The organism is Actinoalloteichus caeruleus DSM 43889 (assembly GCF_000429185.2).
GTDB lineage: Bacteria > Actinomycetota > Actinomycetes > Mycobacteriales > Pseudonocardiaceae > Actinoalloteichus_B > Actinoalloteichus_B caeruleus.
This window is the reverse complement of the sequence record NZ_AUBJ02000001.1, coordinates 2934255-3049597: the sequence shown is the minus strand read 5'-3', so window position 1 is coordinate 3049597 and position 115343 is coordinate 2934255. Positions and strand designations below refer to the sequence as shown.

At 71.9% G+C, this 115343-nt stretch carries 93 protein-coding genes, 1 tRNA gene, 3 rRNA genes, 1 other RNA gene, 2 pseudogenes and 1 riboswitch (2 of these 101 cut by a window edge); of the genes and pseudogenes, 61 read left to right on the top strand and 39 right to left on the bottom strand.

What is annotated here, in order from left to right:
• The 3 genes and pseudogenes from G443_RS11480 to G443_RS11470 form a co-directional block, all read left to right on the top strand.
• A pseudogene (locus tag G443_RS11480) lies at window positions 1-160 on the top strand (universal stress protein) (its annotated part extends 776 nt beyond the left edge of the window); the annotation flags it as partial.
• Window positions 161-533: 373 nt separating this feature from the next.
• Window positions 534-1763 (top strand): sensor histidine kinase, encoded by a 1230-nt coding sequence (locus G443_RS11475; protein ID WP_253860200.1) that lies wholly within the window; start codon window positions 534-536, stop codon window positions 1761-1763.
• Entirely contained in the window at window positions 1760-2122 is a 363-nt protein-coding gene (locus G443_RS11470; RefSeq protein ID WP_051313253.1) for a response regulator transcription factor, read from the top strand. The genes G443_RS11475 and G443_RS11470 overlap by 4 nt, the downstream gene beginning before the upstream one ends.
• Window positions 2123-2337: 215 nt before the next feature.
• Here the strand turns inward: G443_RS11470 and G443_RS11465 are convergent, their stop codons facing one another.
• Together G443_RS11465 and G443_RS11460 are read right to left on the bottom strand one after the other, a co-directional pair.
• Window positions 2338-2991, bottom strand: coding sequence for a hypothetical protein (locus G443_RS11465; protein WP_155886006.1), 654 nt, complete (start codon window positions 2989-2991; stop codon window positions 2338-2340).
• Between the two features lie 3 nt (window positions 2992-2994).
• The gene (locus tag G443_RS11460; protein WP_245588661.1) at window positions 2995-3777 is read right to left on the bottom strand and encodes a CAP domain-containing protein; all 783 of its coding nucleotides are present in this window, start codon (window positions 3775-3777) and stop codon (window positions 2995-2997) included.
• Window positions 3778-3865: 88 nt separating this feature from the next.
• Here G443_RS11460 and G443_RS11455 point away from each other — a divergent pair, with 88 nt between their 5' ends.
• Together G443_RS11455 and smc are read left to right on the top strand one after the other, a co-directional pair.
• Window positions 3866-4183, top strand: coding sequence for an acylphosphatase (locus tag G443_RS11455; RefSeq protein ID WP_030103974.1), 318 nt, complete (start codon window positions 3866-3868; stop codon window positions 4181-4183).
• Between the two features lie 434 nt (window positions 4184-4617).
• Window positions 4618-8277, top strand: a complete 3660-nt coding sequence (gene smc / locus G443_RS11450; RefSeq protein WP_081715179.1) for a chromosome segregation protein SMC — start codon at window positions 4618-4620, stop codon at window positions 8275-8277.
• 36 nt (window positions 8278-8313) lie between these two features.
• Here smc and G443_RS11445 read toward each other — a convergent pair whose 3' ends face one another.
• Both G443_RS11445 and G443_RS11440 read right to left on the bottom strand, forming a co-directional pair.
• Entirely contained in the window at window positions 8314-8514 is a 201-nt protein-coding gene (locus tag G443_RS11445) for a DUF397 domain-containing protein (RefSeq protein ID WP_026417099.1), read from the bottom strand.
• Between the two features lie 87 nt (window positions 8515-8601).
• Complete coding sequence (locus tag G443_RS11440; RefSeq protein WP_026417098.1) at window positions 8602-9462, bottom strand: helix-turn-helix domain-containing protein; 861 nt, start codon at window positions 9460-9462, stop codon at window positions 8602-8604.
• Window positions 9463-9761: 299 nt separating this feature from the next.
• Between G443_RS11440 and G443_RS11435 the strand changes: the two genes are divergently transcribed.
• The gene (locus tag G443_RS11435) at window positions 9762-10181 is read left to right on the top strand and encodes a hypothetical protein (protein WP_155886005.1); all 420 of its coding nucleotides are present in this window, start codon (window positions 9762-9764) and stop codon (window positions 10179-10181) included.
• A gap of 13 nt (window positions 10182-10194) precedes the next feature.
• On the opposite strand, the gene G443_RS11430 is transcribed toward G443_RS11435, so the two are convergent.
• From G443_RS11430 to G443_RS11420, 3 genes are read right to left on the bottom strand one after another with little or no spacing between them, the layout of a single operon-like run.
• Window positions 10195-10479, bottom strand: coding sequence for a GNAT family N-acetyltransferase (locus G443_RS11430; protein ID WP_026417096.1), 285 nt, complete (start codon window positions 10477-10479; stop codon window positions 10195-10197).
• Window positions 10480-10531: 52 nt separating this feature from the next.
• A complete protein-coding gene (locus tag G443_RS11425) occupies window positions 10532-12103 on the bottom strand; it encodes a sodium:solute symporter (RefSeq protein WP_016699529.1) in 1572 nt (523 codons plus the stop codon).
• Between the two features lie 12 nt (window positions 12104-12115).
• Window positions 12116-13324 (bottom strand): anhydro-N-acetylmuramic acid kinase, encoded by a 1209-nt coding sequence (locus G443_RS11420; RefSeq protein ID WP_051313410.1) that lies wholly within the window; start codon window positions 13322-13324, stop codon window positions 12116-12118.
• Between the two features lie 207 nt (window positions 13325-13531).
• Here G443_RS11420 and ftsY point away from each other — a divergent pair.
• The 11 genes and pseudogenes from ftsY to G443_RS11365 all read left to right on the top strand — a co-directional run bounded on the left by ftsY (window position 13532) and on the right by G443_RS11365 (window position 22860).
• A pseudogene (ftsY, locus tag G443_RS11415) lies at window positions 13532-15054 on the top strand (signal recognition particle-docking protein FtsY).
• Between the two features lie 300 nt (window positions 15055-15354).
• The gene (locus tag G443_RS25005; protein ID WP_026417093.1) at window positions 15355-16086 is read left to right on the top strand and encodes a D-Ala-D-Ala carboxypeptidase family metallohydrolase; all 732 of its coding nucleotides are present in this window, start codon (window positions 15355-15357) and stop codon (window positions 16084-16086) included.
• Window positions 16087-16324: 238 nt separating this feature from the next.
• On the top strand, window positions 16325-17662 hold the full coding sequence (locus G443_RS11400; protein WP_081715176.1) for an ammonium transporter: 1338 nt from the start codon (window positions 16325-16327) through the stop codon (window positions 17660-17662).
• Window positions 17659-17997 (top strand): P-II family nitrogen regulator, encoded by a 339-nt coding sequence (locus G443_RS11395; protein ID WP_026417092.1) that lies wholly within the window; start codon window positions 17659-17661, stop codon window positions 17995-17997. The genes G443_RS11400 and G443_RS11395 overlap by 4 nt, the downstream gene beginning before the upstream one ends.
• Before the next feature lie 863 nt (window positions 17998-18860).
• Window positions 18861-19286, top strand: coding sequence for a hypothetical protein (locus G443_RS11390; RefSeq protein WP_081715228.1), 426 nt, complete (start codon window positions 18861-18863; stop codon window positions 19284-19286).
• A 53-nt stretch (window positions 19287-19339) separates the two neighbouring features.
• Window positions 19340-19879: a DUF3558 domain-containing protein gene (locus G443_RS11385; protein WP_081715175.1), complete on the top strand. Its 540-nt coding sequence runs from the start codon at window positions 19340-19342 to the stop codon at window positions 19877-19879.
• A 437-nt stretch (window positions 19880-20316) separates the two neighbouring features.
• Complete coding sequence (locus G443_RS11380; protein WP_081715227.1) at window positions 20317-20742, top strand: hypothetical protein; 426 nt, start codon at window positions 20317-20319, stop codon at window positions 20740-20742.
• Window positions 20743-20771: 29 nt separating this feature from the next.
• Window positions 20772-21329 carry a DUF3558 domain-containing protein gene (locus G443_RS11375; protein ID WP_245588660.1) on the top strand — a complete coding sequence of 186 codons (558 nt, stop codon included), beginning with the start codon at window positions 20772-20774 and terminating at the stop codon, window positions 21327-21329.
• A 495-nt stretch (window positions 21330-21824) separates the two neighbouring features.
• Window positions 21825-21959, top strand: coding sequence for a hypothetical protein (locus G443_RS25000; RefSeq protein WP_272500032.1), 135 nt, complete (start codon window positions 21825-21827; stop codon window positions 21957-21959).
• Between the two features lie 23 nt (window positions 21960-21982).
• A complete protein-coding gene (locus G443_RS11370) occupies window positions 21983-22273 on the top strand; it encodes a hypothetical protein (protein WP_026417089.1) in 291 nt (96 codons plus the stop codon).
• The gene (locus G443_RS11365; RefSeq protein WP_245588659.1) at window positions 22270-22860 is read left to right on the top strand and encodes a DUF3558 domain-containing protein; all 591 of its coding nucleotides are present in this window, start codon (window positions 22270-22272) and stop codon (window positions 22858-22860) included. Before G443_RS11370 ends, G443_RS11365 begins: the two co-directional genes overlap by 4 nt.
• A 523-nt stretch (window positions 22861-23383) precedes the next feature.
• Here G443_RS11365 and G443_RS11360 read toward each other — a convergent pair.
• Window positions 23384-24571: a DUF2382 domain-containing protein gene (locus G443_RS11360; protein ID WP_026417087.1), complete on the bottom strand. Its 1188-nt coding sequence runs from the start codon at window positions 24569-24571 to the stop codon at window positions 23384-23386.
• A 459-nt stretch (window positions 24572-25030) separates the two neighbouring features.
• Between G443_RS11360 and G443_RS11355 the strand changes: the two genes are divergently transcribed.
• The 3 genes from G443_RS11355 to G443_RS11345 all read left to right on the top strand — a co-directional run bounded on the left by G443_RS11355 (window position 25031) and on the right by G443_RS11345 (window position 27822).
• Window positions 25031-25822, top strand: a complete 792-nt coding sequence (locus tag G443_RS11355; protein ID WP_051313244.1) for a hypothetical protein — start codon at window positions 25031-25033, stop codon at window positions 25820-25822.
• A gap of 184 nt (window positions 25823-26006) precedes the next feature.
• Window positions 26007-26306, top strand: a complete 300-nt coding sequence (locus G443_RS11350) for a DUF6343 family protein (protein ID WP_026417086.1) — start codon at window positions 26007-26009, stop codon at window positions 26304-26306.
• An 85-nt stretch (window positions 26307-26391) separates the two neighbouring features.
• Entirely contained in the window at window positions 26392-27822 is a 1431-nt protein-coding gene (locus G443_RS11345; RefSeq protein WP_026417085.1) for a dihydrolipoyl dehydrogenase family protein, read from the top strand.
• 120 nt (window positions 27823-27942) lie between these two features.
• Here the strand turns inward: G443_RS11345 and G443_RS11340 are convergent, their stop codons facing one another.
• Both G443_RS11340 and G443_RS11335 read right to left on the bottom strand, forming a co-directional pair.
• Window positions 27943-29253, bottom strand: coding sequence for a hypothetical protein (locus G443_RS11340; RefSeq protein WP_026417084.1), 1311 nt, complete (start codon window positions 29251-29253; stop codon window positions 27943-27945).
• Window positions 29254-29371: 118 nt separating this feature from the next.
• Window positions 29372-29602, bottom strand: coding sequence for a hypothetical protein (locus G443_RS11335; protein ID WP_155886004.1), 231 nt, complete (start codon window positions 29600-29602; stop codon window positions 29372-29374).
• On the opposite strand from G443_RS11335, the gene G443_RS11330 reads away from it, so the two are divergent.
• Together G443_RS11330 and G443_RS11325 are read left to right on the top strand one after the other, a co-directional pair.
• Entirely contained in the window at window positions 29595-30098 is a 504-nt protein-coding gene (locus tag G443_RS11330; RefSeq protein WP_026417083.1) for a DUF3145 domain-containing protein, read from the top strand. The two genes, G443_RS11335 and G443_RS11330, sit on opposite strands and share 8 nt — an antisense overlap.
• Window positions 30099-30713: 615 nt before the next feature.
• Window positions 30714-31313, top strand: coding sequence for a hypothetical protein (locus tag G443_RS11325; RefSeq protein ID WP_155886003.1), 600 nt, complete (start codon window positions 30714-30716; stop codon window positions 31311-31313).
• Window positions 31314-31614: 301 nt separating this feature from the next.
• On the opposite strand, the gene G443_RS11320 is transcribed toward G443_RS11325, so the two are convergent.
• The 5 genes from G443_RS11320 to G443_RS11300 all read right to left on the bottom strand — a co-directional run bounded on the left by G443_RS11320 (window position 31615) and on the right by G443_RS11300 (window position 36675).
• The gene (locus G443_RS11320) at window positions 31615-33069 is read right to left on the bottom strand and encodes an acyl-CoA carboxylase subunit beta (RefSeq protein WP_026417081.1); all 1455 of its coding nucleotides are present in this window, start codon (window positions 33067-33069) and stop codon (window positions 31615-31617) included.
• Between the two features lie 52 nt (window positions 33070-33121).
• Window positions 33122-34345, bottom strand: a complete 1224-nt coding sequence (locus G443_RS11315) for a beta-ketoacyl-[acyl-carrier-protein] synthase family protein (protein ID WP_026417080.1) — start codon at window positions 34343-34345, stop codon at window positions 33122-33124.
• Window positions 34342-34581, bottom strand: a complete 240-nt coding sequence (locus tag G443_RS11310; RefSeq protein WP_026417079.1) for an acyl carrier protein — start codon at window positions 34579-34581, stop codon at window positions 34342-34344. Before G443_RS11310 ends, G443_RS11315 begins: the two co-directional genes overlap by 4 nt.
• Window positions 34582-34741: 160 nt before the next feature.
• On the bottom strand, window positions 34742-35728 hold the full coding sequence (locus tag G443_RS11305; RefSeq protein ID WP_026417078.1) for a beta-ketoacyl-ACP synthase III: 987 nt from the start codon (window positions 35726-35728) through the stop codon (window positions 34742-34744).
• Window positions 35725-36675 (bottom strand): ACP S-malonyltransferase, encoded by a 951-nt coding sequence (locus G443_RS11300; RefSeq protein WP_026417077.1) that lies wholly within the window; start codon window positions 36673-36675, stop codon window positions 35725-35727. The genes G443_RS11305 and G443_RS11300 overlap by 4 nt, the downstream gene beginning before the upstream one ends.
• Before the next feature lie 381 nt (window positions 36676-37056).
• Here G443_RS11300 and G443_RS11295 point away from each other — a divergent pair, with 381 nt between their 5' ends.
• Window positions 37057-37995: an aldo/keto reductase gene (locus tag G443_RS11295; RefSeq protein ID WP_026417076.1), complete on the top strand. Its 939-nt coding sequence runs from the start codon at window positions 37057-37059 to the stop codon at window positions 37993-37995.
• Window positions 37996-38338: 343 nt separating this feature from the next.
• Here the strand turns inward: G443_RS11295 and G443_RS11290 are convergent, their stop codons facing one another.
• Window positions 38339-39544, bottom strand: coding sequence for a PucR family transcriptional regulator (locus G443_RS11290; RefSeq protein WP_051313240.1), 1206 nt, complete (start codon window positions 39542-39544; stop codon window positions 38339-38341).
• A gap of 275 nt (window positions 39545-39819) precedes the next feature.
• Here G443_RS11290 and G443_RS11285 point away from each other — a divergent pair, with 275 nt between their 5' ends.
• The 4 genes from G443_RS11285 (at window position 39820) to mgtE (ending at window position 44482) form a co-directional block, all read left to right on the top strand.
• A complete protein-coding gene (locus tag G443_RS11285; RefSeq protein WP_051313238.1) occupies window positions 39820-40191 on the top strand; it encodes a GNAT family N-acetyltransferase in 372 nt (123 codons plus the stop codon).
• 321 nt (window positions 40192-40512) lie between these two features.
• Window positions 40513-40655: riboswitch (FMN riboswitch) on the top strand.
• Between the two features lie 76 nt (window positions 40656-40731).
• Entirely contained in the window at window positions 40732-41370 is a 639-nt protein-coding gene (locus G443_RS11280; RefSeq protein ID WP_026417074.1) for a nicotinamide mononucleotide transporter family protein, read from the top strand.
• 288 nt (window positions 41371-41658) lie between these two features.
• Window positions 41659-43005, top strand: a complete 1347-nt coding sequence (locus G443_RS11275; protein ID WP_026417073.1) for a M14 family metallopeptidase — start codon at window positions 41659-41661, stop codon at window positions 43003-43005.
• Between the two features lie 145 nt (window positions 43006-43150).
• Window positions 43151-44482 (top strand): magnesium transporter, encoded by a 1332-nt coding sequence (gene mgtE / locus G443_RS11270; protein WP_026417072.1) that lies wholly within the window; start codon window positions 43151-43153, stop codon window positions 44480-44482.
• Window positions 44483-44488: 6 nt separating this feature from the next.
• Here mgtE and map read toward each other — a convergent pair whose 3' ends face one another.
• The 8 genes from map to G443_RS11230 all read right to left on the bottom strand — a co-directional run bounded on the left by map (window position 44489) and on the right by G443_RS11230 (window position 49918).
• Window positions 44489-45256, bottom strand: a complete 768-nt coding sequence (gene map / locus G443_RS11265; protein WP_026417071.1) for a type I methionyl aminopeptidase — start codon at window positions 45254-45256, stop codon at window positions 44489-44491.
• A gap of 654 nt (window positions 45257-45910) precedes the next feature.
• The gene (locus G443_RS11260; RefSeq protein WP_081715172.1) at window positions 45911-46165 is read right to left on the bottom strand and encodes a DUF397 domain-containing protein; all 255 of its coding nucleotides are present in this window, start codon (window positions 46163-46165) and stop codon (window positions 45911-45913) included.
• Window positions 46166-46551: 386 nt separating this feature from the next.
• Complete coding sequence (locus tag G443_RS11255; protein ID WP_035291244.1) at window positions 46552-47325, bottom strand: DUF8817 family protein; 774 nt, start codon at window positions 47323-47325, stop codon at window positions 46552-46554.
• Window positions 47326-47587: 262 nt separating this feature from the next.
• Entirely contained in the window at window positions 47588-47776 is a 189-nt protein-coding gene (locus G443_RS11250) for a DUF397 domain-containing protein (RefSeq protein ID WP_026417069.1), read from the bottom strand.
• 244 nt (window positions 47777-48020) lie between these two features.
• Window positions 48021-48212, bottom strand: a complete 192-nt coding sequence (locus tag G443_RS11245) for a DUF397 domain-containing protein (RefSeq protein ID WP_026417068.1) — start codon at window positions 48210-48212, stop codon at window positions 48021-48023.
• A gap of 245 nt (window positions 48213-48457) precedes the next feature.
• On the bottom strand, window positions 48458-48649 hold the full coding sequence (locus G443_RS11240) for a DUF397 domain-containing protein (RefSeq protein ID WP_026417067.1): 192 nt from the start codon (window positions 48647-48649) through the stop codon (window positions 48458-48460).
• 218 nt (window positions 48650-48867) lie between these two features.
• Window positions 48868-49059 carry a DUF397 domain-containing protein gene (locus tag G443_RS11235; RefSeq protein ID WP_026417066.1) on the bottom strand — a complete coding sequence of 64 codons (192 nt, stop codon included), beginning with the start codon at window positions 49057-49059 and terminating at the stop codon, window positions 48868-48870.
• Window positions 49052-49918: a helix-turn-helix domain-containing protein gene (locus G443_RS11230; protein WP_026417065.1), complete on the bottom strand. Its 867-nt coding sequence runs from the start codon at window positions 49916-49918 to the stop codon at window positions 49052-49054. The genes G443_RS11235 and G443_RS11230 overlap by 8 nt, the downstream gene beginning before the upstream one ends.
• A 186-nt stretch (window positions 49919-50104) precedes the next feature.
• Here G443_RS11230 and G443_RS11225 point away from each other — a divergent pair, with 186 nt between their 5' ends.
• Window positions 50105-50407 carry a hypothetical protein gene (locus G443_RS11225; RefSeq protein ID WP_155886001.1) on the top strand — a complete coding sequence of 101 codons (303 nt, stop codon included), beginning with the start codon at window positions 50105-50107 and terminating at the stop codon, window positions 50405-50407.
• 457 nt (window positions 50408-50864) lie between these two features.
• Here G443_RS11225 and aceE read toward each other — a convergent pair whose 3' ends face one another.
• Window positions 50865-53660, bottom strand: a complete 2796-nt coding sequence (aceE, locus tag G443_RS11220; RefSeq protein ID WP_026417064.1) for a pyruvate dehydrogenase (acetyl-transferring), homodimeric type — start codon at window positions 53658-53660, stop codon at window positions 50865-50867.
• A gap of 245 nt (window positions 53661-53905) precedes the next feature.
• Between aceE and G443_RS11215 the strand changes: the two genes are divergently transcribed.
• The 5 genes from G443_RS11215 (at window position 53906) to G443_RS11195 (ending at window position 57253) form a co-directional block, all read left to right on the top strand.
• Window positions 53906-54325 (top strand): DUF3052 domain-containing protein, encoded by a 420-nt coding sequence (locus tag G443_RS11215; protein WP_026417063.1) that lies wholly within the window; start codon window positions 53906-53908, stop codon window positions 54323-54325.
• 91 nt (window positions 54326-54416) lie between these two features.
• Window positions 54417-54881 (top strand): peroxiredoxin, encoded by a 465-nt coding sequence (locus tag G443_RS11210; protein WP_026417062.1) that lies wholly within the window; start codon window positions 54417-54419, stop codon window positions 54879-54881.
• A 45-nt stretch (window positions 54882-54926) separates the two neighbouring features.
• Window positions 54927-55001: transfer RNA gene (locus G443_RS11205), tRNA-Val, on the top strand.
• Between the two features lie 444 nt (window positions 55002-55445).
• Window positions 55446-55973 carry a MarR family winged helix-turn-helix transcriptional regulator gene (locus tag G443_RS11200; RefSeq protein WP_035276053.1) on the top strand — a complete coding sequence of 176 codons (528 nt, stop codon included), beginning with the start codon at window positions 55446-55448 and terminating at the stop codon, window positions 55971-55973.
• The gene (locus G443_RS11195) at window positions 55970-57253 is read left to right on the top strand and encodes an MFS transporter (protein ID WP_051313236.1); all 1284 of its coding nucleotides are present in this window, start codon (window positions 55970-55972) and stop codon (window positions 57251-57253) included. The genes G443_RS11200 and G443_RS11195 overlap by 4 nt, the downstream gene beginning before the upstream one ends.
• A gap of 56 nt (window positions 57254-57309) precedes the next feature.
• On the opposite strand, the gene G443_RS11190 is transcribed toward G443_RS11195, so the two are convergent.
• Window positions 57310-57930: a TetR/AcrR family transcriptional regulator gene (locus G443_RS11190; protein ID WP_035276052.1), complete on the bottom strand. Its 621-nt coding sequence runs from the start codon at window positions 57928-57930 to the stop codon at window positions 57310-57312.
• A 108-nt stretch (window positions 57931-58038) separates the two neighbouring features.
• Here G443_RS11190 and G443_RS11185 point away from each other — a divergent pair, with 108 nt between their 5' ends.
• Window positions 58039-58851, top strand: a complete 813-nt coding sequence (locus tag G443_RS11185) for an SDR family NAD(P)-dependent oxidoreductase (RefSeq protein WP_245588658.1) — start codon at window positions 58039-58041, stop codon at window positions 58849-58851.
• 384 nt (window positions 58852-59235) lie between these two features.
• Here G443_RS11185 and G443_RS11180 read toward each other — a convergent pair whose 3' ends face one another.
• The 3 genes from G443_RS11180 to G443_RS11170 form a co-directional block, all read right to left on the bottom strand.
• Entirely contained in the window at window positions 59236-63453 is a 4218-nt protein-coding gene (locus G443_RS11180) for a TIGR02680 family protein (protein WP_026417059.1), read from the bottom strand.
• Window positions 63454-63544: 91 nt separating this feature from the next.
• Complete coding sequence (locus G443_RS11175) at window positions 63545-64810, bottom strand: TIGR02678 family protein (protein WP_245588657.1); 1266 nt, start codon at window positions 64808-64810, stop codon at window positions 63545-63547.
• Window positions 64807-66534: a DUF2397 family protein gene (locus G443_RS11170; RefSeq protein WP_030146965.1), complete on the bottom strand. Its 1728-nt coding sequence runs from the start codon at window positions 66532-66534 to the stop codon at window positions 64807-64809. Before G443_RS11170 ends, G443_RS11175 begins: the two co-directional genes overlap by 4 nt.
• A 436-nt stretch (window positions 66535-66970) precedes the next feature.
• Between G443_RS11170 and G443_RS11165 the strand changes: the two genes are divergently transcribed.
• The gene (locus G443_RS11165; RefSeq protein ID WP_372492970.1) at window positions 66971-67942 is read left to right on the top strand and encodes a cobalamin biosynthesis protein; all 972 of its coding nucleotides are present in this window, start codon (window positions 66971-66973) and stop codon (window positions 67940-67942) included.
• Here G443_RS11165 and G443_RS11160 read toward each other — a convergent pair.
• From G443_RS11160 to G443_RS11150, 3 genes are all read right to left on the bottom strand, one after another.
• Entirely contained in the window at window positions 67874-68713 is an 840-nt protein-coding gene (locus G443_RS11160) for an SURF1 family cytochrome oxidase biogenesis protein (protein WP_035291238.1), read from the bottom strand. The two genes, G443_RS11165 and G443_RS11160, sit on opposite strands and share 69 nt — an antisense overlap.
• A gap of 128 nt (window positions 68714-68841) precedes the next feature.
• Window positions 68842-69786 carry a fructosamine kinase family protein gene (locus G443_RS11155; RefSeq protein WP_081715171.1) on the bottom strand — a complete coding sequence of 315 codons (945 nt, stop codon included), beginning with the start codon at window positions 69784-69786 and terminating at the stop codon, window positions 68842-68844.
• Window positions 69783-70235: a low molecular weight protein-tyrosine-phosphatase gene (locus tag G443_RS11150; RefSeq protein WP_026417054.1), complete on the bottom strand. Its 453-nt coding sequence runs from the start codon at window positions 70233-70235 to the stop codon at window positions 69783-69785. Before G443_RS11150 ends, G443_RS11155 begins: the two co-directional genes overlap by 4 nt.
• Before the next feature lie 214 nt (window positions 70236-70449).
• Here G443_RS11150 and G443_RS11145 point away from each other — a divergent pair, with 214 nt between their 5' ends.
• The 3 genes from G443_RS11145 to G443_RS11135 are packed head-to-tail and all read left to right on the top strand — an operon-like array spanning window position 70450 to window position 73294.
• Window positions 70450-71322 (top strand): Nif3-like dinuclear metal center hexameric protein, encoded by an 873-nt coding sequence (locus G443_RS11145; protein WP_026417053.1) that lies wholly within the window; start codon window positions 70450-70452, stop codon window positions 71320-71322.
• Window positions 71323-71372: 50 nt separating this feature from the next.
• Window positions 71373-72110, top strand: coding sequence for a zinc ribbon domain-containing protein (locus tag G443_RS11140; RefSeq protein ID WP_026417052.1), 738 nt, complete (start codon window positions 71373-71375; stop codon window positions 72108-72110).
• On the top strand, window positions 72107-73294 hold the full coding sequence (locus G443_RS11135; protein WP_026417051.1) for a bifunctional RNase H/acid phosphatase: 1188 nt from the start codon (window positions 72107-72109) through the stop codon (window positions 73292-73294). Before G443_RS11140 ends, G443_RS11135 begins: the two co-directional genes overlap by 4 nt.
• A gap of 23 nt (window positions 73295-73317) precedes the next feature.
• Here G443_RS11135 and G443_RS11130 read toward each other — a convergent pair whose 3' ends face one another.
• Window positions 73318-73794 carry a universal stress protein gene (locus G443_RS11130; RefSeq protein WP_035291326.1) on the bottom strand — a complete coding sequence of 159 codons (477 nt, stop codon included), beginning with the start codon at window positions 73792-73794 and terminating at the stop codon, window positions 73318-73320.
• A 165-nt stretch (window positions 73795-73959) separates the two neighbouring features.
• On the opposite strand from G443_RS11130, the gene rnpB reads away from it, so the two are divergent.
• The 13 genes from rnpB to G443_RS11065 all read left to right on the top strand — a co-directional run bounded on the left by rnpB (window position 73960) and on the right by G443_RS11065 (window position 87608).
• An RNA gene (rnpB, locus tag G443_RS11125) (RNase P RNA component class A) lies at window positions 73960-74356 on the top strand.
• A 424-nt stretch (window positions 74357-74780) separates the two neighbouring features.
• On the top strand, window positions 74781-75374 hold the full coding sequence (locus G443_RS11120) for an ArsR/SmtB family transcription factor (protein WP_155886000.1): 594 nt from the start codon (window positions 74781-74783) through the stop codon (window positions 75372-75374).
• Window positions 75375-75451: 77 nt separating this feature from the next.
• The gene (locus tag G443_RS11115) at window positions 75452-75640 is read left to right on the top strand and encodes a hypothetical protein (protein WP_026417050.1); all 189 of its coding nucleotides are present in this window, start codon (window positions 75452-75454) and stop codon (window positions 75638-75640) included.
• Window positions 75641-77022: 1382 nt separating this feature from the next.
• Window positions 77023-77292: a hypothetical protein gene (locus G443_RS11110; protein WP_026417049.1), complete on the top strand. Its 270-nt coding sequence runs from the start codon at window positions 77023-77025 to the stop codon at window positions 77290-77292.
• A gap of 3 nt (window positions 77293-77295) precedes the next feature.
• Window positions 77296-77754, top strand: coding sequence for a hypothetical protein (locus G443_RS11105; RefSeq protein WP_026417048.1), 459 nt, complete (start codon window positions 77296-77298; stop codon window positions 77752-77754).
• A gap of 91 nt (window positions 77755-77845) precedes the next feature.
• On the top strand, window positions 77846-80629 hold the full coding sequence (locus G443_RS11100; protein ID WP_245588656.1) for an ATP-binding protein: 2784 nt from the start codon (window positions 77846-77848) through the stop codon (window positions 80627-80629).
• Complete coding sequence (locus tag G443_RS11095) at window positions 80626-82635, top strand: hypothetical protein (RefSeq protein WP_081715170.1); 2010 nt, start codon at window positions 80626-80628, stop codon at window positions 82633-82635. The genes G443_RS11100 and G443_RS11095 overlap by 4 nt, the downstream gene beginning before the upstream one ends.
• Window positions 82636-82648: 13 nt before the next feature.
• Window positions 82649-83305, top strand: coding sequence for a hypothetical protein (locus G443_RS11090; RefSeq protein WP_026417047.1), 657 nt, complete (start codon window positions 82649-82651; stop codon window positions 83303-83305).
• 1 nt (window position 83306) lies between these two features.
• Entirely contained in the window at window positions 83307-84290 is a 984-nt protein-coding gene (locus G443_RS11085; RefSeq protein WP_026417046.1) for a C40 family peptidase, read from the top strand.
• Window positions 84291-84313: 23 nt separating this feature from the next.
• Window positions 84314-84814: a hypothetical protein gene (locus G443_RS11080; RefSeq protein WP_026417045.1), complete on the top strand. Its 501-nt coding sequence runs from the start codon at window positions 84314-84316 to the stop codon at window positions 84812-84814.
• A gap of 104 nt (window positions 84815-84918) precedes the next feature.
• Entirely contained in the window at window positions 84919-85110 is a 192-nt protein-coding gene (locus G443_RS11075) for a hypothetical protein (protein ID WP_026417044.1), read from the top strand.
• A 47-nt stretch (window positions 85111-85157) separates the two neighbouring features.
• Window positions 85158-85931, top strand: a complete 774-nt coding sequence (locus G443_RS11070) for a helical backbone metal receptor (protein WP_026417043.1) — start codon at window positions 85158-85160, stop codon at window positions 85929-85931.
• Between the two features lie 684 nt (window positions 85932-86615).
• Entirely contained in the window at window positions 86616-87608 is a 993-nt protein-coding gene (locus G443_RS11065; RefSeq protein WP_026417042.1) for a glutathione S-transferase family protein, read from the top strand.
• A gap of 134 nt (window positions 87609-87742) precedes the next feature.
• On the opposite strand, the gene panB is transcribed toward G443_RS11065, so the two are convergent.
• Entirely contained in the window at window positions 87743-88615 is an 873-nt protein-coding gene (panB, locus tag G443_RS11060) for a 3-methyl-2-oxobutanoate hydroxymethyltransferase (RefSeq protein ID WP_026417041.1), read from the bottom strand.
• Window positions 88616-88850: 235 nt separating this feature from the next.
• On the opposite strand from panB, the gene G443_RS11055 reads away from it, so the two are divergent.
• Window positions 88851-89375: a DinB family protein gene (locus tag G443_RS11055; RefSeq protein WP_026417040.1), complete on the top strand. Its 525-nt coding sequence runs from the start codon at window positions 88851-88853 to the stop codon at window positions 89373-89375.
• A gap of 64 nt (window positions 89376-89439) precedes the next feature.
• Here G443_RS11055 and G443_RS11050 read toward each other — a convergent pair whose 3' ends face one another.
• On the bottom strand, window positions 89440-91167 hold the full coding sequence (locus G443_RS11050) for an NAD+ synthase (protein WP_026417039.1): 1728 nt from the start codon (window positions 91165-91167) through the stop codon (window positions 89440-89442).
• A 166-nt stretch (window positions 91168-91333) separates the two neighbouring features.
• Here G443_RS11050 and G443_RS11045 point away from each other — a divergent pair, with 166 nt between their 5' ends.
• From G443_RS11045 to G443_RS11010, 8 genes are all read left to right on the top strand, one after another.
• Window positions 91334-92917 carry an alpha/beta hydrolase gene (locus tag G443_RS11045; protein ID WP_026417038.1) on the top strand — a complete coding sequence of 528 codons (1584 nt, stop codon included), beginning with the start codon at window positions 91334-91336 and terminating at the stop codon, window positions 92915-92917.
• Window positions 92918-92987: 70 nt separating this feature from the next.
• The gene (locus G443_RS11040) at window positions 92988-94331 is read left to right on the top strand and encodes a glutamine synthetase family protein (RefSeq protein ID WP_026417037.1); all 1344 of its coding nucleotides are present in this window, start codon (window positions 92988-92990) and stop codon (window positions 94329-94331) included.
• Between the two features lie 66 nt (window positions 94332-94397).
• Window positions 94398-99359: an FkbM family methyltransferase gene (locus G443_RS25460; protein WP_081715169.1), complete on the top strand. Its 4962-nt coding sequence runs from the start codon at window positions 94398-94400 to the stop codon at window positions 99357-99359.
• 1332 nt (window positions 99360-100691) lie between these two features.
• Window positions 100692-102206: ribosomal RNA gene (locus G443_RS11030) — 16S ribosomal RNA — on the top strand.
• A gap of 373 nt (window positions 102207-102579) precedes the next feature.
• Window positions 102580-105700, top strand: a 23S ribosomal RNA gene (locus G443_RS11025).
• Between the two features lie 89 nt (window positions 105701-105789).
• Window positions 105790-105906 (top strand): 5S ribosomal RNA (rrf, locus tag G443_RS11020).
• The 16S, 23S and 5S rRNA genes sit together here, the layout of an rRNA operon.
• A gap of 279 nt (window positions 105907-106185) precedes the next feature.
• Window positions 106186-106944 (top strand): type 1 glutamine amidotransferase, encoded by a 759-nt coding sequence (locus G443_RS11015; RefSeq protein WP_026418186.1) that lies wholly within the window; start codon window positions 106186-106188, stop codon window positions 106942-106944.
• A gap of 166 nt (window positions 106945-107110) precedes the next feature.
• The gene (locus G443_RS11010) at window positions 107111-110263 is read left to right on the top strand and encodes a bifunctional [glutamine synthetase] adenylyltransferase/[glutamine synthetase]-adenylyl-L-tyrosine phosphorylase (RefSeq protein ID WP_026418187.1); all 3153 of its coding nucleotides are present in this window, start codon (window positions 107111-107113) and stop codon (window positions 110261-110263) included.
• On the opposite strand, the gene G443_RS11005 is transcribed toward G443_RS11010, so the two are convergent.
• The 3 genes from G443_RS11005 to glnA all read right to left on the bottom strand — a co-directional run bounded on the left by G443_RS11005 (window position 110248) and on the right by glnA (window position 113943).
• A complete protein-coding gene (locus G443_RS11005) occupies window positions 110248-111174 on the bottom strand; it encodes an ion transporter (protein ID WP_081715336.1) in 927 nt (308 codons plus the stop codon). The two genes, G443_RS11010 and G443_RS11005, sit on opposite strands and share 16 nt — an antisense overlap.
• Window positions 111175-111439: 265 nt before the next feature.
• Entirely contained in the window at window positions 111440-112267 is an 828-nt protein-coding gene (locus G443_RS11000; protein ID WP_026418188.1) for an NAD(P)H-binding protein, read from the bottom strand.
• Between the two features lie 251 nt (window positions 112268-112518).
• Window positions 112519-113943: a type I glutamate--ammonia ligase gene (gene glnA / locus G443_RS10995; RefSeq protein ID WP_026418189.1), complete on the bottom strand. Its 1425-nt coding sequence runs from the start codon at window positions 113941-113943 to the stop codon at window positions 112519-112521.
• 232 nt (window positions 113944-114175) lie between these two features.
• Here glnA and G443_RS10990 point away from each other — a divergent pair, with 232 nt between their 5' ends.
• Window positions 114176-114655: an RDD family protein gene (locus G443_RS10990; protein WP_026418190.1), complete on the top strand. Its 480-nt coding sequence runs from the start codon at window positions 114176-114178 to the stop codon at window positions 114653-114655.
• A gap of 397 nt (window positions 114656-115052) precedes the next feature.
• On the opposite strand, the gene G443_RS10985 is transcribed toward G443_RS10990, so the two are convergent.
• On the bottom strand, window positions 115053-115343 hold the end of the coding sequence (locus G443_RS10985; RefSeq protein ID WP_026418191.1) for a DUF4191 domain-containing protein. Its footprint extends 471 nt past the window's final position; only the last 291 of its 762 coding nucleotides appear in the window; the start codon falls outside the window, past its right edge; the stop codon is at window positions 115053-115055.

Genomic DNA, 115343 nt, shown 5'->3' with positions numbered 1-115343 from the left:
GCTGCACCGCTACCGCCAGCTCACCGCCGACCTGGGCGGCACGTTCCACACCGTCGTGGGAGACGACGTGACGGACGCGCTGCTGGACTTCGCCGGGGGCGCGAACGCCACCCAGCTGGTCCTCGGTGCCTCCCGTCGGTCCCGGCTCGCACGGCTGCTCCGGGAGGGCGTCGGGCGGGCCGTCGTCTCCCGCTCGGGAACGATCGACGTGCACCTGGTGCCCCACCGGGAGGAACGACGGGGACGGCGCGACCGGCGTGACGGGCTGGTCTCCCACCACCAGCGCCTCGCCGGGTGGGTGCTCGCCGCCGGGTTGCCGGTGGTCGTGAGCGTCCTCGCGTCGGTGGTCGCGGGCAGGGTCGGCCTGGTCTCCGACGTCGTCGGGCACCTGCTCGCCGTCACGGTCGTCGCCCTCGTGGGCGGCGTGGCCCCGCTCTGCTGGCGGCGGTGCTCGGCGGGTCCTGGTCGGGGTCCGGCCCGGTGGCGGCCCCTCGTCCCTCAACGGCCAGGAACAGCTCGTCGTCCTGCTCGCGATGGTCGTCCTCGCGGTGCTCGTCGCCGCCGTCGTGAACCAAGCCGCACGGCTGGCGAGGCAGGCGGCCCGCGCTCGTACCGAGGCGACCCTGCTGGCCTCCTACGCCCGCACGGTCCTCTCCAGACCCGACTCCCCGGAGCTGCTGCTGGGCAGGATCAGGGAGAGCTTCGGCCTCTCCTCCGCGGCGCTGGTGGAGCGGGTGGACGGCGAGTGGGTCGAGGTCGCCGCGTCGGGGGAGGAGCTGCGTGGCCACCCCGAGGACGTGGACGCCACACTCGCCCTCACCGACACCGTCCGCCTCGTGCTGCGGGGCCGCCCGCTGCCGGCCGAGGACCAACAGGTGCTGGAGGCCGCCGCGGGGCAGGCCCTCGGCGCGCTCCGCCAGCGCCGCACGGAGGCGGCGGCCACCGAGGCGCGGCAGGAGGCGGCGGCGGCCGAGCTCCGCGCCTCACTGTTCGCCGCGTTCGGCTACGACCTGCGCACCCCGCTGACGACGGTGCGCACCGTGCTCGACACGCTCTCCGGCGACCGCCGCGGCTTGTCGGACGCGGACCGCGCCGAACTGCTCGACACCGCCGTCGCCGCGACCGACCAGCTGGTGGGGATGGCGGACAACCTGCTCGACACCGCCCGGCTCTCGGTGGGCGGAGTCCACCCCGTGTCCCGTCCCGTGCGGCTCGGCCAGGTGCTCGACCGGGCCACGGCCGGCATCGCCGGAGCGGACCGGGTGTCCGTGGAGTTGACCGACGACCTGCCCGCCGTGTCGGCCGATCCCGACCTGCTCCGCCGGGTGGTCGCGAACGTGCTGGACAACGCGCTCCGCCACGGCCGGGGCGGACCGCCTCCCGACGCCGCGGTCCGCGCCAGCCGGCTGGCTGACCGGGTGGAGCTGCGGATCGTCGACACGGGTCCCGGCCTGCCCCCGGAGGCGGTGGACACCGTGTTCGCGCCGTTCCGGCGGCTGCCGCACCCCGACGGCGCTCGTCGCCCGATCGGGGCTGGCCTGGGGCTGACCGTGGCGAGGGGTTTCGTCGAGGCGATGGGCGGGTCGATCCGCGCCGAGGACACCCCCGGAGGTGGTCTCACCGTGGTGATCGTCCTGCCCGTGGCCCAGGCGGCGCCGGAAGCGGGGCCGGGGACGTGGGACGCGGCGGCTCCGGGCCCACGCCCGCCGGTGCGGGGGACACCACGGACCCAGCGACGAGCCGAGGTGGGTGACGAGCGATGACCACGGTCCTGCTCGTCGTGGACGAGCCACTCCTGGTCCGTGCGCTGCGCATCACCCTCGACGCGCACGGCCTGCGGGTCGTCAGCACCGCTGACCTGGGAGGAGTCCGGGACCTAGCCGACGAGGACCCGCCGGACGCCGCCTTGCTGGACATCGGTCTGCCGGGCGACTCGGGGTCGGAGGCGGTGCGGTCCCTGCGGTCCGCCGTGGACTGCCCGGTGGTCGTGCTCACCGGGCCACCCGGTGTTCGCGACGAGGCGCGGATCCTCGACGCCGGGGCGGTGGGCTGCCTGGTGAAACCCTTCGCGGTGGCCGAGCTGCTGGCGGTGCTGGGAGCCGCCGCCACACCCCAGGACTGACCAGACGGGCACGCGGGCACCCGGGCCTCCCCGCGGTGGGAGGCGTGCGCGAGGACCGATCCCCTCGGCGCGGTACCGGTCCGAGGGGCGAGGTCGGGCACCGTGCGGTTCGGGGCGCCCCGCCGGGCGAGCGGTCGGTGGGGACGGCCGGGGTCGAGGGTGGGTGGCACCGGGCCTCGACCCCGGGGGTGTCCCCGCCAGGGGCAGCGCCCGGGTCAGCGCTCGTCGGCGCCGTCGGTCTCCGGCGCTCCCGGGCCGGTGCTCACGGAGGGGAGGCTGGCCCCACTGCTGCTGGGCGCACCCGGGTCGGGCGGTGGGGGCGCCCCGCTGTCGTCCCCGCCACCACCCCCGTCGTCGCCGCCGGGCGGCTCCTCCGGGTCGGGGTCCGGCTCGGGGTCACTCGTGTCGGGGTTGCTCGGGCCCGGGTTCGTCGGGCCCGGGTTGGTCGAACCGCCGCCGGGACCGCCGGTGTTCGGGGGCGGGTCGGGCGGCGGCTGGTGGGGGGAACCCGGCTGGCGGCCGGTGTCGGCCTCCCCGCCGCCGGGTTCGCCCACCCCCGTCTCGTCCTGGGTGTTCGCCGGAGCCTCCACCGTGGAGGGGACGGCGGAGCCGCTCGGCTGCGACGACGGTGGCGCCGAGGGAGCGGCGCTCCGGCTCGGCGTCGCCGAGGGCGGCGAGGACGGCTGGGGGAAGTCGCTGCGCACGACGACGTCGTGCCGGTTGACCGGCTCGGGCTCGGCCAGCTGGCCGGAGTTCGAACCGAGCGCGGCGATGGTCGCGAAGGCGGTCGCGGTGACCACGCCGACCGCGGCCAGGAGCACTTTGGGAGCGGCGGTCGGCCGCTCCTCGTCCTCAGTGGGAGTGGACAAGCGTCATCCTCCGAAAACCTGGGTCCAGTACCAACCGTCGGTGTCCAGGCCGACTCCGATGGCGACCACCGAGCAGTTGAGGATGTTCTGCCGGTGGCCCGGCGACTCCATCCACATGTCCATGACCTGTCTCGCGTCGCGAGCCCCCATGGCGATGTTCTCGCCCGCCGCGCGCGGGTACCCCGCCTCGTTCGCCCGCTCCACGAAACCGCGGCCGTCCGGGGAGGAGTGCGAGAAGTAGCTCTGACTGGCCATGTCCTCGCTGTGCCGCTGCGCCGCGACGACGAGCCGGTGGTCCACCTGCACGGTGGCGCAGCCGGCCTCCCGCCGGGCCTCGTTGACCAGGTCGACCACGGTGGCCACCTGAGGGCCGCCACCAGGGGGCGCCGGTCGCTCCGGCTCGGGCGGCCGCTCGGTCACCGGCGGGTCGGCGGGCTCGCGCACGGGGGGAGCCGCCGGGGGTTCGGGCGTCACCTCGGTGGTCTCCCCGTCCTCCGCCGCTCCCGTCGTCTCCTCCGGCTCCTGGCTCGCCGGAATGCCGCTGGCCGGGGCCGACGGCTCTCCGCTGGGCTCGTTCCCCGTCGAGGAGACAGGTGTGGGGGAGGTGGTGTGAGCCGGTGGCTCGACCGTGGCTAAGGCGGCGACGTCGGGTCCGGCTGCCTCACCGTCCCCCTCACCGGTCAACAGCGAGGGGAGGGACAGCGCTCCCGCGGTGAGTGCGCCGATCGTGAGAGCGACCAGACCGGCGGTGGTGCTGGCGCCGCGTCTGCTCGGTGGCCCGATCACGGGCAGGGACGGTACCACGGATGAGGCGACCATGCAGTGACTCAGCGTCGCGTACTCCACCCGGTTCGAGTGGACTCGATCAGGCAGCATGTCGGGTGTGGACAGTACGCGGGACAGGGAGGACGCCGTCCGGCTGAACGCGTGGGTGGCCGGACGGGTGCAGGGCGTCGGTTTCCGGTGGTGGACGAGGTGCCGGGCCCTGGAACTGGGGCTGACCGGTCATGCGACGAACCTCGCGGACGGTCGGGTGGCCGTCGTCGCCGAGGGGGACCGGGCCGCCGCCGTCCGACTGCTCGAGTCGCTGCGATCCGGCACGACACCCGGGGCGGTGGACACGGTGGTGGTGCGCTGGGCCGAGGCGGCGGGCGGGCTCACCGGTTTCGAGGAGCGGGCGGAGCGGGACTGAGCCGAGACGGGCCGGAGGAATCCGCGCACACCGGGACCACCGCCGTCCGACCGGTGCGCCCGGACCGGGTGCGCGACGGCGGGGGGTACCCGGTGGCGACTGCGGGCCGTGTACCCGCTCACCGGTCCGAAGGACGCCTGACCGTGGGAGTGGGTCCTCTGACAGCCGACGCCGAGCGGCGCGGAGCCCGTTCGACGACGCTCACCTCGGGCTCAATGGGTATGCTCGCAGCGCGGTGCCGACCCGCGCCACGGCCGAAGAGGCGTGGTCGCTCCGCCAGGTCAGCGTGGGTGAGGCGCCCGGCAAGGGCACTCCCGCGGCGGCCGTCGACGACCGGCCCGCCGCTCCCGTCCACCGGGACCGGCGTGCAGCCGGCTCCGTGACGAGCAGGGCGCGCCGACGCCCCCGGTGGCGATCGAGAGGTCCGTTTCCCCGTGCATCTGAAGAGCCTGACGCTGAAGGGCTTCAAGTCCTTCGCCTCGGCCACCACCCTGCGGTTCGAACCCGGGATCACCTGCGTGGTCGGTCCCAACGGCTCCGGGAAGTCCAACGTGCTCGACGCGTTGACCTGGGTGATGGGGGAGAAGGGCGCGAAGGCCCTGCGCGGGGCGACGATGCAGGACGTCATCTTCGCCGGGACCTCCGGGCGCCCCCCGCTCGGTCGCGCCGAGGTGACGCTCACGATCGACAACTCCGACGGCGCGCTGCCGATCGAGTACACCGAGGTGTCCATCACCCGCCGGATGTTCCGCGAGGGCGCCACCGAGTACGAGATCAACGGCGACTCCTGCCGGCTGCTCGACATCCAGGAGCTGCTCTCCGACTCCGGGATCGGGCGGGAGATGCACGTGATCGTCGGACAGGGGCAGCTGTCGTCGATCCTGGAGTCCAAACCGGAGGAGCGGCGGGGTTTCATCGAGGAGGCGGCGGGCGTACTGAAACACCGCAAGCGCAAGGAGAAGGCGCTGCGGAAACTCGACGCCATGCAGGCCAACCTCACCCGGCTCACCGACCTGACCAGCGAACTCCGCCGGCAGCTGAAGCCGCTGGGGAAGCAGGCCGAGATCGCCCGCCGGGCCCAGACCGTTCAGGCCGAGCTCCGGGACGCCCGGCTCAGGCTGGTCGCCGACGACCTCGTCACCGCCCGCGCCGAGCTGGCCAGGGACGAGCAGGACGAGGCCGCCGTCCGCGACCGCCGGTCCGAGGTGGAGCGGATGCTCCAGGACGCGCAGGCGGAGCAGACCCAGCTGGAGGAACGGCTGGCGGCCGACGTCCCGCGCCTCACCAGGGCACAGGACACCTGGTACCAGCTCTCCGCACTCGACGAACGACTGCGCGGCACCGTCCGGCTCGCCCAGGAGCGGCTGCGGCACCTGTCCTCCGCCAGCGCCGACCAGCGCCCGGGACGGGACCCGGAGGAACTGGAGGCCGAGGCCGAGCGGACCGCGGAGCTGGAGGAACAGCTGCGTGAGGAGGTCGTCGAGGCGCGGACCAGGATGGCCGAGACCGAACTCGTCCGGTCCGACCTGGAGGCCGAGGTGAAGGCGGCCGAACGCGCGCACCTCGCCGCCGTCCGAGCCGTGTCCGACCGCAGGGAGGGGTTGGCGCGACTCAGCGGTCGGGTGGACGCGCTCCGGGGGAAGGTCGGGGACACGACCGAGGAGCTCGGGCGGCTCTCCGAGGCCCTGGAGGAGGCCGTCGAGCGCGCCGAGCTCGCCGCCGCCGAGCACGCCGAACACGAGTCCTCCGAGGACGGCGCCGCCCTGGACCAGCGGGAGCTCGCCGACCGGGCCACCGAGGCCGCCCGGGCACGCCAGCTGGCCAGGGACCGGGTGGCCGAACTCGTGGCCGAGGAGAGGACAGCCGAACGCGAGGTCGCCTCGTGGCGGGCCAGGGTCGAGGCGCTGTCCCTCGGGCTCCGCCGGAAGGACGGCGCCGGGGCCCTGCTGGCCGCGGCCGACCGGGTCCCCGGGCTGCTCGGGTCGGTGGCATCGCTGCTCACCGTGGACAGCGGCGCCGAGGTCGCGTTGGCCGCGGCGCTCGGCCCGGTGGCCGACGCGGTCGCCGTGGCCGGCCGCGAGGAGGCACTCGAGGCGTTGCGACTGCTCAAGGAGGAGGACGCCGGACGGGCCGGGCTCCTGCTGGCCGGCGGACCACCCACCGGGTCGTCGCCGCGACCACCCCTGCCCGCCGGGGCGACCTGGGCGGCCGACCGGATCAGCGGCCCGGCGTCGCTGCGGCCCGCGGTGGAACGCGCGTTGCGTGACGTGGTGGTGGTGGCGGACCTGCCCGCCGCCCGTGCGGTGCTCGACGCGCTGCCCGGGCTGACCGCCGTCACCTCCGAGGGCGACGTCCTGGGGGGCGACTGGGCGAGTGGTGGCTCGGAACGGGACCAGAGCGTCATCGAGGTGCAGGCGGCGCTCGACGAGGCACGCCGGGAGCGGGACGCGGCGGCCGAGCGGGTGGACCGGGCCACCGCCGCCGTCGCGGAGGCGAGGGAGGCGGAACAGGCGGCCCGCGACCTGGTCAGGAGCACCCAGGAGGCGGTCAACGAGGCCCGCGTGCACCGGGCCCGGGGTGGGGAGCGGCTGAACCGGCTGCGCCAGGCGGCGTCCTCCGCGCAGGCGGAGGTCGGCCGGTTGACGACGCAGCGGGACAAGACCGACCAGGCGCGCCGGGACGCGGTGCGCGACCTGGAGGAGTTGGAACGGCGGCTGTCCTCGGCGCAGGGCGAACCCGAGGCCGAGGAGCCGGACACCGAGGAACGCGACGCGGCGGCCCGGCGCCTGGCCGAGGCGCGCGAGGTCGAGCTGGACGCGCGGCTCGCCGTGCGCACGGCGGAGGAGCGAGCCCGTTCCGTCCAGGGCAAGGCCGACCAGCTGCGCCGCGCCGCCCACGCCGAGCGGGAGGCCCGGGCTCGGGCCGAGGCCGCCCGGGCGGCCAGGGCGCGGGCCGCGGAGGTGGCCAGGGTGGTCGCCAGGGCGGGTGAGAGCGCCCTGGGAAGGCTCGCGGTGTCCGTGACCGCCGCCGCGCACGCCAGGGACGTCGCCCAGGCCAGGCGCGCCGAACGCGAGGAGGCGCTGACCGCCGTCCGCAACAGGGCGCGGGAACTCGGGACGGTGCTGGAGAAGCTGATCGACGCCGCCCATCGGGACGAGGTGGTGCGGGCCGAGCGCCGTCTGCGGATCGAGCAGCTCGAGGCGAAGATCGCCGAGGACTTCGGCATCGGGCTGGACGAGCTGGTCGCCGAGTACGGCCCGACGGTCCCGGTTCCGCCGAGCCCGGCGGAACTGGCCGAGTTCGAGACCGCGCGCGAGCGCGGTGAGCAGGTGGTCGCGCCGGCCCTGGTGCCCTACGAGCGGGCGACCCAGCAGCGGCGCGCCAAGCGGGCGGAACGGGACCTCTCCCTGCTGGGCCGGGTCAACCCGCTCGCCCTCGAGGAGTTCGCCGCGTTGGAGGAGCGGTACCGCTTCCTGTCGACGCAGCTGGAGGACCTCAAGGCCACCCGCCGCGATCTGCTGACCGTGGTGAAGGAGGTGGACGAGAAGATCCTGGAGGTCTTCTCCACCGCCTACACCGATGTGGCCCGGGAGTTCGAGGTCGTCTTCGCCACGTTGTTCCCCGGTGGCGAGGGCAGACTGGTGCTCACCGACCCCGACGACCTGCTCACCACCGGGGTCGACGTCGAGGCCCGTCCCCCGGGGAAGAAGGTCAAACGGCTCTCGTTGCTCTCCGGCGGGGAGAAGTCCCTGACCGCCGTGGCGATGCTGGTCGCGATCTTCCGGGCCCGGCCCTCGCCCTTCTACGTCATGGACGAGGTCGAGGCGGCCCTGGACGACACGAACCTGCGCCGGCTCATCGGCCTGCTGGAACAGCTCAGGGAGACCTCGCAGCTGATCATCATCACGCACCAGAAGCCGACCATGGAGATCGCTGACGCGCTCTACGGGGTGAGCATGCGGGGCGACGGCATCACGACGGTGATCTCGCAGCGGCTGCGGGATGCCACCGACCGGGCGGGCGCGCTCGCCGCGGTGGCGGCGACACTCGACTCGGGTGGGGAGGAGACCGGCGTGGGGACGCCTGGCGGGTGAGGGTCGTTCCGGCTCCGCTCCGGTGGGTCCCTCGGTTCAGCCGAGGCAGCGGGTGGTGGCGATGCCGCTGAGGAAGCGACGCCACTCCGCCGACTCGAAGGTCAGCACCGGCCCAGCTGGGTTCTTGGAATCCCGGACGTCGATGACGTCGGGCCGTCGTGCGATCTCGACGCAGTTCCCGCCCCCGTTGCTTCGGCTGCTCTTCCGCCAGCGCACACCGGGCAACTGTGTGCTCACTCACTCTCCTCCTTGCTATCCCTCGTCCGCGGGCGGCAGCAGAGAACGGGCCTCGGACCACCGTCCGAGGCCGCCCCGCCACACGAGCTAGCCTTCCAGGAACTCGTCGATCAGACGTTGGATCAGGCTCGCGGAGTCCCCGGGCGACAGCGCCGTGTCGCGAAGGTGGTCGAAGATCTCGTTGTACCGCGCCACGTCCTCGGCGACCTCGATGTAGAGCCCCTTGCTCAGGGTCTCCAGGTACACGACATCGCCTTCGTCGTCGGGGAAGGACAGAGTGGTGAAGGCCGTGCCGAGGGAGGAGTGCACTCCGGCGCTGAACGGCAGCACCTGGATGGTGACGTTGTCCAGCTCAGCCTTCTCCAGGAGCCCTTCCAGCTGACGCGCCATCACCTTCGCACCGCCGATCAGCTGCCGCAACGCGGCCTCCCCGACGATCGCGTGCAGCGCGAGCGGGTCCTCCTCGCTGAGCCGGGACTGCCGTGCGGCGCGGAGCTTGGCGCGGCGCTCGATGGTGTCCACGTCGATGTCCGAGCGCCAGGCCTGGATCACCTCCCGCGCGTAGTCCTCGGCCTGGAGCAGCCCGGGGATGAGGTCGATCTCGAAGGTGCGGATCTCGGACGCGTCGGATTCCAGCCCGATGTACGATTCGAACCAGTCGATCACGGCGTCGCCGTAGATCTCCCACCACCCTTTCCGCCGGCCCTCCTTCGCGAGCTCGACCAGGGAGATGGCGCGGTCGCCCGTCACGCCGTAAGCCGCGAGCATCACCGTGACGTCGTTGGGGTGGGCCGCCTGCTGGGCGCGTTCCAGTTTGGACAGCTTCGCCGGGGAGAAGTTCAGCAGCGGCGACGCGGCCTCCAGGGTGAGCCTGGCCTGCTCGCGGAGTCGCCGTAACTCCCGGGCGAGTTGGCGCCTCCGTGCGGTCGGGTTGCCACGTTGGGTCACCCGTGCCTCCTTTGTCACCCCTACGAATGATCAAGCCCCGCTCCTACTGGACTCTACGGAGGGGTGGGACCCCATCGCGTTACTCGTTCGGGTGAAACCATCGAAAGTGTCCGTTGGGCTCTTGTCTGGTTGAAAATTTCACGGGATGGTAGGTCGGTGCCGGGTGCGCCGCATTCGCGGGGTGGTCGACAACCGCGATCCCGCGTTGCGCGTCACCCGTCGGTCCCGTTCGACGCGCCACCACATTAGAGGGTCGGCTGCGCGGCTCGCGGTACTGACTAGGTCAGTAACCAGAAGAGGTGACAGGCATCATGCGAATGGCTGAGACGCGCACCTTCACTTTCTACCGACGTGTGACAGGCAGTGATATTCGCAGTGGTCCTTGCACCAATCAGGTGGAGTTGAGTGAGGACAGACGTGGACTGTTCTTACGTTTGGCATCCACCGCGCGATTCTCCATCCTTCTGAACCGATCAGGTGTCACTGGACTGATCGACGCGGTGGCGGACACCGCCGGACCCGCACCGAGCGATGTCACGGGCACGCACGATCTTCACGGCGTCATGCGGATGCGGGTCACGCGCCCGGCCGACGGCCGCGCGGTCACGCTCACCCTCGCACCGGGCGACGACGAGATCAGCGTGGTGTTCACCTCCCACCAGCGGGAGGAACTGCTCGGGCACCTGCGCGGCGGCCTGGACCTGCTGCGCGGCCCGTGAGAGCCGCCAGACCTCACCCGCCCGCGACCAGGTCCCCGTACTCGGGGTGCCGACGGATCCACTGCTCCACGAAGGGGCACCGCGGGCGCACGGCGAGGCCCCGGCCCCGGATGTCGTCGAGCGCGCGCCTGGTCAGCTCCCCACCGACGCCTCGGCCGCCGAGTTCCGGTCGCACCTCGGCGTGGGTGAGGACCAACAACCCGGGTTCCCGCTGGTAGTCGAGGAAGCCGCCGGGCCTCCCGTCCACGAGGACCTCGTAACGCGATCGTTCCCACACGTCCCGCACCTCGATGTCCACGCCGTGCCACCCCTTCCCGTCGCTCCCGCGCGGCCCCACCCCGATCGTCCCGTCAGGAGGAGGTACCCGCCGTGTCGGCGTCCGACACCCGGGGGCGGGTCCCCGTTCCGCCGTCGGGCGAGACCGGGTCGTCGTCGCCGGAGGCGGGAGCGGGGACGTCGTCGCGGTGCCGCAACGACAGCAGGCCACCCACCACCAGGGTGATGAGCACGCCCAGCGGCGTGTACCACGGGAAGGCCAGCGCCAGGTCCTCTCCCCCGACCGGGATCTTCACCCCGAAGGCGATCAGCAGTACCCCCACGACAGTGCAACCGAAGGCGACCAGCGCGTCGCCCTGACGGGCCCGCTTCACCAGCAGCCCCAGCAGGAAGGCGCCGAGGAGCGCCCCGTAGGTGTAGCTCGCGATGCTCAGGCCCATCTCGACCACGGGGTTGTCCGTTCCCGTGAACAGCGAGGCGAAGACGACGAAGACCAGCGCCCACACCAGCGTCCAGATCCTGCCGTGCCGCAGGATCACGGAGTCCGCCAGCGGTCGCCGGCTGAACCGTTGGTAGAGATCGCTCACCGTCGAGGTGGACAACGAGTTCAGCGACGAGGACAGGGTGCTCATCGCGGCGGCGAGGATGCCGGCGACGAACAACCCCGACAGGCCGGGCGGGAACTCGGTGATGACGAAGGTGGGGAACAGGTCGTCGTTGGTGGCCATGCCGAGCTCGGCCGGCGCCGCGCCACGGTAGAACATCCACATCATGGCCCCGACCAGCAGGAACAGGGCGAACTGGAAGAACACCACGACGCCGCTGACGATCAGGGCGCGCTGGGAGTCGCGGACGTCGCGGCAGGCGAGCAGCCGCTGCACCATCAACTGGTCCGCGCCGTGGGAGGCCATCGCGAACACCGCCCCGCCCAGGACCGCGGTGACGAAGGCGTACTGGTTGGTCAGGACGTGCGAGCCGAAGTCGAGGAACTGGAGCTTGCCCGCCTCCACCAGCCCCGAGAACCACCCGTCCGGCAGCCGACCGGCGAGCAGCGCCACCGCGACGAACCCGCCCGCCGTGTAGAGGGCCATCTGCACGAGGTCCACCCAGATCACGGCCCTGATCCCGCCGAGGTAGGTGTAGACGACGGTGAACAGGGACAGGCCGAGGATGATCTGCCAGAACTCGGCCTCCACGCCGAAGGTCGCCAGGAGGATCTTGACCGGGATCGCGGTGGCGAACAGGCGCACCCCGTCCGCCAGCAGCCGGGTCACCAGGAAGGTCACCGAGGTCGCGCCCTGGAGCCCGCCGCCGAAGCGCTTCCCCAGGAAGGCGTAGGCGCTGACCAGGTTCCCCCGGAAGTAGCGGGGCAGCAGCACGAAGGCCACCACGATGCGACCGATCAGATAACCGATCGCCAACTGCAGGTAGGTGAAGGACCCCAGGTACGCGACGGTCGGCACGCTGATGACCGTCAGCGCGGACGTCTCGGTGGCCACCACCGAGAAGCACACGGCCCACCAGGGCAGGTTCCGGCCACCCACGAAGTAGTCGGAGGATGAGCGTTGCCTGCCCGCCAACAGGACGCCGAGCACCGGCATCAGCAGCAGGTATCCGACGATGACGGCAAGGTCCAGGGTGTGCACGGTGCCTCCCGATCAGATCGCGGTGGGGAGCTGCCGGTCGACCTCACCGAGTAGGAGGCGTCGGGGCCGCTGGGGGTGTGGTTGGGGCAGGGTCAACGGGTCCGCACCCGGGGTGATGGACCCGAGCAGCCTCGGACCGGAGGCACCGGTGGCCGACGGCAGGTTGGCTGGGAGGCCGTGCCAGCCGAGGAACCCGAGAAGCGCCGCGAGGCAGGCTTCCTTGCCGTCGGAGGGGAGACCGAGAGCCTCGGCGGTGACCACCTCGGCGGGTGCGACGGCCCTGGCCAGGGCGGACATCAGGGTGCGGTTGCCGACGCCGCCGCCCGAGACCACCACCCGGTCCGCCCGGTGCCGCGCGCACGCGTCCGCGACGGTGCGAGCCGTCAGCTCGACCAGGGTGGCCAGCAGGTCAGCGGTCCCGGGCCGCCCGTCATCAGGGCGGTCCCCCCACCACGAGGCGAGCGCGGTGCGCAGGTAGTCGCCGTTGAAGTACTCCTTGCCGGTCGACTTCGGCGGCGGGGCCGCGTAGTAGGGATCGGCCAGCAGCCGGTCGAGCAGCCCGTCCAGCACCCTGCCGTCCGCCGCCAGGGTTCCCCCCGGGTCGTGGTCGTGCCGGCCCCGCGTCAACTCGAGGCACGCCGCGTCCAGCAGTGCGTTCGCCGGGCCGGTGTCGTAGGCGACGACGTCCGGGCCCGAGGCCACGGTGATGTTGGCGATCCCACCGAGGTTCAGCGCGACCGTGGTCCCTCGGCTGGGTGGCTGGTCGGAGCCGGCCGACACGGCCGCCAACCACCACGAGTCCAGCAGGGCCGCCAGCGGCGCACCGTGCCCCCCTGCCGCGACATCCCTGGCACGGAGGTCGGAGATCACCGGAAGGCCCGTGGCCTCGGCGATCCAGGCTGGCTGCCCGATCTGCAACGTCCCGCGACAGCGGCCCCCGTCCACCCAGTGGTAGATCGTCTGCCCGAGTGAGCCGACCAGCCCGGCCGCGCCGCCTCCCCACCGGGCGAGGCCATGTCGCGCGGCGGCGGCGAAGGCCTGCCCGACCTCCGTGTCCAGCTGGCAGAGTTCGGCCGTGTCGCACCGGCCGGGCGGGAGGGCCGCAGCCAGGCGCGCACGAAGCCGCGGGGGGTACTCGACCGCGTCGGTCCCCAGGGTGTCCAGCCGCACCGCGTCCCCGGACAGGGCGAGGTCGACCACCGCGACGTCGACGGCGTCCATCGACGTCCCCGAGATCAACCCGACCACCCGAGAACTCTTCACCTGATGTGGTCTAGAGCACTTCGCTGCTTCGCGCAAGTGGTTGATCGCGGTAGGTGAACCCCGGGCGGGGCTTCCGGCCTGATGGCCCCCGGCCCCCGGCCCACCACACCCACCCCGCCCCCGACCGTGCGGCGGGTGACGTGCGTCCAGTGCGAGGATGGGGCGGTGTCAACCACCCTGATCTGGATCATTGCCGCTGTTGCCGTGGTGCTGGTCGTCGCGCTGGTGACCGGTCTGCTCCTGGCACGCCGAAGGCGCATCAGCCTGCGCGAGGAAGCCCGGCGTTCCGAGGAGCTCGATCAGGGCCGCCCGGGCGCGCGGGGCGGCGGGTACCAGGCCGGCGGGGGAGTGAGCCTGTCCTCGGGCTCGGCGGCCCCGCCGACGACGGAGTCCCCGGACCGCCCGGCCACGGCTCCCGCCACCGACCAGGAACGGCCGCCGACGCCACCGCCCACGGCGGAGGCGCCCAGCGAGGCCGCCGAGCACCCGGTGACCGAGCGGACGGAGACCGACGGCCAACCCGGGGTCGGCGACGACGCCTCGGTTCCCCGCGACACCGCCCGCCGGGACGTGGTGGATGTCGAGCTCCCGGAGGACGGTGACCAGGCGACCACCGACCCCGGGACCACCACGGACATCCCACCGCGCCGTGCCCCCGAACCGCCGAGCACGACGCCACCGGCGGTCGAGCCGCCGTCCCCCCCGGTCCCCCGGCCGAGACCTCCGTCACCGAGCCGGAGGAGCCCTCGGCTCCCACCGAGCCCATCGCACCCACCACCGGCCGACTGGAGCGGCTCCGAGGACGCCTGTCCCGGTCGCGGTCCACCCTCGGGCAGAGCCTGCTCGGCCTGCTCGGCGCCGGTGATCTCGACGAGGACTCCTGGACCGACGTCGAGGACACGCTGCTGCTGGCCGACCTGGGGGCCTCCGCCACCGCCGAGATCGTGGAGAAGCTGCGCGCCAGGATCGCGACCAGCGGGGTGCGCGACGCCGACCAGGTGCGGCGAATGCTGTCCGAGGTGCTGGTCGAGGCCCTCCAGCCGGGCTGGGAACGGTCCGTTCGCGCGCTGCCGCACAGCGGGCGGCCGGCCGTGGTCCTCGTGGTGGGGGTCAACGGCACGGGCAAGACCACCACGACAGGCAAGCTCGCCAGGGTCCTCGTCGCCGACGGGCGTCAGGTCCTGCTCGGCGCGGCGGACACCTTCCGGGCCGCCGCGGCGGACCAGCTCGCCACCTGGGCGGAACGGGTCGGGTCCGTCGTCGTCCGGGGACGTGAGGGGGCCGATCCCGCCAGCGTGGCCTACGACGCCGTGCGCCAGGGCATCGAGCGGGAGGCCGACGCCGTCCTCGTCGACACCGCGGGCCGGTTGCACACCAAGACCGGGCTGATGGACGAGCTGGGCAAGGTCAAGCGGGTCGTGGAGAAGCAGGCCGAGGTCGACGAGGTGCTGTTGGTGCTCGACGCGACCACCGGTCAGAACGGGCTGGTGCAGGCCAGGGTGTTCTCCGAGGTCGTCGACGTCACCGGGATCGTGCTCACCAAACTCGACGGCACGGCGAAGGGCGGGATCGTCTTCCAGGTCCAGCGGGAGTTGGGCGTCCCGGTCAAGTTGGTCGGCCTCGGTGAGGGGCCGGACGACCTCGCGCCCTTCGAACCCGGCGCTTTCGTGCGTGCGCTGCTCGACTGAGCGATGACGACACCGGTGGAGGCGGTCGCGGGCCCCTCCACCGGTGTCGCCCTCCAGCGAGTGGCTGAGGAGCAGCGCGTCATCCTCCGGTGAACCGCTGACGCCGTGCGGTGGCACGGCGTTCCGTCATCTGCCGGGTGTCCCTACTCCGTCCGTGGTGACTACTCCGCCGAATCGGTGATCTCACCGTGAATTCTCGCCGTCCGGTCTGTCCTTACCGGGAACAGGTGTGCAGTGTTGGTCCACCCGCCGGCACCGGCTGGGTGACGGCGGTCCAACCTCACGACGGAGGACGGACGAATGTTGCGAATACTGGGGCGGGTCGCGGTCGCGCTGCTGGCGTTGACCCTGTTCACCGGCACCGTGTCGGTGGCCACGGCGCCGGAGGCGCACGCCTACAACTGGACGAGAACACTGCGGGTGGGGGACAGCGGCGCCGACGTCCGCGAACTCCAGATCCGCGTCGCGGGATGGGCCGCGGGCAGCTCCTCCCGCACCCACATCGCGATCGACGGTCAGTTCGGCCCGGCGACGGAGGGGGCGGTCCGCCGCTTCCAGTCGGCATACGGCCTCGCGTCGGACGGCATCGTCGGCCCGGCGACCCAGGCCCAGCTGAACTGGCTCGAGGCCTCGGACGGCTCCACCCGGCACTTCAACTTCTCCGAGTTCCACTCGAAGGACGGGGCCGGGTTCAGCGGCGGGAACGTCGGGGCATCCACCGTTCGGGAGAACGTCCGGCGGCTGATGTACAAGCTGGAAGCGATCCGCAAGAAGGCGGGTGACCGGCCCATCACGATCAATTCCGGTTTCCGCAGCCGGTCGCACAACTCGGCCGTCGGTGGCGCGGCCAACAGCCAGCACACCTACGGCATCGCCGCGGACATCGTGGTGAGCGGACGCTCCGTCAGCCAGGTCATCGGCTACGCGCAGACGTCCGGTTTCTCCGGAATTATCCGGTACTCGACCTTCACCCACGTGGACAGCAGGGTGGAGTACTCCTACGGCGGTGGCGGGTACTACTGGGCCGTCTGACCCACGGGGAACCCCAGGTGAAACCGGGTACCAGGTCGCGGGGCGGGAGCGCGGGGCGCTCCCGCCCCGTCGCGTGCCCCGCCCCCGCGCGGCGGAGATCGACGCCCGGAGGAAGACGATCAGGGGACACGCCGTCGTAACGAGGAACATTCACACTTCACGGCGCCGAAACCTCCAGGGACGACGACGGAAATAGCCGGCATCAATGCTCGCGCCAGTTCGGTCTAATGGAGGCGACATGGATAGTGGCGATGCCGCGTGGGTGCTCACCAGCGCTGCCCTGGTAATGCTGATGACGCCCGGCCTGGCGTTCTTCTACGGCGGGATGGTCCGCGCGAAGAGCGTGCTCAACATGATCATGATGAGCCTGGGGAGCATGGCCGTCGTGGGCGTGCTGTGGGTTCTCTACGGCTACTCCATCGCGTTCGGGCAGGACGTCGGCGGTGGCCTGCTCGGTGACCCCACCGAGTTCCTCGGGCTCCGTGGTCTCATCGACGGATCGGCCATGTCCGGCTCGATCCCCACCATCGTGTTCGTCGCCTTCCAGGCGATGTTCGCGATCATCACGGTGGCGTTGATCTCCGGCGCCATCGCCGACCGCGCCCGGTTCGGCCCCTGGCTGGTCTTCGCCGGCCTGTGGGCGACCCTGGTCTACTTCCCGGCCGCGCACTGGGTCTTCTCCTTCGACGACGAGGAGACCGGCTACGTCGGCGGGTGGATCGCCAACAGCCTGGAGGCCATCGACTTCGCCGGTGGGACCGCCGTCCACATCAACGCCGGGGCCGCCGCACTCGCCCTGGCGCTCGTGCTCGGCCGCCGCCGCAACTGGCCGCAGGACCCCGGGCGACCGCACAACCTGCCGTTCGTCGTCCTCGGCGCCGCCCTGCTCTGGTTCGGCTGGTTCGGCTTCAACGCGGGTTCCGCGTTGGCCGCCGACGCCACCGCCGGACTCGTCATGGTGAACACGCTGGTCGCCACGGGAGCCGCGATCCTCGGTTGGCTGCTGGTCGAACGGATTCGCGACGGCCACGCCACCACCCTCGGCGCCGCCTCGGGCATCGTCGCCGGTCTGGTGGCGATCACCCCAGCCGGCGCCTCGGTCAGCCCGGTGGGCGCGGTGGCCCTGGGTGTCCTCGCCGGCGCCGTGTGCGCGCTCGCCATCGGTCTGAAGTACCGGCTGGGGTACGACGACTCGCTCGACGTCGTCGGCGTCCACCTGGTCGGCGGCATGATCGGCACCGTCATGATCGGCCTCCTCGCCTCGGAGGAGGCGGGCGGAGTCGCCGGGCTGTTCTACGGCGGTGGCCTCGACCTGCTCTGGCGGCAGACCGTCGGCGCCCTCGCGGTCCTGGCCTTCTCGTTCGTCGTGAGCCTCCTGCTCGCACTCGCCATCAAGGCGACGATCGGGTTCCGCGCCAAGCCGGAGGACGAGGACCTCGGCGTCGACCGCACCGAACACGCCGAGAGCGCGTACGCGCTGGCCGGACCCGCGACCGCGAGCCGGACCGAGTCCCCTGGAGCAGCACCCTCGGGCTCCACCGACGGCCCGGTGATCGCCGAGAGGAGTTCCCGATGAGGCTGGTCACCGCCATCGTCCGCTCGGCCGCGCTGGACGACATCAGGGCGGGCCTCGACCGCCTCGGCGTGCTCGGCATGACCGTGAGCGAGGCGCGCGGCTACGGCCGGCAGAAGGGCCGCACCGAGGTGTACCGGGGTGCGGGGTACGCCGTCGACTACATCACCAAGCTCCGGGTGGAGGTGCTGGTCGACGAGACCAGGACCGAGGACGTCATCAGGACCGTGGTCGAAGCGGCACGCACCGGTGAGGTCGGCGACGGCAAGGTCTGGGTGACACCCGTGGAGACCGTCGTGCGGGTCCGCACCGGCGAACGCGACTCCGAGGCGATCTAGACCGTCGCGCGACGACCACCGCCGCCAGGAGACCCGAAGGGCCCCGTTCCCGTCCAGGGAACGGGGCCCTGCCACGTCCGCCGTCCTCCACGTCCCGGCGGTGCGTCCTCCTGGACGAGCCCGCGCGCCTGGCCCCGTTCCGCCGTTCGGCGGTCTACGGTGACAACACCGCCCGGACTCCGCACGGCGACCCCGGTGACCGCCCCCAGACCCGGATGCGTAGGACTACACAGCCCGAATGAAGGGCCTTCACGCTGCCCCCAGAAGATCGCGGACGCCACCATTGATCACGTCAGGCCGGGAAGCCGGGCCTGCGAGGGAGCCGAGGGTTTCGCCCCCACAGGGGGTGGGGCGAAACCCGCACGGCACCGGTCGCGGCCTGACGGCGCGGTGACCGGGCGGGTCCTCCGGGGGAGGAGGACCACCGCCCTGTCGAACCGGCGTCTGCTTCCGGGGTGGCCGTACGAGGGGTCGGTCACCCCGGGGTGCCGGGCCCCGGTCGTGCCGGCGGACCCGCTGTCCCACCGGGGGGTGGGCGGCGACGGGACGTCCGACACGACCACGGCCCCGACAGCGGAAAGGCGTCGGGGCGAGGGGTGAGGGTGTGGGAAGGGGCCGACGGATGGTGCGAAGGGGGAACCGTCCGTCGGCACACCCGTGCGGGCCAAGGGCGGCCGTGCCTCCTGCGGGCCCGGGTCTTCGCGGCACACGGTTTGGCGTCTCCGCTCCTTGCTGTTCGGCGTTGCTGCTCCGTTCGGCGCAGGTGCGCCGATTCCCGCTGGTTCGTGGCGTCGCCGTTGGTAGCGTTGGCCGGTGCGGCGTACCGGCTGAGGTCGGTCCGCGAGGAGGATGTGGGAGGCAGTGTGCACATCGAGAGCGACGGCGGCGGTGCCGGTTCCGCGTTTCCCTCGACGGCGAAGATGACGGGCAGCATCGCGGCGTTCGGCGCGGCCGCTGCGGCGGGCAAGGTCTCGATCGACCCCGAGAGCGCCGAGAGCATGGCCGCCAAAATCGACGCGATCGCGGCACGCGCCGAGGAGCGTCTTGGCAGATTCGAGATTTTGGAGCAGGGCGTTCGTCTCGGTTCCAGTCCAGTAGCTTTGACTATGGCCGAGCAGGACCTGGTGACGGCAGTGGGCACGCCCACCTCGGCTAAGGAGAACCTCGTGCTCTACATCAAAGCACTCGAGGATCTCGCCGCGGCCATCAGGGCTTCCGCCCGTAACACCCGAGGTCGGGATGCTGAGAACGCCACCCGGCTTACCAATATCGGAGACGACCTCGTATGACCGGTTGGACACGCCGTCAGAATTCAGCTGCGGGTGTTATGGGAGTTGTTGCCATGCTCGTGGTTGTGGCGGGCTGCACCTCGGAAATCCCTGGGAAAGCTCTTTCTGCCTCCGAATCGGCGCCGAATAGTCCTCATCCGGCGGACGCATCCCCTGTCGAGGCCGGGGCGAACTTCGACGATGAGTTGGCGGCCATCTTGCCCTGTGGTATTCTTGCTGACGATCAGATAATCGACTTGGGGTTTGACCCCTCGACTGCCCAGTTCGATGATGTCGGCATTCTCAACCTTTGTCAGTACAGGCCGGCTCCTTCGGAGCGTCCTTTGATGTCTATCAACATCGGCGTGGACCAGTCATTGGATGAGCTGAATCTGACCAACTTCAACGCGATTGATCACCAGGTCGGCCCACTGCGAGCACTGTTGATCACGGACGACCGTGATCCGAACAAGTGCCAGATTTCGATGGAACTCGGGGAAAACGCCCACGCCACGGTTCGCGTGATGTTCACCGACTCACGGGAAGCGGCGTGTGAGGCAGTAGAGCGGCTGGCTGCTGCCGTGGAGCCCGAACTGCCCCGCGAGACGCCGTGATTCCCCGTCGGGCTGGTGGAGTCGTGGGCGGCACTGAGGGTAAGGACACGCAAGGCAACGGGGTGTTCGAACCGGGCTACCCCTGTGCTGTGGGGGCATGACTGTTGTTGGATGTCGGCCGAGGGCGGCAGTGCTTCCTGAGGACCCTTGCTCGAGCGGCACGCGGTTCGGCGTCTCCGCTCCTTTCGGGTGCGTGCTCCTTGTGGTGCTGGAGAGCCACGTCATCACCGCGACGGTGATGCCGGCTGGTGGGGGGCGGTCTCTCGGTCCGGGTGGCCGGGAGGATTGCGCTTGATCTGGGTGCGCTGTTCGCCCGTCCCTGCTCCGTTCGGCGGAGGTGAACCGATTTTCTCCGGTTCGTGGTGCCGCCGTTGGTAGCGTTGGCCGGTGCGGCGTACCGGCTGAGGTCGGTCCGCGAGGAGGATGTGGGAGGCAGCGTGCACATCGAGAGCGACGGCGGCGGTGCTGGTTCCGCGGTCCCCTCGACGGCGAAGATGACGGGCAGCATCGCGGCGTTCGGCGCGGCCGCTGCGGCGGGCAAGGTCTCGATCGACCCGGAGAGCGCCGAGAGCATGGCCGCCAAAATCGACGCGATCGCCGTTCGTGCGAACAAGCGACTCAGGCACTTCGACGTTTTGGAGCAGGGCGTTCGTCTTGGTTCCAGCCCGGCGGCGTTGACGATGGCCGAGCAGGACCTGGTGACGGCGATGGGCACGCCTACTTCGGCCAGGGAGAACCTCGTGCTCTACATTAAGGCGCTCGAGGACCTTGCCGCGGCCATCAGGGCTTCCGCCCGTAACACCCAGAATCGGGATGCTGAGAACGCTACCCTGCTGACCAACACCGGAGACGACCTTCCATGATCGGTTGGACACCCCGTCATCGTTGTGCTGTGGCTACTGCTGGTGTTGCCCTGCTCGCCGTTGTGACGGGCTGCACCTCGGAAACCCCTGGGCAAGCGCTCTCCGTCCCCACGCCGGTTCCAGGTAGTTCTGATACAGCGGGCACATCCTCGGTCGAGGATGGGTCTTCTTTCGATGAGTTGGCCAGAGTGCTGCCTTGTGAGGTGCTCGACCCTGTTCAAGTTACGGACCTGGGGTACGACCCCTCGACTGCTGACTTCGAAGACGCTGGCCTCATTTTCATGTGCCATTACATGGCGGCGCCGTTGGAGTACCCGCTGTTGTCTATCAACATCGGCGCGAACCAGGCTTTGGATGATCTGAATCTGACCAACTTCAACTTCGTAGATTACCAGGTTGGTCCGTTGCGTGCACTGTTGATTACTGACGACCGTGAGCCGAACAAGTGTCAGATTTCGATGGAACTCGGGGAATCAGCCCACGCTACTGTAATAGTCAGCCTCACGGAGTCGCGGGAGGAGGCGTGTGAGTCCGCTGAGCGGGTCGCTGAAGTCCTTGAACCAGAACTGCCCCGTGAGGCGCGGTGAGCCTACCCTCCGGAGGGAGTGGGGTGGCACTGATCGCGAGGGTGCGAGAGGCAGCGGTGTGGTTGGCTGAGCTGCCTCAGCCACGGTCGAGGGCAGACGCTGTTTGGTGCCTTCTGCTGGATCTGCGGGAGATGTGGAAGCGGGTTGGTGGGGGCGGTGGGAGGGGGAACCGGTCCGTCGGCGCACCCGTGTCGGACGGGTGCCAGGTCGTGCCTTCCGATGGGCCTGGCCTGTTCGTCATGGTCGTTCGATGCTTCCGGTTCGGACACGGGTGTCGGTAGGTGCGTGAGAACGGACCAGCTGTCACCAGAGATCGCGTCGCTCTCGAGGGTGGTGGCGGGTGGGTCGGGGGCCGTGGTGGCGGACTTCGTTCGGGTTCGCGCTCTGCTGTTCGGCGTTGCTGCTCCGTTCGGCACAGGTGCGCCGATTCCCGCTGGTTCGTGGCGTCGCCGTTGGTAGCGTTGGCCGGTGCGGCGTACCGGCTGAGGTCGGTCCGTGGCGGAGGATGTGGGAGGCAGTGTGCACATCGAGAGCGACGGCGGCGGTGTCGGTTCCGCGTTTCCCTCGACGGCGAAGATGACGGGCAGTGTCGCGGCGTTCGGCGCGGCGGCCGCGGCGGGCAAGGTCTGATCGACCCCGAGAGCGCCGAGAGCATGGCCGCCAAGATCGACGCCATCGCCGTCCGAGCCCGCAAGCGGCTCAGGTACTTCGAGTTTCTGGAGCAGGACGTTCGGCTTGGTTCCAGTCCGGTGGCGTTGACGATGGCCAAGCAGGACCGGGTGACAGCGATGGGCACGCCTACTTCGGCCAGGGAGAACCTCGTGCTCTACATCAAGGCGCTCGAGGACCTTGCCGCAGCGATCAGGGCTTCCGCCCGTAACACCCAGAATCGGGATGCTGAGAACGCTACCCTGCTGACCAACACCGGAGACGACCTTCCATGATCGGTTGGACACCCCGTCATCGCTGTGCTGTGGCTACTGCTGGTGTTGCCCTGCTCGCCGTTGTGACGGGCTGCACCTCGGAAACCCCTGGGCAAGCTCTCTCCGTCCCCACGCCGGTTCCAGGTAGTTCTGATACGGCGGGTAGGGCTGTTGAAGATGGGCCGTCGTCTGAGGAGGAGTTGGCGAGCGTGCTGCCTTGCGAGGTCCTCGACGCCGAGCAAGTTGCTGACCTGGGGTTCGACCCTTCTACTGCTGACTTCGAAGACGTCGGCGTTATTTATGCGTGTAGTTATACGGTGGCGCCGTTGGAGACCCCGCTGTTGTCTATCAACATTCGCGTTGATCGAGCTTTGGACGAGCTCAACCTGACCGACTACAACCTGACCGAATACCAGGTTGGTCCGCTACGCGCGCTGTTGATCACTGACGACCGTGAGCCGAACAAGTGCCAGATCTCGATGGAACTCGGGGAATCAGCCCACGCGACGGTCGTGGTCAGCTTCACGGAGTCTCGGGAGGAGGCGTGTGAGTCCGCTGAGCGGGTGGCCGGAGTCCTCGAACCAGAACTGCCGCGTGAGGCGCGGTAGTCCCGCCGATCGTCGGCTTGTCCGAGACTGGTGGGGGTGGCGCCGTCCGCGGCGCGAGGGGTAACGGTGCCACTGCCCGGGTTGTTCCGGTGGTTGCGGCGCGGCCGCTGGTCGATGTCCCGTACGGGGTGCGCGACGCGCGTGCGCAGGAGTGGAGCGGGGCGGGCGGAGGTGACCTCGCGGGCGGTGGTTGGCGAGCCTCACCGCCCTGGGAGGCTGGTCCACTTCGGTGACGAGGCCGGGGGCTCACGGTAGGGGTGGGACGCGGGTGCGAACCGAAGCCTGCCTTCCGCACTGGCGCAGGAGGTGAGCGGGGGCATCGGCGAGGTGTGACAGGCACCCGAGACCGCTGTGTTCGGCTGCTGGTTCCCGCTCGGCGAGGGCCGACGGGCGGGTGATCCCCTGAACAGCGACCGGAGCCAGCTCGCGCCTCGTGTTCCTCGCGCCCTCGGGTGGAGGAGCCGTTCCGACTGGCCTTTGCGGGACCCGTCCCAGCATCAGGCGGACGGGCCCCGTCCCGGGGTCAGCGTGGGCGGGTCTCCGTGGTCTCCTCCTCCACCTCGATCCGCTCGGCGCGCACGCGTTCGGTGATGGTCTCCTCCTCCAGGTAGACCTCACTGGCCAACCGCACGCGCTCGACGGGCACGATCTCGCGGGAGATGACCGGCCGCTCCTCGTAGAGCACGATCTCCTGTTCCTCCTCCCCGAGGTCCAGGTGCTCTCCGTAGGCCGCTCGCTCGGTCTCCGACACGGCCTCGGTCCGCAGGCGGGCGCGTTCCCGTTTGAGCGACACGTTGACCTGCACGGTCTCGTTGACCACGTACTTGCGCAGCCGGGCGCGTCCGACCCGTACCCGTTCGGTCCGCACCAGGAGCCGCTCCTCGAAGCGGGTCATGGTGCTTTCCTCGTCGGTGGTCAACGGTGCCTGTTCCCTACCGGTCGCCTCCTCGACCGGCACGGGTGCCGTGACGGCCCCCGGGTCGACGGGCGTGCCGGGGGCGTCGGTAGTGACCGGCGGTGGCGGGGCGACGGTCGGGGTGGGTGCGGTCCGTTCGGTGCTGCGCTCCGGCCACGTCTCGGCCCGGTTCGTGGCCAGCGGCATGTCAGCGGCCTGCGCCATGGCGTCGGCGGCGGGCGGCGGTGGTGGGGTGGTCGCTCCGGCCGCGGACGCCTCGGCTGGCCGCTGGCTCGGCGTCTGGAGCGGTTCGCCGGCGGTGGCCTCCCCAGGGGGCGGCGGCCCGACGGGGGGTGTTGCGGCGACCTCGCCGCTCTCGGAGCGTTGCTGGGGCGGGGTGGGCGCGTGGACGGGTCCTGGCGGCTCGGTGGCCGTGTCCTGCGACGTCGCGGTCCGTTCCTCGGCGCCGGACAGCTGCTCGCCGCTCTCCCGCTGTCGCGGCAGGCCGTAGTAGTCGTACAGCCTGCGCTCCTCCTCGAAGGGCAGCTCGCCGCGCTCCGGGGAGACATGGGGCGCGTCCTTGACCTGGTTCTTGCTGTAGCGCACCTCGATGCCGCCGTTCTCGGTCATGTGCATCCCGGCCATCGGCACGAAGATCTCGTGCATGCCGAAGAGGCCGGTGTGCACCGTCAGCCAGGAAGGTTCGCCGGATGGGCCGTCCAACCAGACCTGCGCGACCTTGCCGATCTTCTGACCGTCCGCCCCGTAGACGGTCCGGCCGGGAAGCTCCCTGATGTCCTGCACGTCACTGGTCATGTTTGCCACCTCCAGACGACTACTCTGATTGGAGTACCCGCGGGGTGGTTCTGCCAGGCGAAATACCCGAAGGTGTGAGCAGTCGTCGGTGGTTCCGGGGGACCTCGTCCTCCTGCCGTGACAGGGGTTCTCCGGGGCCGGGGACGCCGGGCCTCCTCCCGACACCCACCCGGTGGTGGGGACGCGGCCGGGGACTCGGACGCCGAGCCCACCCGGGCCGCGCGCCCGGGAGCGGTGAGGCCGGCCCGTGATCGCTGTTCCGCGCGCGTGTCGCGGGCGCGTGCCGCCGGCCCCGGATGCCGTGCGACGGCTTCCCACCCACGCCCGCGATCACTCTCGGTGACCATGTTGGCGGCCGCGCCGCCGGTCGGCTGAGTGCCTTCCCAACCTCGCCCCGCAGGGCCACTATCGATCACAGCGCCCAGGTGACCGACGGGCGGGGTGAGGGGGAGGAAAGCCATGTGGTCGAGCCGGCAGGATGTCCTTCGACTGTTCCGCATCGCCCTGCGCCGCCCGCCCTGGCACCTCGCCCTCGCCCTGCTGATCTCGGCCTGGACCCTGGCCTGGATCGTGGGTCACTACCTCGTCGGCGACGGCTGGAGTCCGCTGCGGGTGCCGGAGGCTGCCCTGGCCGGTCTGGGCGCCGATCTGGGTGGGGTGTCCTCGGCGGTGCGCGGGTGGCTGGCGGAGGACTCCAGGGCGCCGCTGCTGCGAACCCTGGGCTGGTTGGCGGGGGTGGCCTGGGCCGCGACGACCCGGCGGGCGCAGTTCTCCGCCTTGCTCGGGTGGGTCGCGGTGATGGTGTCCGCCGAGGGACTGGGCTACCACGCGGCGGTGCACCGAGCGGTGCTCGGGATGCTGCTGTTCATGACCGTGCTCTACCTGGCGGCGCTCCCCTTCCGGCGTGCCGTGGTCGACCGCACCGCCCGGTTGCTCCCCCCGGACGTCCTGTCGGCGGGGTCGCTCGCCGCCGCACTGGCCGCTGTCGTTCCCCTGTTGCTCCCCGCCGCCGTCCTGCGCCGGGTGCTCCGCCCCTACCTGACGTTGCCACCTCGCCTGCGGTCGGCCGACCTGCCTCCCGTGGTCCCCACGCCACGTCCGCCGGCGGAGGAGCCCATCCCCGTCGATCCGTCACCGCCGGTGACGGCGAACGAGGGGTTCGTCCGGCCCCGGGACCCGGGGTCCGGCGAGATCGTGGCGGTTTTCCCGGACGGGGCCGCCGAGGGCGCTCCCCACTCCCCGGACAGGTGAGTCGAGTTCCTGGTGCCCGCGTCACGGGCAGGGGGCGGTTCCTCCGCGAACTCCCACACCTCCGTGCGGTCGGGGCCGCACCCCGTGCCCTTGTCAGGTCGTGCCGGCCGGCCGGGGGAGCGGCGCGTCGGGGCCAGGAGCTACGGGAGGTATCGACCGCCGTGCTCCCGGGTAGCCGAGGACCATGACACACCGGGATGACGACGGTTCGAGGAAGCGCCGGACGCGGGAGGAGTACGAGCGCGGGTTGTACGACTACCACGACCCGACCGGGGGGTTCGGCGGGGCGGCTCCCGCTCGCAGCGCGTTGACCCTCAGGTTGTGGCTGGCCGGGTTCGGCGTGCTGTTCTGCGGGGTCGTGGGAGTGCTGCTCCTCCTCAACGGGTTCGTGGCGTTCGGGGTCGTCCTCGTCGTTCTCGCGGTCGTCGCGGTCGTCGACTTCGGCTGGGTCCTGCACCGGAAGCGGCGTGGCGAGCCGGGCTGAGGGACCGCGCCGGCCGTTCGGGGCCGGCGAGCGACGACGAGGCCCAGCGCGCGACGCCGGGCTGTCGAGGGGAGAGGTGCTGGGCATGGCAGCGGGCAGGGACGAGTTCGACGTGGTGGTCGTCGGCGGTGGGGCGGTCGGGGAGAACGCCGCCGCTCGGGCGTCGGCCGGTGGTCTTCGCACCGCCATCGTGGAGGCGGAGCTCCTGGGCGGGGAGTGCTCCTACTGGGCGTGCATGCCCAGCAAGGCGTTGCTCCGCCCCGGACAGGCGTTGGCGGCGGCGCGTCGGGTCCCCGGAGCGCGTGAGGCCGCGGGGGACGGGCTGAACGTCGCCGAGGTCCTGGCCAACCGGGATTCCTTCACCTCGCACTGGGACGACGGGGGGCAGGTCGAGTGGGCGGAGGGCGTCGGGCTCACCGTCCTGCGCGGACGGGCCCGGCTGGTGGGTGAGCGAGAACTGGAGGTCGTCACCGGTGGGGAGCGACGTGAGGTGTCGGCGCGCCACGCGGTGATCCTGTGCACCGGCAGCCAGCCGGTCACGCCGCCCGTCCCCGGGCTGGCCGATGTCCCCACCTGGACCACCCGCGACGCGACGAGCGCCCGTACCGTTCCCGACCGCCTCGCGGTGCTGGGAGGCGGTGTGGCCGGTACGGAACTGGCGCAGGCCTTCGCCTCGCTGGGCTCGCAGGTGGTGATGGTGGTCAAGGGCGAGCGGGTGCTGAACCGTTTCGAGCCCTTCGCCGGTGAGCTGGTGGCGGAGGGTCTGCGGGCGTCGGGGGTGGAACTGCTGCTGGGGACGGAGCTCGACCGGGTCAGCGGTAGCGGGGGAGGGATCCTCCTGCACCTCTCGGACGGCCGCGAGGTCGCGGCCGACCAGTTGCTCGTGGCGACGGGACGACGGCCGGCCACCTCGGACCTCGGCCTGGACTCGGTGGGGCTCACCGAGGGCGGCGCGCTGACCGTCGACGACAGCGGGCTCGTGCACGGGGTGCCGGGCCGCTGGTTGTACGCGGCCGGTGACGTGACGGGGCGAGCTCCGCTGACCCACCAGGGGAAGTACGACGCCCGGGTGGTGGGGGACGTGGTGGCCGCCCGCGCCTCCGGGGTGGGCGAGGCCGACCAGCCGGAGCCGTGGACGCGGTACCGGGCGTCGGCCGACCACGTCGCGGTACCGCAGGTGGTCTTCACCGACCCCGAGGTGGCGAGCGTGGGCCGCACCGAGGAGGAGGCGCGGAGAGCGGGCCTGCCGGTTCGGGTGGTGGAACTGGACATCGCCGTCGGTGGTTCGGCACTGCACGCGGCGAACTACCGGGGCACCGCGAAGATCGTGGTCGACGAGGAGCGGCGGGTGCTGGTCGGGGTCACCTTCGCGGGCTACGACGTGGCGGAGCTGCTGCACGCCGCCACGGTGGCCGTGGTGGGCGAGATCCCGCTGGACCGGCTGTGGCACGCGGTTCCCGCCTACCCCACGATCAGCGAGGTGTGGCTGCGGTTGTTGGAGAGCTACGGTCTCTGACCCGGGCAGCCGAACCCGGGTCCGCCTCTCGTGGACGCCGCGCGACCCGGCGAGCGGCATGCCGGGCCAGCGGGCGGCACGGCACGGAGATCAGGGTTCCGAGGACGAAGGGGGGCGGGCTCAGCGGAGGTTCACCCGCAACGCGTTCCTGGCGGCGGCCTGGAGGGTGGCGTCCTGCGGATCCGCCCCGCCCTCGGACCACACGGCCTGCGCGATCCTGACCTCGGCCCCCTCCCGCGAGGTGACGAAGGCCGCGCCGTGGAAGTCGTCGGGCCCGGTCGGCCACTCGTGCCCGTCGCGCAGCAGGTCGTCCACCCCGCCTCGGCCGGGGGACTCGACGAGGTCCTGGAACGCACCGGCGGTGTCCTCGTCGGCGAAGGTGGCCACGGCGAGGGAGACCCCGACGGCTCGACCGTTCACCGAGAGGTCGAGGAGACCTCGGGAGAGCGTCGAGCAGTCGTGTTCCCGCAACCAGGTCCGCACGTCCCCGAAGGCGTTGTCGGCGCACCCGGTGCCCGAGTCGGCGGCGACCTCGCGGTACTCGGCGGTGTTCTCGCCGGCCGAACTCTCGGGCTGGTCGGCGTTCACGTCCTGGTCCGAGCCGGACAGGGCGAGGACCACTCCGCCAGCAGCGAGGACCCCGACCCCGACGACGGCGGCGGCCCAGCCCTGCCAGGTCAGCCTGGTGCGGCCGGTGGTGGGGCGGTGCGGGCCGCTGCTCGGCGGGGGTTCTCGCGTGGTGCCAGTCGGCCCCACCCCCGACCGGCCGGTCGACGTCGTTCCCGTCGTGGTCGCGTCGGACCCGAAACCCTCGCGTGCCAGGTCCTCCTCCGTGAGGCCGGCCAGGTCGGTCATGCCGGCGGCCAGACCCGACCCGGGTGGGAAGAGCAGGTCGAGGACGCGTCTGGCGTCGGCTGGCTGGCACGGCGCGGGGTGGTCGGCCAGCTCCCGGGCCGCTCCGAGAACCGTGGCGGGGCTGGGGTGGAACACCCGGACGCCCGCGTCGCGGTCGCCGGGGGCCTGCTCCACCCGCTCGACGAACGGTCCAACCGCGATCAGGGTCCGGACGGGCGGCACGGTGCCGGGTAGCCGGTTCAGGCGGGACTGGATCTCGGCGGTGAGCGTCCGCGCGGCGGCCGCCGGATGTGGTCCTCCTGCCTGGGTGGGCAGGGGAGTGCCGTCCAGGTTCCACGGGGCGTCCAGGGGGGCTCGCAGTGCCCGCACCGGTTCGGGCAGGTCGACACCGACGACCACCAGGACCGCCCTGGGCAGCACCAGCACGGCGTCGACCTGGCCGGCCGAACCGGCCGGGCGTCCGCCGAGGACTCCGACGCCGCCGAGCAGGGCGCGCCCCGTTCCACACGCGACGAGCGCCGCTCGCAGGTCGTTGCCGACGGCGCTGACGGGTTCGCCCAGTCTGACCAGCCTCACGCGGCCACCTCCTCGGACGTCGTTTTCCCGCCCCGACCTCGCGCGGGCCGTCTCACGGTAGCGCTGACATGAGGACGGTTCATGTTACTGCCCGGTATACCGATCTCTGTGCTCGTGATCACTGGTTCGACAGTGAACCACCGGGGTACACGGGCCAGCAGAGGGTGAAGCGACCGGGGGACGGTTCGGGGTTGCCGCGCCGCCCCTCGATCGCGTTCGTGTGGCGGGCACTGCGCCGTCCGGTGCAGAATGACCGAGCGGTTAGGCCATCGGTGTGGTCCAACGCCCGCTCGAAGAGGTCGTAGGGGAAGACGTCCCTCGTCGAGCAGCGGAGGTCAGCAGTGAGCACCAGTGGCAGCACCAGTGGCGTCATCTACGTCCACTCGTCGCCGTCCGCGGTCTGCCCGCACGTCGAGTGGGCGCTGTCGGGCGCGCTCGGTGGGCGGGTGGAACTGCGGTGGACGGCGCAGCCGGCCGTCGCGGGTCAGCTGCGCGCCGAGCACGAGTGGACCGGGACAGCCGGCACGGCCGGTCGCCTGGTCACCGCGCTGCGCGCGTGGCCGATGCTCCGGTTCGAGGTCACCGAGGACCCCAGTCGGCACGTGGACGGCGAACGGTTCTGCTACGTCCCCGGCCTCGGCCTGTGGCGCGCCCGGACCAGCGCCAACGGCGACATCATGGTCACCGAGGACCAGCTGAGGTCCATGACGGCGCTCAGCGATTCCCCGGAGCGCTTCAACCACCGGGTGGGCGAGGTGCTGGGCACCGCATGGGACGACGCCCTGGAGCCGTTCCGCCGGGCCGCCGACGGCGCCGGCGTGCGCTGGCTGCACCGGGTCGGCTGAGCCCCACTCCCCGCGCGGGGAGCGAGCGGGCTCCCGTGACCGATCAGTCCCCCGTGACCGACCAAGTCTCCCGTCCCCGAGCGTGCTCCCGTCCCGTCGGTCCGCACGGGCGGCGCGAGCCCGGCGGCCCTCACCGGGCAACCGGCCCGAGCCGCGACCGGTCCCCGTCCTGGCACCGCCGGCCCCGCCACCTCGTCCTGCCCCGCACGGTGGTGGCGCGGGAAAGGACCCAGGCGCCCGTTCCCGTGCCGCCCCGGCGGCCGGCGGCCCCGCCATCGCCGACCGTCCCGTCCGACGCTGCCCGCGTTCCCCGGCGCGGACCTCACCTCCCTACTCCGGTCGCGCCGACGCGAGCGCGCCAGAACCCGATGTGGACGCCCCCCGGCCGGGGATGGCCCGGGACCACCCGAGCGGGGGATTCCCCAGCACGACAGCGGTTCCCGTCCCGCCACTCCCTCGTCCGGGTCCGCCCGACGCGGAAGGAACGGAGGCACCCGGCACGGTCCAGCCGCGCGACGCCGCCGCAGGCCGCCCCACGCCGCGAGGCGGGCGGACGATCCACCGGACCCCGACTCGTCCATCGAGGGGGCCCGCCACGTGTGACACCCTTTGCCGGTGGCACCCAGACAGTCAGCCGGCCGGAGGACCAGCGGCTTTCCCCTGCTGATCGTGTCGCTCGCGGTGATCGCCGTGGTGCTCGGAGCGCTCGTCGGCGCTCTCGGGCGGAGCTGGTACGCGGGGGACGACGAGGGCGAGGCGCCAGCGGGCGAGGCCACCTCGCCGGTCGAACCCCCCGCACCGGACGGCCCGGTCCGGGTCGAGCTGACCCCCGACGCGCGGGCACATCCGGATCACGAGGCGATCCTCGCTCTCGTGAGCGCCCACTTCGAGTCCATCAACGCGCGTGACTACGGCTCGTGGGCGACAACGGTGGTGGAACGCCGGGTCCGCGACACCTCCGAGGAGGACTGGCTCAGCAGGTACCGGTCGACCCGAGACGACCACGTCGTCGTCCACCGCGTCGAACAGGGCCCCGAGGACAGCCTGCGGGTTCTGATGACCTTCGTCAGCGGTCAGGACCTCGCCGACGCCCCACCCGAGATGCCCGCCGAGTGCGTCCACTGGCGGGTGGTGTACCCGCTGGTCGTGGAGGGCGGCGAGCTGCGCCTCGACAGCGGCCGCCCGGGGAGTTCGAGCCCGGGCGCCTGCGGCTGAGCACGGCGACGAGGCGGACGGGCGCGGTCGTGGTCCCGCCGCTCGCGGCGGACGGTGGAAGGGGATCCCCACGGCAAGGAGATGGGTCCGGCGGGGGATCCCGGTGCGCTGACCCCCGTGAGCGCGCCGAGACGGGGGCGTGGTCGGCCGAGTTCCCCGACACCCCACGGCCGCGCGCGGGACGGCCATGCGGAGGGCGGGCGCGCACCGGGACGGCCCGGGCATCGCCCCACCCACCCACGAACGCGGAGGGCGGCTCACCGGCACGGCCGTACCGGGGCCGACGAACCCCGCGCGGCGGTCAGAGCGGGATGTTCCCGTGCCGGCCGCGTGCGGCGGGTGCCGCCGCCAACGCCTCGGCGACCCGACGTCGGGTCTGGGAGGGCTCGATCACCTCGTCGACGACCCCGATCGCCATCGCGCGGTTCACGCCGCCGGCGATCCGCTCGTGTTCCACGGCGAGCCGCTCGTGCAGCTCCTCGCGGTCCTCCTCCGCCGCGGCGGCCAGCGCCTTGCGGTGGAGGATGCCCACCGCCGCCTTCGCGCCCATCACCGCGACCTCGGCCTCCGGCCAGGCGAAGACGGTGTTGGCGCCCAGCGACCGGGCGTTCATCGCGATGTAGGCACCCCCGTACGCCTTCCTGGTCACCAGGGTCACCCGGGGGACGACCGCCTCCCCGAAGGCGTGCAGCAGCTTCGCGCCGCGCCGCACCACGCCGTCCCACTCCTGGCCCACGCCGGGCAGGTAGCCGGGCACGTCGACCAGCACCAGCAGCGGGATGCCGAACGAGTCGCACATCCGCACGAAACGGGACGCCTTCTCCGCGCTCAGCGAGTCCAGGCAGCCGCCCCGCCGCAGCGGGTTGTTGGCGATGACGCCGACCGACCGCTGACCCAACCGGCCCAGCCCGACGACGATGTTGGGCGCCCACTTGGCCTGGAGCTCCTCGAAGGAGGTGCCCACCACGCCCTCGTCGTCCTCCTCGGTGTCGAGGATGGCGCGGACCAGGGGACGCACGTCGTAAGCCCGCTTCGCCTGCTCGGGCAGCAGCGCCCGGAGGTCGGCCTCCTCCCGCACCGACTCCGGGTCGTGCACCCCCGGGCGGGAGAACAGGCCGGTCAGGCGCCGGGCCCGACGGTAGGCGTCCGGCTCGTCGTTCGCGACGACGTGCACCACGCCGGACTTCTTCCCGTGCGCCTCCGGACCGCCGAGCGCCTCCATGTCGATCCGCTCGCCGGTCACGCTGCGGACCACGTCCGGGCCGGTGACGAACACGCGGCCGGCCGGCGCCATGATCACCACGTCGGTCAGGGCCGGGCCGTAGGCGGCGCCGCCCGCCGCCGGGCCGAGCACGACCGAGATCTGCGGCACCTTGCCGGAGGCGCGGATCATCGCCGCGAACACCTGCCCAACGGCGTCGAGGGCCTCGACACCCTCGGCCAGCCGCGCTCCGCCGGAGTGCCACAGCCCGATGACGGGGCACCCCTCCTCGAGCGCGGTGTCGATGGCGTCCACGATGCGCTGGCACCCCTCGGTGCCCATCGCGCCGCCCATCCTGGCCGCGTCGGTGCAGTAGGTGATCACGTCGACCCCGTCGATCCGACCGCGGGCGGTGAACACGCCGCTGGCGTCGCGGGTCGTGATCGGTGCCAGCGTGCCGGCGTCGAGGAGCTGCGACAACCGCAGTTCCGGGTCCCTCGGGTCCGAGTCGGCGGCGGGAACCACCGGCTCCGGACGAGCTGCCAGGGCGGTCATCGAATCTCCTCGCGACAGGTGTTGGGGCTCGACGCCCCGACACGACGGGTGATCACGGGGTGAACGCGAGTGCCACGTTGTGCCCGCCGAACCCGAAGGAGTCGTTCACGGCGGCCGTCAGGCCCGCCTTCCTCGGTTCGTCGGCCACGACGTCGAGCTGGACCTTGGGGTCGAGGTCCTCGAGGTTGAGCGTCTGGGGGATGACCTCGTGGTGCAGCGACAGCACGGTCACGATCGCCTCGACGGCACCCGCCGCGCCCAACATGTGCCCGAGCGCGGACTTCGGGGCGGTGACCACGGGGTGTTCGCCGATCGCCGACCGGATCGCGGCGGCCTCGGCCACGTCGCCGACCGGGGTGGAGGTCGCGTGGGCGTTGACGTGCCCCACGTCCTCCGGGCTGAGACCGGCGGTGCGGATCGCCTTGCGGATCGCCCTGGCCGCGCCCTCACCCGTGGGTTCCGGGCCGGTGATGTGGTGGGCGTCGGCGCTGGTACCGATGCCGGCCAGCCGCCCGTAGACCTTCGCGCCCCTCGCGGCCGCGAACTCGGCCCGCTCGAGGACCATCATCCCGGCGCCCTCACCGAGCACGAACCCGTCCCGACCGGTGTCGAAGGGCCGCGACGCCCGCTCCGGCTCGTCGTTGCGGGTGCTCATCGTCCGCGCCTGGGCGAAGCCCGCGACCGGCAGTGCCGTGATCACGGCCTCCGCGCCACCGGCGACGACGACGTCCACCTCACCGGCCACCAGCATCCGGTACGCCCAGGCGATGGCCTCGGCGCCGGAGGCGCAGGCCGACACCGGGGCGTGCACGCCGCCCTTGGAACCGAGCTCCAGGCCGACCCAGGCGGCCGGGCCGTTCGGCATGAGCATCGGGACGGTCAGCGGGGACACCTTGCGCAGCCCCGCCGTCTCCAGCAGGTCGTCCTGCGCGAGCAGGGTGCTGGCCCCGCCGATCCCGGTGCCCACGACCACGCCGAGGCGCTCGGGGTCCAGCTCGGGGGCGCCGGCGTCGGACCACGCCTCGCGGGCCGCGACGACGGCGACCTGCTCACAGCGGTCCCAGCGGCGGGCCTCCACCCTGGCGAGCACGTCGGTCGGCTCGACGGCCAGCGAGGCCGCGATCCGAACCGGCAGGTCGAACCGCTCCGGCCAGTCCGCGTTGATGGGTCCCACCCCGCTGCGGCCGGCCAGCAGGGCGTCCCAGGTCGACGCGACGTCCCCGCCGAGCGGGGTCGTCGCGCCGAGCCCGGTCACGACCACCTCGGGAGAGGTCATGCGTTGTTGGCGATGTAGTTCACCGCATCGCCGACGGTCTTCAGGTTGGCCAGCTCGTCATCCGGGATCTTCACCCCGAACTTGTCCTCGGCCTGGACGGCCACCTCGACCATCGACAGCGAGTCGACGTCCAGGTCGTCGACGAACGACTTGTCCAAGTCGACGTCGTTGGCCTCCACACCCGCAACCTCGACGAGGATGTCGACGAGACCCTTCTGGATGTCCTCGTTCGCCACTGGCGTTGTCCTTCCTGCTTGCTTTTCCGCTGGTCGGGCGCTCGGGTGGCCCGACTCGGCTGTCCGTGGTGTGCGGTGACCCGCACGGAGAACGGGGCGGTGCGCCCCGGCGGGACTCACCGGCCGCGGGGCGCCCGGCGCGTCGTCGGAGGAACCCGCCTCACGGGCAGACCACCACCTGGCTGGCGTAGGACAGGCCCGCGCCGAAGCCGACGAGCAACATGACGTCGCCCTTGCTCAGTTCCCCCGCGGACCGCATGTGGTCGATCGCGATGGGGATGGAGGCGGCGGAGGTGTTCCCGGTGTGCTGGATGTCCTTGGCCACCACCAGGTCCTCCCGTGCGCCCTTCGACCGCAGGCGCTTGGCGATCGCGTCGACGATGCGCGCGTTCGCCTGGTGCGGGACCAGCGCATCGATGTCGGACAGCTGGAGCCCCGCCGCCTCGACCGCGCGCTCGGCGACCGGCGCCACCTGGGTGGTCGCCCAGCGGAACACCGACTGCCCCTCCTGGAAGATGTACCGGCCCTCACGCAGGTAGATCAGGTGCGACAGGTCACCCGCGCTGCCCCAGGACACCGGGCCGATCATCGGCTCGTCCGCCGGGCCCACCACGGCCGCGCCCGCGCCGTCGGCGAAGATGATGGCGTTCGCGCGGTCGTCCCAGTCCACCCAGTCCGTGAACCGCTCGGCGCCGATGACCAGCACCCGGCGGGCGGAGCCGCCGCGGACGAGGTCGGAGGCCGTGTTCACGGCGTAGCTGAAGCCGGCGCAGGCCGCGTTCAGGTCGAAGGCCGCTCCCGCCTTGATGCCGATCGCGTCGGCGGTCTGGGCGGCGGCGTTCGGGATCGGACCGGGCATCGTGCAGGTCGCGAAGACGACGGCGTCGAGGTCGGAGGGCGACAGACCGGCGTCGGCGATCGCCTTGGAACCCGCCTCGATCGCCATCGTCACCAACGACTGGTCCGGGTCCGCCAGCTTTCGGCTGACGATGCCGACCCGTTCGCGGATCCACTCGTCGGAGGTGTCGAGTCGTTTCGTCAGATCGTGGTTGGTGACGACCCGGTTCCCGGTGCTGCTGCCGAAGCCGAGGAGGCGGGTGCCGACCGGTCCGGTGCGCAGACTCAGCCGTGGACGTTGTTTGGTCACGCGTTACCACCAGAGAGGTCGGTGTGATGGTCGTGGATGAAGGCGGCCACCCGGTCCAGGTGGTCCGGCGTCTTCAACGGCAGGGTGGGGAGCTTGTGTTCCCGCTTGACCAGCCCGGCGAGCGTGCCGGCCGGCGGCAGCTCCACCACCGCCGCCACTCCCAGGTCCACCAGCGTGGCCATGCACGAGTACCAGTCCACCGGACGGGTCACCTGCGCGACGAGCCGGGACATCATGTCCGCGCCGCTCTCCACCGGGCGGCCGTCGGCGTTCGACAACAGGGGCGTCACCGGGTCGGACACCGACAGGGCCTCGACCCGGAGCCGCAGGGCCTCCTCGGCGGGCGCCATGAAGCGGGTGTGGAAGGCGCCGGCGACGGCCAGCGGGCGGACCCGGGCACCCGAAGGGGGTTCGGAGGCCAGTTCCTGCAACGCGGAGATCTTGCCCGCCGCCACGATCTGGCCGGTCGCGTTGTGGTTCGCCGCGTCGAGGCTGAGTTCGGCCAGGGCGGAGAGGACCTCGTCGCGGTCCCCGCCGAGCACGGCGGACATCCCGGTGGGTTCCAGGGCGCACGCACCGGCCATCTCCCGGCCCCGCACGGCGGCCAGCTCGACGGCGTCCGCCGGCGAGAGCACCCCGGCGGCGGCCGCCGCCGCGAGTTCGCCCACCGAGTGGCCGGCGACGGGCACGCCGGGCGGCAGGTCCACGCGACGCCGCAGCTCCTCCAGCGCCAGCAGTGACAACGCCACGATCAGCGGCTGGGTGATGGCCGTGTCCTTGATCTCGTCGGCGTCCGCCTCCGTGCCCAGCCGGACGAGGTCGAGGCCGGTCGCCTCCGACCAGGCCTCGATCCGGTCACGGGCACCGTCCAGTTCCAGCCACGGCGAGAGCATGCCGGGGGCCTGGGAGCCCTGTCCCGGAGCGAGGAGCGCGATCACGTCATTCACTGAACACGGCACGCCCGGGCGGCTGGGATGCCGGGGGAGACGAAGTCCGTCCCGCGATGTTGTGGAATACCTACAACCCCTCCGTCCTCCCTGGGAGGGGAGCCGGGGGAGGTGACTCAGGGGTGACAGGGGTCACGCCCTGGGGTCCTGGGCTGGGGTCGGTTCGGACCGCCGCCGGGCGTCCGCGCCACCACGGCAGCGCGCCAGGGGATCCCGGCCGCCCCGGCCCGGTGCGCCGGCTCCGCGCGCGACGGCCAGCGGCACCAGGGCTTCTGGTCCCCACCCGGCGTGGCGCCTCGGACGGGCGGGCGAACGGCGGGGTCGGGTGGGCCGGCCGGCGGGCACGGCTCTGGTCGTGATCTCCGTCCGTAGGGTGACGGCATGCGGAGAATCGGTGACACGGACCTGGTGGTGCACCCGCTGAACCTGGGCGGGAACGTGTTCGGCTGGACGGCCGACGAGCGGCGTTCGTTCGAGGTGCTCGACGCCTACGTGGCGGCGGGCGGGAACTTCGTGGACACCGCCGACGTGTACTCGGCGTGGATACCCGGTCACGAGGGGGGAGAGTCGGAGCGGGTCCTCGGTAGCTGGATGACGTCCCGGGGCAACCGCGACGACCTGGTCATCGCCACCAAGGTGGGCATGTGGTCGGAACGTCCCGGCCTCTCGGCGGCGAACATCCGCGCGGCGGCGGAGGACTCGCTCCGCCGGCTGGGCACCGACCGGATCGACCTCTACTACGCGCATGTCGACGACCAGGAGACGCCGCTGGAGGAGACGCTGACCGCGTTCGACGAGCTCGTCCGGGCCGGCAAGGTGCGCCACATCGCCGCGTCCAACCACACGGCGGACCGGCTGGCGGAGGCGCTGCGGATCTCCGACGAGTCGGGACTCGCCCGGTACGTCGCGCTCCAGCCGCACTACAACCTGGTGGAGCGGTCGGGTTTCGAGGGGGAGCTGGAGGCGCTGGCGCGGCGGGAGGGGCTGGCGGTGTTCCCCTACTTCTCCCTCGCCAAGGGTTTCCTCACCGGCCGGTACCGGTCCGCGTCGGGGCAGGAGCACTCCAGCCCGAGGGCGTCCGGGGCGCTCGCCTACCTCGACGAACGGGGGGAGCGGGTCCTGGCCGAGCTGGACCGCGTCGCCGCGGACCGGGGTGTCCCCGTCGCAGCAGTGTCCTTGGCGTGGTTGGTGGCCCAACCCACCGTCACCTCGGCGTTGGCCAGTGCCCGGACGGCCGGGCAGCTCGCCGAGCTGCTGCCGTTGGCCGACGTCGAGCTGAGCGAGGACGAGGTGGCCGCGCTCACCAGCGCCTCGTCCTGAGCCCGGTTCGGGCTGGCTGCCGGGGTTGTGCCGCCGTCCAGGTTCGCGCACCGACCGGGGTAGCGGCCGGTGGGGGCGGTCGCCCGGGTGCCCCACCGCCCCGGCCCGGGCGCCCGGTCGGGCGCCGCGTCGGAGCGACGGGAGGCTCGTCGTGGAGCGCGGCTCGTCGTGGAGCGCGGTTCCCGGCCCGGTGCCGGTGCGGGGCGTCGGCGAGGCACCAGGTCACCCCGGCGTTCGTGTCAGCGGTTCGCGCGGGGGCCGGGCTGGCCGGGTGGAGGACGTCGATCAGCCGTCCGTGGTCCCGTCGCGCGGCTGGTGCGGCCGTCCGCGCCTCGGGGTCGGGTCACCAGAGCCCCCGCGCCTGGGCCAGCCGTCCCACCTTCAACGCGACCTGGAGCACGAGCGAGTCGCGGGGGTCCGCCGGGTTGTAGCCGGTGACCTCGCTGATCCGGCGGAGCCGGTAGCGGACCGTGTTGGGGTGGACGAACAGCGCGCGTGCGCAGCTCTCCAGCACGCCACCGACCTCCAGGTACGCCTCCACGGTGTCGAGGAGCCCGCCGCTGCTGTCCACGAGCGGCAGCATCACCTGTTCGACCAGCTGCCGTTCGGCCTCCGGATCGCCGGCGAGGGCCCGTTCCGGCAGCAGCTCGATCGACCGGACGGGGCGGGGAGCTGAGGGCCAGGCCACCACGGCGCGCAGCCCGGACAGCGCGTCGTCGGCCGACCGGTGCGCCTCGGCGAGGCTGTCAGTCGTCGGGCCGGCCACCACCGGACCCTCACCGAAGGCCTCACTGATCCGGGGCAGCACCGCGTCGGCGTCGGCCTCGTCGATCGTCCCACCCAGGACCACGACGAGGCGGGAGCCCTGCACGCCCAGCAGGGCCGGCCGCCCCAACCGGGCCGCCCGGCTCCGCACCTCGTACAGGACCTCCTGCGGATCGGTGGACGGCGGGTTGCCGACGAGCACGGTCGCCGCGACCGGCTGGTCCCAGCCCAGCGCGGACGCCCGGGAGAGCAGCGACTCCTCGGCGTCGCCCCGGACGATGCCGTCCACGATCAACGCCTCCAGCCGGGCGTCCCAGGCGCCCCTGGCCTCGGCGGCGGCCGCGTAGGAGGTCGCGGCGGAGAACGCGATCTCGCGGCCGAAGCGGAGGATCGCGTCGGTGAGGACGGCCTTCTCCTCGGCGTTGCCGGCGAACTCCGGCAACCGCTTCTCGAAGGTGTCGATCGCGGTGCGCACCAGCTCCACCGTCTGCCGCAGGCTCATCCAGCGGGACAGGTCGCGGGGAGCCGCGCGGAACGCCTCGGTGCTCAGTCGGAGGGCCGCGTCGGGGCTGCGGAGCCACTCGAGGAAACCGGACACCCCGATCTGGGTGATCAGGAGCACGCTGGCGCGTTGGTCGGCGGGCAGCCGTCGGAACCACGGGAGCTTCCGCTCCATGGCGGTGACGCTGGCGGTGGCCAGTTCCCCGGAGGCGTACTCCAGGCTCCGCATCGTCTTCCCGGACATTCCGGACGCGGAGTGCCCGGGGTCGTCGGCCGTGCGCATAACGGCCAGAATCCCACGTCGCCGGTGACCGCTGCGGCAGGGGCATCGCGGACCCGGTCCTCCCCGAGGTGGGGCCGGGGTGACGATGACGCGATGGACCTTCGACTCGGTGCCGACACCGACGGCGTCGTGCTGCGTGGCTGGCGGATCGACGACCTCCCGGCGTCGCGGGGGTGGCGGTCCGCCGACGCCGGGGGACGCCGAGCGGTGGGTCGACCGGCGCGCCGGGTGGCCGAGCGGACCCGGCGGCGAGACCGACGCCCCGGAGCGGTCTCGTGGTGGCCGGTGGCGGCACCGACCAGCTCCTCGGCCAGGTCAGCTGGTACCGGGAGTGCGAGTTGACGGACTGGCGTCGGCTCGGTCCGCTGCTCTTCGACGAGACGAGCTGGGTCCGGGGGTGCGGTACGACCGCCCTGCGGCTGTGGACCGACTACCTCTTCGCCGCGACCGACGCGCTCCGCCTCGACTACGCCACCTACTCGGGCAACCCCGGCACGATCCGGGTGGGCCAGCGGTTGGGGCTACCGGGAGGAGCGCCGCCCGTGGCGGGACCGGCGGTGGGCGGGCTGGGTCACGACGCGGTGATCACGGGTGTGCTCCGGGAGGAGTGGACCGAGCGGTGGGGCGGTGCCGGGACCGCTGGCTGAGCGGGCGGCGGGAGGACGGTTCACCCAGGGGGAGTGCCCTGTCGCGTCGTCGCCGACCCACCTCCCGCCCCTGGTGGCGCGCTGACCGGGTGGTGGTGGACTTCTCCCGTCGTGCCCGATGGTCCCGCTCCCGATCCTGGTGTTCCGCAGCGCGCCCGGCGGCTGGCCCGGCCTGGTCCACTCGTCCCCGTCCTGGTGGCAGGGACGGAGGATGCCCGCCGTCCTCGCGTCCCCGTCGCGGCGCGCACGTCGACCCGTGGCCGCGGTCACGGGGGACCGTGGAATATCGGAGGCGCGGCACGGGTTCGAGATGCCGAGCAGAGTGCGCTCCGGGGCTCGGTGGAATTCCGAACCGGCGGTGAGAGTCCGCGACCCGGCGTCGCCGTGCGACCAGCACGGGATGCCGGTTGATCCGGTGGGATTCCGGAACCGACGGTGACAGTCCGGATGGGAGGCAGCGCACGCGGGCGGGTGTCGTCGTGCCATCGGCGTGCCCGCGTCGCGTCGTGCCGACCGCCGGGGACGGCCGTAGGAGGACGCGTGAACGTTCTGGTGGAGCACCAGCTGACGCTGTTCGGGCAGCAGGTCTCGTGGGCGGAGCTGATCGGGCAGCTGTGCGCGCTGGCGGTGGTGTACCTGGCGCAGCGGCGGACGTTGTGGACCTGGCCGGTCCAGGTGGCGGCCACGGTGCTGCTCTTCAGCGTCTACCTGTCGGCGCAGCTCGGTGGCCTGGCCGTCCGCCAGGTGGTGATCCTGCTGATCTCGGTCTACGGCTGGTGGGCGTGGACCAGGCGCCGGGACCCGGTCTACGGGGTGACGGTCCGCTCGGCCACCGGTGTGGAACGGGTCGTGCTGGCCCTCGCCATGGTCGGCGGCACGGCGGCCGTCGCGTTGCTGCTCGACGCGCTCGACGCCTCGTGGGCGCCCTGGCCCGACGCCTGGATCTTCGTCGGCACCGTGGTCGCCTTCGCCGCGCAGGGCCGAGGGCTCACCGAGTTCTGGCTGGTCTGGTTGGCGGTCGACGCGGTCGGTGTCCCGCTCCAGTTCGCGTCGGGGCTCTGGTTCAGCGCACTGGTCTACGTGGTCTTCGCGGTGTTGGTCGTGCGCGGTTGGCTGAGCTGGCGGCGCAGCGCGTCCGCGATCGAGCGGAGCGAGACCTCCCCGGCGGCGTCCGGCTGAGCGTCCCGCCGCCGCGGGTGATGCGCGCGGACCCCACCCTGGCGGACCGGGCTGGGGTCCGGAGTGACGTCCTCCGAGGGTGCGCGGGCGCGTGTGCTCGGCGGTGCCGCCCGCCCGCCGGCGGCACCCACCGACCCAACCCGGGATGTGATGCCGGTCTCACCTGAGTGGTGGGTGGCGGGTCAGGCACAGCGTGTGGTGCGCGTCAAGTCTTGACCCGAACCCCGTGGTTTGGTGGCTTTGCTCCGTGATCGTCCCAGCGCGCGGTCACGGAGAGGAGAGCACATCGTGCGGATCCCGACACGGAGAACCCAGGTCCGTTCCCTCAGCGCCACCGTGGCGGTGGCGGCCACCCTCGCCCTGGCCGGAGTCAGTCCGGCCGCGGCCCAGGACACCGGCGGCGACACCGGTGTGGACGGCACGCCCCGCACCGGCTTCGAGCTGTCCGGTGGTGAGCGGTGGACCACCCTCGACGAGGAGACCGCCTTCCTCGACACCGTCGTCGCCACCAGCGACCGCGCCGAGCTGGACGTCCTGGCCACGACCGAGCAGGGCCGGCCGATCCGCCTCGTCCGCATCGGGGACCCGGTGCCGGAGGCGGGCCGGGGCGGCACCCAGGGGCGGGTGTCCGTCCTCCTGCTCTGCCTCCAGCACGGCAACGAGCCCTCCGGACGGGAGGCCTGCCTGACGACGGTCCGAGACCTCGCGCTCAGCGACGACCCGGCCGTCGAACGGCTGCTGAGCACCGCCTCCGTCCTGGTGATGCCCACCGCGAACCCCGACGGACGTGCCGCCAACACCCGGGGGAACGGCGACGGCGTCGACATCAACCGCGACCACCTGGCCCTGGAGACGGGGGAGGCGCGCACCATCGCGGCCGTCCTGCGGGACCACCAGCCCGACATCGTCTACGACCTCCACGAGTACGGCCCCACCCCGCCCTACTACGACCGGGACTTCCTCTCCCTCTGGCCCCGCAACCTCAACGCCCACCCGGACGTGCGGGCGCTCGCCGAGGAGCTGTCCGAGGACTACGTCCGCCCCCGGGTGGAGACCGACGGCTTCTCCAGCGGCGTCTACGGCCTGTGGACCGACCCGGAGACCGGCGAGCCGATCCGGCAGGTCGCCGGCGACGGCCAGGAGCGGATCCTCCGCAACGCGGCGGGGGTGAAGAACGCCGTCGGGCTGCTCGTGGAGACCCGGACCAGGGCGTTGACCGAGGAGGAGCTGGCCGACCCCGCCCTGAACAACCGCCGGCGCGTCGACTCCCAGCTGTCCGGGATCGACGGCGCGTTCGAGTTCGTCCTCGAACGGGGTGCCCGAGCGGCCGCGACGGTGGGCATGGCGCGTAACCTGGGCATCGCCAACCGAGGCCCGGTCTACTTCGGTGGTGCGGACAACGAGGAACCCGCGCCGGAGGAGATCGAGCGCGACCGCATCTGTGGGTACCGGCTCACCTCGGAACAGCTCGCTGAACACGGTGAGGTGCTCCAACTCCACGGCCTCCGGGTCCGGCAGGACTCGGACGGCGCGGTGGTTCCGCTCGCACAGCAACTCCGGAATCTCGTTCCGCTGCTGCTCGACGAGCGTGCCGACTTCTCTCTCACCGTGGGAGAACCCCTGAGCCGCTGCTGACGGCACCACCTCGGCGGACGACGACGCCTGCCGGTCGGGAGCACTGACGAGCTCCCGACCGGTGCGCCACGCCTCGCGGCCCGGTTGGCGGGACGACGGCCAGTACGGCAGGAGACTGGCCCTGGGGCACACGGGAGGCGAGATCGTGACCGACGAGCAGCTGCGTGACTTTCTCGACCGACAGGACCTGGTCGGACTCCAGCGCTGGTTGCGGGAGCAACCCCCGCACGAGATCGCGGCCGAACTGTCCAGGCTGGACACCGCCGAGATGGCGGTCCCGTTCCGGCTGCTGGACAAGGAACGTGCCCTCGACGTCTTCGAGGAACTCGATCCGGTCCACCAGCAGGAGGTGCTGACCGGGCTCCGGGACAGCGCTGCCCGCGAGCTGGTGGAGGGGATGGACCCCGACGACCGCGCCCGCCTGATCGACGAGGTGCCGGCGAAGGTCGCGAAGAAGGTGCTCGCCGGGCTGAGCTTCCGCGAGCGGCAGATGACGGCGGCCCTGCTCGGCTACCCGGAGAACTCCGTCGGCCGGGTGATGACGCCCGAGGTCGTCGCGCTGCACCGCACCCTCGACGTCTCCGAGGCGCTGCGCGTAGTCCGGACCAAGGGCCGCTCGGCGGAGACCGTCTACACGCTGCCCGTGGTGGACGACGGCCGTTACCTCATCGGCGTCATCTCACTGCGGAGCCTGGTCACCGGGCACCCCGAGCAACGGATCGACGACCTCACCGACGTGGAGGTGCCCACCGCCGCGGCCACCGATGAGGCCGAGGCCGCCGCCCGGCTGATGCAGGAGGCGAACCTGCTGGCCCTGCCGGTGGTGGACAGCGAGAACCGGCTGCTGGGGCTGCTCACCTTCGACGACGCGTTGGAGGTCATCGAGGCGGCCGACACCGAGGACGTCGAACGGCAGGCCGGTGCCAGCCCGCTGGGCCAGCCCTACCTGTCGGCCAGCGTCGTCAAGCTCGCCCGGTCCCGGGTCGTGTGGCTGCTGTTGCTCATCGTCGCGGCGACCCTCACCGTCAACGTCCTCCAGTACTTCGAGGACAACCTCGCCGAGGTCACCGCGCTGGCCCTGTTCATCCCGCTCATCACCGGCAGCGGCGGCAACGCCGGCTCCCAGTCGGCGACCTCGATCGTCCGGGCGATCGCCGTCGGCGACGTGCGGCTGGGCGACCTGCCCAAGGTGGTGTGGCGGGAGGGCCGGGTGGGCCTGCTCCTCGGTGTCGCGCTCGCCCTCATCGGTCTGCTGATCGGCGGGTTGCTCGTGGGCTTCGACCTCGCCGCGGTCGTCGCGGTGTCCCTGGTGGTGGTGTGCACCTGGGCGGCGATCGTGGGCGGGAGCATGCCCCTGCTCGCGAAGAAGCTCGGGGTGGACCCGGCGGTGGTCAGCGCCCCGATGGTCACCACCCTGGTCGACGCCACCGGGCTGATCATCTACTTCATGACCGCGCGCGTGGTGCTCGGGCTCTGATCGTCCTCACGGGAGAGTGAGGACGACGGGCCCGTCGTCGGTCACCGCGACGGTGTGTTCGACGTGGGCGGCGCGGGAACCGTCGGCGGTGCGCAGCGCCCACCCGTCCGCGTCCGTGGTGTGGTCGTGGGAACCACCGGCGGTGAACATCGGTTCGATCGCCAGCACCAGACCGGGCCGCAGCAGGGGACCGTGCCCGCGCGTCCCGTCGTTCGGCAGGTGCGGGGCCTCGTGCAACGCGCGACCGACGCCGTGCCCGCCGAAGTCCCGCAGGATGCCGTACCCGGCCTTCCGACCGATCGCCCCGATCGCGGCCGAGATGTCGCCGAGCCGCCCGTCCACCCGGGCCGCCAGGATCCCGGCCTCCATCGCACGGGTGGTGTTGTCGATGAGTTCGAGGTCCTCGGGGCGGGCCTCGCCGACGACGAGGCTGATCGCCGAGTCACCGTGCCAGCCGTCGAGCACCGCCCCGCAGTCGACGCTGAGCAGGTCGCCCTCGGCGAGCCGGGAGCGGTCCGGGATGCCGTGCACGATGACGTCGTTCACCGAGGTGCAGATGGAGCCGGGGAACGGGGTGGGGGCGAAGTGCGGGCGGTAGCCGAGGAAGGACGGCTGGGCGCCGGCGTCCCTGATCATGGTGTGCGCGATCGCGTCGAGTTCCAGCAGGTGCACCCCCGGCTGGACGTGCTGGCGGACGGCGGCGAGCGCCCTGGCCACCACCCGGCCGGCCTCCCGCATGGCCTCCAGTTCGCCGGGTGTCTTCAGCTCGACCACGTTCTCCCCGTTCCTCGTCGCCAGGCGAACAGTAGTACCGGTACCGCCGAGGCGCGGAGGGCGTCCGCCGTTCGGACGGGGTGGTCGAGCGCGCGGGTGGCTGGGCCGCGTGCCGATCGGGGCGGGGCGGGTCGCGGAGCGGGCGCCACCGCCGGTGGGGCATGGGGCGGTCCGGGGTCGGTCGCATCGTCGTGATCGCCTTCCGCGTCGGGTCGGCGGCCGGCGACCCGGCCCGGTCTGCCTCGGACGTCGGCCGGGGGCGGTGCCCCGCTGGCCGGCTCCCGGCGGCGATCACGGGACCAGGGGGTGGAGGCCGGGCCGCCGCCCGGAGGGCGCTCCCGCCCCACCGCTGGGCGTCCGGGCCGGGAATCGGGTGCGGCGGCCCTCCGGAGCCCGGGGTGGACGGGACTCGTGGGAGTCGGGGAGGTGCTCCGAGCGGCCTCGCGCCGGACCAGCTGGTGCGCGGCACCCGGCCAACCGGGGTGGGGGCCGGACAGCGCTGACTGCGTTCCCGCTACCGGCCCGCCGAGCCCCGGGCGGTCGAGGGTCGGGTGGTCGAAGGGGTCGTTGAGGGGGGTGGTCGTTGAGGACTCGGGCGAGGTCGACACGGCGTGGGGCCGCCGCCGAAGCGCGGCGGCCCCGAGGACGGCTCGATCAGCGCAGTGCGTGGCCCGCCTTCACGGCGGCCAGGAACTGGCCGTACTGGGTGGCGGTGAGGGTCAGGATGCCGCCGGAGGGGTTCTTGGAGTCCCGGATGGCCGCTCCGCGTGGATCGGTCGCGATCTCCACGCACGCGCTCTTGTTGGTGCTCCGGGAGGATTTCCGCCAGTGGTGGCCGTCGGTCGTCCGGGATGTCTGCTCGGCGGTGGCGGACAGGGGGCGGGTGGTGGCGGCGGAGAGGACGGCCATGGCGGGCTCCTGATCGGTTTCCTGCTGACAACGCCGTCAGCAGGGGGCAGGGATTTTAACACCCTCTGTGTTACCAGAGTGTTACCGCCAGTTACCAGTATCTATAGAGTGAGATCGTCGTCCGACGGCCCGCGTCATCCCTGGGGACGCGGGTCGGGTGGAGCGGCTGTCGTTCGACTCCTCGACCACCGACCCCGTGGCCACGCCCAGCGGAGCGGCGACGAGGTGACCCGTTCCGCCGGCACGGGACGTGGTCGCAGTGCCGGCGGAGCCGGGAACCCGGTCAGGGCCGCTACTCCCACCACCCCGCCGCCGGCACGGAGGTCGACGACGAGTCGGTGCCGGGCGCGGGTGCCCCGGCGGGCGGCCCTGGCCCGTGATCGGGATCAGTCTTTCCCGGTGTCCGGGCCGGAGGTCGGCTCGTCACCGTCGAGCCAGCGGTTCAGGTTCGCCACGTGGGCCAACTCCGCCTCCACCCGGCGACGTTCCTCCTCGCCGAGCGGGATCGTCCGCAGCGTCGCCATCGCGTCCTCCGCCTCCTCGCGCGACTCCAACGCGACCAGTGCTTCCACCAGGGTGGCCAGGGCGAGCGCCCGCTCCACCGGCGGGGCCTGGTCGCCGTGCCGGCGAAGCCAGGACCGCAGGGCCCGCACGGCGGCCTGGTCGTCGTTCTTGAACTCGCGGAAGTTCCGCACGTTGTCCAACACCCTGGCCAGCCCGGTCAGCTTCTTCGAGCCGCCGTACTCCAGTTCCTCCGGCTCGTCGCGCTGGATGAAGATGAGCGAGTTCCCGGTGGGGTCGACCAGGGTGAACCGGGTCGCGCCCGGCCGGTAGCGGGTGATCCTCGGCCGCCCCTTCGCGAGCACCTTCCCGTAGGCCTGGCGCATGGCCTGGGTGATGGCCGCGTGGTACGGGGCCACCGAGTCGACCATGACCAGGCAACCGCCGGCGTCCTCCCGGGCGGGGTCGGTGCCGGGCGGCGCGGAACCGAAGTGCACCACCACGCCGCCCCAGTTCATCGCCAGGTAGACGTAGGGCTTGGTCTGCCGGAAGGTGACGGTGAAGCCGATCGCCTCGTAGAAGTCCGCCGTCTCGTCCACGGAGACGCAGGGCAGTGTCGGCACCATCGTCTCGGTGGGTCGTGTCGTCGTCTCGGTCACTCTCGTCCGCCTTCCGCTCGTGGCCCAGGGGCGAGCCGGCGGCCAGTCTGGCCTGCCAGGGTGCCGTCGCGCACATAGAGAGTCCATTGAGGACTGACGAGCGGGGAGGATGCGGCGCCGGAGGCGTCGCGTTGCCGCTCGTTCGCGGCGGGAGCCGAGGAGGCGCGGGGGCGGCAGAGCGGGGAGGCGGGCCCGGCCGTGGCCACCACGTCCGCGCACGCGGGCGGCCGCCGTTCGCCTGCCGGGTGCTCGCCTTTCCCCGTCAGCGTCGGAGGGCGGCGAGGAAGCTCCGGAACTGGGTGTGGGTGAGCAGGAGGGCGGGGCCGCCGGGGTTCTTGGAGTCTCGGATGGCGGCCCAGTCGGTGCCGGTGGCGATCTCCACGCACGCGCCGTTGTTGGCGCTGTGGCTGGACTTCCGCCAGCGGGCGGTGAGGAGGTGGGGAGGGTTCATGTGGGCTGCCGCCCTTCCTGGTGTGGATGGGGACGCGGCTGCGGGATGTCGTCGGCGACGAAGGCTCGCCCCTACCGGTGCCTCCCCGGCTTCGGGCGATCGCGAGTGGGCGGCGTCGCCGGGTGGGCAGGACGGGACGGCTCCCGGTGCTGGGGAGGCAGGAGGAAAGCTCATGACCCGCGCCGCTGTCGGCGGGGCGGGCAGTGTGGGCCGCTTTCCTGCTGTTGTCGACGCCGAGCTTCGGTCAGCTGTTCTTGAGGGAGCGGAGGAAGTTCCGGTACTGGGTGGGGCCGAGAAGGAGTGCGCCGCCGTCCGGGTTCTTGGAGTCGCGGATGGCGGCCCAGCCGGTGCCGGTGGCGATCTCGACGCACATGCCGTTGTTGGTGCTGTGACTGGACTTCCGCCACCGTGCGGTCGAGAGCTGGGGAGTGGTCATGGGGCTGCCGTCCTTCCTGCGGGGAATGGCGACGCGCTGCGGTGTGTCGTTGGCGAGGAACGCTCGCCCCTGCTGCTGCTTTCGCGGCTGCGAGGGATCGCGAGCGGGCGGCTCCCGACGCGAGGGCGGTTCGGCCGGCGACGCTGGGGGAGTAGCACGAGACTCAGTCTCCAGCGCCCCCGCGCGGGTTGGGGTCAGGAGCGGTGCGGGCGGGCTTTCCCGCCGCTGCTGAAGCCAGGCCTTGGTCAGATGTTCTGGAGGGAGCGGACGAAGTCCTGGTAGCGGGCATGGTCGAGGAGGAGCATGCCACCCTCCGGGTTCTTGGAGTCGCGGATGGCGGCCCAGCCGGTGCCGGTGGCGATCTCGACGCAGTTCCCGTTGTTGGTGCTGTGGCTGGACTTCCGCCAGCATGCGGTGGGGAGCTGGAGGGGATGCATGTCGGCTGCCGTCCTTCCTGCTGCGAGACCGGCCTCGTCAGCGGGATGCCGCTAACGCGACCGTGGCTTCGCCGTTCGGGGCGCGGTGCGGGCAGGGCACATCCCAGTGTGCGGCAGCAGGACCGCCGCCGGGAAGCCCGTATCGTGCGTTCTCGGTCGCGCTCCTGCCCCTGATACGCGGGCAACAGCTTCCCGGCGGATGTCGTAGGTGGACTCGGTTAGCCCCGCTTGACGGAGTGGATGAAGCTCCGGTACTGGGCGGGGCGGAGGATGAGTGCGCCACCCTCCGGGTTCTTGGAGTCCCGGATGGCCGCCCAGCCAACCCCACCAGCAACTTCGACGCATGTTCCGTTATTGGTGCTGCGGGAGGACTTGCGCCAGAAAGCATCAGCAAGGTTGGTGCTATTCATGGTGGCCTCCTGGCTCACTTGCCTCGATCATGTCCTGGAGGAGAGTGATGGACTCGTCCGGGGAGAGCGCGACGGACCGTGCGCTCTCCGCAGCCATCTTATAGGACGTGACCTGGTCGAAATCCTGCACGTAGACGGCGCCGTCGAGCAGCTCCGCGTAGGCGATCGATCGGGCCAGGGTGAAGTCGAAGGTGTAGTACGGCCCCAGGAGGGCCGCGTGTGGTCCGCGCTCGGGTGTCACGAACTGGAGCGTCACGTTGGGGAGTCGAGCGAGTTCGAGCAGGTGTTTGTACTGGTCCTGCCTCGTCTGCTCGGTGCCAACGGCAAGGCGGAGGGCGGCCTCGCCAACAACCGCTTGCAGTTTCAGCGGAGCCGGCCCGGTGAGCCGCTGAGCCCTGGCGAGTCGGAACCCGGAGAAGCGTTCGTTGTGGTCGGCCCGGACGAAGCCGGTCGCGCGCGTGAGTTCCTGCGCGTACTCCTCAGTCTGCAGCAGTCCGGGGATGACCGTCGGCTCGTAGACGAACTCGGACTCGGCAAGTCCTTCCAGGCCAATGAAGGTCCGAAGCCAGTCGGGCATGACATGGGACCAAGGGGCCCACCAGGCGCGGCTGTCCGAGCTGCCCGCGAGCGAGCACAAGCGGTCGATGTCCCGTTGCGGCACCCCGTAGAAGGCGAGGACCGTGGCCACGTCGTCCGGGTACTGCTGGTGGTTGCCGCTCTCCATGTGCGCGAGCTTCGACTTCGTGAACGGAAGCTGAGCGGCCACCTTCGACAGCGAGAGTCCCGTCTGCCGCCGGTAGTTGGCGAGTTCCACGCCGATCAACCAACGCAGTGCCGACGGGTCGGTGCGGTCAGCCATGGGTCGGATCTCCCCTTCGCGCATCACCAGATCTTCGCGCAGCCGACGTGGCTGGCGCACTCAGCCTGGCGTGCGGGATGCGGATCACACCACCGCTCGTTTGGGTGATCGTTCCACGAAACGTTTCGCGATAGGTTCGCCATGCTTGATCGGAGTAGCACATCCACGACTGGAAGGGTTCCTGTCATGTCGGATCTGCCACCTCACCGCTCGTTGGCCTGGCTGGGTCGTCGCTGGTTCGGCGGGGATGTCCCCACGGCTCGGCAACTCGCGGCCTGTGCGCCTCGGGTGTTCGCGTTGTGCGACGCGGACCGCTCCACGGTCGACCCCGACCCGTCCTCGGTCCGGTACTGGGGGATGTCGCTGGGCGACTCCTCGCTGCTGGCCTTCCCCAACGGGAACCTCTTCGCCTCCAGTGGGACACCGGAGGAAGCCCGCCGGCTCGCCGCGATCGTGCGGCCCACCCGGCTCGTCTGGCCGCACTCCTGACACGGCGGCACGGGCGGGGCGGGTGCGAGCCAGGCTCCGCCCGTGCGCGGCCGGCCGTTCGGGTGGTGCGGTCCGTCGCGATCGCGGCACGATGCCCTGGCCCGAGGGCCACGCGGTCGCCGACGACCGTTCCCTGGAGTTGGGCGGGCGGGTCGCGCCGGTGCCCCTGGGTCTCCGGCCGGCGGCAGCTTCCCGGCTACTGGGCCTGGCCCTGGCCCTGGAGCTGGAGCTGGGGCCGGAGGTCCTGGTCCGCGCCCCGGTCCACTTCGGTCGGTCGCCGGGAGTGGCCGGCACCGGACACGGTTCTCCCGGCTACTGGGACGAACGCGCCGGTCCGCCCGCGGGGCGGCGCGTCCGGGCCCGAACATGGCGAAACCCCCTCGGACTCCGTGCGCCCGAGGGGGCTTCTGCTGCACAGTGTAGCGCACTGATCACGCAGCGCGATCAGTGGGTGGGATCAGGCGGAACCCGGGTCCGAGGTCTGCGGACCGGCGGCCTGCACGTCGTCGATCTGGAACCGGCGCGCGGCCTCCGCCGCCACCGAGTAGTCCAGGTCGCCGCGCCTGGCCAGCGCCAACAGCGTTCCCACCACGATCGACTCGGCGTCGACGTTGAAGAAGCGACGCGCGGCCGGCCTGGTGTCGGAGAAGCCGAACCCGTCGGTGCCCAGGGTCAGCATGTCCGTCGGCACCCAGGGGCGGATCAGGTCCGGCACGGCACGCATCCAGTCGGACACCGCCACGACCGGGCCACCCGAGGCCCCCTGGAGGGCCTTGGTCACGTACGGCACGTGCCGGCTGGAACCCGGGTCGCGCAGGGCGGCCTTCTCGGTCTCCACGGCCTCGCGGCGCAGCTCCGACCACGAGGTGGCCGACCACACCGCGGCCCGCACGCCGTACTCCTCGGCGAGGATCTCCTGGGCGCGCAGCGCCCAGGGCATCGCCACACCGGAGACGAGGATCTGCGCGGGCAGGCCCTCCCCGGCCGGGGCGTCCGCGTAGCGGTACAGACCCCGGAGCAGGCCGTCGATGTCCAGGTTCTCCGGCTCGGCCGGCTGCTGGTACGGCTCGTTGTAGACGGTGAGGTAGTAGAAGATGGCCTCCCCGTTCGGGTAGTCCTCGCTCTCCCCGTACATCCGCTGCAACGCGTTCTTGACGATGTGCGCCAGCTCGAAGGACCAGGCCGCGTCGTAGGCGACCACGGCCGGGTTGGTCGCGGCCAGCAGCAGCGAGTGGCCGTCGTTGTGCTGGAGGCCCTCACCGGTCAGCGTGGTGCGGCCGGCGGTGGCGCCGAGCACGAAGCCCTTGGCCATCTGGTCGGCCGCCGCCCACAGCCCGTCGCCGGTCCGCTGGAACCCGAACATCGAGTAGAAGATGTAGATCGGGATCATGTTCTCGCCGTGCGTCGCGTACGACGTGCCGGCGGCGGTGAACGACGCGGTGGACCCGGCCTCGTTGATGCCCTCGTGCAGGATCTGGCCCTGCTCGCTCTCGCGGTAGGCGAGCATCAGCTTGGCGTCCACGGACGTGTACATCTGGCCCTGCGGGTTGTAGATCCGCTGGGTCGGGAACATCGAGTCCATCCCGAAGGTCCTGGCCTCGTCCGGGATGATCGGCACCAGGCGCGGGCCGATCTCGCTGTCCTTGGCCAGGTCGCGCAGCAGCCGGACGAACGCCATCGTCGTGGCGACCTCCTGCTTGCCCGAACCCCGCTTGAGCACGTCGTAGACCTTGTCGCCCGGCAGCACCAGCGGCTTGGCCTTGACCTGGCGCTCCGGCAGGAACCCGCCCAGCTCCTGGCGGCGCTTGAGCAGGTACTGGATCTCCGCCGAGTCCTTGCCCGGGTGGTAGTACGGCGGGCGGTACGGGTCGGCCTCGAGCTGCTCGTCGCTGATCGGGATCCGCAGGCTGTCCCTGAACTGCTTGAGGTCGTCCAGGGTCATCTTCTTCATCTGGTGCGTGGCGTTGCGACCGGCGAAGGACGGGCCGAGGCCATAGCCCTTGATGGTCTTGGCCAGGATCACCGTCGGCTGGCCGTGGTGGTTGGCCGCCGCCTGGTAGGCCGCGAAGACCTTCCGGTAGTCGTGCCCACCGCGCTTGAGGTTCCAGATCTGCTGGTCGGAGAAGTCGTTGACCAGCTCCTTCGTCCTCGGGTCCCGGCCGAAGAAGTGCTCCCGGACGTACGCGCCGTCGTTGGCCTTGTACGTCTGGTAGTCACCGTCGGGGGTGGTGTTCATGAGGTTGACCAGCGCGCCGTCCTTGTCGGCGTGCAGCAGGCCGTCCCACTCGCGACCCCAGATGACCTTGATGACGTTCCAGCCGGCGCCCCGGAAGAACGACTCCAGTTCCTGGATGATCTTGCCGTTGCCCCGGACCGGCCCGTCCAACCGCTGCAGGTTGCAGTTGATGACGAAGTTCAGGTTGTCCAGGCCCTCGTTCGCGGCGACGTGGATCAGGCCCCGCGACTCCGGCTCGTCCATCTCGCCGTCGCCGAGGAACGCCCAGACCTGCTGCTCCGAGGTGTCCTTGATGCCCCGGGCCTGCAGGTAGCGGTTGAACCGCGCCTGGTAGATGGCGTTCATGGGACCCAGGCCCATCGAGACCGTGGGGAACTCCCAGAAGTCCGGCATCAGCCGGGGGTGCGGGTACGAGGGCAGTCCGCCGCCGGGGCCGGCGTGCGAGAACTCCTGCCGGAAGCCGTCGAGCTGGTCCTCGGACAGGCGGCCCTCCAGGAACGCCCTGGCGTAGATGCCGGGCGAGGCGTGGCCCTGGATGAAGATGTGGTCGCCGCCTCCGGGGTGGTTCTTCCCTCGGAAGAACCAGTTGAAGCCGACCTCGTACAGCGTCGCCGATGAGGCGTACGTCGAAATGTGTCCTCCGACACCCACCCCTGGTCGCTGGGCGCGGTGCACGGTCATGGCGGCGTTCCAGCGCAGCCAGGCCCGGTAGCGGCGTTCGGTCTCCTCGTCACCCGGGAACCACGGCTCGACCTCGGTCGGGATCGTGTTCACGTAGTCGGTGCTCGTCAGCGGCGGCACCCCGACGCCGCTCTCCCGAGCCCGCTCGAGTAGCCGCAACATCACATACCTGGCACGCTGCTTACCAGCGGCGGAGAGCACCGAGTCGAAGCTTTCGAGCCACTCGGTGGTCTCCTCCGGGTCGATGTCCGGAAGGTGTGCGGCAAGGCCGTCACGGATGACACGTACCCGCTGGGGGGCGTCCGCGGCACCTTTGCCGTTGCTCTGCGGGGCCAAGGGATCTCCTCGCCAACGTCGACAGTCCTGGTCATTGGGATTCACCCAACTGTCCCATCCTCCACCATCTTCCTCGTTACCCGCGCGTGGCGTCACTACTACCGGTGGGTAGTTGTGGTGAAGTAACCGCACTAGGTTGGACCCGCCGCTTGAAAAAGTGGCCAGGGATCGCAACGATCGCAACAGCACGTGTGCGGGGGCCTGCCGGCCGTCGCAACCACACGACTTGGAGGAGTGAGGAAGCCGTGGTCGCCGCGGGAGACGCCGCAAAGGTCGGTGTCGCCGAAAAGCTCGGTATCGAGCCCGACATGGTCGTCCAGGAGATCGGTTGGGACGAGGACGTCGACGACGCGCTTCGTGCGGCGGTCGAGGAACGCAGTGGCAGTGAGCTGCTCGACGAGGACGCCCAGGAAGTGGTGGACGTCATCCTGCTGTGGTGGCGGGATGGTGACGGGGATCTCGTCGACGACGCGCTCGTCGACGCGACGTCCCCCCTCGCCGACAACGGCTTCATCTGGGTGCTGACACCCAAGACGGGCCGTGACGGGCACGTGGAGCCCTCCGTCGTCGCCGAGGCGGTGACGACGGCCGGTCTGTCGCAGACCTCGACGGTCAGCCTGCCGGGCGAATGGTCGGCGACGCGCCTGGTACGCCCGAAGCGGTGAACATCAGCCGCCGGGGGCGATGACTAGGGTGGTTGGGGCACGTCGGGTCGACGTGCCCCACCGCACCCCCTAGACCTCGGAAGGCGGCCTCATGGCGCTCGACGTCGGTTCGGAAGCCCCGGACTTCACGCTCAACGACTACAACAAGCAGCAGGTCACCCTGTCGTCGTTCCGCGGCCAGAGCAACGTGCTGCTGGTCTTCTACCCGTTCGCGTTCAGCGGCCTCTGCCAGGGCGAGCTGTGCCAGGTGCGGGACGAGTTCCAGGAGTACCAGAACGCCGACGTGACCGTCCTCGGTGTGTCGGTGGACACCACCTTCAGCCTGAAGGTGTGGGCCGAGCAGCAGGGCTACACCTTCCCGCTGCTCTCGGACTTCTGGCCGCACGGCGAGGTCGCCAAGGCCTACGGCGTCTTCAACGAGGCCGGTGGCCTGGCGAACCGGGGCACCTTCCTGATCGACAAGGCCGGTGTCATCCGCTTCGCCGAGGTGAACCAGCCGGGCGAGCCCCGGGACCAGGAAGCCTGGAAGAAGGCCATCGCGGCGCTGCCGGCCTGATGACCGACTGGCGCTGGGCGGGCGGTAACCTGTCCAGCGTCGATCGGGCGCATAGCTCAGTGGGAGAGCACTCGCCTTACAAGCGAGGGGTCGTAGGTTCGAACCCTACTGCGCCCACCACCAGCTTCTGACCAGCGCGAACGCGGCTCGGATCCGCCGGCTGGCGATCGCTGCGGCGCCGTGGGCACCTCGCCACGCGGATCATCGAGGGCGCGCCGCCTGGTGCCGGCCGCCTGACCGGGTCTCGTTGGCCCGTGGCGTTCGCAGCCCGCCGCGACCGTTCCCGGTCCAAGCCGGGTGACCCAGTACGGAGAGTGCCGGCACCGGGGTTCGGCCGGCCAGCGGTGCCCACGAGCGGACCGCTCGGGCTCGGTCCGCTCGCACACGAGCACGCGCCCGCCCCACGGCCGCACCGCCAGGGCCCGCTCGCGCGGCCGCGCGGGGTTCTCGGCGGCGGCCGGCTTCGTCGGTGTGGACTGGTCCTCGGTCCTCGGTCCTCGGTCCTCGGTCCTCGGTCTCGGCGAGGCTGGTCCACAAAAACAACAGTGCTGTTATGTTAGCGCTGTGACATCACCTGACCCGACCACTCGCGGCTACTGGCGCGATCTCATCGCCCTCCAGCAGGACATGGACGAGGAGATCGCGCGTCTCTACGCCGAGCACGGCCTCGCCGGGGTGCGCCCCCGCTTCGCCTACCCGCTCATCCGACTGGCCCACCAGGGCCCGATGACCATCCGCGACCTGGCTCGGAGCCTGGGCCGGACCCATTCGGCGGTCAGTCAGACCGTGACCGCGCTGCGGGGCGAGGGGTTGGTGACCACCGAGCCGGGGCCCGATGCCCGCACCCGGGTCATCCACCTCACCGACCGCGCCCGTGACCTGCTGCCCTTCCTCGAAGCGGAGTGGAACGCCACCGAGGACGCCTGCGCCGAGCTCGACGCGGAGCTTGCCTCGGGCCTGGCCGAGTACGTGGCGGCGATGCGGGCGCGGCTCACCGAACGCGGGTTCCACGCCCGCCTGCTCGACCACCTGGACTGGCGCTCCGAGGCCGGCGAGACGTCCCGGACCGACGGCGACGGCGTCGGGCGATGAGTCGGAGGTCCGGACTGGTCGACCTCCGCCCCCTCGCCGCCAGCGCCGCCTACCGCCGGCTCTGGGTGGGGACGTCGCTGACCTCGCTCGGTCACCAGATGACGGTGGTCGCCGTGCTCTTCCAGGTGTGGCGGATGACGGGGAGCCCGGTGTGGACCGGCGTCGTGGGGCTCGCCTCCGCCATTCCGCTCGTCCTGTTCGGCGTGGTCGGCGGCTCCCTCGCCGACTCGCTCGACCGCCGCACCCTGGTGCGCTGGACGACCCTCGCCCAGGTGGTGGTCGTCCTCGGTCTCACGGGGCAGGCGCTCGTCGAGCTGGAGAGCCTGCCCGTCCTGCTGGGCCTGGTCGCCGCGCAGTCGGCCGCCGCCGCGCTCGGGGCCCCCGCCCGCCGCACGTTCCCGGTGCGGCTGCTGCCCCGTGACCTCGTCTCCGCCGGGATCGCCCTCCAGCACCTCACTTTCCAGGCCGCGATGCTCCTCGGGCCCGCCGTGGCCGGGTTCGTCATCGGCCGGTGGGGGCTGACGGCCTGCTACGCCGTCGAGGCGGTCGCCTTCCTCGTCTCCCTGTACGCCGTCCTGCGGCTGCCGTCGCTGCCGCCGAGGGGAGCGGAGGAGCACCGGCCGGGGATCCGGTCCATCGTCGAGGGTGTGCGCCACATCACGCGAACGCCGGTCGTGCGCGGCGCGTTCGGCACCGACCTCTTCGCCACCTTGCTGGCGATGCCGATCGCGCTCTTCCCGGTCGTGAACGAGGCCCGTTTCGGGGGAGCCCCGGAGACGCTCGGGCTGTTCCTGTCCGCCGTCGCGGTCGGGGGAGTCGCGGCCGGCCTGGTGTCGGGGTTGGTCACCAGGGCGGACCGGCCCGGCCTTGTCCAGTCGTGGGCGGCCGGCACGTGGGGGGTGGCCCTCGCGTGCTTCGGGCTGGCCGATCCGCTGTGGCTCGCGTTGGCCATGCTCGCCGTCGCCGGTGCCGCCGACACCGTCTCGGTGGTCTCGCGGGCGGCGCTGGTCCAGCTGGCGACCCCCGACGGCCTCCGGGGTCGGGTCTCCTCGGCGGAGCACGTGGTGGGCGCGGCCGGCCCGGACCTCGGCAACGCCAGGGCCGGCGTGGTCACGGGGCTGACCTCGGCCTCGTTCGCGCTGGTGTCCGGCGGCCTGCTCTGCGTCGTCGGCGTGCTGTGGATCGGGCTGCGCAACCGGGAGCTGCGTTCCTTCCGGGTCAGCGAGCGGCGGGAGGGCACCACCCCGGCCGCCGGTGCCGGGGCGGGACCGGGCACCTGACGACGGTGGAACGGCGCGGGCCGCGATCCCACCGGAACCGGGACGGCCCTGGTCGCTCAGCCAGGAGACCCGGGGTGGTCGGTGGCCTCCGGTGGTGGGGGTGGTGTGCCGAGGACGGGTCGGTCGAACAGGGCGGACGCCACGGCTGCGAGGTGCGGGGCGAGGTCCTGCGGAGTCGCGGCGCTGATGGCGGGGGTGCCCACCACGGACCGCAGGACGCCGATGCCGAGCATCCAGGCGCTGAACAGCTCCGCCCGCAGTGCCGCGTCCGGCGCGTCCGAGAGCCGTTCGAGGGCGCGCACGTAGGTGCCGCACAGCTCCTCCCGCAGGTGGTCCCGCGCCTCGTCGTGCGCGGAGGAGCGCAGCATCGCCACCAGGGGGTGCTCGCCGGCGTACGCGGACCAGTCCTCGAAGAGCAGTGAGTGCAGCAGCCGGGCGGGCAGCTCCTCCGGTGGCCCGTCGAGCGGGGTCGTGGGCGTCCTGGCGGCGGCGGCCTCCTCGAAGAGCCCCTTCTTCGAGCCGAAGTAGCGGAAGACGAGTGCGGCGTCGACCCCGGCGTCCCCCGCGATGTCCCGAACGCTGGCCGCTTCGTAGCCCTCCTTGGCGAACCGGTGCCGAGCGGCCTCCAGGAGGCGTTGCCGGGTCGCGGAACGGTTCCTTCTGCGCGGCTCGGCCACGGCGTCCTCCCATAAGTCATCAAGCGTTGACAAATGTGGCTGGTTCTGACTAGCGTACAAAGTCATCGACCGATGACTTTTGGGGTGGAAATGGTCAAGGATCTAGTCGTGTCCGGCGGCACCACCGGCATGGGCGCGGCACTGGCGAGGCACTACCTGGCGGCCGGCGCGCGGGTGACCGTGGTGGGCCGGAACCCCGAACGCGGCCGGCGGTTCCTCGAGGAGGCCGCGAGCATGGGGGCGGGCGAGCGGGCGCACGCCATCAGGGCCGACCTCACCTCGGTGGCCGAGAACCGGCGGGTGATCAGCGAGATCCGGGAACGGCACGACTCGCTGGACGCCCTCGTCCTGTCGGCGATGGTGCCGTTCCAGCGCCGCGTCGAGACGCCGGACGGGTACGAGGGCGCCTTCTCCCTCTACTACGTCAGCCGCTTCCTGCTCAGCTACGGCCTGACCGACCTGCTCGAGAAGGGCGACAACCCGGCGATCGTCAGCATCGGCGGCACGGGAATGACCAAGGGACGACTGCACTGGGACGACCTCGCGCTGCGGAACGGCTGGGGCATCCTGCGCGCCACCCTCCAGGGCGGCCGCGCCAACGACCTCCTCGGCGTCGGCTACCCGCTCAACCACCCGGACGGGCGCACGCGCTTCGTCCTCGTCCACCCCGGGTACACCAACAGCGGGCTCAACGGCGTCCCACAGCCGACCAAGGCCCTGATGGCGGTGATGGGCGCGCTCTTCGCCCGGTCCGTGTCCAGGAGCATCGTCCCCATCATCAGGCTGATCGACGAACCCTCCGACCAACGGCTGATCGCCTGGGACCGGACCACACCCGTCGACCTCGGCCTGCGCACCCTCGACCCCGACGACGCCCGGCGCCTGTTCGACCTCACCCGCCACCTGGTGGCGGAGGACTGAGCGCCACCGACGGCCACGGCGTCGCGCGGATGTGGCTGGCGACCACGCCGCGCGCGCCGTCGCCGGTGCACCGGCAACGGGCCGGGCGAACCGATGACCGGCCCGACACCACCGCGCCCCCAGGGACCGGTGGCCTCGCACGACCGTCCACAGGGGGCCGGACCGGCCAACCCCGGCTCGGTAGGGCGTCCGGATGGGCGGGCCGGGGGCGGCCCGCCGTCTCCGCTGGCCCACCGGCCATGACGCGGCGATGACCCCCATCACCACCGAGCCGGGCCCAGCCTCGCAAACCCGGCTACACGTTTCCTACACGTCCCGCCCCCGGCGGCCCCGCCACGCACGGCGACGACCGCGCCGAGGCGGACCGGACCCGCCACCGGGGGCTCAGGCGTCGTGCTGGGTGAGGTCCGCGCCGTCCCAGGTGGTGTGCGTGCAGGCGACGCCAGCGCCGCTCTTCGGGCGCAGCACGTCGTAGATGTGCATGCGGGGGATCTTGGGGGAGACACCCCAGCCGCTGGGCCAGGTGATCAACCAGTCCATGTCCAGGTCCACCAGCAGCCCGAGCATCCGGGCGATCGTCGGATCGTCCAGCCGCTCGAACGCCTCGTCGAGCAGCACCAGCCGCAGCGGCGCACCCGCGCCGCCGGCTCCCGCACCGTCACCCTCGCCGACGTCCACCGCGTCGTAGAAGGACGCGGCGGCGGCGAAGAGGGCGACATAGGACACCAGCCGGGTCTCCCCGGAGGACAACTGCCGCAGCCGGCGCACCCGGGGCCGGCCGTCCGGCCCGTCGTCCCGGACCCGCACGGTGAAGGAGTGCCACCCCCGGTAGTCCAGCGCGCGGGTCAGGATCTCCGCGTACCCCCTGGCGTGGGCGTCCCGTTCCGACTCGATCCGCTCGGTCACCACCCTGCGGAGGAGCGCGTCCTGGTCGGAGTCCCGTTCACCCAACGGCGTGCGCACCAGGTCGAGCGCCTGACGGGTGGCGTCGTCCAGGGCGGGGGAGGGGCGCCACTCCAGCTGGACGTGCACCCCCTGCGACGAACGAGCGCGGTCCAACACCGCGTTCATCCGCGCGCACAGGTCCTCGGCGACCGCGATCTGCCCGCGCAGCCGTTCCGCGAGGTCCCGGATCAGGTAGTCAGCGAACACCGTCTGGTACCGCTCGTTCAGGTAGCCGCGCTGGGTGGCCAACCGGTCGCGGACCTGCCGCGCGGCCACCGCCACCGGCCGGGGCCCGTCCTCCCCGCTGACGGTGATGCCCAGGACGCCCGCGTTCTCCGCCGCCGTGATGTCGTGGGTCCCGGCCAACGCCACCTGGAGGGTCTGGAGCCGGGTGATGACGGTGGTCTCGCTCGCCGGGCGGCTCTCGGCGAGTTCGGACACCAGCGCCAGCGCGGCGCGGGGGTCGGGCGGCGGTTCGGCTGGGGCGGCCCCGGCCCGCTCCGTGCCCGGGGCGCCGACCGGCGCGTCCCCTCGGGTCCGCGAGGTCGTCGTGAGGGCGGCAGCCCAGGTGCCGGGGGAACGCAGCGCGGCCGTGAAGGCCGTCGACGCGCGGTCCGCCTCGGTCTCCCGTTCCCCGAGCTGGCCCTGCTTCGTCTCCAACAGGGTGGCCAACGTGGCCAGCCGTTCCCTGGCGGTCATCACCGCCTCCCGCGCCGCCGGCAGCTCCTCCCGGACCTCGGCCCGCCGCCGCTCCAGATCGGACATCCGGCGGGCGGCGTTCTCAGCCTCGCCACCCACGCTGCTGGTCAACTCGGTCAGTGACCGCCGCTGCTCCCCGTAGGACCGGCAGGCGCGCAGCGCCAGCTCCTCGGCCTCGGCGCGGTCCGCGACGGCCGCCTGGTGGTGCGTGCCCGCCTCCGCCAGGTCGTCCACGGCGCCGACGCACCGACCGACCAGCACGTCCCGCAACTGCTCGACCCGATCCCTGGCCTCGGTGGCGTGCCGGTGCGCCGCGTCGAGACCGGCGGCGTCCGAGGGCAGCCCCGCCTCGGTGGCCCGCTGCCGGAGTTCGGTCTCGGCCGCGCCCCACCGCTCCTCGGCGCGGCGGTGCTCCTCGCGGAGCCGCCGCGCCCTGTCCTCGGCGTCCGAGGCGGCGCCCGCCGCCCCCGCGAGGGCCGCGTGCGCCGCGACGAGCTCACCGTAGTCGGGGAACGCCGCCAGCTGCCGGTCCAGCAGCTCCACCTTCGCCCGTGCCTCGGACTCGGTGCGTTCGGCGGCGGCCAACGCCCCCCGGAGCTCGTGCAGCTCCTCCTCCAGCGCACCGATGCGTCGAGTCCTGGCCGCCTGCCTGGCGCCGGCGCCGACGAACTCGGCGGTGTCCTTCGCGCCCGCCCCGTACAGCACCCCCGACCACCACCTGCCGTCCTCGGACACGCTCAGCGGGGTCGGCCCCGTCGGCGCCCGGTCGGTCAGCGGTACGGACGACAGGAGGCGCCGCACCAGCTCCTCGGGCACCGGGCCGTTCGGATCGACGGCCGGGACCAGCACCTCGGCCAGGGTGCGGCGGCCGTCGGCCGCCGGTTCCTCCGGTGCGGGGTCGGACCACGCCGTCGCCAGCAGGGTCCGCACCACCGGGTCCGCCGCACGGGCGTCCACGGGAACCCACGCGGTGAGCAACCCGCAGGAGGCGAGGGCGGCCTCCACGCCGGCGCGGGCCGGGGGAGCCACCTCCGGCCGGAAGTCGACCAGTTCCGCGAAGGAGGCACCCGGCGGGGCGGTGTCCGGATCCGGGGATCCCGCCGGCCTCCGCTGCTCCCCACTCCGCAGCGCCGCCAGCTCGGCGTCGCGCCTGTCGACCTCGCGCCTGACCTCGGCCACCGCGTGCTCCGCCTCGACGGTCGACTGCGACGCGGCCTGCCGCGACGGCGTGAGCCAGAGGCGGGCGCGTTCCGCCGCCGACCTCGCCCCGTCCCGCACCGCCCGCAGGTGCTCGACCTCCACCAGTTCGAGCACGGCCGCGTCCGGCTGTCGAGCACCAGAGAGCGGGACGGACTCGGAGAACCAGCTCAGCGCCCGTTCCCGCCACAGCTCCGCCGACTCCACCAGCCGTTGCTCGGCCTCGTTGCGGCGGCCGGCGGCCTCGGTCGCCGCCACCTGGGCGGCGCGGGCGTCCCGGGCCGCGTGCTCGACCCGGGACGCCTCCTGGTCGAGGGCCACGGCCTGCCGGTGCAGCGTCGACACCAGCGCGGCCCGGCGGCGACCCGCACCAGCGACCTCATCGGCGCCCCCGGCCGCCGAGCGGAACCCGGCCGCCAGCTCCTCGGCGTCGACGACGGGCGGCAGCCGGCGTTCCACCACCACCGGCTCCGCGTCCGGGTCGGGCTTGGCCAGGACGGACTCCTGGCGCACCGTGACGCGTGCCGAGGGCAGGCCGGGCACCCGGGGGCACATCTCGGGGTCGAGGCCGGCGTGCCGCAGGCCGGTCCGGGCCGCGCTGGCCAGCTCGGCCGCCGCGTCCCGGTTCTGGGTGAGCCGACGTGTCGCGGCCAGCACCGCGTCGACCGCCCGGTCCTCCTGGGCGCGCTGCCGAGCGGCACCCTCCAACGCGGCCTCGGCGGCCCGACCCGCCGAGGTCACCAGTGCCTCCCGGTCGCGGAGATCACGCAGGCCCTGGTAGCCGGGCAACGCCATCTGGGTCGCGATCGCCGACTCCAGCTCGCGTTCCCGGTCCTCGGCCGAGGCCACCCTGGCCGTGGCGAGGGAACACTCCTGGTCGGCCTCGTTCCGCTGCTCGGTGAGCCGCCTGATCTCGGAACGCAGCGACGCCAGGGCGCGGTCGGCCGAGGTCATCCGCTGGCCCAGGCCCAGCAGGGCACCCCGCACGTAGCTGGCGTAGGTGGTGACGAACGCTCCCAGCGCGTCGTCCGCGGTGCTCAGCCGCGCGATGTTCTCCCGGATCGACTCCAGGTCGTCGAAGGAGGTGGCGAGGTTGTCGATCACGGCCGGGTCGAGCGGGGGGAGCGCGTCGGACAGGATCTGCTCCAGCTGCCCCTCCAACACCTTCAGCCCGACGTCGGGGTTGCGCAGGGTGCGCTGGAGGTGCAGGAGGTCCGCGTACCGAGCGGCGGGCACCTGGTAGACGAGGTCGGCGACGCGGGCCCGGAACCCGGCATCGTCCAGCACCCGGTCCGCCCCGAGGGTCTCCCGCAGCTGCGCCGGGCCGAGCGGGACCTCGTCGGCGCCCACCAGCCGCAGCTCGAAACCCACCCGACGGGGGGTGATGAACCGCCACGAGTCGGTGATCTGCTGCGCGGCCTTCGACGCCTTGACCCCCAGGCCGCAGGTCAGGAACTCGGGGCCGACGGGAGTGCGGCGAACCAGCTCCACCCACGCGTAGCCGATCCGGTTCGGCCCGCCCTGGTAGTCGTCGAGCATCAGCCGCCGCATGCTGACGGTGTCGAAACCTTTCGACCCCAGTTGCCGGAGATCACCGTCGAGGCAGAGCGGCAGCAGCAGCTCCAGCGTCCGCGACTTCCCCGACCCGTTGGTGCCCTGGAAGATGGCGCGGCCACCGGAGAAGTCGAAGGTCTGCTCGGCGTACTGCCAGATGTTGACGATCCCGCCTCGGTTGAGCCGCCAGCGGTCGGGCTCGCTCACTGTTGACCTCCTGCCGCCGGCGCGGTGCTCGCCGGCCTCGACACGCCGCGAGGCGTGCTGGTGCTGATGGGAAGCTGCTGCCGCACGGTGCTCACCCCTCGTCGAAGAGCGACCAGACCGGTGGGGCGGACGGTGGTTCGGCTGGCTCCCGGAGCGCCCGGCCGGCACCCGAGGAGAGGGGTTGGTCGTCCGCCGTCGGAGCCCAGCGGTGCGCCGCCGGGCTCAGCGACCACCCACCTCGGCCGTCGCTCGTCGCCAGCCCCAGCCGTTCCAGCAGCGCCAGCACCTCGCGGCACAGCTGGTGCGGGTCCTCGGTCGCCTGGCGCGACCAGGCCGCCGGGTAGGCGTTGACCAGGTCGTCACAGGTCTGGAAGACCTCGGCGGTGGTCACCGGGTGGGTGCCGTCGGCGTCCGGCTCCCGCAGGCCGAGCAGCTCGGGCAGCGCGAGCAGCGCGATGCGGGCCACCGTTCCGGTGCCGGGGAACACGACGTCGGTCAGGTACTCCTCGGGGTCGGTGACCGCCACCCCCTCGACCCTGGTCTCGGTCATCAGGCCGAAGGCCCGGTCGAGCAGCACCGACTCCCGGCGCTGGTTGCGGCGCAGCCACGTCGACTCGGCGTCGGTGAGCTCCGCGTGGGTGATCACCGGGTCCTCCACGAGCCGACGTCGCAGGGTGTGCTCGACTCCCCGTGCTCCCGGCCGGGCCGCCAGCACGACCAGGTCCGCGCCGTCCTCGGCCTCCCGCAGCGGGCCCGCGACCAGGAGCGCGAGCAGGTCGGTGTCCACGGTGATCAGCGCCTCGGTGGGGGCCTCGTTGCTCCACGGGCCCACCGTGCCCTCGGTCTCCGTGATGACGCCGAGCGCCACGAGGTGCCGCAGACCCGCCGTGAGCGCCCGCCGGTCGGCGTAGTCGTCGACGACGGCGATGCCCGCCTCGACGGCGGCGGCCCTGATGTCGGCGACCAGCCGGGACAGCAGGATCTGCCGACCCGCGCCGGTGAGGCAGGCCACCGCGAGGGCGAAGTACGCGTACGCCCGGGGCGTCAGGCCGGGTTCACCGCGGGTGGCGTCCTGGCCGGGCCCCGTCTTGTACAGGCGGGCGAACCGGCGCTCCACCACCAGCCGGTACCCCAGCACGGTCGTGAACAGCTCCACCAGCACCGCCCGGTGCCGGTAGACGAGCGGGAGCAGGTCGCCGTCGGGGCCGTCCGCCCGCAGCAGCGGGCGGCGCAGCAGCACCCGCGCGCAGCGCGCCACGTCCGCCGCGTCGATGTCGGGCAACTCGTCCAACAGGGCGAGACCCGCGTGCCGCCCGCTGGTCGACCGCCGGGTGCGGTCCCCCCTCGGCGCGCTCACCGGTGTCCCCCCGCCCCGTGGGAACCGCCCCTGACCGCCGGTTCCGCGCACAGGCTGACGGTGGAACCGTGCAGGGTCAACGAGCCGCTGGTGCTGGTGATCGTGGTGCGGGCGTCGGCCTCCGGCGTCACGGTGAGCCGCAGACCCCGCACCGGGTCCCGCACCGACCCGGGGTCGCCGTCGCGTTCCCGCTGCGCCATCGCCAGGGTCAACAGCTCGCACAGCACGCCCAGCGCCGGCGGGGACAGCGGCACCTCGGTCAGCCGGGGAGCCGCCGCGACCAGTTCCGCCACGGCGTCCTCCTGCTCCCGTGCCTGGGTCCTCGCCTGCGCGAGCAACGTCTGCTCGGTGATCGGGTCGAACACGACCCGGGAGGTGCGCCCCCGCGCCCCCCGGTCGCCCCTGGACCGCACGCTGACCGTCACGTCGATGACCGGCCCGTCCCGCCACGGCGTGTGCTCGTCGTCCCCGTCCAGTTCCGGCGAGGGCAGCAGGTTCCGCGACGGGTACAGGCCGAAGGCCGCCGCGTACAGCGTGTCCGCCCCCGCCTGGTCCGCGCCGTCGAACCAGCTCGCCAGCCGGAGGAGGTCGGACCGCCGGCCCGGCAGCCCGGCGCTGCCCGTGGTCGCCCGCTTGACGTTGGCCAGCAGGGCGCCGATGGCGCGGGTCGTCGCCTCCCGCAGCGCCGTCACCTGGCTGGGACGCCCGGGGCCGTCGACGAACCAGTCCGTCAACTCCCGCCAGTCGGCCTCGGTGCGCCCGCGGCCCCGCTCGACGGTGTCGCCCCACTGCTCGGTCCAGCTCCGCGCCGGGCCCACCAGCCGCAACAGCTCGCTCCTGGCCTGCCGCAGCCCGGCCAGGGCGTCGGCGATGCCGGGCGTGTAGCGGAGGACGTCCTCCACCACCATCTGGATGTACTCGACGAGGACGGAGCGGAACCCGGAGATGTCCGCCGGCTCCAACTGGTGGCGCGCGACCATCTGCCCCAGGTAGGCGTAGAAGTCGCGGACCGTGTCGGCGAGTTCGGCGTGCTGGAGGAACAGGGTGGTGACCTGCTCCGCGAGTTCCTCCCGCCCCTGCCTGGCAGCCCGGCTGGAGGGGTCCTCGGTCTCGGCGAGCAGGGTCCGCGCCAGGGTGGAGCCGAGCTGGTCCAGTCCGCGTTCGATCGCCGGCAGCAGTTCGCGCGACACCTCCCGGGCCCCCTCGGGGACCTGGAGCAACGCGTCGGCCTCCCGCTGGACCCGGAGGGCCAGCTTGCTGATCTGGTAGCGGACGCTGCCGTGCTGGAACTCCGCGATGCTCGCCGCCACCATCTCGCGCCGGCCGTGCACGAGGTTGCCCCACTCCACCAGCTGGCGCAGCCGCACTATGACGTTGTCGATGCGGTGCTCGCCCTCGTCGATCAGCCCGGCCCGCTCGGCCGGTGCCAGGGCCCCGGCGACCTCGCCGGCGGAGAGGTCGGCGAGGAGGGTGGAGGAGAACAGCCGCATGATGGCCAGGTAGGTGCGCCGGTAGTCGCGGGCGGTCAGGTACGCGTAGAGCTGGAGCCGGGCGGCCTGCCCGCCCGGTGCCCGCCGCCCGGTCGTCCGCGCGCCCGGTTCGGACGTGGCGTCGGTGGTCTCGGGTGGTGACGGGGACGCGCTGACCTCGGCGGCGGGGGGCGCGACCGGTGCCGCCCCCGGAGACGCGTCGACCGGGGTCGCGGGGGGCACCGCCTGATCCATCACGCCGTCCTGGAATCTCGTCGTCGTCCTGCCCGTGGGGTCGCCGTGCGGTGACCCGGCTCGCTGATCGCACTCCGGGGCACGTCCCCGCCGTCCGGCGCGGCCACCGTGGAACCAGCGGCCCGTTCCCGGACACCGCGCCGGCCGCCCACCGCGCCGAGGCCCGCTGTCAGGACAATCTAGAGGTGACGGGCCCGGACCCGGCACGGCAGGTCACCCTAGACGATCGCCCCACCGGGGGCGTCGGCCCGCCGGACCTCCCCACCGATCGGCTGACGACGCCACGCTACGGTGACGCACTGCGAGGACGCCTGGGGTGATGCGGCGACGCGCCGCGTCCCCGTCGGCTTGGGAGCGGTGCGCCGAGTGGGGTTCGCCCGTAGGCCGGGGGCCGGGGCCGGCCACCCCGTCGGCGGACCGGGAAATGGGGGCAGGGTTGAGCGCGGCGCGCGCCATCGGACTGTTGTTGGGAGTCGCCGCCGACGCGGCGTTCGCGGATGCCAGGAAGCACGGGGTGAACTCGGCCCTCCGCAGGCTCGCCGCCGGTGCGGAGCGCCGGCTGCACGCCGACGACAGGGGACGGGGCCTCGCCTACGTCGGTCTGCTCGCCGGTGGGGCCGTCACCCTCGGCATCGCCGTGGAACGCGTCGGTCGGTCACGTCCACTGGTGCAGGCCACCGCCACCGCCGCCGCCACCTGGGCCGTGCTCGGCGCCACGGCGGTGACCGACGAGGGGACGTCCATCGCCCGGCACCTCGACGCCGGCCGGTTGCCGGAGGCCCGCGCGCGCCTGGCCGCGCTGTGGGGACGCCCGCCCGGCCAGCTGGACGGCCCGGCGCTGGCCAGGGCGGCGGTGGAGACCGTGGCCCGCCAGGCCTCCGAGTCCTCGGTGGCCCCGTTGTGGTGGGGCGCGCTCGCCGGCGTGCCGGGACTGCTCGGCCACCGCGTGGTCACCCTGCTCGACGAGCGCGTGGGCCACCGGACGGCGCGTTTTCGCAACTTCGGGTGGGCTGCCGCTCGTTCGGATGATTTCGCCAACTTCGTTCCGTCACGGTTGACCGCCGCGTTGACGGCGGTGTGCGCGCCGGTCGTCGGCGGCTCGGGGCCTGGAGCGTGGCGGACGTGGCGGCGGGACGCCGTGGCGCACCCCAGCCCGAACGCCGGACAGGCGGAGGCCGCCTTCGCCGGCGCCCTGGAGGTCCGGCTGGGTGGCGGCGCCGCCTACCACGAAGGGGCGGAGGAACGACCGATGCTGGGCGACGGCCGGACCCCCGACGCGGGTGACGTCACCCGGGGCGTCGAGCTCTCCCGCGTGGTCGGGATCGTCGCGGCGGCGGGGTCAGCGGCCGCGGCCGTAGCGTTGGGCCAGCTGCGCCGCCGGCGCGGCCTCGTCCTCCCGCAGGGCTAGCGTCAGCTCCTCGCGGGCGGAGCGGCGGCCGCCCGCCCGCTGGCGGTCCGGGTAGGCCTCCCGCCACACGTAGTACACGAGCCCGCCCAGGGCCATCGCCCCGAAGGCCAACCACTGCCAGCCGTAGGCCAGGTTCAGGCCGGAGTTCAGGCGGGGCAGCGGGAGGGCGCCGAGAACGCCCGGCTGCTCGGCGGCGAGCATGAAGTAGCCCGGCCGGATGTCCACGCCGGTCGAGGCCGCGAGGGTCGTGGCGTTGACCGAGTACAGCTGGAGGTGGCCGTCCTCCTCGAACCCGGGGCGGCCCCGCCCGTCCCGTTCGTCCAGGCGGACGCGGGTCGTCAGGCTCACCTCCCCACCGGGCGCCGGTGCGTAGTCGGGGACGTCCGTCCCCTCCACGGGACGGACATAGCCCCGGTTCACGAGCACCACGTCACCGCCGGAGAGCCGGAACGGCGTCAGCACCTCGTAGGCGGGCTCGCCGTGCACGGTGCGCAGCCTGGCCACGCCTTCGTGCTCGGGCAGGTAGGTGCCGGTCAGGACGACCCGGCGCCACTCCTCCTCCGGCCCCGGGGCGGCACCCGCCGGCAGGACGTCCTCCACCGGCACCGGCGCACCGTGCAGGGAGGACTCGATCGCCTGGTTCTGGGCCCGCTTGTCCGCGTGCCGCCCGAACTGCCACGGCGCGAGAAGCGCGAAGGAGAGCGCGGCGAAGATGAGGACCCCGGCTGTCAGCCCGAGCCACCCCGGCCGCAGCATGAACCGGAAACGCACGCCCCTACGGTAGGTCACCGCCAGGACCGGCCCGAACCGCGTCCCGCCAGATGAGGCGCGCGGCACGCCCCCGGCCCGCCCGGCCACCCCGCCGCGACCCCACCACGTGGGCACGGGTGGCGGTGCGGTCAGTGCCGGCTCCCGCCCAGCGCGGCCCGGCCGGCCTCGGCCGCCCGCGCCCCGTACCCGCCACCGAAGAGCACCGCGTGCACCAGCAGTGGGAACACCTGGTGCAGGCCGACGCGGTCCCGCCACCCGGGCGCCAGCGGGCGCACCTCCGCGTACGCGTCCACCAGCCGGTCGAGGTGGGGAGCGCCGAAGAGGCGGAGCATCGCCAGGTCGGTCTCCCGGTGGCCTCCGTGGGCGGCCGGGTCCAGCAGCACCGCACCAGGACGGCGCCGCCGCTCCGTCCAGAGGAGGTTGCCGCTCCACAGGTCGCCGTGCAGCCGCGCGGGCGGCTCGGTGGGGCCGGCCAGGTCGGGCAACCGCTCCTGGACCTGGCTCAGCACCGCCCGCTGGGAGGCGTCGAGCCGACCGAGATCGACGGCGCGGCGCAGGTAGGGCTCGAGGCGCTGTTCCCGGTAGAACGTCGGCCAGTCGGGGGCCGGCTCGTTCGTCATGTCCAGGGCGCCGACCACCGCCCGCCCCGGCCCGCCGGGTGGGGCGGCGCCGAAGGCGGGAGCGCCGGCCGCGTGCAGGGCCGCCAGCCCACGGCCCAGCTCCTCGGCGGCCGCCGCGCTGGGCGCACCGGGTGGGACGAAGTCGAGCACCAACCACCCCTCGCCGGCCGCCACCACCCCTGGCGCGAGGCCAGGCACGGCGTCGGCGATCCACCGCAGCCCCGCGTCCTCGGCCGCCACCGCCCGACCGGCCCGGTCCCGGTGGACCTCCGGGGCCTCGCCCGGCGCCTCGGAGCCAGGGCGGACCGGGAGCTTCGCGACGACGCGGGCGCCGTCCACCAGGTCGACGACGAAGACCGCGCCGATGTCCCCGCCGGGCAGTGACCGAGCGGTCACCGCGTCGGCGCCGAGCAGGTGCGAGACGGCCCTCCTGGCCGCCTCGGCCGAGGTCACGTCCGCTCCCGGATCCAGTCCAGCAGGCCGGGAACGGCCGCCTCCACCATGGCCAGCACCTCCTCGAAGTCCTCCACCGGCCCGCCGTAGGGGTCCGGGACGTCCGGGCCGTCGGCGGACGGGTCGAAGGACCGGAGCAGCCGGACCCGCTCGGGTGGCACGCGCCGGAGCAGGGCCCGCTGGTGGCCGGAGTCCAGCGCCACGAGGAGGTCGGCGTCCCACTGCTCGCCCCCGATCTGGCGGGCCGAGTGCGCCGTGGGGTAGCCGGCGCGCGCCAGCACAGCCCTCGCGTGGGGCTGGGCGGGTTCCCCGACGTGCCAGGACCCGGTGCCGGCGCTGCTCACCCGGACCTGGTCGGCGAGGCCGGCCCGCCTGAGCCGTTCCTCGAGGACGAGACCGGCGATCGGCGACCGGCAGATGTTCCCGCTGCAGACGAAGCACACGTGCACCACGCCCACCACCCTAGGCAGGGGCAGCGCCGGGAAGGGCCGGCCGGCGGGTGCGGGCCGGCCCGACGGCCACCGACACCGGCCGAACGCCTCGACGGGAGCGGTCGGCACGCCGGGGCCGACGCGTTCCGGCCTAGGCTGGCGCACCGGAGCCGGTTCGGAGCCGGGCAGGAGAGAACGTCAGGCGGCACGCGCCGCCGGAGGAGGTCGACGGGTGACGGTCAGGGTCGCGGACGTCGTCGAGGTGTTGGAGGCGGCCTACCCGCCGGAACTCGCCGAGGACTGGGACGCGGTCGGTCTCGTCTGCGGTGACCCGGCGGAACCGGTCCGGCGGGTGCTGGTCGTCGTGGACGTCACCCCGGAGACGGTGCGGCAGGCGGTCGACGGCGGCGTCGACCTGGTGGTCGCCCACCACCCCCTGCTCCTCCGGGGCGTGCACGGCGTTCCGGCCGACACCGTCAAGGGCTCCCTCGTGCACCGCCTCATCCGCCACCACGTCGCCCTGTTCTGCGCCCACACCAACGCCGACACGGCCAACCCCGGTGTGTCCGACGCCTTGGCGGCGGCCCTGGGGCTGCGCGTCACCTCGGCGCTGCGGCCGGTCGGCGACCCTGGCGCGCCCCGGCCCCTGGGCATCGGCCGGGTGGGTGAACTACCCGAGCCGCTGCCCTTCGCCCGCTTCGTGGAACTGGTGGCGGAGTCCCTGCCCACGACTGCCTGGGGAGTGCGGGCCGCCGGCGACGCCGAGCGGGTGATCCGCACGGTCGCGGTCTCCGGCGGCGCGGGCGACTCGATGCTGGGCCTGGCCGCCGCGTCCGGCGTCGACGCCTACGTCACCGCCGACCTGCGGCACCACCCCGCCTCCGACCACCTCGCGGCCGGCACGGTGCCGGGTGGGCGGGCGCCCGCGCTGGTCGACGTCGCGCACTGGGCCAGCGAGTGGCCCTGGTGTAATCAGGCGGCCGAGGTGATCAGCGCCGGACTGCCCTCGGACGTCGAGGTGGAGGTCTCCCTGCTGCGCACCGATCCGTGGACGCTGCGCGCCGAACCGTCCCGGGAGCCCGACGTCCGGGATGTGACAGGCTGACTCCTCCGTCCGGTCGCCCCAGCCCGCTTTCGAACCAGGGAGGACGTCGCGTGAAAGCAGCCCCCGCGGTCCAACGCACACTGCTCGATCTCGCCGAGATCGACATCGAACTCAACCGGGTCGCCCACCGCAGGGGGTCCCTCCCCGAGCTCACCGAGATCACCGGGATCGAGGCCGAGGCGGCGACCAGCCGGGACGCGGTGACCGCCGCCGCGACCGTGCTCGCCGACCTCCGCCGGGACGCCGACCGGCTGGAGAAGGAGGTCGACCAGGTCCGGGCCAGGGGCAAGCGGGACGAGGACCTGCTCAAGGGGGGGAACGTCTCCGCCCGGCAGGTCGCCGACCTGGAGCACGAACTGGAGTCGGTGCGCCGCCGGCAGGCCCTGCTGGAGGACGAGCTGCTGGAGCTGATGGAACGCATCGAGGCGGCCGAGACGCAGGTCTCGGTGGCCGAGGGCGAGTTGGCGGAGGTCCGCCAACGGCTGGGTGACGCCGAACGCCGCCGCGACGAGGCCCTCGCCGACCTCGGCACGGTCGAGACGCGGCGGACCGAGGCCCGCGAGGCGGTGGTCGGATCCGTTCCCGAGGGCCTGCTGGCGCTGTACGAGCGGTTGCGCGCCCAGAAGGGAACCGGGGCCGCGCTGCTCCGGGCCCGCCGCTGCGGCGCCTGCCGGTTGGAACTGGACCGCACCGCGTTGTCGGAACTGCGCAAGGCGGCCCCCGACGACGTGGTCCGCTGCGAGGAGTGCGGTGTGATCCTGGTGCGCACCGGGGAGTCCGGGCTGTGACCTCGAGGGTGGTCGTCGAGGCCGACGGTGGTTCACGGGGCAACCCGGGGCCCGCCGGCTACGGTGCCGTCGTCTTCGACGCCGACACGGGTGCCGTGCTCGTGGAGCGGGCCGAGGCGCTGGGTGTCGCGACCAACAACGTGGCCGAGTACCAGGGCCTGATCGCCGGGTTGCGGGCCGCCGACGAGCTGGGGGCCGCCGAGGTGGCGGTGCGGATGGACTCCAAGCTCGTGGTCGAGCAGATGTCGGGTCGCTGGAAGATCAAACACCCGCAGCTCCAGCCGCTCGCGCTCACCGCGCGGGACCTCGCCCGCCGGTTCGACCGGGTGAGCTACGAGTGGATCCCCCGGGCCCACAACGCGCACGCCGACCGGTTGGCCAACCAGGCGATGGACGCCCAGGCCGGGAACGGTCGGGGCGCGGCGAGGGAGTCGGCCGGCGGCGGTGCCCCCGCCCGGGACCGCGCACCGTCCAGTCGGGACGACGAGGCCCACCGAGGGAGCGCCCGGGCGGCGCCGACCGCCGCGCGGTGGTCGGGGGCCACCGGGGTGCCCACCCGCCTGGTGTTGGTGCGGCACGGGGAGACCGAGTACTCCCGCCAGCGGCGGTACGCGGGACGAGGGGATGTCCCCCTCACCGACTTCGGTCACGAGCAGGCCGCCGCGGCCGGTCGCCGCGTCGCGCGGCTGGTGGCTGACGGGGACTCGACGCCGGTCCCGGTGGTCAGTTCCCCGCTCAGCAGGACCCTGGACACCGCGAAGCTCGTGGCGGACGCGGTACGCGGGCAGGTCACGGTGTCCGAGCGGCTCGTCGAGTGCGACTTCGGGGAGTGGGACGGCCTCACCTTCGGTGAGGCGGCCGAGCGGGACCCGGACCTCCACGCGAGGTGGTTGCGGGACGCGAGCGTCGCACCGCCCGGCGGGGAGAGCCTGGACGAGGTGCACCGCCGGGTGCGGCGGGCCAGGGACGAGTTGATCGCCGAGCACGGTGGGCGCACCGTGGTCGTGGTCAGCCACGTGTCACCGATCAAGGCGCTGCTGCGGATGGCACTGGACGTGGGGCCGAGCCTGATGTACCGCCTGCACCTCGACGTCGCCTCGATCTCCGTCGCCAACTTCTACCCCGACGGGCACGCCTCGGTGACCTTGGTCAACGACACGACCTTCCACCCGGCCCTCGGCTGACCGCCGCCGGTCCGCCCCGCCGCTCATCCGCAGCGCCCGGGGCGGGCGGCCGGGACCTCCTCGTCCGGCCACACCAGCAACACCGCGCAGGGCGCGTGACCCACGACGAAGCGGGTGGCCGGTGCGAGGCTCTTGGGGCCGGTGAGCCGCAACCGCCCGTCCCGTCCGCACACGAGGAGGTCCGCTCCGGCGCAGACCGACAGGACCTCCCGTTCGGGGCGGCCGACCCTGGACACCGTCTCGCAGCCGCGTCCGAGCAGGCGGCGCCCCCTGGCGAGCAGGCGGTGCGCGGCTGCCTGGGCGAGCTCGTTGACCTGCTGGGTCGGCACGCGTTCCTGTCCCCGGCCGAGGAACCCGCGCAACCCACCGGCCGGGGTGTCCCCGTCGGGGGGAATCACGTGCAGGAGCACCACGGACTCCGCGTCGTGGGTGAAGTGGGTGGCGGCGGACAGACACGATCGCCACCCCGAATCGGTGACCCAGATCACGATTCGCCTCATGGTGGTCATCCTGCCGCACCGGGTCGGACCATCCACAGGGTGAACGGTCGGATCGCAGCGGCCTTGTGACGCGGTCCGCCGCTCCGCGTGGGATCTCCCGGCGGGGTGGGCCGGTCGGCCGCGTGCCGCTCGCTCGACGCCCGGCCACTAGACTGAACGGGGGGATGAGTCGGCCGGGCGGCCGCGACGGCGCGCCGCGTCGTCGAGGAAAGTCCGGACTCCACAGGGCAGGGTGGTTGTTAACGGCAACCCGGGGCGACCCGCGGGACAGTGCCACAGAAAACAGACCGCCCGGTCCGCCTCGGCGGACCGGGTAAGGGTGAAACGGTGGTGTAAGAGACCACCAGCACCCCGGGTGACCGGGGTGGCTCGGTAAACCCCACCCGGAGCAAGGCCAAGAGGGCGGGAGACCGCCTGCGCGAACGTTCGAGGGCTGCCCGCCCGAGTTCGCGGGTAGGCCGCTGGAGCCTGTCGGTGACGGCAGGTCTAGATGGATGGTCGCCGGCCGTCGGACCGAGAGGTCCGGTGGTCACAGAATCCGGCTTACAGGTCGACTCGTCCCCCTTCTCGGTCCGTGCGCCCGCGAGCGGCGGGCGACCGCCCGCCGTCGTCGGTCGCCGGGTGGCGGCCGGCCTGGTGCCGAGGGGAGTGTTCCCGGCCCCGCCGTGAGCCGTGTGCCCGTTGACCCCCCGTGCTCCCCCCGTCGTCCTCCCGTGCCGTGCGGGAGCTGGCGGCGCGGCCCCTCGGGCGGCGGCGGGTCGACCGCGGCCGCGGATCGCCCGCCCCCGTCGCCCCCGTGTCCCACCCTCCGCCGGTCCGCCGGACGTCCCACCGCGCGTCGGGTGGTGGTGAGCAGTGGTCGCGTCTCCTGGCCGGTCCCCGGTGCGCTCCCCTCCGTGCCCTCCTGGGGAGGGGAACCGGCATGAACAACACCTGTTGCGAAAGAAGTGTTGCGCAACAAGTGTTGCGAGAAGTAGTCTGTGGTCATGGCAGAGAACAGGGAGGGTCGCCGAGACCCGAAGGCGCTCCGGGCACTGGCGCACCCCGTCCGCATCGCGCTGATGGACCTGTTGGCGGAACGCGATCGGACCGCCACCCAGTGCTCGGTCGTGCTGGGGGAGAGCGTGGCGAACTGCTCGTACCACCTCCGCACGCTCGCCAGGCACGGTTACGTCGAGCAGGCCGGTGACGGCGGCAGGGAGAAGCCCTGGCGGCTCGCCAGCTTCCACCAGACCCTGGTGATCGACGGAGCCGACGACGAGTCCGACCTGGCGAGCGAGGCGGCCACCGAGGCGTTCCTCGAACACGACTTCGACATCCTCCGGCAGGGCATCCGCACCCGGGCCCGCGAGCCGGAGGGGTGGCGGGAGGCGACGGGCGTCGTCAGCGCCACCACCTTCGTCACCCTCGAGGAGATGCGCGAGCTCCGCCGGGACCTGATGCGGGTCCTCGAACGCTTCACCGACCGGCTGGAGAACCGCGACGCCCGCCCCGATGGCGCCAGCCAGGTGCGCCTCGTCCTCGGTATGACGCGCCGGCCCGGTGTCGGGCCGGAGCCGTCGCCGCCCAGCGGCGGCTGAACCGCGCCCCCTCGACACCCCTGCCCACCGTGGCACCCACTCGGGGCCACCCCACACCGGAGAAACCGGAGAGAACCATGGACGCCTGGACGGAACTCGCCCTGATCGACGCCACCACGAGCCGGCACCACCGGCCCATGAGCGACGCGCACGCGCGCGGTGGGCACGGCGGCCCCGGTCGCACTCCCCGAGCGACGAGGGGCAGGGAGGAGAGACCGGCGCACCACCAGTGGTCGTGGTGGCACGCCCGGCGACTCGCGCTCTGACCGGCAGCTCGTTCCTCGCGCCCCGGGAACTCCGCGCTGGAGTCCGCGTCGTCCCCTCCCCGCCGGGCTCGGTCCCCGCCGACGAGACGCACCGCCGCCCGGGGAGGGAGCGCGAGAACCGCGCCCACCGGGGGAGACGGCGCACCCCGACGAGGAGGCCCGCCGCCGCGCGGCCCAGCCCCGGGATCGGCGCCGGCGTGCCGGGCCGGTGTGCCGGGCCGAACCCCCGAGGAACCGGGTCCAGCGGTTCCCGATGACGCGGTCCGGGGCTGTCAGGGCCCGGGTCGAGGGGTCGGCCACGTGCCGGGACCTCTCGCCCGCCGCCCGCCGGCACCCGACATCCCGGGGACGTGCGTCGAGGCGGAGGCGGTTCCGGTCACGCGGCCCTCGAAGCACCGCTTTCCTACCGAGGCACAAGGGAGCGACCACGGTGGTCGCCCCTTCGGCATCCCGGTTGGCGGACGCCGTCCCCGGCCCACCGAAGCCGGTTCCTCCTCGGGGCCGTGCGTGCCCGGCGTGGTGTCGGCCGGGTCTCCCGGGCGCGGGTTCGGCCCCAGAGGACACCGCCCGCCGGTTCCCCCGGTCTCCGCGTCCCACCGGGAGCGGGCGGCTGGGCCGTCCCACCCGAGGCTCCCGACGACCACGAGCTCCCCCGGGTGCGGTGGATCAGCACCGAATGCGCTGTCCGGCCCGGTGTACTGGGCCATCCGGGTGGTTGAGTGTGGGCTGGCTCAAAGCCGAACTCGGGACGATCCGCCGCCGAGCGAGCGCCGGCATGCCCGGGAACTGCGCGGATACCCCCACCGCCGCCGGACATCGCCCGCCGTGACCGTCCCATCGGGACCAGGTAGCCCTGGTTGGAGTCGTGCGGTGTGAAGATCGTCTCAGGTAGCCTGGAACCGTTCCCGGCCGGAGGAACGGCCTCCCGTCGTTGCCCGGCAGGGGATCCGGAACCAGTGGGACGCACGGGGACCCCGATCGTTCCACGGCTTCGGGGTGCCCGAAACAACCGCGCGCGTCCGCGACCAGGCCGTTGTGGACGACTGGCGGTGGCAGGGGATGCGGCGGCGTTCTGGCCGCCACACCACGAGCCACCCGGTCCTACCACGGTGGGTCACCACCAGCTCGCAAGTGAGTGAAACCGCCCGGCAGTCGGGAGAATCCCGGGCCGAGCAGTGACGTCGCCGTCCGCCGTGCCGATGATGGGTGGAGCCAGAAATGCATGTGACCTGGGTCGGAGGGGACGCCGTTGGGCCGACAGCCGGCACTGGCGCCACTACCCCTTGTCACAGTGGCGTGTTGTACTCGACAGTGCCCACAGTCGCCGAGGCCACCAGTCCCGGTGACGCCGACAGCGCTCCTCGCCTTCAGGAGTTAGGACCATGACCGCCACGGCTTCCACGATGATCGCCACCAGCCTGGAGACCACCGGGCTCACCGACTGGATCATCGGCAACATCGTTCCGCTCCTGCTGCTCACCGTGGCCATCCTGATGCTGTGGTTGGGCGGCGGGCAGGGTGACAACGCCGGTGTCATGCGCCGGGTCGGCGGTGTCCTGATCGCGCTCGGTGTCATCGGGCTCGCCGTGACGGGAGCCGGTGTGAGCATCGGTGAGTGGATCGCGGGCCTGTTCGCCGCCAGCCCAGGGTGAGCCGTGCGCATCCGCACTGACGACGAGATCTACCGGGTCGATGCCGTCTGGCTCGGCCCGCCCCGCGCGACCTTCCCCTGGCGCGCGCGGTACGTCGCGTGGGGAGTCGGCCTGTTCGTCTTCCTCGCGGTGTTGACCGTCGAACGGCAGATGGGGATCGGGTTCGGGTTCTTCTCCACGGCCTGGGCCGTGGTGATCACGATCGTGCTCACCAAGATCATCTGTTCGCGGATCAGCCACGAACGGCCGTTCGGCTCGGTCATGGCGCTGTGGGCGCGAGAACTGACCGCACCCAGACAACGACATTCCGGAAGGGGCGGCGCGGTGAGCGCGTCGCGGGTGAGGGTCAGGAACGGCCGCCCGCGACCGAAGCGGGCCACCAGGAAGTCGGCCCGCCGGCGCCAGGCGCGCGGCCGCTCCCGGACCAAGGAGGTTCGTGGTGTTCCGACGTCGGCGCGATAGGAACCGAGGTTCCCGAGGGGGCGCCGCCCAGCGGCAGACCGCTCGCGGCGGCAACACCGCGAGACGGCACGCGGAGCCACCGCTGCCACCGGTGGAGCAGCAGCGCGGCCGCCCCTCGGGCAAGAAGGCGCGCCGGCTGCCCGGGGAAACGGTGATCCCCAGCTACACGCCGTCCATCAACGCGCGCAGCATCGACGGCCACCTGCTGCGCACCGGGCAGGACGTCTACGCGTGGTACCGGCTCGCCCCGCAGCGGTGGTCCTTCCGCTCCGACTCGCAGCGGCAGGACCTGATCCAGGCCATCGCCGGCCAGTACTCCGAACTCCAGGGCCGGTGGCTGCACCTGCGCGTCACCACCCGGCCCTACCCCATCCGGATGTGGGCCGAGGCGCACGTCCACAACGCGGTGGGCCGGCCGCCGGACAGCCCCGGCGCGATGTCCTTCGACGACTACATGGTCGGCGAGCAGCAGCAGCTGATGGGCCGGTCGATGGCGGAGAAGGAGGTCTACATCGGAGTCCAGGTGCAGACCCGCAACGCCCTCGACCGGGCCGTCGAACGCGCCGCCCCCGTGCTCCGCCGGATCTTCCCCGAGGCCGTGGACGCCGAGCTCGTCGCACTCGACAGCGAGATCGAACACCTCGACCAGGTGATCGGCGGCAGCGGGCTGGAGGGCGCTCCCGTCACGGCCGAGGAGATGTCCTGGCTGATGCACCGCTCCTGCTCGCTGGGGCTGCCGGCACCGCGCAACATGCCCGCGGTGCCGGGCTCCACCTGGGAGCCGGAGGACCTCGCCTCCTTCACCGACGCCGCCGACCTGCACCAGGAGCCCTACTCCCCGACGGTGACCGTGCGCGGCCGCACCGGGTCCAACGCGGGGATGACCCGGCACGTCGCCGTCCTGACGGTGGGGATGACCCACGGCCTCCAGATCCCCGAGGTCGACGACCCGTGGATGCAGCGCTCCGACCGGCTGCCCGCCCCGGTGGAGTGGTCGGCGCGGATCTACGTGCGGCGCCCGGAGGACGTCTCCGGTGAACTCCAGCGCCAGATGAACAAGGTGCGGTCGCAGGTCCGGCACTACACCGACGAGCACGAGCTGGAGCCGCCCCAGTCGCTGGCCCGGCAGGCGTCGAGGGTGCTGGAGATCGACGACGAGATGACCACCGGGTTCACCGCCCTGGCCACCCGGGTGCGGTCCTGGTGGCGGCTCGCGGTGTCCGGACCGACCGAACGGGACGCGCTGCGGCTGGCCCAGCAGATCCTCGACCTCTACAAGCCCAAGATCGCCATCGAGCACCCGGAGGGGCAGTACGCCCTCGCCAGGGAGTTCATCCCCGGGGAACCGCTGGCCTCCAGCGCCTACCTCCGCCGGGGCTCGGTCATCTGGGCGGCCTCGGCGGTCCCGGCCGCCACCGCCGACGTCGGCGACCGCCGGGGCATCCTGCTCGGCGAGACCTGCACGGCGACCCGCCGCCCCGTCGCCTGGGACCCCTGGATGGCCCAGGAGGTGCGGGACGGCTCCGGGCTGTCCGCCCTGGTCGCCGGGCTCGGCGGCGGCAAGTCCTTCCTGGGCGGCGGCGTCGTCTACAAGACGCTCCGCGCGGGCGCGCACTGGACCCTGCTGGACCCGTCCGGGCCGCTGGCGGCGCTCTGCGAACTCCCCGAGCTGCGCCCGTACGCCCGGCCGATCAACCTGCTCAACGCCCAGCCCGGCATCCTGAACCCCTACCGGGTGGTCGCGGAGCCGCAGCTCGAACACTTCGCGGACGAGGACGACCCGGAGCGGGCCTGGCGCAGGGAACGCGCGCTGTCCGCCGCGACCAGGCGGCGCCTCGTCCTGGACGTCCTCACCGGACTGCTGCCCTACGAGGTGTCCCGCCTGGCCCAGACCAGGATCGTGCTGCTGCGCGCGGTCCGGAACGTGGGCGGCCGGCCGGACGCCCACCCCGGCCTGGTCTTCGAGGCCCTGCGGCGGGACGCCACCGAACACCGCGAACACGCCCTCGCCGTGGCGGACTTCCTGGACGAGATGCGTGAGCGCATGTCGCTGCTGATCCCGGAGTACGACGACGACCCCTACTCCCACCAGCGCGACGACCGGCTCACCGTGTTGACGATGGCCGGGCTGACCATGCCGAAGGACGGGGTCGGCCGGGAGCACTGGACCGACGCCGAGGCACTCGGCGTCGAGCTGCTCAACCTCGCGGCCTGGCTCACCCAGCGTTCGATCTACGACCGCCCCAAGGCCGAACGGAAGGGCGTCTGGATCGACGAGGCCTTCTTCCTCTCCGAGGTGCCCACCGGGCGCGTGCTGATGAACCGCTTCGCCCGGGACTCCCGCAAGTGGAACGTCCGGGTGCTGCTGTCCAGCCAGATCCCCGGCGACTTCCTCAAGATCCAGGGATTCGTCTCGCTGTTGGACTCCGTCTTCATCGGACGGCTCGACGACGAGGACGCCCAGGCCGACGCCCTGCGACTGCTCAAGGTGCCGGTGGGAGCCGGCTACGAGCAGGTGGTCGCCAGCCTGGGCCGCCGGCCCGGCGGCGAGCGGATGGCGACCGAACGGGACCAGGCGCCCCGGCAGTTCATCTTCGGTGACGGTGCCGGCGGCGTCGAGCGCATCCGCATCGACTTCTCCGGCCCCCACCTCGCGCACCTGCGGGACGCCCTGGACACCACGCCGGGGCACACCGCGGAACCGAAGGCGGCGCGACCCGCGGTGGACCCGGTCGAGACGGACGGCCTGGACCCGACCGTGCCGGGCGGAGCGGACGACAGCCTGGACAGCATGTACTTCAACGGAGTCGGCGCGGGTGGCTCCCCGTCCACCGGCAGCCGGCCCCGCCGGGACAACCGGGGGGATCCGACGTGACGGCGGTTCTCGTGCTGGCGGTCGTGGGGGCGCTGGTCGCCCTCGCGGCCCTGCGGACGCGGGCACGGGACACGCGGCGGGCGGAGGCCCCGCCGCCGGGCACGACCGCACCGGCCCCGGAGGAAGTGCTGGCACGGCGCACCGGACGACGCCGTCGGGGGGTGCTCGGCGTCGTCGTCCTCATCCTCGCCGGGCAGGTCGTGCTCGGTGGCCAGGCCCACGCCCAGGACAGCGGCTGCCGGATCGCCCCCAACCCGGAGCGGCCCGGGGCCGGCATGGTGGGCGCCCTCGACCCGGCGCCGATCGGGCGAGGCGTTCCCGGGACGGTCTACGACGAGGTCGGCTACGCCGGTCTGGTCTGGCACACCTACGACCTCGGCTGCGGCCCGGAGGGGATGCGCAACCCGAACGCGGTCATCGACACCTGGGCGGGCAACCAGCTCTTCAACGTGGGCAAGAACATCGTCGGCGCCACCATCGGCCTGCACTACGCCCTGCTCACCGGCACCATGATGGCCCCCCTGGACGACCTCGTGGTCACCGGGACCAACGCCCTCTACAACACCGTCTACACCCCCTGGTTCGGCCTGGTCGCCGTCGTGCTGGGCGTGCTGCTGTTCCGGTACATCTGGCGGGGCGAACTGGCCACGATCAGCAAACGGGGGCTCTGGGCGCTGGCCGGCATGTGGCTGGCCGCCGCCACCTACCTGACCCCGCTGATCTACACCCACCTGCTCGACGACCTGCTCATCAAGGGCACCTCCGCCATCCAGGGCGGCTTCCTGGAGGAGGTCGGGGTCGACGAGCGCAACGCGCTGCCCAGCGTGCTGCACCAACACGTCATCTACGACAACTGGCTACGCGGGGAGTTCGGGGCGAACGACGCGCCGCAGGCGGAGGAGCTCGGGAGGGACCTGGTGCGGGCCCAGGCCTGGACCAAGGACGAGGTCGCCCAGAACCTCGACGCGGGCTCGCCCGACGAGAAGAAGGCCGAGTTCCACGAACTGGCCACCCAGATGGGCAGCACCTACGGCTACTTCCAGGGCGTGGACGGCAGCCGGATGGGCGCCGGGTTCCTGGCGATGGTGCAGTCCGTCGCCTACGCCCTGTTCCAACTGCTGGCCAAGGCGGCGATCCTCCTCGCCCAGGTGCTGTTGCGGGTGCTCATCCTCGCCGGGCCGATCATCGGTCTCGTCGCCATGATCCACCACGACATCCTCCGGCGGATCGGACGCGCCGCCGGCGCCACCCTGCTCAACGTGGTGGTCGTGGCCGCGCTGGCCGGCCTGCACACCATGGTGCTCAACTGGCTGTTCAGCCCGGCCCGAGGGTTCGACCTGCTCACCCAGATGCTGCTGGCCGGCCTGATCACCCTGGTCCTGTTCATGATCGCCAAACCCGTCCGGCGGATCTGGCAGATGATCGAGCTCTCCGCCGGGGCCGTGGGCGCCGGTGTCCCCGGCGCCCCCCAGGGGCTCCTCTCCCGGTGGCGCAAACGCCCGGACACCACTCCGCAGGACCGGTTCTGGGAACAGGTCAGGGAAGGCGAGGACGACGCCACGCCGGGGCCAGTCCAGGGCCGTGGACGGGTGCGTCCCGAGGGGACCGTGCCCCCGGTCAACGCCGCCGTCGAACGGCTGGACCGCCGGGCGGCTGCCGCGGCCCTGCCCGTGGGTGCCACGGCGGCGCGCGCGGACCCGAACGTCCCCCCCGAGGGAGGAGTCCGGGCCAGTACCAGCTCACCGGCGCTGCCACCGGGGCGGCGCAGCCGGATCACCGACACCTCCCCGGTCACCGACCGCGGCTGGGACCGGGTCGGCGAGGACGCGGTGATCATCCCCTCGCAGGTCCCGACCAGCCCCGGACCCACCCACCCGACCTCGCCCGCCGCCCGCCAGCCCCGCCGGGCGGAGATGGAGATGGTCGCGGGGCGCCCGGTGTTCGTCGTCTACCGCCCGTCCAGAGGACTGGAGGTCAGGGACGACGGCGGCAGTCACCCGAGTTGAGGAAGGAGCGACCGTGCCCATCCGCACCAACCGCGGCCGCGCCGCCGTCTACCGCAAGCTGTGGGGGTGGCCGCTGCGGTCACCCCGCCACCTGACGGCGACCGTCGTCCTGCTGCTGGCCGCCGTCGTCGGTGTCGGGGTGGTCGTCTCCGACGGGATGCCCTTCGCCGGCGACGCTGACCAGGGGCAGGCCGGCCCCTCAGCCAGCCCGACCCCGCCGGCCGGGGAGGAACCGGGCGCTGGGCCGTTCCCGACCCGCATCGGGACCGCCGAGCCCCCCGCCACGACGACCACCACGCCGTGGGAGAGCGCCGAGCCCCCCAGCATCTCCGTGCCGGACCTGCCCCCGGAGTCAGCCGCTCCCGACCCCGAGGGGCTGGCGGTCGCCGAGGCGTGGATGCGGGCCTGGGTCACCCACGCGCCCGGGGACACCACCGAGCAGTGGCTGGCCGGGATGGAGGAGTACACCACCGACGAGTACCTCACCATCGTCGGTCTGTCCGATCCGGACAGCGTGCCCGCGGACGCCGTCACCGGGGACCCGGTGCCGGTGGAGTCCACGACCACCTCGATGCGGGTGCGGGTGCCGACCGACGTCGGGGAGGTCGAACTGTTGTTGATGACCACGGACCAGGGGTGGCGGGTGTCCGGCCACAACCCGGTGGAGTGACATGAAGACCGCGATCATCTCCCTGCTGGCCGTCGTCGTCATCGCGGCCGGTGTCGTCGTGTACGGCCTGAACACGGTGATGCGGCAGAACATCGCAGCCCAGGCCGGCACCTACGGTTACTGCGGTCCCGCGCTCGGCACCTGGGGCGGGACCGACGCCGGCCTCGGTGAGCGGGACGCCGCCGGTCTCACCGAGGAGTCGCTGACGATCACCGGTCAGATCATCACGATGGGCAAGCAGCGCGACCTCTCCCCCCGGGCCTGGCAGATCGCGATCCAGGCCGGGATGCAGGAGTCGCGGCTGCGCAACCTGACCTACGGCGACCGCGACTCGGTCGGCATCTTCCAGATCCGGGGCATGCACGGGTCGCTGGAGGACCGGCTCGACATCGCCTGGCAGATCACCTGGTTCTACGACACCCTGGAGCGGGTCGAGCGGTGGGAGGCGATGCGCCCCGGTGACGCCGCGCAGGCCGTCGAACGATCCGCCTACCCGGACAAGTACCACCGCTGGGAGTCGATGGCCGTCTTCCTGATCGACCAGCTCGGCGGCGTGGACGACATCTCCACCTGCGAGGAACTCCCGCCCGCCGACGAGCGGGCCACGCTGGCCATCCAGTACGCGGTCGACCAGATCGGCAAGCCCTACGTGTGGGGTGCCGCCGGCCCCAACACCTTCGACTGCTCCGGGCTCACCATGCGGGCCTGGGAGGCCGCCGGGGTCACCATCCCCAAGTACTCGCAGAGCCAGTACTTCCAGGGCGGCACCAAGATCCCGCTGGACCAGGCCAGACCGGGCGATCTCATCTTCTGGGGCGGTGGTCGGCAGCCCTCCAGCATCGACCACGTCGCCCTCTACATCGGCAACGACGAGGTGATCCACGCCCCGCAGCCGGGTGACGTGGTGAAGCGGGCCAAGATCTGGGACGGCGGCAAGCTCGTCGCGACCGCCATCCGTCCCGGGCCGAACGTGTCCCTTGTGTAATCGCACCTGACTGGAGGAGGCGCATGTTCCCGTCCGATCCCCTGTCCCGGCCGCCGAGCCCGCCGGCGTCGAGCTCACCGCTCCGGGACTACCTGGCCTCGACGCAGGCCCGGGCCAACACCGGGGTCGACCCGGCCTACGCCGTGCTGCCCCGGGTCCTGGTGGAGTCGATGCCCCTGCCCTGGCAACAACAGATGGTCCACCTGCTCGCCGAGTTCCACCAGGCCACCGGGCACCGCCCCTGGCCGCTCTACCGGGTCGTGCCGTCCCGGTCGGAGCGGCTGGTGGATCTCGACGAGGAGCAACTGGCCGAGATCGGTGCCCTGGTCGAGATCGACGCCGTCGGTGAGATCGTCTACCGCGAGCGGAACGGGCGTCGCATCGAGGAGCCGGAGCAGCAGCAGGTCCTCGTCGCCTGCCCGGACCCCCTGACCTCCGGCCGACCGGCCCCCGGGCGAGGGGCCGCCACGCCGGCCGGGGGCATCCCGGAACAGGGCGACCACGCCCCCGCCGCGGGTTGGTGACCGGCGCCCCGCCGCGACGCGGGGCGCCCGTCCAGCCGCCCGCTGCCCGGCGGGCGGCCGTGCGTCGGCTGACAACCGGCTCCGCCCGTGCCACGCTGGAGCGCGTGGTGGATCCGCAGGGCTGGTACTACTGCCTGAAGCACCGTGACGTGGAGCGCGGCGCCGGGTGTCGCGCGTTGGACCGACTCGGTCCGTACCCCGACGCGGCGAGCGCCGCGAACGCCCTGGAGATCGCGCGCCGCCGGACCGAGGAGGCGGACGAGGCGGACCGGGCCTGGAACGAGGACGAGGACTGAGCCGCCCGGCTCCGGTACGCCGACGGGTGGCGCGGAGGGGGCGGCGGGTGCGTGACGAACTGGGGGCCGAGGTGCCGTTGACCGGCCCGCCCCGCCGAGTCGTGTCACTGGTCCCCTCGATCACCGAGGCGGTCGCCGTCAGCGCGCCGGGACGGCTGGTCGGGGCCACCGAGTACTGCGCGCACCCGGCCGACCTCGACGTGAGCAGGGTCGGTGGGTCGAAGTACCCGGTGGTGGAGTCGGTGCTGGCCCTGGCCCCCGACCTGGTCCTCGCCAACGCCGAGGAGAACCGCCCCGACGACGTCGCGCGCCTCCGCGAGCGGGGTGTGCCCGTCTTCGTGACCGCCGCGCCGGAGAGCGTGCCCGCCGGACTGGAGTCCCTCCGCCGGGTCCTGGTGGACTGCCTCGGGCTCGGGGTGCCGGACTGGTGGTGGAAGGCGGCGTCCCGCTGGGAGGGCACGCTCGTCCGCCGCTGGACCGCCGTCATACCGGTGTGGCGACGTCCCTGGGTGGTGCTGGGCGGTCGCACCTTCGCCACCGACGTGCTCCGGCGGCTCGGCGTCGCCAACGCCTACGCGGACCTGGCCGACCGCTATCCCCGGCCGAAGCTGCCCGAGCTGGTCGCCCGGTTCGACAGCGGTGCCGCCGACCTGCTGGTGCTGCCCGACGAGCCCTACCGGTTCACCGGAACGGACGGCCCGGAGGCCTTCCCCGGGGTGCCGAGCGCCCTGGTGTCGGGACGCCACCTGACCTGGTACGGGCCCTCGCTGGTCGAGGCACCGGACGTCCTGCTCGACCAGCTCGCCGCCGCCGGCCGCTGAGGAGCCGGCGCTCCGCCGGGACGGGGTCCCCGTGGCCGGGACGACGGTTCGTGGGTGGTGGCCTCGGTGGCCCGCTCCGCGTCGTCGTGGCCGAGTCCCCTCGGCTCGCGCACCGAACGCGGCCTGGCGACCCGCGGCACCTGCCCCCGCGCTCCTCCCGCAGCCGGGCCTCCTGGTCGCGGTCGCCCGCGAGGACGGCGTGGCTCGGCGCCGACCCCTGGCGTGGCGGTCAGAGGAGGCCGCCAGGTCGCGACGCCGTTCTCGGGACGGCGACGGGCGTGCTGGGGGCTCTGCCGGAGGGCACGGCCGGGGTCCAGCCGCCGGACGACGCCCCGGGGTGCCAGCCGTCGCGGACGCCCCCGGGGTCCGCCGGCCCCGCCGAGGTCCGCGATCGGGAGCCGGCCGTTGGCTGGCGCGCCGCCGCGCCGGGGTCGCGACGGCGTCCCCGAGCGAACCGGACGAGCGCGGTGCGGGCGACCCGGTTGCTCCGGCTGGCGGGCCGACGACCGTCGATCGCGCGGGCGCGCTGCTCCGAGCGGTGGTGGTCGCCGCGCCCGGCCGGCGCAGCGCCACCCCACGAACGGAGAGTGACCTCCGCTGACCAGTGGTGATGATCTCCTGGTCGCGGGGGTGCGACCGGAGCTGCCGCCAGCGTTCCCACCGGCGCGAACGTAAGGTGAGGACATGGCGCGTGCGCAATTCGGTGCGGAGACCTCGACCGGGGGCGAGTTCGTCCGTCAGCCGAACAGGTTCACCCACCGGATCACGTCGGACGGTTCGTCCCCCTGGCCGGTCGAGGCGGGGCGGTACCGGCTCATCGTGTCCCTGGCCTGCCCCTGGGCCCACCGGGCACTGATCGTGCGTCGCCTGCTCGGCCTCGAACAAGCGATCTCGCTCGGGGTGGTGGACCCGATCCGGGACGAGCGGGGCTGGCGCTTCAGCCTGGACGAGGGGGGCCGCGACCCCGTGCTGGGCATCGAGTACCTCTCCGAGGCCTACCTGGCCACCGACCCGGAATTCCAGGGGCGGGTGACCGTGCCCTGCCTGGTCGACGTGCGCAGCGGCCAGGTCGTCACCAACGACTACCCGCGCATCACCCTGGACCTCGCCACCGAGTGGCGGGACCTGCACCGGCCCGGCGCGCCCGACCTCTACCCCGCGCCGTTCCGCGCGGAGATCGACCAGGTGAGCGAGCCGATCTTCCGGAACGTGAACAACGGGGTGTACCGCTGCGGGTTCGCCACCTCGCAGGAGGCGTACGAGGCCGCCTTCCACGACCTCTTCGGCGAGCTCGACCGGCTGTCCAACCGGCTCCTCGGCCAGCGCTACCTCGTGGGTGACTCGATCAGCGAGGCCGACATCCGGCTGTTCACCACCCTGGTCAGGTTCGACGCCGTCTACCACGGCCACTTCAAGTGCAACCGGCAGAAGCTCAGCGAGCTCCCGGTGCTCTGGGCCTACGCCAGGGACCTGTTCCAGACCCCCGGGTTCGGCGAGACGGTGAACTTCGACCACATCAAGCGGCACTACTACCAGACCCACGAGCAGCTCAACCCGAACCGCATCGTGCCGGCCGGGCCCGACCTCACCCGCTGGCACGACCCCCACGGCCGCGCCTCCCTCGGCGGCACGCCCTTCGGGGAGGGCACCCCGCCGACCGGGCTCTCGCTGATCTGACGGCGGTTCGGCCGTGACCTGGCGCCCCTGGCCCCGGTGCGCCCGCCGCTGGCCGCCTCGGCCAGCCGGGGACGGCGGTGCCGTCCCCGGGCCCGGACGGGGGCCAGGCCCGAGGACCGGGACGTGACGTGACGTCAGAAGGAGTGCTCCTCCGCCGGGAACCGCCCCGAGCGCACCTCCTCGGCGAACTCGGCCGCCGCGCCACCCAGCACCCCGGCCACGTCCGCGTACCGCTTCACGAAACGGGGTTTCCGGCCCTGGTTGAGGCCGGCCATGTCCTGCCACACCAGCACCTGGCCGTCGCAGTGCGGTCCGGCGCCGATGCCGACGGTGGGCACGGCCAGCTCCTTGGTGATCCGCTGCGCGACGTCGGCCGGCACCATCTCGAGGACGACCGCGAAAGCCCCGGCCTCCTGGAGGGCCAGCGCGTCGGCCAGCAGCTCCTCCGCGCCGTCGCCCCTGCCCTGCACCCGGTAGCCGCCCAGGCCGTGCTCGCTCTGCGGCGTGAAGCCCAGGTGTCCCATCACGGGGATGCCGGCCGCCACGAGCGCCTCGACCTGGCGGACGAACGGCCGGCCGCCCTCCAGCTTGACGGCGTGGGCGAGGCCCTCCTTCATCAGGCGGGTCGCGTTGGACATCGCCTGCTCCGGCGAGGCCTGGTAGGTCCCGAACGGCAGGTCCGCCACCACCAGGCTCCTGCTCACCGAGCGGGTGACGGCCCGGACCAGGGGCAGCATCTCCTCCATGCTCACCGGGAGGGAGCTCTCGTACCCGTACACGTTGTTGGCCGCGGAGTCACCCACCAACAGCACCGGGATACCCGCCTCGTCGAAGATCCGGGCGGTGTACATGTCGTAGGAGGTGAGCATCGGCCAGGTCTCGCCGCGCTCCTTCATCTCCCGCAGGTGGTGGATGCGCACCCGGCGGTGGGGCCTGCTCCTGGCGCCGGCGCCCGTCCCGTACGGAGCGGGCTGCTCCCGCTCCGCCGAATCACGAACAGCAGTCATCGTCGACCGTCCTCCCTCAAGGCCACCACGGGTCCCTGGGTCGTCGCGAAGTGGTTCCCCCGAAGGGTGGCACGGGCGCGCGCCCCCTACGCCCGGGTTGCGAGGGACCTCACAGCACGGGTCGACCCGGGCAGGAAGGGGAGGGGAAGAAGCCTCGTCCGGGGACGGTCCGTGCGACTAGCCTCGTGTCCCCGGCGGCGGGGCGGGCCCCTCCGCGCACGTCAGAGGAGGACACGTGACCCTCGACCGGCAGGACCCCGCCGAATCGGGTACCGACCGGGAGCTGTTGACGCAGTTCCTCGACTTCCACCGGGCGACCCTGCGGCTCAAGTGCGACGGGCTGAGCCCGGATCGGCTGGCCACCCGCTCGGCCCCGCCCTCGGTGCTGTCCCTGCTGGGCCTGGTCCGCCACCTCGCCGACGTCGAGCGGTACTGGTTCCGCCGCGTCCTCGGCCAGCAGGACCTGCCCGCGCGCTTCTATTCCACCGCCAACCGCGACGGGGACTTCCTCGACATCACCCCGGAGAACGTCACCGAGGCCGAGGTGGAGCGCGCGTGGGCCGCCTGGCGGGAGGAGGTCGACCACGCCAGGTCCCTGGTCGAGGCGACCGATCTCGACGCGCTCCGTCAGTGCCCGCCCGGGGACGGCCGCCAGGTCTCGTTGCGCTGGATCCTGGTCCACATGGTGGAGGAGTACGCCCGGCACAACGGCCACGCCGACCTGCTCCGCGAGGCCCTGGACGGCACGGTCGGGGAGTGACTGGCGGCCACCGGGCAGCCGCCCGCCCTCCCCACCCACCACCCGTGCAGGGGGCCGATCCGGGTCAGGACCCGTTCGGCAGCGGCTCCCGCCAGCCGCTGGTGATCGGTAGCCGCCGGTCCCGACCGAAGGCCCGGAAGGTCGTCTTCGTCCCCGGCGGGTACTGGCGCCGCTTGTACTCCGCCCGGTCCACCAACCGGACCACCCGCTCCACGAGCTCGGCGTCGAACCCGTCGGCCACCAGCTCGGCCAGCCCCCGATCGCCCTCGATGTAGCCCTCCAGGACCGCGTCCAGCAGCTCGTAGTCGGGCAGCGAGTCGGTGTCGACCTGGCCGGGGCGCAACTCCGCCGACGGCGGCTTGCTGATCGAGTTCGGCGGGATCGGCGGGGTCTCCCCCCGGCGCTCCGCCTCCTCGTTCCGCCACAGCGCCAGCCGCCGCACCATCGTCTTGGGGACGTCCTTGATCGGGGCGAAGCCGCCGACCGCGTCCCCGTAGATGGTCGAGAAGCCGACCGCCAGCTCGGACTTGTTGCCCGTCGCGAGCACAAGGTGGCCGTCCTGGTTGGACAGCCCCATCAGCGTGACCCCTCGGCAGCGGGCCTGCACGTTCTCCTCGGCGAGCCCGGTCAGGCCGAGCTGGTCGACGAAGACGGCGACGCTGTCGACGATGGGCTGCGACGAGTAGTGCAGGCCGGTGCGCTCAGCCAGGTCGGCGGCATCGTCCCTCGAGTGGCCGGAGGAGTACCTGGAGGGCATGGAGACGCCGTGCACGCGGTCGGCGCCGAGCGCGTCGACCGCCAGCGCCGCGCACACCGCGGAGTCGATCCCGCCGGAGAGCCCCATCAGGACGGTGCGGAACCCGTTCTTCTCCACGTAGTCCCGCAGGCCCGTCACCAGCGCGCCCCACACCTCGGCGGATTCCGAGAGGGGCGCCGCGGGGGTGGGGGCGGCCGCCGCCGGGTACGGGGGGAGCGGGTCGTCGCCGATCACCCGGCGAACGACCTCGAAGCCCTCCCCGTCCGGCCCCCCTCCGGGGTTGCTGGCCAGGTCGAGGTCCACCACCAGCAGGTCCTCCTCGAAGCGGGGGGACCGGGCGAGCACGGCGCCGTCCCCACCGCACACCAGGGAGTCACCGTCGAAGACCAGTTCGTCCTGACCGCCCACGAGGTTGACGTAGGCCATCGGGACGCCGGTCCTGCTCGCGTAGCCCGAGACCAGGTCCCCCCGCGCGTCCCCCTTGGCGCGTTCGTAGGGCGAGCCGTTGACGCAGACAACCAGGTCCGCGCCCTCGGCCGCCAGGGCGTCGGCCGGTCCGGGGCGCTGCCAGATGTCCTCGCAGATCACGACGCCGAGGTCGACCCCGTGGAAGCGCACCACCGGCAGTCGGCGGCCTGGGAGGAAGTACCGGAACTCGTCGAACACGCCGTAGTTGGGCAGGTGGTGCTTCGCGTAGCGGGCCACGACCTCACCGCCGTGCAGTAGTGCCGCCGCGTTCCTTGGCCCCTCCTCGTCGCGGTCCAGGTAGCCGACGACCACCAGGGCTTCGCCGCAGCCGGCCTCCCGCAGCCGGACGGCCAGCCGGTCCAGCTCGCCCCGGGAGCGGGCGGCGAAGGAGGACCGCAACGCCAGGTCCTCCACCGGGTACCCGGTGAGGACCATCTCCGGGAAGGCCACGAGGTGGGCGCCGGCCGCCACCGCCCGGCGGGACCAGTCGAGGACCAATTCCGCGTTACCCGTCACGTCGCCGACCTGAGCGTTCACCTGAGCCAGGGCTATCCGGAGCTGCGCCATGCGTTCATCTTCCGCCAGTCGGGGGACGGCCGGCCTACCGGGCGGCGAGGAGTGGCCCACCTCATGGCCGGCTCGTCCGTTCGACGGTCCCACGGTCCGTCGTCGTCACATCGGGGGCCAGTGGACCTTTCGCCGCGCCAGTGGACGTGCGTGCCACCCTGGCAGGATGAGCCGGGTGGGGAAGATCCGGACATGGGGCGCGATAGCCCTGGCGGCGGTGTGCGTCGCGTGCACCAGCCAGCCGACAGACGACCAGACGCCGGAGCCCTCGGCCGCGCAGCCGGGCCCGGCGGGAGCGGTGCCCGACGGCCTCGAGGACTACTACGGCCAGCCGGTCGAGTGGCGGGGCTGCGAGGACTTCGCCACCAGCCCGGAGGAGGAGACCGCCGTCGGCGCGGACGGTCTCGAGTGCGCCCACCTGCGGGTGCCGTTGGACTACGACGACCCCGAGGGCGAGGAGATCCGCCTCGGGGTGCTGCGGCGGCCGGCCGAGGACCCCGGCACCCGCATCGGGTCGCTCCTGGTCAACCCCGGCGGCCCCGGCGCGGGCGGGGTCCCGACGGCGGCCGCACTGGCCCCCGAGATCGCGGACACCGAACTCGGACGCCGCTTCGACCTCGTCGGGTTCGACCCGCGAGGCCTCGGCACCAGCGAACCCGCCCTCCAGTGCTGGACCACCGAGGAACGGGACGCCTACCGGGTCGACCAGGTGGCCGACGCCTCCCCGGAGGCCGTCGCCCGCAACGACGCCGACCAACGCGCCTACGCCGAGGCCTGCGAGCAGCGCAACGGCGCCGAGTTCCTCGCCTCCCTCGGAACCACCACGGTCGCCCGCGACCTGGACGTCCTGCGTTCCGCCCTCGGAGACGAGGGGCTGACCTACCTCGGCTACTCCTACGGGACCCGGCTGGGCAGCACCTACGCCGCCCTCTTCCCGGACAACGTGCGCGCCCTGGTCCTCGACGGCGCCCTCGACCCCGACGCGGACCCGGTCGAACAGCGCGTGGACCAGCAGGCCGGCTTCCAACTGGCCTTCGAGGCCTTCGCCGACTGGTGCGCCGAGCAGAGCCCGTGCGTGCTCGGTTCCGACCCCGACCAGGCGGTCGAGGTGTTCCGGGAGCTGGTGGACCCGCTCGCCGACCAACCCGCGGCCGCCGGCGAGCGGCTGCTGTCCTACCCCGACGCGATCACCGGCACCATCCAGAGCCTGTACGCCCAGGACTTCTGGCCGGTGCTGAACCAGGGGCTGATGCAGCTCTCCGTCGGTGACGGCAGCACCCTGCTGCTGCTCGCCGACGTCTACAACGGGCGATCGCCGACGGACGGCTCCTACAGCACCATGATGGACGGGTTCACCGCCGTGCGGTGCGTGGACGACCCGCCGATCACCGACGACGAGGTCCTCACCGAACTCGACCGGCGCGCTCGGGAGGCGGCCCCGTTCCTCGACGACGGTGGCGAGCCGGGCCCGCTGCGGGACGCCTGCGCGTTCTGGCCGGTGCCCCCGAACGAGGCCCCGCCCGCCCCGGACGCCGAGCGGCTCCCGACCACGCTCGTCGTCTCGGTCACCGGTGACCCGGCGACCCCCTACGAGGCCGGGGTCGAACTCGCCGACGCCCTGGGCGGACGACTGCTCACCTACGAGGGCAACCAGCACGGCGTCGTCCTCCAGGGGTCGGACTGCGTCGACGAGATCGCCACCGACTACCTGGTCGACCTCGACGCGCCCGCCGAGGACGTCACCTGCTGACCCGGGTGCCGCCCCGCCGGACTCGGCGGGGCGCAACACCCGGGTAACCGCCATTGCCTAGGCTGCCCCCATGGATCGCCAGCAGGACTTCGTGCTGCGGACGCTCGAGGAGCGCGACATCCGCTTCGTGCGGCTCTGGTTCACCGACGTGCTGGGCTTCCTCAAGTCCGTCGCGATCGCGCCGGCCGAGCTCGAGGGAGCCTTCGCCGAGGGCATCGGCTTCGACGGATCGGCCATCGAGGGCTTCGCCCGGGTGTACGAGTCCGACATGGTCGCCAGGCCGGACCCCTCGACCTTCCAGGTGTTGCCCTGGGAGACGGCCGACGGCCAGCACTACTCGGCGCGGATGTTCTGCGACATCACGATGCCGGACGGCTCCCCCTGCTGGGCCGACCCCCGGCACGTCCTGCGCCGGACGCTGTCCCGGGCCACCGAGTCCGGCTTCACCTGCTACGTCCACCCCGAGATCGAGTTCTACCTGCTCAAGGACCTGCCCGACGACGGCAACGAGCCCGTCCCCGCCGACTCGGGCGGCTACTTCGACCAGGCGAGCCACAACGCGGCCCCCCACTTCCGGCGTCACGCCATCGAGGCCTTGGAGGACATGGGCATCTCCGTCGAGTTCAGCCACCACGAGGCGGCACCCGGCCAGCAGGAGATCGACCTGCGCTACGCCGACGCGCTCACCATGGCCGACAACGTGATGACCTTCCGCTACGTGGTGAAGGAGGTCGCGATCAAACAGCAGGTCCGCGCCTCCTTCATGCCCAAACCGTTCACCGCGCACCCGGGCTCGGGGATGCACACCCACATGAGCCTGTTCGAGGGTGACCGGAACGCCTTCTACGACAGCGAGGACCCCTACGAACTGTCGGGCACCGGCAAGGCGTTCGTCGCCGGGCTGCTCCGCCACGCGAGGGAGATCACCGCCGTCACCAACCAGTGGGTGAACTCCTACAAGCGGCTCGTCGCCGGGGGAGAGGCCCCGACCGCCGTCTGCTGGGGGCACGCGAACCGCTCCGCGCTGGTCCGCGTCCCCATGTACTCCCCGGGGAAGGCCTCGTCCCGGCGGGTGGAGATCCGCAGCCTCGACTCGGCGTGCAACCCGTACCTCGCCTACGCGGTGACGCTCGCCGCCGGGCTCAAGGGCATCCAGGAGGGTTACGAGCTCCCACCGGCCACCGAGGACGACGTGTGGTCGTTGACGGAGTCGGAGCGCCGGGCGGCCGGTTACGCCAGCCTGCCGCAGAACCTGAACGAGGCCCTGGGCGAGCTGGAGTCCTCCGAACTCCTCGCGGAGACGCTCGGCGAGCACGTGTTCGACTTCTTCCTCCGGAACAAGCGCGCCGAGTGGGACGCCTACCGCAGCCACGTCACCCCCTACGAGCTGAGGACGTTGTTGCCGGTGCTGTGAGGGGCGGACCAGGGGAAACCGGCTCAGCACGACCAACGGTCCCGCGCGGACGATAGATTCGGCGCCGTGAGCGAGCTCCCTGCCAACGGCAAGAATCCCGCCGGGGCGTCGCCCTCGGCGTCACCCGTGCCCGCCGACCAGCCGACCACGGACGACGAGTCGGCGGCCTGGTTCGACCACTCGACCGCTCCGAACGGGGAACCCGCAGCCGACCGAGCGCACCGGGGGCCGGCAGGGACACCGCCCAACGCCTTCGGCGCGTTGCGACGAACCCTGCCACCGCGCCCACCCGCCGACCAGCAGGGCGGTGATCCCAGGCAGGAGCAGCGGACGTCCTCGCTGTTCACCCCGGCGATGCCCGTCGACGGACCGCCCATGCCCCCGCCGCCCGGCACCGTTCCGGGGCCTGGGCTGCCCGCCCCACCCGGTCCCGCGCCCCAGCAGGCCCCACCGGCCCGCGCGGCGGGTCGGCCACCGGGGCCAGCCCCGGCCGGTCCGCCGTCCCGGCCGCCCACCCCCGTGGAACCGCCGCCCGACGCCGTCACCTCGCCGCTGCCCAAACGGGGTGCGCGGCGCCCGGAGCCACCGCTGGCGACCGGAACGGCTCCCACCGAGCCGTTGCCCGCCTTCCCCCCGACGCCGGTGGTCCCCCCACCGTCCAGGGAGGAACACGCCCCTCCCGCGCCGAGGAACACCGAACCGCGCCCTGGTCCCGGCGGCGCCACGCCGGCCACCCCGGGCGCCCAGCCCACTGCGCGCCCCGCCGCGCCACCGGCAGTGCCTGGACCGCCACCGGCAGCGTCGGCCGCGCCACCCGCGGCGACGACGGACGCCGCCGCTCCGACGAACGCGCCGCCGGCGGCTCCACCGGCAGCTCCGACGAACGCGACGGCGGCACCCGCCACCCCACCGCACACCGGGGCGGTGCCGCCCACCCCGCCGCCCCCGGCGGCACCGCGACCGAGCGCCACCGCGCCGCACCAGGCCGAGCCGGCCCCACCCCCCGCGCCCCGGGAGGGGACGACGGGCAACGGGCAGGGGCGGGACGCCCAGCCCGCCCAGCCCTCGGCCGGCGCAGCGGCCGGACCGGTGCCCACCGAGGACACCCGGCCGCCCGAGCCGGAGCAGGTGAGCTCCGAACCGGAACCCCGCACCGAGATGCTGCGCCGGTGGCCGCCGGCGGACGTCGACTCCCTGGACGACTCCCAGGACGACTCCACGGAGGACAGCCTCGAACTGGCCGAGCAACCCGCGGACCGCCCCCGGGACACGCCACGACGTCCCGTCACCGTGTGCACGGTCGCGCTCCCCGGTGAGCGGGCGGCGGCCAGCGTGCTCCGGGACTCCCTTCGGGACCACCACCCAGAGGCCCGGTTCGTCACCCTCACGATCTCCACGGCCCCACCGGAGACCGGCGACGACCCCGTGCTCACCCCCACCGACATCGGACTCGGCGTGGAGGAGTTCCACCGCCTCGCCACGTCCTGCGATCCCGAGCAGCTGCGAGCCGTGCTCCGGCCCCGCCTGCTCGCCCACCTGGTGCGCGGCGGCGAACCGGTGCTGTGCCTCGACCCCTGGGTGCTGGTCGTGGGCCCGGTGCTCGACGCGGTGGCCGAGGCGGTCGCGGAGCGCCCGGTGGTGCTGGTGCCCAGGACCCTGGACCCAGTGCCCTCGGACGGACTCCGTCCCACCCCGGCTGAGTTCGCCTCCGCGGGCACCTTCGACCCGGGGCTCGTGGCCGTCGGTCCCGGCGCCGAACGGTTCCTGACCGACTGGGCCGCGCAGCTTCGGGCGGTGCCGGGCGCGTCCAGCGCCCTCGACGCGGCACCCGGACTCGTCGAACACCGGGTACTGCGCGACCGGGGCATCGGGTTGTCGGTGTGGAACGCGGACCGTCGACCGCTGGGACGGGACATCGACGGCCGGGTGACGGTGGACGGGCGACCACTGCGGACCATCCACTTCGGAGGGTTCGACCCGCACCGCCCCTGGCTGCTGTCCACGGTCTTCGGCGACCGGCCCCGGGTCCTCCTCTCCGAACACCCGGAACTCGCGGCGCTGTGCGCCACCTACCGCGCTCGCCTGGTGCGCGCGGCCGATCCCGCCGAGGCGCACCTCGGGTTCCGGGAGGTGCCGGACGGCAGCGGGCTGGAGATCCCGCCACACCTGCGACAGCAGTTCCACGAGTGCTGGCGACGGGCACTGGCCACCGGCGGTGAGGCCCCACCACCCGCGTTCGGCGCTCCCAGCGGCGGAGTGGCCGCTGCCACCGCGTTCCTGCGGTGGGCCGCCCAGCCCCCCGAGCCGGACGACCGGACGGGACGCCGCGACACCTCGGGCGTCAGCCGGTGGACCTGGGCGGTCTGGCTCGCCGACCGCCGACTCCAGGTTGACTTCCCCGACCCCTGCGGAACGGACCGCGCCGCCTACCGGGACTGGTGCGCCGGGCCGGGAGTCGCGGCCGGGCGGATCCACCCCGAGGTGTTGCCCGCGTCGGGGGCCGGCGCCAGTCCGACGCTGCTCGACCAGCTCGGGGTGTGCGTCCTCGGTGCGGGGGAACTCGCCGACCGCGTGCGGCTGGCGGTCGAGCACTCCGGCCTGCCGACCGCCGACGAACCCCTGTACCCGGTGGTGCTGGCCTGCGGGCCGGACGCCCCGGTCCCCTCGGACCGTTCGGTCATCCGGATCAGTGCGGACGGGGCGCCCTTCGCCCCTGGGGTGTCCGAGCTGTGGGTGCTCTCCGAAGCCTCCCGCCGGCTGGCCGCCCGGGGGACGAACCGGCCCGTCCGCACGGTCGTGCTCCCCGTCGCCGACCGGGGGGAGATCGACGAGACGGCCCGCGCCGCGGCCCGGGCACGGTGGGGCATCCCCGAGGGGACCGTGTTCTGCTCGTCGGCCGACCACGCCGACGAACGGCGGACCAACCCGCTCGGCGTGGTCGCGGCCTTCCTCGCGGCCTTCCCGGACCGCCGGGACGTCCGTCTGGTGCTCCGGGTGTCCGGCGCGGCCGACTTCCCCGAGTCCGCCGAACGGCTCCGGCTGGCCACCGCCAACGATCCCAGGGTCCTCCTCTTCGCGGCGGCGGACCTGACGGCGGACGACCTCGTCGACATCGCCGACTGCGTCGTCTCCCTGCACCGGGGCGGTGGCGACGGGGCTGGCGACGCGGTCGCCGCCTGGCTCCTGGGGGTCGCGGCCCGAGGAGTGCCCGTGGTCTGCACCGACCAGGGCGCGACCACCGAGCAGCTGGGCCGGCAGAGCGCGGCGTTCGTGCCCTGCCTGGACGGCGGGGCCGAGCCGGACGGCCGGTCGGCCGCCGACCTGCTCCGGCACCTCGCGGACAGCCCCGAGGTCCGGGTGGAACTGGGCCAGGCTGGGCGCTCCGACGTCACCGCCCGGTACGGGGCTCACCCGACGGGGGAGGCCGTGCGGGGAATGGTCGAGCAGACCTACCGGGCGTGGCGGGCGGGCCGGGCACAGGCGCCGGTCGTGGCGGAGGACCCGCTGCGGGCGCTGGTGGTCGCACGCCACGCGCTGCTGCGTCCCGTCGACGTCGGGGGGACCACGAGCAAGGTCCCGATCGCCCCGGCCCTCCGCAAGGCGGTCCTCCGGGTGCTCCACCACTACGACACCCACATGCGGGAGATGCTCACGGCGCTGGTGGACGGGGTGGAGCGAACGGCCCGCGACCTCGTCGCCCGGCAGGACGACGCCGACCGGGACACCAACGCCGTCGACGTCGAGGCGTTGCGCGCCGAGCTCGCCACCGTCGTCGGCCGGCAGGGCGACCTCGCGGAGCACCTCGTCGGCGCCGACGACGCGGTGGTGCGCGCGCGGGCCGACCTCGCCGCCCAGCAGCAGCGGCTGCGTGTCGTGGAGGAGGCGGTGACCACCGACTCGGAGCGCCGGGACCGCCAGGTGGAGCTGCTCGCCGAACGCCTCGACGGGCTGGCCGGGGTCCTCGACCGGACCTTGGACCGGATCGACGCCGTCGAGGCGCGGTTGACCGAGGCCATGCGGGACCGGGACGGTCGCCTCGAGTCCCGGATGCGCCACGTCGACCACGCCGTGCGCACCTCGGACGCGTTGCGGCGCGTGGTGGTGCGCGAGCACCAGCGGCAACACCCCGCACCCGTCGAGGGCGCCACCTCGATGGTGCTCTGCGACGCCGGGCTGTTCCGGTTGCCCGCCCACGACGGCGTGATGCTGCCGTGGCTGTCCAGCCACGGCGTGTGGGAACCGGACGTCTCCACCGCCTTGGACGGGCTGCTCGAACCCGACGGGGTGTTCCTCGACGTGGGAGCGCACGTCGGGTACCAGACGACGAGGGTGCTGAGCAGGCTCGGCGCGAACGGGAGGGTGGTGGCGGTCGAGCCCTGCCCGGAGGCGGGCGCGCTCCTGCGGCACAACGTGGAGCTGAACATCGTGCCGGAGAACGCGGGGAGGCTGACGGTCGTCGAGGCGGCGGCGTGGGACCAGGCGACGCGGCTGGTCGCCGAGCCCGACCCGGGCGGGGGGCTGCGCGTGCGCTCCGGGGCGGACGGGGTGCCGACCACCTCACCGGGCGACCCGGAGCGGGACGAGAACGGGTTCCCCGCCGAAGGCCCCGCGTCCACTTCGGACGGAACCGGGACCACGGCTCCCGGTGCGGTGCCAGTCCCCGAGACCGTGCGCGGGGTGCGGCTCGACGAGGAGTTGGTCGGTCTCCAGGCCTTCGAACACGGCCGGTTGTCGGTGGTGCGGGTCGACACCCCGGGCAGCACCTGGCGCGCGCTGCGCGGGCTGTCGCGGTTGCTCCGGCGGGACCACCCCTCGGTCGTCTGCTCGATGTCGGTCGTGGACGGGAGCGAGCTGGGAGACGACCCGGCAGCCGCCCTGGACGAGATGCGGTCCTGGGGGTACGAGCTGGCCCGGTTGGACGGTGGCCCGGCGCTGGAACCGGCGGAGGTGCTCCGCTGGGGGCGGGAGGCCGGCGGCCGGGTTCGCCTGTTGCTGCGTCCCCGGGAGACGCGGGCACCAGGCGTGTGAGGGGGAGCGGGTCCCGGGGCACGCGCTGCCCCGGGACCCGCTCCGACCGGCCGGGAGGCGGTCGGAGCGGCGGTCGGTTTGACGGGGAGTGGGCTGGCTGGCTAGTCTTGCCCACGCCGCGAACGCGTCGGACGGAACAGGACTTCGGAGCCTGGCGAGGACGGCGACGAGCGACTGGGGCCGAGCGGGTTGACATCGCGATCACGGACCCGGTATTGTTGCGCGGCAGCCAGGCAGGGACCACGACGGTAGTCGTGGGATGAGCACGGACTGGCGACTCCCACTCCCAAGGTTCGACAGGGACGGGATCGTCATGCGTGGTCCACCTGACTGGCGTATCTCGTCCAGTGCGAGGACATCGCGTGAGCGGTGCTACTCGTCGGGTGCGGTACTCGGAGGAGGGGCCACCCCCATCGGGGGTGAGGATCTCCGCCTGGTAGCGTTCCCGGGCGTTGAAAACAGCAACACCACTGAGCAGCTCGGACCTGACACGGATCTGGCGAGGCCAAGACGCGGCCCCCGAACGCGACAGGGAAAAGCAGCCCAGTACGCTCCATATTGACAACAACAAAGCCAGGAGTTCACCGCCAACCGGTCGAAAGCGCCGAGTTGACGGAACGAACGAAGATCGGTTACGTTGACCCGGAACCGGAAAACACCGCACACACGGTGCTGCCCGGAACCACACATTGACAACACAGTTCCACGATATTCGGAAACGGTCGTGACCAGGCCAAACCCGGTGAACACCGGATTTGACACCAGGAAACACCGACCGATACGGTGGAACGGCCAGACCGGAAAGAAACACCGGTCCACCGGAAACGGTGCACGGTTCACCACGGTGACACCGACACCCCCCGGGAAACACCGGAAACACGGTCTGGTAGCGTTGACAACACAACACGACGGAAACAGCGACGGCCTTCCCGGAAGGGTGGTCAACGGTGATTCCGGTTCCGCTGAGAAAACGGCGGTTTCCACGGAAACCCCGGATTTGACCCGGTGGAAACGGAAATGCTAAGCTGGTTCCAGCGAAAAACGGGAACTCCCTGAAACACCGGATGGGACATCACGGGAACGTGGTGGTGGGGGTTACCGGACACAAGCTTCAGATACGAGAAGAGTGCGTCCCAGGACGACGGGCCCACGATGTGGGTGTGGGGTTCTGGTGTGGCGTGTGTTCTTTGAGAACTCAACAGTGTACCGATATAATAGCCAGTAGAGCTAAATATGAACCCTCGTTAGAGGAGTTCCTTTGAGTGACGGTGGCATTCCCTGCCCTCCGGGGTGGGTGTGAGTGTCATGCGTCGAATGTAACAGAATCAAACCTTTATGGAGAGTTTGATCCTGGCTCAGGACGAACGCTGGCGGCGTGCTTAACACATGCAAGTCGAGCGGTAAGGCCCTTCGGGGTACACGAGCGGCGAACGGGTGAGTAACACGTGGGCAACCTGCCCTGCACTCTGGGATAACCTCGGGAAACCGGGGCTAATACCGGATACGACCTTCCCCCGCATGGGGGTGGGTGGAAAGTTCCGGCGGTGCAGGATGGGCCCGCGGCCTATCAGCTTGTTGGTGGGGTAATGGCCTACCAAGGCGACGACGGGTAGCCGGCCTGAGAGGGCGACCGGCCACACTGGGACTGAGATACGGCCCAGACTCCTACGGGAGGCAGCAGTGGGGAATATTGCGCAATGGGCGAAAGCCTGACGCAGCGACGCCGCGTGAGGGATGACGGCCTTCGGGTTGTAAACCTCTTTCAGCGCCGAAGAAGCGAAAGTGACGGTAGGCGCAGAAGAAGCACCGGCTAACTACGTGCCAGCAGCCGCGGTAATACGTAGGGTGCGAGCGTTGTCCGGAATTATTGGGCGTAAAGAGCTCGTAGGCGGTTTGTCGCGTCGACTGTGAAAACCTACAGCTTAACTGTGGGCGTGCAGTCGATACGGGCAGACTTGAGTTCGGTAGGGGAGACTGGAATTCCTGGTGTAGCGGTGGAATGCGCAGATATCAGGAGGAACACCGGTGGCGAAGGCGGGTCTCTGGGCCGATACTGACGCTGAGGAGCGAAAGCGTGGGGAGCGAACAGGATTAGATACCCTGGTAGTCCACGCCGTAAACGGTGGGCGCTAGGTGTGGGGGATTTCCACGTCCTCCGTGCCGTAGCTAACGCATTAAGCGCCCCGCCTGGGGAGTACGGCCGCAAGGCTAAAACTCAAAGGAATTGACGGGGGCCCGCACAAGCGGCGGAGCATGTGGATTAATTCGATGCAACGCGAAGAACCTTACCTGGGTTTGACATGCACTGGATCGCCTCAGAGATGGGGTTTCCGTAAGGTCAGTGTGCAGGTGGTGCATGGCTGTCGTCAGCTCGTGTCGTGAGATGTTGGGTTAAGTCCCGCAACGAGCGCAACCCTTGTTCCATGTTGCCAGCACGTAATGGTGGGGACTCATGGGAGACTGCCGGGGTCAACTCGGAGGAAGGTGGGGATGAGGTCAAGTCATCATGCCCCTTATGTCCAGGGCTTCACACATGCTACAATGGCCGGTACAGAGGGCTGCGAAATCGCAAGGTGGAGCGAATCTCTTAAAGCCGGTCTCAGTTCGGATCGGGGTCTGCAACTCGACCCCGTGAAGTCGGAGTCGCTAGTAATCGCAGATCAGCAACGCTGCGGTGAATACGTTCCCGGGCCTTGTACACACCGCCCGTCACGTCATGAAAGTCGGTAACACCCGAAGCCCGTGGCCCAACCCTTGTGGGGGGAGCGGTCGAAGGTGGGACTGGCGATTGGGACGAAGTCGTAACAAGGTAGCCGTACCGGAAGGTGCGGCTGGATCACCTCCTTTCTAAGGAGCATGTATCCCACTGCTTCGGTGGTGGGGTGGTCACTGTCTCAGGCGTGTGTTCTGGGGGTGACTGCTCAGTGGAATTGTGGACTGCTGGTTACCCGCATGGCTGTTCTGCTGTGTGGTGGTGAGTACGGCTCCTGCTTTCGGGTGGGGGTGGGGAAAGCTGCTGTGTGGTGGGGTGGTGGTGTGGTCGGTGCACTGTTGGGTCCTGAGGGAACACGCGTGGTGCGTGGGTCTTCTGGTGGTGCTGTCCCCGAGTGCCATACCGTCTGGCGTGCCCCTGGTGGGTGTGCGGGGTTGGTGGTACTCAGTGTGGGGGTGGTGGCCGGTTGTTCTTTGAGAATTACACAGTGGATGCGAGCATCTTTGTGGTCAAGTAAGTAAGGGCACATGGTGGATGCCTGGGCATCAGGAGCCGATGAAGGACGTGGGAGGCCGCGATAGGCCTCGGGGAGCTGTCAACCAAGCTGTGATCCGAGGATTTCCGAATGGGGAAACCCGGCCAGAGTCATGTCTGGTCACCTACACCTGAATATATAGGGTGTGTGGAGGGAACGCGGGGAAGTGAAACATCTCAGTACCCGTAGGAAGAGAAAACAACCGTGATTCCGTGAGTAGTGGCGAGCGAAAGCGGATGAGGCTAAACCGTGTACGTGTGATACCTGGCAGGGGTTGCGTATGCGGGGTTGTGGGACCCACCGGTCGAGGCTGCCATCTCGGCGAGGAGTCAGAAAACATGGTGTTAGCGGAAGACGTCTGGAAAGCGTCAGCGTAGAGGGTGATACTCCCGTACGTGAAAGCACTGTGTCTCCTGGAGGGGATCCCAAGTAGCAGCGAGCTCGTGGAATTTGCTGTGAATCTGGCGGGACCACCCGCTAAGCCTAAATACTCCCTGATGACCGATAGCGGACTAGTACCGTGAGGGAAAGGTGAAAAGTACCCCGGGAGGGGAGTGAAATAGTACCTGAAACCATGTGCCTACAATCCGTCAGAGCCTCCGTTGTGGGGTGATGGCGTGCCTTTTGAAGAATGAGCCTGCGAGTTAGTGATACGTGGCGAGGTTAACCCGGGTGGGGTAGCCGTAGCGAAAGCGAGTCTGAACAGGGCGTCAGAGTCGCGTGTCCTAGACCCGAAGCGGAGTGATCTACCCATGGCCAGGGTGAAGCGCGGGTAAGACCGCGTGGAGGCCCGAACCCACCAGGGTTGAAAACCTGGGGGATGAGCTGTGGGTAGGGGTGAAAGGCCAATCAAACTCCGTGATAGCTGGTTCTCCCCGAAATGCATTTAGGTGCAGCGTCGTGTGTTTCTCATCCGAGGTAGAGCACTGGATGGCCGATGGGCCCGACAAGGTTACTGACGTCAGCCAAACTCCGAATGCGGGTGTGTGAGAGCGCGGCAGTGAGACTGCGGGGGATAAGCTTCGTAGTCGAGAGGGAAACAGCCCAGAACGCCGGCTAAGGCCCCTAAGTGTGCGCTAAGTGGAAAAGGATGTGGGGTCGCCCAGACAACCAGGAGGTTGGCTTAGAAGCAGCCATCCTTGAAAGAGTGCGTAATAGCTCACTGGTCAAGTGGTCCTGCGCCGATAATGTAGCGGGGCTTAAGCGCACCGCCGAAGCCGTGTCATTCACATGTAGAGCTCCATCTGTCCCTTTTGGGGGGTGGGTGTAGGTGTGTGGATGGGTAGGGGAGCGTCCTGCACTGGGTGAAGCAGTCGCGTGAGCGGGTGTGGACGGTGTGGGAGTGAGAATGCAGGCATGAGTAGCGAAAGCAGAGTGAGAAACTCTGCCGCCGGATGACCAAGGGTTCCTGGGCCAGGTTATTCCGCCCAGGGTAAGTCGGGACCTAAGGCGAGGCCGACAGGCGTAGTCGATGGACAACGGGTTGATATTCCCGTACCCGTGTGGATGCGTCCCTGGCGAGGCTGGTGATACTAACCGCCCGTGGTGCTGTCCTGCTTTCGGGTGGGGTGGTGGCCATGCGCGGGATCTGAGCTGGTAGTAGCCAAGTGATGGGGTGACGCAGGAGGGTAGCCCCGCCAGTGAGTGGTAGTACTGGTGTAAGCGTGTAGCCAGGAGAGGTAGGCAAATCCGCTTCTCTGTTAATGGTGAGACGTGATGCATAGCCGAATGAGGCGAAGTAGGGTGATCCCATGCTGCCGAGAAAAGCCTCTAGCGAGTGTCTACGCGGCCCGTACCCCAAACCGACACAGGTGGTCAGGTAGAGAATACCAAGGCGATCGGGTGAACTGTGGTTAAGGAACTCGGCAAAATGCCCCCGTAACTTCGGGAGAAGGGGGGCCGTGTGGCGTGAAGCCCTTCGCGGGCTAGCGTTGTGTGGCCGCAGAGACCAGGGAGAAGCGACTGTTTATTAAAAACACAGGTCCGTGCGAAGTCGTAAGACGATGTATACGGACTGACGCCTGCCCGGTGCTGGAACGTTAAGGGGACCGGTTAGTCCTTCGGGGCGAAGCTGAGAACTTAAGCGCCAGTAAACGGCGGTGGTAACTATAACCATCCTAAGGTAGCGAAATTCCTTGTCGGGTAAGTTCCGACCTGCACGAATGGCGTAACGACTTCTCCGCTGTCTCAACCACAGGCCCGGCGAAATTGCACTACGAGTAAAGATGCTCGTTACGCGCGGCAGGACGGAAAGACCCCGGGACCTTTACTATAGCTTGGTATTGGTGCTCGGTTCGGCTTGTGTAGGATAGGTGGGAGACTGGGAAGCGGTCACGCTAGTGGTCGTGGAGTCAATCTTGAAATACCACTCTGGTCGTACTGGGTGTCTAACCTCGGACCATGATCTGGTTCAGGGACAGTGCCTGGTGGGTAGTTTAACTGGGGCGGTTGCCTCCCAAAGGGTAACGGAGGCGCCCAAAGGTTCCCTCAGCCTGGTTGGCAATCAGGTGTTGAGTGTAAGTGCACAAGGGAGCTTGACTGTGAGACTGACGGGTCGAGCAGGGACGAAAGTCGGGACTAGTGATCCGGCACTGGCTGGTGGAAGCGGTGTCGCTCAACGGATAAAAGGTACCCCGGGGATAACAGGCTGATCTTGCCCAAGAGTCCATATCGACGGCATGGTTTGGCACCTCGATGTCGGCTCGTCGCATCCTGGGGCTGGAGTAGGTCCCAAGGGTTGGGCTGTTCGCCCATTAAAGCGGCACGCGAGCTGGGTTTAGAACGTCGTGAGACAGTTCGGTCCCTATCCGCCGCGCGCGTTGGAGACTTGTGGAAGGCTGTCCCTAGTACGAGAGGACCGGGACGGACGAACCTCTGGTGTGCCAGTTGTACCGCCAGGTGCATGGCTGGTTGGCTACGTTCGGAAGGGATAACCGCTGAAAGCATCTAAGCGGGAAGCCTGTTCCAAGATGAGGTCTCCCACCCACTTTGTTGGGGTAAGGCCCCCAGTAGACGACTGGGTTGATAGGCTGGAGATGGAAGCACGGTAACGTGTGGAGTTGACCGGTACTAATAGGCCGAGGGCTTGTCTACGAAGGTGTTACGCATCCACTGTGTGATTCTGGGAGTGCAACTGGCTCCCTGCCCTGGGGTTGGTTGGGGTGGGGTGTTGGTTAGAGTGTTTCGGTGGTGATAGCGAGAGGGAAACGCCCGGTCCCATTCCGAACCCGGAAGCTAAGCCTTTCAGCGCCGATGGTACTGCACCTGTGGGGGTGTGGGAGAGTAGGACGCCGCCGAACTTTCTTTCACCGGTGGGTGGAGGGGAATGTGGTTGAGCACCTGGTGGGTGCTCCCGGTTCTCCTCCACCCACTTTTTTTGTGCGCCCAGGGCACCCGCCACCGACCGGGGCCGGGAACGCGGTGGTCCCTCGTTCGCGGCGGGTGCGGCTTCTCGACGGGCTTTCGGCGGGCGGTTGGACCGCTCGCTCGTCCCACGACGGCAACGTTCTGAATTCGATGTGGTGGAGGGCGTCGGGGGCAGCGGCGTTCTCGGGGCCGTCGGGCATAGCATCGTCGTCGTGACGAGTGTGCGAGTTCTTGTTCTGCAACCCGACCCGTCCGATCCGCCCGCCCGCCTGGGTGAGTGGCTGCGCTCCGCGGGTGCCGAACTCGACATCATCCACCCGGATCAGCAGGAAGTGCCCGAACTCGGCGAGTACCACGCCCTCGTGTGCCTGGGAGGGCGGGTTCAGGCCGAGGACGTCATCGCGCACCCGTGGTTGCTGGACGTGCGGGCCCGGCTGACCACCGCGGTCGGGAAGGGACTACCGACGTTCGCGGTCTGCCTGGGCGCTCAGCTCCTGGCGGCTGCCGCCGGTGGCCGGGTGGAGGCGAGCCCCACCGGCCCGGCGGCTGGGCCGACGCTCGTCGCGAAGCGGGACGCCGCCGTCGAGGACGAGTTGTTCGAGGACCTCGTCCTGATGCCCCTGGTCGTGCAGGCGCACCGCGACATCGTCACCCGCCTCCCTCCCGGGGCGACGCTGCTCGCCGCCTCACCGAACTGCCCACACCAGGCGTTCCGGGTGGGAACGGCGGCCTGGGGCACGCAGTTCCACATCGAGACGACCCCGGAGATGATCCGCGACTGGTTCGACGCCGACCCGGAGTTGGCCGCAGCGGCGCCGGCCCGGGCGCACTCCACCGCCGCGCTCGCCGAGGCGCACGAGGAGATCGAGGCCACCTGGAAGCCGATCGTCACCCGGTTCGTCCGCATCGCCGCGCGACGCGCCGGACTGGAACCCCGGGAGCCGGGCCCGCGTCGCCTCCCGCTGGTCTGACGGCGGACCCGGAGGTGGCGGAGGACAGCGGGCCTCGGTGCTCCCGGCCGCGCGCCGGTGTCGGCGGGGCCGCCGGCACACCGAGGCCGCCCGATCCCGAGTGCAGGACAACCGGCGGAGCCCCGGGACGTGGCATCCGGCGGGACGGCAGTCTGGAGGACCTGTGATGGCGGAGGAATCGCGACCAGCACCCTGGTTGGGCCGTTTCGGGCTGACCGACGCCCGAACCCACCCGATGCTCGCGGCGGCGGGGTGGTGGGAGGCCGACCGCGTTCCCCCCGGGCTGGAGCCCGTGCTGGGCGCGTTGTCCGCCTCCGCCGACCCCGACCTCGCGCTGCGCGGTCTGGACCGGCTGCGGGAGTCCCTCGGCGCGGACTGGCCCGAGCTGGACGAGGCGTTGCGCACGGACCACGACCTGGCCGTGCGGCTGTTCGCGGTGCTGGGCGCCAGCACCGCCCTGACCGACCACCTGGTGGCTCACCCGGCGGAGTGGCGGCGCCTCGACGGTGAACTGCTCGACGACCCACCCAGCGAGCGCGAGTTGACCACCGAGTTGTGGTCCTCCGTCGGGGCGGTGGGGCCGGGAACCCGCTCGGAGGACCCGGGGGACCCGGCACCCGCGTGGGGAGCGGGTGCCGGGGCCGTACGTTCCACCCTGGTCGGGATCGAGGCGGTCCGCGCCCTCCGCACCGCCTACCGGGGCATGATGCTCGACATCGCGGCCACCGACCTGAGCCAGCGCGGCACCGGTTGGGAACCCGAGCGGTACCGCCTGGTCGCCGGCGCGCTGTCCAACCTGGCGGTCGCGGCGCTGCGTGCCGCGCTCGCGGTCGCGGTGACGGAGGTGCTGGGCCCACCCTCCGAGGACGAGGACCCGTCGGACGCCGAGCTGCCGTTCCGCCTGGCCGTCATCGCGATGGGCAAGTGCGGAGCGGGCGAGTTGAACTACGTCAGCGACGTCGACGTCGTCTTCGTCGCGGAACCGCGCCCCCCGGCGGAGGAGGTGGACGCCGGGAGTGCGGGGGACGAGGGGGACGGAGCGCCGCACCGGGCGCTCGCCACCGCCACCAGGGTCGCCGCCGAGGCGATGCGGATCGCCGGTGAGGCATGCTTCCAGGTCGACGCCGCACTGCGCCCGGAAGGGAAGGCCGGTGCCCTGGTGCGGACCCTGGAAGGGCACCTCAGCTACTACCGGAGGTGGGCGCGCACCTGGGAGTTCCAGGCGTTGCTCAAGGCTCGGCCGGTGGCCGGTGACGCCGCGCTGGGCAAGGCGTACCTCGACGCCGTCACGCCGATGGTGTGGACGGCGGCGGACCGGGACGACTTCGTCTCCGACGTCCAGGAGATGCGCCGGCGGGTGGAGGACAACCTGCCGGCCGAGCTCACCGAGCGGGAGCTGAAGCTGGGGCGCGGCGGGTTGCGCGACGTGGAGTTCGCCGTCCAGCTCCTCCAGCTGGTGCACGGTCGTTCGGACGAGGAACTGCGGGTTCCCGGGACGGTGCCGGCGCTGGGCGCGTTGGGGTCCGGCGGGTACGTGGGGCGGGTCGACGCCGCCGAACTCACCGAGTCGTACTGCTTCCTCCGGCTGCTCGAACACCGGCTCCAGCTCCAGCGCCTGCTGCGCACCCACCTGTTCCCCGCGTTCGACGACGTCGCCGGCCTGCGCTGGCTGGCCAGGGCGGCCGGCCTGCGCTCGGACGGTCGGCGAGGTCCGGGGGAGGTGTTGTTGTCGGAGTTCCGCCGGCACGCCGCCCGGGTCCGCCGACTCCACGAGAAGCTGTTCTACCGCCCGCTGCTGGAGGCGGTGGCCCGGGTGCCGTCGGAGGCGCTGCGGCTCACCCCGAACGAGGCGACCGCCCGGCTGGCCGCCCTCGGGTTCACCTCCCCGGAGGGCGCGTTGCGCCACATCGGGGCGCTCACCGAGGGGGTGTCGCGCCGCGCGTCGATCCAGCGGGCGCTCCTGCCGGTGCTGCTCGACCTGTTCGCCGACACCACCGACCCCGACGGCGGCCTGCTCGCCTACCGCCGGGTGTCCGAGGCGTTGACGGACACTCCTTGGTACCTGCGGCTGCTGCGGGACAGGGGCGCGGTCGCGGAACGCCTGGCCTTCCTGCTGGGGACGTCCAGGATGGTCCCCGAGTTGTTGGTCCGCGCGCCCGAGGTGCTGCGGCTGCTGGTCGACACCCCGGAGCTGGTGGGGCGGGACCCCGAGGAGGTGGCGCACTCGCTGGGCAGCGCCGTCGCCAGGCACGGCGACCCCGAACAGGCGGTGCTGGCCGCCCGGTCGCTGCGCAGGCACGAGCTGCTGCGGGTGGGGTGCGCGGACCTGCTGGGGCTGATGGAACTCCCGTCGGTGTCCCACGCCCTGTCCCGGATCTGGTCCGCCGTCCTGGAGGCGGCGTTGCGGGCCGCGGCGGGCGCCGTCGCGCCCCGCTTCGGTCCCGAGCCGCTGGCCAGGGTCGCAGTCATCGGCATGGGCAGGTTGGGGGGTGACGAGCTCGGGTACGGCTCGGACGCGGACGTCCTGTTCGTGTGCGAGGCCGTGGAGGGCGTCGAGGACCACGACGCCGTGCGTTACGCGACCGCCGTGGCCGAGACGCTGCGCCGGCTCCTCAGCGCACCCAGCCAGGACCCCCCGTTGCACGTCGACGCCGACCTGCGTCCCGAGGGCCGGAGTGGCCCGTTGGTGCGGACGCTGGAGTCGTACCGCATGTACTACGAGAAGTGGTCGGACACCTGGGAGGCGCAGGCGCTGCTGCGGGCACGACGGGTGGCCGGGGACGAGGAGCTCGGCCGCCGGTTCACCGAGTTGATCGACCCCGTGCGGTATCCGGCCGGTGGGCTCGACGAGGCCTCGACCATCGAGATCCGCAGGATCAAGGCTCGGGTGGAGCACGAGCGCCTGCCGAGGGGGATCGACCCGACCACGAACACCAAACTCGGCCGGGGCGGGCTGTCCGACGTGGAGTGGACCGCGCAGTTGATCCAGCTCGGCCACGCGCACGAGGTGCCGGGGCTCCGCACGACCTCGACCCTGGGAGCCGTGCGGAGCGCCGCGGCGGCTGGACTGCTGGACGAGGCCGACGCCGAGGCGCTGCGGGCCGCGTGGACGATGGCCAGCCAGGCGCGGAACGCGACGACGCTGGTCCGGGGCAAGGCGTCGGACCAGCTGCCGGGGCACGGTCGGGACCTCGCGGCGGTAGCCAGGACGCTGGGATATTCGGTCTCCGAGGACCCCGGGGTGTTCGTCGACGACTACCGGCGGGTGACGCGGCGGGCCAGGGCCGTGATGGAACGGGTCTTCTACGGAACGGGCTGACCCGGGCCCCCGGGCTCGTCGGCGCGGGTCCCGTCCCCTTCCGGCCGTCGTGGTGCGGGTGGCGCGGGCGGGGGCTCGCCGTCCGGTGTGCCCTGGGCGGGAGCGCTGGTGCCAGCAGCGGTCCCGGGGCCGGTGCTGGCCCGCAGGGTGGCCAGCTCGCCGCGCAGCGCGCGGAGCTCGGCCATGACCGCCGCGTGCTGGACCGCCTCCAGGCTCTGGTCCTCCGCCCACCTGGCGGCCGACAGCTGCATCTCCACCGCGCTGACGAGGACCGCGATCAGCAGGTTGAGCACGACGAAGGTGGTGGACACGATGTAGCAGACGAAGAAGATCCACGCCATCGGTTGGTCCACCATGACGGTGTCCGCGATGTCGGGCCAGTTCTCGGTGGTCAGCACCTTGAACAACGAGAACAGGGCGATACCGAGGTGCCCGAAGAGTTCGGGGGCGATATCGCCGAAGAGGTGGACGCTGATCACGGCACTGATGTAGAGGACCAGCAACAGCAGGGAGAGGACGGAAAGCAGGCCGGGGACGGCGCTGAACAACGCGGAGACGATCCGACGAATGGCGGGGACCGCGGAGATCAGTCGCAGACCGCGCAGCACCCGCAAGACGCTGAAGGACGTCGTGGTGGGGACGAGGGCCACACTCACCACGATCAGGTCGAACCAGTTCCACGCGCTGCGGAAGAAGCCGGTCCGGTACACGTAGAGCCTGGCCAGGAGCTCGACGGTGAAGACGGCGACCGCCGTGTGGTCGATGAGCAGCATCGTCTCGCCGTACCGGCTGGTCAGCCACGGGGATGTCTCCATCCCGAGCACGGCCGCGTTCACGAGGATGACGGTGATGATGAACTGGTTGAATCTCCTGGCTTCCACCACCGCGCGGACCCGGTCGCGAAGCGCCATGCATCCCCCGTTGTCCCGTGCACGTGAACGGGACGCCAGCTTACTGGAGAACGCGGGGGAAAACGCGTCGATAAAATGGTGAACCACTAGTGCACTGATTGGCGTGAACCACCGTTGAACCGTTTCCGGACCGGTTGGGAGAAGCACACGACCGTCGTCCAGGAATGGTGGGTCGGCGTTTTACGGGAGTTCGCCTCGGTGGGGAGCGGCGGGGCGCCGGATGGGCACGGGTGTCCCCCCGCCGTGGCGGGGGGACGGGCCGTGATCATCCCCAGCCGCCGGCGTCGGCGGTCGTGGCGACGTAGTCGGCGAAGTCGCGGGGCTCCCGGCCGAGCGCCTCCCGCACTCCGTCGGAGAGGTGGTCGTCCGCATGTCGGCGGACCAGCTCGCTGAGACCGGTGACCGCCCGCGCCGCACCGGCCGGGTAGTAGCGGTCGGTGAGGTGGCGTTCGTACTCGTCGAGGGGGAGGGGGACGCTCCGGATCGTGCGCCCGGTCGCCGCCGCGATCGTGTCCAGCGCCTCGGGGATGCTGAGGGCCCGAGGACCGGACATCGTGTACACCCGGCCGGCGTGCCCGTCCTCCGTGAGGGCGGCGACGGCGACGGCAGCGATGTCCTCGGCGTCGATGAACGGGTGCCGACCGTCCTCGGTGCCGTAGCGGACCTCACCTTCGCGCACGCCCTCGGCCAGGAACGGTTCCTCGCTGAAGTTCTGGGCGAACCAGACCGGGCGCAACAGCGTCCACTCGACGCCGGACCCGCGCACGGTGTCCTCCCGGCTGATCACCGCTGGGTTGGACGTCTCGATCCCCTCCCGCGCCGACAGCAGCACGAGGCGGCGCACCCCCTCCCGGGTGGCGAGGCTGATGAAGGACTCGAAGTGGCTGAGCGGCCCGGCGTCGTCGGGGACGACGTACACGCCGTCGGCGCCGCGCAGCGCTGCCGGCCAGGTGGTGTCGTCGTTCCAGTCGAATCGGGTGGGGGCGCCGCGGGACGCCACGCGCGCGGTGTGGCCCCGTTCGGTCAGCTGCGCGGCGACCCGGCGGCCGGTCTTCCCCGTACCGCCGAGCACCAGGATCGTTTTCGCTGTCATGGGACGAGTCAATCCGAACGCACCGAGACTCGGAACCGTTCAAGGTCTTGGTGCGATGTCCGATCGTCTCGCCTAGGAGGAAGGCACGTCTCTCGGTTCCGCCACGGGGACCGAGGTGGAGCTCGGTCACCAGGGAGCCGGCCCGGGGCCGACGACAGCGAGGGCCGGGTGACCACGGCGGTCACCCGGCCCTCAGCCGGCGATCCACGGGACGGGGTGTCGACCACGCGGGTGGTGGACACCCCCTCCCGTCACACGTCGTAGTACAGCGAGAACTCGTAGGGGTGCGGCCGCAGGCGGATCGGGTCGATCTCCTGCTCCCGCTTCAGCGAGATCCAGGTCTCGATCAGGTCGGGCGTGAAGACCCCGCCGGCGAGCAGGTACTCGTGGTCCCGCTCCAGGTTGTCGATGACCTCGGACAACGTCGCCGGCACCTGCGGGACGTTCTTGGCCTCCTCGGGCGGCAGCTCGTAGAGGTCCTTGTCGATCGGGGCCGGCGGCTCGATCTTGTTCTTGATGCCGTCGAGGCCGGCCATCAGCATGGCGGCGAAGGCGAGGTAGGGGTTGCCCGAGGAGTCCGGGCAGCGGAACTCGACCCGCTTGGCCTTCGGGTTGCTGCCGGTGATCGGGATGCGGATGCACGCCGACCGGTTGCGCTGCGAGTAGACCAGGTTGACCGGGGCCTCGTAGCCGGGGACCAGGCGGTGGTAGGAGTTCACCGTCGGGTTCGTGAAGGCCAGCAGGCTCGGCGCGTGGTGGAGCAGCCCGCCGATGTAGTGCCGCGCGGTGTCCGACAGGCCGCCGTACCCGGACTCGTCGTGGAACAGCGGCTTGCCGCCGGCCCACAGCGACTGGTGGCAGTGCATGCCGGAGCCGTTGTCGCCGAACAGCGGCTTGGGCATGAAGGTCGCGCTGCGGCCGGCCTGCCAGGCGACGTTCTTGACGATGTACTTGAAGAGCTGCAGGTCGTCGGCCGCGTGGAGCAGGGTGTTGAACTTGTAGTTGATCTCGGCCTGGCCGGCGGTACCGACCTCGTGGTGCGCGCGCTCCACCGTGAAACCGGACTCCATGAGCTGGAGGGAGATCCGGTCGCGCAGGTCGGCGAAGTGGTCGGTGGGTGACACCGGGAAGTAGCCGCCCTTGTACCGGACCTTGTAGCCCTTGTTGCCTCCCTCCTCGTCGGCGCCGGTGTTCCACCAGCCGGCCTCCGAGTCGATCTCGTGGAAGGAGGCGTTCGCGGTGGTGTCGAACCGCACCGAGTCGAAGACGTAGAACTCCGCCTCGGGGCCGAAGAAGGCGGTGTCGGCGATGCCGGACGCCGCGAGGAACTCCTCGGCCTTGCGGGCGACGTTGCGCGGGTCCCGGCTGTAGGGCTCGCGGGTCAGCGGGTCGTGCACGAAGAAGTTGACGATGAGGGTCTTCTCGGCGCGGAAGGGGTCCAGGCGCGCGGTGTACGGGTCGGGGAGCAGCAGCATGTCCGACTCGTGGATGGACTGGAAGCCGCGGACGGACGAACCGTCGAAGGCGAGGCCGTCAGCGAAGGTGTCCGCGTCGAACGCCGCGGCGGGCACGGTGAAGTGCTGCATGATGCCGGGCAGGTCGCAGAACCTGATGTCGACGAACTTCACGTCCTCGTCGGAGAGGTACTTCAGGACCTCGTCGGAGTTTTTGAACACCCTCGCTGGCTCCTTACACGGGTCAGACACATCGAGTGGCCCCCAGTTGGCGGAAGCCATCACCGGTCGCTAGCAGCAGTGCGCCAGCGACGCTAAGTGGGACGTATTGCCCTGCCATCAACCGCATGTTTCGCGGCTGTTAACACAGCAGGATGTGACTGACATGATATGTGCGGCCGTCTGACCTGGCCCCGGACCGAAACGCCGCGAATCGGTCGTTACGCTGGGGTCCGTGAACAGGTGGACCGGCTCGTGGCTGTCCGGCCCCAGCGCGGCGCTCGACCCGGAGGGTCGGCGGGCCGCGGCGGAGGCAGAGAACCAGCGGTGGCGCGGCGAGCGCCTCGGCCTACCCGAGACGGGTCCGGGCTCCGTCGCCCGACCCCGGCGCAAGCTCGCGGCGCTGCTCGTCGACCTGATCATGGCAGCCCTCGTGGCCGGTCTGTTCACCGCCCCCGAACTGCCCCGGAACTGGAGCCTGTTGGCCTGGGTGCTGCTGACCGTGGTCCCGGTCGCCGTCGCCGGTTTCACGCCGGGCATGGCGCTGCTGGGCATCCGGGTCGCTCGGCTCGGTGGGGCCGCCCGGGTGGGCTTGCCCCGAGCCGCCGGTCGCACCGTGATGATCTTCTTCCTGATCCCCGCCGTGGTGTGGGACCTCGACTACCGGGGTCTGCACGACCGGGCACTGGGCACGGTCGTGGTGAACACCCGCTGACCTGGTCGTCCGGCCGGTGTCCTTGTGATCGTGACCCGGGCGCCGACGGAGCGTCCCGCCTCCCCGGGGGCGTCCTGGACCGGGTCCGGGGGACCGGTGGTGCCGACCGCCGCGCACCTGTCACATCGTCCGTCCCCGCGACCGCGGGCTCGCTGACGCGCCGGCTCGGTCGAGTCGTTCGGAGGCGGGCCGTCGAGGAGGCCGCGCCGATCGCGCTCCACGGGTCGGTTCCGCACGTGCCCGCGTAGGCCGTCCGAGGAGACCGCCCCGGTTCGTCGCCGGGTCCCTCTCCCGCGCGCGAGGGACGTCGGCCCCTCCAGACGGTCGAACGCCCCCCGGAACCTGGTCCGGAGGGCGTTCCCCGCCTCGATGCGTGGCCCTGGCCCGTGGGAGGAGCTCAGCGGCGGCGGATGGCCCGCTGCATGTTCCGCATCCGCGCCCCCTGGGGCATCGGCCCCTTGGGCATGGCGTTGCCCTTGCTGGCCAGCGCGGCGAGCCTCGTCTCCAACACGTCCATCTGCGCGACGCTGATGTTACGGGGGAGTTTCATGAGGTGGCGCTGGAGCTTCTTGAGCGGGACCTCCCCCTCCCCGTTACCGACCGTGAAGTCGTAGATCGGAGTGCTGCCCACCACCCGGGCGACGCGCTTCTTCTCCTGTGCGATGAGTCCCCGCACGCGGTGCGGGGC

Bases quoted from the DNA above. Each gene is read 5' to 3' on its own strand.
- G443_RS11420 (WP_051313410.1), bottom strand. From the start codon at position 13,324: ATGGACGCCGTCGACGTCGCGGTGGTCGACCTCGCCCTGTCCGGGGAC.
- G443_RS11115 (WP_026417050.1), top strand. From the start codon at position 75,452: ATGGACGCCTGGACGGAACTCGCCCTGATCGACGCCACCACGAGCCGG.
- G443_RS11110 (WP_026417049.1), top strand. From the start codon at position 77,023: ATGACCGCCACGGCTTCCACGATGATCGCCACCAGCCTGGAGACCACC.
- G443_RS11250 (WP_026417069.1), bottom strand. From the start codon at position 47,776: ATGAACCCTCCCCACCTCCTCACCGCCCGCTGGCGGAAGTCCAGCCAC.
- G443_RS11005 (WP_081715336.1), bottom strand. From the start codon at position 111,174: ATGGCGCTTCGCGACCGGGTCCGCGCGGTGGTGGAAGCCAGGAGATTC.
- G443_RS11065 (WP_026417042.1), top strand. From the start codon at position 86,616: ATGGCGCGTGCGCAATTCGGTGCGGAGACCTCGACCGGGGGCGAGTTC.
- G443_RS11455 (WP_030103974.1), top strand. From the start codon at position 3,866: ATGTCGGGTGTGGACAGTACGCGGGACAGGGAGGACGCCGTCCGGCTG.
- G443_RS11045 (WP_026417038.1), top strand. From the start codon at position 91,334: ATGAGCCGGGTGGGGAAGATCCGGACATGGGGCGCGATAGCCCTGGCG.
- G443_RS11000 (WP_026418188.1), bottom strand. From the start codon at position 112,267: ATGACAGCGAAAACGATCCTGGTGCTCGGCGGTACGGGGAAGACCGGC.
- G443_RS11195 (WP_051313236.1), top strand. From the start codon at position 55,970: ATGAGTCGGAGGTCCGGACTGGTCGACCTCCGCCCCCTCGCCGCCAGC.
- G443_RS11355 (WP_051313244.1), top strand. From the start codon at position 25,031: ATGTGGTCGAGCCGGCAGGATGTCCTTCGACTGTTCCGCATCGCCCTG.
- G443_RS11235 (WP_026417066.1), bottom strand. From the start codon at position 49,059: ATGAATAGCACCAACCTTGCTGATGCTTTCTGGCGCAAGTCCTCCCGC.
- G443_RS25005 (WP_026417093.1), top strand. From the start codon at position 15,355: ATGTTGCGAATACTGGGGCGGGTCGCGGTCGCGCTGCTGGCGTTGACC.
- G443_RS11230 (WP_026417065.1), bottom strand. From the start codon at position 49,918: ATGGCTGACCGCACCGACCCGTCGGCACTGCGTTGGTTGATCGGCGTG.
- G443_RS11475 (WP_253860200.1), top strand. From the start codon at position 534: ATGGTCGTCCTCGCGGTGCTCGTCGCCGCCGTCGTGAACCAAGCCGCA.
- G443_RS11385 (WP_081715175.1), top strand. From the start codon at position 19,340: ATGCTCGTGGTTGTGGCGGGCTGCACCTCGGAAATCCCTGGGAAAGCT.
- panB (WP_026417041.1), bottom strand. From the start codon at position 88,615: ATGACTGCTGTTCGTGATTCGGCGGAGCGGGAGCAGCCCGCTCCGTAC.
- G443_RS11365 (WP_245588659.1), top strand. From the start codon at position 22,270: ATGATCGGTTGGACACCCCGTCATCGCTGTGCTGTGGCTACTGCTGGT.
- G443_RS11040 (WP_026417037.1), top strand. From the start codon at position 92,988: ATGGATCGCCAGCAGGACTTCGTGCTGCGGACGCTCGAGGAGCGCGAC.
- G443_RS11295 (WP_026417076.1), top strand. From the start codon at position 37,057: ATGCGGAGAATCGGTGACACGGACCTGGTGGTGCACCCGCTGAACCTG.
- G443_RS11360 (WP_026417087.1), bottom strand. From the start codon at position 24,571: ATGACCAGTGACGTGCAGGACATCAGGGAGCTTCCCGGCCGGACCGTC.
- G443_RS11120 (WP_155886000.1), top strand. From the start codon at position 74,781: ATGGCAGAGAACAGGGAGGGTCGCCGAGACCCGAAGGCGCTCCGGGCA.
- G443_RS11010 (WP_026418187.1), top strand. From the start codon at position 107,111: ATGGCGGAGGAATCGCGACCAGCACCCTGGTTGGGCCGTTTCGGGCTG.
- G443_RS11320 (WP_026417081.1), bottom strand. From the start codon at position 33,069: ATGACCGCCCTGGCAGCTCGTCCGGAGCCGGTGGTTCCCGCCGCCGAC.
- G443_RS11370 (WP_026417089.1), top strand. From the start codon at position 21,983: ATGGCCGCCAAGATCGACGCCATCGCCGTCCGAGCCCGCAAGCGGCTC.
- G443_RS11240 (WP_026417067.1), bottom strand. From the start codon at position 48,649: ATGCATCCCCTCCAGCTCCCCACCGCATGCTGGCGGAAGTCCAGCCAC.
- G443_RS11470 (WP_051313253.1), top strand. From the start codon at position 1,760: ATGACCACGGTCCTGCTCGTCGTGGACGAGCCACTCCTGGTCCGTGCG.
- G443_RS11315 (WP_026417080.1), bottom strand. From the start codon at position 34,345: ATGACCTCTCCCGAGGTGGTCGTGACCGGGCTCGGCGCGACGACCCCG.
- G443_RS11130 (WP_035291326.1), bottom strand. From the start codon at position 73,794: ATGAGGCGAATCGTGATCTGGGTCACCGATTCGGGGTGGCGATCGTGT.
- G443_RS11350 (WP_026417086.1), top strand. From the start codon at position 26,007: ATGACACACCGGGATGACGACGGTTCGAGGAAGCGCCGGACGCGGGAG.
- G443_RS11345 (WP_026417085.1), top strand. From the start codon at position 26,392: ATGGCAGCGGGCAGGGACGAGTTCGACGTGGTGGTCGTCGGCGGTGGG.
- G443_RS11170 (WP_030146965.1), bottom strand. From the start codon at position 66,534: ATGGATCAGGCGGTGCCCCCCGCGACCCCGGTCGACGCGTCTCCGGGG.
- G443_RS11080 (WP_026417045.1), top strand. From the start codon at position 84,314: ATGTTCCCGTCCGATCCCCTGTCCCGGCCGCCGAGCCCGCCGGCGTCG.
- G443_RS11085 (WP_026417046.1), top strand. From the start codon at position 83,307: ATGAAGACCGCGATCATCTCCCTGCTGGCCGTCGTCGTCATCGCGGCC.
- G443_RS11050 (WP_026417039.1), bottom strand. From the start codon at position 91,167: ATGGCGCAGCTCCGGATAGCCCTGGCTCAGGTGAACGCTCAGGTCGGC.
- G443_RS11225 (WP_155886001.1), top strand. From the start codon at position 50,105: ATGTCGGATCTGCCACCTCACCGCTCGTTGGCCTGGCTGGGTCGTCGC.
- G443_RS11210 (WP_026417062.1), top strand. From the start codon at position 54,417: ATGGCGCTCGACGTCGGTTCGGAAGCCCCGGACTTCACGCTCAACGAC.
- G443_RS11290 (WP_051313240.1), bottom strand. From the start codon at position 39,544: ATGCGCACGGCCGACGACCCCGGGCACTCCGCGTCCGGAATGTCCGGG.
- G443_RS11260 (WP_081715172.1), bottom strand. From the start codon at position 46,165: ATGGCCGTCCTCTCCGCCGCCACCACCCGCCCCCTGTCCGCCACCGCC.
- G443_RS11245 (WP_026417068.1), bottom strand. From the start codon at position 48,212: ATGACCACTCCCCAGCTCTCGACCGCACGGTGGCGGAAGTCCAGTCAC.
- G443_RS11395 (WP_026417092.1), top strand. From the start codon at position 17,659: ATGAGGCTGGTCACCGCCATCGTCCGCTCGGCCGCGCTGGACGACATC.
- G443_RS11400 (WP_081715176.1), top strand. From the start codon at position 16,325: ATGGATAGTGGCGATGCCGCGTGGGTGCTCACCAGCGCTGCCCTGGTA.